Below are 113,182 nucleotides of genomic sequence, written 5' to 3'. Positions count from 1 at the left end.
CTCACGCAGAAACACGCTCTGCTGGCCGTCGCCTGCCACAACTAGGCTGTACAGCTGGATGGGCGGTTGGGAAGGCGGCACGCTGGCCAGCGACCGCTCGAGCAGTTGGCCTTGGTTGAGCAAGGCCAGATCCAGCGGGTCGGGGAGCAGCTTGTTCTTCTCGTCGCGTACCCGTACGCCCTTGACCCAATAACCGCCTTCGACCTTGCCGTTGGCCTGGATCAGCCGGCCATGTCCCTGGTAGGTGTCGTTTTCGAAACTGCCCACATACTGGCTACCGTCGGCGAGTTGCAGGTGGCCTTTGCCGCTGAACTGCCAGTCGCGAAAGCCGCCTTTGTAGCGGCTGCCATCGCTGCCGAGCATCTCGCCCTGGCCGTCGAGGGTGCCGTCTTTGAAGTCACCGATCCATACATCGCCCTCAGCGTTCTCATAACGTCCGCGGCCTTCGAGGCGGTTGTCCTTGAACTCGCCGATGTATTGCTCGCCTTCGACGCTGTCGTAGGTGCCGGCTCCCTGGAGCAAGCCGTCGACGAAGTGGCCACTGAACTGATTGCCGTTGGCATCGCTGCGGACGCCGGCGCCGTTGGGTTTGCCTTTGGCGAACAAGCCTTGGTAGCGGCTGCCGTCGGCCAGCTCCAGTTCGCCGGCGCCTTCGTACTGGTCGTTGGCGAACTGGCCGCGGTAGGTCTGGTCGTTTTGCTTGAGGGTGCCTTCGCCGTCGCGCCGGCCATGCTTGAAGGTGCCAGCGTAGTGGCTACCGGGTGTGGTCAGATCGCCCAAGCCATGGAACAGGCCTTCGGCGAACTGACCTCGGTAGATCTCGCCATTACTGCCGTGCCACTCGCCCTGGCCATGCCATTGGCCGTTGAGGAAAGTGCCGGCGTACCAACTCCCATTGGGGTAGTCGATGCGCCCTTCGCCCTGCAGGAGGCCGTCGACCACCTGCCCTCGGTAGCGGCCCCCATCGGGCAGGCGGGCGTCCGGTGGCGACAAGGGTTCGCCTTCGCCACAAGCGGCGAGCAGCAGGATCAAGGTGAAGGGCAGCAGTGCGCGCATGGCGGATTCCGGGCAAACGATGCGTCGAGTATGCCGCAGAATGCGCCGGCGAAGGTACTGGGCGCCGCACGCCGGCCCCTTCACGAGTGAACCGCTCCCACAGGTTTTGCGGTGCTTTTGATGGAAGCGCCGCACCTGTGGGAGCGGTTCACTCGTGAAGGGCTGGCAGGCGGCCTCGAGTCAGACGAAGCACAACGAGAGTGGCTCGGCGATGTAGGCCGGTTTTTCCTCGCCTTCAATTTCCAGGGTGGCGGTGATCTTGAGCAGCCATTGTCCGGGTTTCTTCTCCGTGGCGTCGGCCAGCTCGACTTTCAGGCGCACCCGGCTGTCCACCTTTACCGGCTGGATGAATCGCACGCTGTCCAGCCCGTAGTTGAGCGCCATCTTCAGACCTTCGGGCAGGACGAGGATGTCCTCCATCAACTTGGGAATCAGCGAGAGGGTCAGGAAACCGTGGGCGATGGTGCCGCCGAATGGCGTCTTGGCGGCCTTGTCTGGGTCGACATGGATGAACTGGAAGTCCCCCGTGGCCTCGGCAAACAGGTTGATGCGCTGCTGATCGATCTTCAACCACTCGGAACGTCCCAGTTCCTTGCCGACATACTGCGATAACGCGCTAACAGGTACATAGGGCATCGCGACTCTCCAGGTTGTCTTGCTGCTCGATTTGGTACGGCAGTGCAAGATCATCACGGTCGCCCCGTTACAGTCAAGTTGTCATCTTTTCGCCGCAAATCGGCTTACTAGGGCTGCAGGGTGCATGCTTATAATGGCCGCACTGCCTGGAGGAGATCCTTATGCTGTTGCGTGGTTTGACCTGGCTGGTGTTGTTTCAACTGCTGGGGACGGCGATCAATCATCTGTTCGTGCCCATCTTGCCGGGACCGATCATTGGCCTGCTGCTGTTGCTGGTATCGCTGATGGTGCGAGGTGAAGTGGGCAAGCCTTTGAGTGAGGCGTCCGGTAGCCTGCTGCGCTACCTGCCGTTGTTGCTGGTGCCGCCGGCGGTGGGCGTGATGGTCTATGCCAAGGACATCGCCGCGGACTTCTGGGCCATCGCTGGCGCCTTGGTGATTTCCTGCCTGGTGACCCTGGTGTTCGTCGGCGTACTGATGCAAAAGCTCATCAACCGCCAAGGCAAGCACAAGGAGCAGCCATGATGTTCGACTGGCAAGGCGCGCTCGACGCGGTCATCCACCACCCTCTGTTCGGCATCGGCATCACTTTGGGGGCCTATCAGGTGGTGCTGGCGGCCTACGAGAAAACCCGCTGGATCTTCCTGCAACCGGTGCTGATGTCGATGGTGCTGGTCATCGGCGTACTGCTGGCGTGTGGCATCGATTACACCGAGTATCGCAAGAGCACCGAGATCCTCTACATCCTCCTGGGCCCGGCCACCGTCGCCTTGGCTGTGCCGCTCTACCTGAACCTGCGGCGGATCCGCCAACTGTTCTGGCCGACATTTACTACGCTGGTAATCGGAGGCCTGTTCGCCACCGTGGCGTGCCTGGCGCTGGGGTGGTGGTTCGGGGCCGAGCACATGATCCTGATGACCATGGCGCCAAAGTCGGTGACATCACCCATTGCCATGCTGGTGGCCGAGCAGATTGGTGGCGTTGCGGCCCTGGCAGCGGTGTTCGTGCTGATCACCGGGGTGATCGGGGCAATCTTCGGCCCGGCTTTGCTGACCCGCTTTGGCGTGCTCAGCCCCGAGGCGCGCGGCATGTCTCTGGGCATCACCGCCCATGCGGTAGGCACCTCGGTTGCCTTGCAGGAAAGTGACGAATGCGGCGCCTTCGCCGCGCTGGCGATGAGCCTGATGGGCGTGGCCACGGCGGTGTTCCTGCCGTTGGCGGTCAGCCTGCTGGTGTGAGGAATGAAGATGACGCTACCGCTGTTTCCCCTCGATACCGTGCTGTTTCCCGGCTGCCTGCTCGATCTGCAGATTTTCGAGGCGCGCTACCTGGACATGATCAGCCGTTGCATGAAGCAGGGCGGTGGGTTCGGCGTGGTGTGCATCCTCGAGGGCGAGCAGGTCGGCAAGGCGCCGCCGGTGGTGGCCTCGGTCGGCTGCGAGGCGCTGATCCGCGACTTCGTGCAGCAGGAAAACGGCTTGCTGGGCATTCGCGTGGAAGGTGTGCGGCGTTTTCGCCTGGAGCAGACCGAGGTGCAGAAAGATCAGTTGATGGTCGGCGATGTGCACTGGCTGCCGGAGCTTGCGGACAGCGCGCTGTCCGAGCGGGATGACGATCTGCTGGCGCTGCTGCAAGCGCTGGGTGAACACCCGATGGTGGCGGCTCTGGATATGCCGCGGGCCGTGGATGGATGCCAGTCCCTGGCCAACCAGCTGGGCTACCTGTTGCCGTTCATGGAAGAAGACAAGCTCGACCTGTTGGCCATCGACTCGCCGCAGTTGCGGCTCGAGGCCATCCAGAACCTGCTGGACCGCATCCAGGGCGAGCTGTTCGCTTGAATTGCCCGGTGCAGCGCAGTAGATGCAACGGTCCGTTGCATTGCTTGTCTGGGCCCTTTCGCGGGTAAACCCGCTCCTGCAGAAACGACGCAAGAGCGGTGGGAGCGGGTTTACCTATGAATGCGGCGGTGAGTACACCGAACGGGTCGCGTCTCAATATTGGTAGCGCAACAGCGCCTGGGGTAGGGCGTGCAGGGCGAAGAACGCCAACAGGGCAACGCAGGCCGGCAGTACCAGCCACCACACGCGCAGTGGCAAGGCCTGAAGCGGTTGGCGATGCTGCACCAGGGTCAGGCTCAGCGCGCAGACGCAACACGCCAACAGCGCTCCGGCAAGGATATCGGTCGGCCAATGGGCCCCCAGGTATACCCGCGACAAGGCGATCGCCAGTGCCGGCAGGCAGCCCAGCATCACCCAGGTCAGGCGCATGCGCGGCGGCTGGCCGCGTCCGGCCAGCACTGCCAGCACCAGGAAGAACGCAAACGACGCCGAGCTGTGGCCGCTGGGCATGCTGTAGCTGGTCAGTGGGTCGGTCAGTACTTCGGGGCGTGCGCGAGCGAATAGCCATTTCAACGTGCCGTTGGCGATCGCCGTACCCATCAGCGCGCCACCGGCGAACAGGGCATGACGCCACTGCCGTGCCAGCAACAGAAGCCCGGTGAGCAAGCCGCCCAGGAACAGTTGAGTACGAAAATCTCCCAAGCGGGTGATCAGCACCACGGCGCCATCGACTGCCTGGCTACGGTGCTCCTGCACCAGGGTCATGATTCCTTGGTCGAATTCGTGCAGAAATGGCCAGCCCAAGAAGATGCCTGCCAGGGCGAGGAAGCTCAGGCCGGCGATCAGGCGTGTGCCGTAGCGCTGGTCACGCAGGCTGCTGTTGAGGCTAAAGCCGATCAGCACCGCCAACGTGCCGGCGATGACGCCTGCATCCAGCCAGAACCCTTCCGGCAGAGGTAGGCGCATAGCCGCCCCGGTGGCCCAGCCCGGCAACAGGTAAGCCACCGACCAGCCGGCGCCGGCCAGCAGGCTGACGGCGATGAAGCGCGGCAGCGGCATGTCGAACATGCCTGCGACCATGGGCAGCATCGGTCGCAGCGGGCCGATGAAGCGTCCTACCAGCAAGCTGGCGATACCATAACGCTGGAAGTAAGCCTCGGCGCTGCCGATCCATTCCGGATGATGGCGCAATAGCGGCAGGCGGCGGATGTTCTGATGGAACCGCTTGCCCAGTGAGTACGACACCGCGTCCCCCAGCAGCCCGCCGAGAAAGCCCAGCAGCAATGTCTCGCCGAGGCTGAAGGTGCCGCTGCCGGCCAGCACGGCCACGGCGAATAGCAGAACGGTCCCCGGCACGATGATGCCGGCGATGGCCAGGCATTCCACGCAGGCCACCAGGAAAATCGCCAGGCCAAGCCACTGGGGGTTGGCGCTGAGCCAGCCGGTCAGGCTGTCGAGCCATTGGCCCATGGGGTCAGCTTCCTTGTTTCAGGATGGAAAAATCACGTCCTTCGACTTGGCCCCGGCGCAGCGGGTTCCGTGTACAAAAGCGCGCGTATTCGGCATCGACGAAGCGGTAGGGGAGATGTTCGTCGCGGCCATGGGGGATGCCCAGGCGGGTGGTCTGGATCACCTGCGCTACCACTGCACCGCAGTCCTCGACATACAGGCGCTCTGGGTCGAAACGCTTGGCGTCCCAGTTCGGCACTTTCAGGCCCAGGGCTCGACATAGCAGGGTCTGCCCCGCGCACAGGCGCTCGGCCGGGCGCAGGTTGCCGCTGGCATCGGGATTGTTCAGTTGCATCTGCGCCAGGCTGTTGGCATCTGAAATCGCGTCCACCCAGGGGTAGGCGGATTTTATCAGCACGGCATTGCCCGGGCCGTGGGCGCTGAAGTTCAGCGAGTCGCCGCCGCGGGCGTAGTACATGTAGATGTGCCCACCATCAAGGAACAGCGCCTTGCGCTTTTCGGTGTAGCCGAGCGAGGCGTGGCTGCCTTTGTCGGTGAGGTAATAGGCCTCGGTCTCGATGATGCGTGCCGCGAGCCAGAGATTGCCCTGGCGATGGCGGATCACCTTGCCCAAAAGGTCCCGGGCCAAGGTCTGGGCGTCTCGGTCGAAGAAGCTGTCGGGCAGGGCGCGGGCCGGGCAGGGGGCTGTGTCTGGCATGCGGTCGGCTCGTGGTGGTCGGGGCGCAGATGATAGCAATTAATGGCTTAATCGAGGCTGAACCGAGGGGCAGCAGTGCCCCTTTCGCGGATAAAGCCGTTTTCGCATGCGCTGTGTCGTTTTCTGGGCCAGCAGGTTGCCCCATGATCGGTTTGGCGCAATTTCGATATGGGTAGTTACATCTTTCCTACAGATCCTGTCGCTCATTTTCGACCATCCGCCACCCGCCGCTGGGCGTACCCGAGCGTGCCAGTTATAATCAGCCGATTTCCCCTTCGCCAAGACACCGAGCCCATGACTGAGTCCGTTCTTGACTACATGACCCGCCTGGGTCGCGCCGCCCGTGAGGCCTCGCGCGTGATCGGCCGTGCCAGCACCGCGCAGAAGAACCGCGCCCTGCAGGCCGCCGCAGACGCCCTGGATGCCGCCCGTGCCGAGCTGACAGCAGCCAATGAACAGGACCTGGCCAATGGCCGCGCCAATGGCCTGGAGCCGGCATTGCTGGATCGCCTGGCCCTGACCCCGGCGCGCATCGACGGCATGATCACCGGCCTGCGCCAGGTGGCCAGCCTGCCGGATCCGGTCGGTGCCATCCGAGACATGAGCTACCGCCCGTCGGGCATCCAGGTCGGCAAGATGCGCGTGCCGCTGGGCGTGATTGGGATCATCTACGAGTCGCGCCCGAACGTGACGATCGACGCCGCCAGCCTGTGCCTGAAGTCCGGCAACGCCACCATCTTGCGTGGCGGCTCCGAAGCCATTCATTCCAACCGCGCAATCGCCGCCTGCATCCAGCAGGGCCTGGCCGAGGCCGGCTTGCCGGCGGCCGTGGTCCAAGTGGTCGAGACCACCGACCGCGCGGCCGTGGGCGCGCTGATCAGCATGCCTGAGTTTGTCGATGTGATCGTGCCGCGTGGCGGTCGTGGCCTGATCGAACGCATCAGTCGCGATGCCCGGGTACCGGTGATCAAGCACCTGGACGGCATCTGCCACGTCTATGTCGACCAACATGCAGACCTGGACAAGGCCTGGCGCGTCGCGTTCAACGCCAAGACCTATCGCTACGGCATCTGCGGCGCCATGGAAACCCTGCTGGTGGATGCCACTGTCGCCGAGGCATTCCTCCCGGAGATGGCCCGCCGCTTCCAGGAGAAGGGCGTCGAACTGCGCGGCTGCGAACGCACCCGAGCGATCATCGCAGCCACTCCGGCCAGCGAAGACGACTGGCACACCGAATACCTCGACGCGATCTTGTCGATCCGTGTCGTCGAAGGCCTGGACGCGGCCATCGAGCACATCAACCACTATGGCTCGCACCACACCGATTCGATCATCACCGAGCATCAGGGCCAGGCCCGGCGATTCATGGCCGAGGTCGATTCGGCCTCGGTGATGCTCAACGCCCCAACCTGCTTCGCCGATGGTTTCGAGTATGGCCTGGGCGCGGAGATTGGCATCTCCACCGACAAGCTGCACGCCCGCGGACCGGTCGGCCTGGAAGGGTTGACCTGCGAGAAGTACGTGGTGATCGGTGACGGCCAGCTGCGTGGCCAGGAGTCCTGCTGAGTTGAGCAAGGCCCAGGCAGTCCGGCGCATCGGCATTCTCGGCGGCACTTTCGACCCCGTGCACATCGGTCACCTGCGCAGCGCGCTGGAAGTGGCCGAGTTCATGGCGTTGGATGAGCTGCGCCTGTTGCCCAACGCCCGGCCACCGCACCGCGACACCCCGCAGGTGGCACCCCAGGACCGCCTGGCCATGGTGCGTTGCGCCGTGGCCGGGGTCGAGCGGCTGAGTGTGGATGCGCGGGAGCTTTCGCGGGACAAACCGTCTTACACCATCGATACATTGGAGTCGATCCGCGCCGAACTCGGCGCTGACGACCAGCTGTTCCTGGTGCTGGGTTGGGACGCATTCTGCGGACTGCCCAGCTGGCATCGCTGGGAAGAGCTGCTGCAACACTGTCACATCCTGGTGCTGCAACGCCCGGATGCCGATGTCGAACCCCCTGACGAGCTGCGCAACCTGCTGGCTGCGCGCTCGGAGAGCGATCCCACCGCCATGTCCGGCCCGGCGGGGCACATTTCGTTCGTCTGGCAGACGCCGCTCGCGGTGTCCGCCACGCAGATCCGACAGCTGCTGGCCAGCGGCAAGTCGGTACGGTTCCTGGTGCCGGACGCAGTACTGGCCTATATCGAGGCGCACGACCTTTACCGTGCGTCGCACTGACGGCGCCATCAGGCGCCTCATTCATGAATTGAACGAGTTTCTTATGAGCAAGCAGAAAATCAACGGCGAAGAGCTGGTCAACCTGGCCAAATCGGCTTTGGAAGACGTCAAGGCCCAGGACATCCAGGTCATCGACGTGCGTGAAAAGCACAGCCTGACCGACTACATGATCATCGCCACCGGTACTTCCAACCGGCAGATCAACGCGATGGCCGAAAAGGTCCGCGAGATCGTCAAGCTCCAGGGTGTGCAACCGCTGGGCGAAGAAGGCAAGGGCGACAGCGACTGGGTCCTGCTGGACCTCAACGACGTCATCGTGCACATGATGACTGCCGCTGCGCGTCAGTTCTACGACCTCGAGCGCCTGTGGCTGGGTGCCGAGCAGAGCCGCTCCGCCGATGGCAAGCACCACAGCCCGGAAAACGCTCACAGCTATTCCGAAAATCTCAAGGACCGGGGCTGAGGAAACGCTGTGCGCCTGCGCCTGATCGCGGTCGGCTCGCGCATGCCCCGCTGGGTCGAGGAAGGCTGGCATGAATATGCCAAGCGCCTGCCCCCGGAGCTGTCGCTGGAGCTGGTGGAGATTCCGCTGAATACCCGTGGCAAGAATGCCGACGTCGCCCGCCTGATTCGCCAGGAGGGAGAGGCCATGCTGGCCAAGGTTCAGCCCGGGGAACGCATCGTCACCCTCGAGGTCCATGGCAAGCCCTGGAGTACCGAGCAACTGGCGGGCGAGCTGGATCGTTGGCGCCTGGATGCGCGTACGGTCAATCTCATGGTGGGAGGCCCGGAAGGCCTGGCGCCGGAGGTCTGCGCACGCGCCGAACAGCGTTGGTCGCTGTCGCCACTGACCCTGCCGCACCCGTTGGTAAGGATACTGATCGGCGAGCAGATCTATCGCGCCTGGACCGTACTGTCCGGGCACCCCTACCACAAATGAGCCTGTAAGCCCGTCCGATGTCGCAGCCGATTCGTCTGAAGGACCATGAGAAAGACGCCCGCCTGGTGCGCAGCCGCGTCGTGGTCGGCGCGGTGGCGGTCGTGCTGCTGGTGTGCGTCCTGATCGCCCGGCTCTACTACCTGCAGGTCATCCAGTACGACTACCACTCCACACTTTCGGAAAACAACCGGGTGCACGTGCAGCCGATCCCGCCGACCCGCGGGCTGATTTTCGACCGCAACGGGGTGATCGTCGCTGACAACCGTCCCAGCTTCAGCCTCACCATGACCCGTGAACGCTCAGGTGACTGGCGCCAGGTGCTCGACACCATCGTCGAGGTGCTGGAGCTGACGCCTGATGACCGGGCCCTGTTCGAAAAGCGCATGAAGCAGGGGCGCAGGCCATTCGAGCCGGTGCCTATCCTGTTCGAACTCAACGAAGAGCAGATCGCCCGCATTGCGGTAAACCAGTTCCGTCTGCCGGGTGTGGACGTGGCGGCGCAGCTGGTGCGCCATTACCCACAGGGCGCGCATTTCGCCCATTCGGTGGGCTATGTCGGGCGCATCAACGAGAAGGAGCTCAAGAGCCTCGACCCGGTCAACTACAGCGGCACCCACCATATCGGCAAGACCGGCATCGAGCGCTTCTACGAGGCCGAGCTGCACGGCCAGGTGGGCTACGAGGAGGTCGAGACCAATGCCCGAGGCCGGGTTCTGCGGGTGCTCAAGCGCACCGACCCTGAGCCTGGCAAGGACATCGTGCTGAGCCTTGACATCAAGCTGCAGGAGGCTGCCGAAGCTGCCTTGGGCGGACGTCGCGGCGCGCTGGTGGCCTTGGATCCGCGTACTGGCGAGGTGCTGGCGATGGTCAGCCAGCCGAGTTTCGATCCCAACTTGTTCGTCACCGGCATCAGCTTCAAGGCCTATGCCGAGCTGCGTGACTCGATCGATCGGCCGCTGTTCAACCGTGTCTTGCGCGGGCTCTATCCGCCCGGCTCGACCATCAAGCCGGCAGTGGCCATCGCCGGGCTGGACAGCGGTGTGGTGACCGCGAGCAGCCGGGTTTTCGACCCCGGCTACTACCAATTGCCCAACTACGACCACAAGTACCGCAACTGGAACCGGACCGGTGACGGCTGGGTCGATCTGGACACCGCAATCATGCGCTCCAACGACACTTACTTCTACGATCTTGCCCACAAGATGGGTATCGATCGCCTGTCCAGCTACATGAACAAGTTCGGCATCGGCCAGAAGGTTTCCCTCGACATGTTCGAGGAGTCCCCCGGGCTGATGCCATCGCGTGAATGGAAGCGCGCCACCCGTCGCCAGGCCTGGTTCCCTGGCGAGACCCTGATCCTTGGGATCGGCCAGGGCTACATGCAGGCCACGCCGTTGCAACTGGCCCAGGCCACTGCGTTGATCGCCAACAAGGGCAAGTGGAACCGTCCGCACCTGGCCAAGACCATCGAAGGCAAGCCGCCGGTGGACGAGAACCCGATGGAAGATATCGTCCTGCGTGACAAGTCCGACTGGGCCAAGGTCACCCATGGCATGGAGCAGGTGATGCATGGCGCCCGGGGTACCGCCCGCAAGGCCGCGCTCGGCTCCCAGTACCGCATCGCCGGCAAGAGCGGCACCGCTCAGGTGGTGGCGATCAAGCAAGGCGAGAAATACGACCGCAACAAACTCCAGGAGCGCCACCGTGACCACGCCTTGTTCGTCGCCTTTGCCCCTGCCGAAGATCCGAAGATCGTGGTCTCGGTGATGGTCGAGAACGGCGAATCCGGCTCCGGCGTCGCAGCGCCTGTCGTGCGCCAGGTGATGGACGCCTGGCTGCTCGACGAGAGCGGCCGGCTCAAACCTGAATTCGCGCCTGCCACCGTTGTCCAGGAATCGGCCCAGTGAAGAACAATTTCGATCGCATGCTCTCCAGTGAGGACGTGATGCGTCGGCGCGCGAGCTTTCTGCAGCGCATCCATGTCGACGGCCCTTTGCTGGTCATCCTGCTGACCCTGGCGGCCGGCAGCCTGTTCGTCCTCTATTCGGCCAGTGGCAAGAACTGGGACTTGCTGCTCAAGCAGGCCACCTCGTTCGGCATCGGCCTGGTGTCGATGTTCGTCATCGCCCAGCTCGAGCCGCGCTTCATGGCGCGCTGGGTGCCCTTGGCCTATGTGGTCGGGGTGCTGCTGCTGGTAGTAGTGGACGTCATGGGGCACAACGCCATGGGGGCCACGCGCTGGATCAACATCCCGGGGGTGATCCGCTTCCAGCCCTCGGAATTCATGAAGATCATCATGCCGGCGACCATTGCCTGGTACCTGTCCAAGCGCACTTTGCCACCGCACCTCAAGCATGTGGCGATCAGCCTGGTGCTGATCGGCGTGCCGTTCATTCTCATCGTGCGCCAGCCGGACCTCGGGACTGCGCTGCTGATCCTGGCCTCGGGCGCCTTCGTGCTGTTCATGGGCGGCCTGCGCTGGCGCTGGATCATCAGCGTGATCGCCGCAGCGGTGCCGGTGGCGGTGGCGATGTGGTTCTTCGTCATGCACGACTACCAGAAGCAGCGGGTCCTGACCTTCCTCGACCCCGAGAGCGATCCATTGGGCACGGGCTGGAACATCATCCAGTCCAAGGCGGCGATCGGCTCGGGCGGTGTGTTCGGCAAAGGCTGGCTGCTGGGCACCCAGTCGCACCTGGATTTCCTCCCGGAAAGCCACACCGACTTCATCATCGCCGTGCTCGGCGAGGAGTTCGGTCTGGTCGGCATCTGCCTGTTGCTGTTGATTTACCTGTTGCTGATCGGTCGTGGGCTGGTGATCACCGCCCAGGCTCAGACATTGTTCGGCAAGTTGCTCGCAGGCAGCTTGACCATGACGTTCTTTGTATATGTATTCGTCAATATCGGTATGGTCAGTGGCCTTCTGCCCGTGGTTGGCGTGCCGCTGCCCTTCATTAGCTATGGCGGAACTTCGTTGGTGACGCTGCTGTCAGCGTTTGGCGTTCTGATGTCGATCCATACGCACCGCAAATGGATTGCACAGGTTTGAATAAGGTGAAGAATTTCATGCAAGTAGTGCGTGGCTGGGCTGCCCGTTGTGCGCCGTGGATTGGCGCGATGGGTTTGTTCGGCGCAGTCCAGCAGGCCAATGCCGGTGATTATGATGGCTCGCCCCAGGTGGCAGAGTTCGTCGGCGAAATGACCCGCGACTACGGCTTCGCCGGTGAGCAATTGATGGGCGTGTTCCGTGAGGTGCAGCGCAAGCAGTCGATTCTCGATGCGATCTCGCGTCCGGCCGAGCGGGTCAAGCCGTGGAAGGAATATCGCCCGATGTTCATCACCGACGCGCGCATTGCCCGTGGCGTGGACTTCTGGCGCCAGCACGAGCAGGCGTTGGCCCGCGCCGAGCAAGAATACGGTGTGCCGGCTCAGGTGATCGTCGCGATCATTGGCGTCGAAACCTTTTTCGGTCGCAATACCGGCAACTACCGGGTGATCGATGCCTTGTCGACCTTGGGCTTCGATTACCCGCCCCGGTCTGAGTTCTTCCGCAAGGAGCTGCGAGAGTTCCTCCTGCTGGCTCGTGAAGAGCAACTCGACCCGCTGACCCTGAAGGGTTCCTACGCCGGGGCCATGGGCCTGCCGCAGTTCATGCCCAGCAGCTTCCGCAGCTATGCCGTGGATTTCGACGGCGACGGCCACATCAATATCTGGAACAACCCCACCGATGCCATCGGCAGCGTCGCCAGTTACTTCAAGCGTCACGGTTGGGTGGCCGGTGAGCCGGTGGTCAGTCGCGCCCTGGTACTCGGCGAGCGCGCCGACGAGGGGCTGACCACGGGTATCGAGCCGGTCAAGACCGTCGGGGAGTTGCGAGCCCTGGGTTGGTCGAGTCATGATGCGCTGCGCGATGATCTGCCTGTGACCGCCTTCCGCCTGGAGGGCGACAATGGCCCTGAATACTGGATGGGCCTTAAGAATTTCTACGCGATCACGCGTTACAACCGCAGCGTGATGTACGCCATGGCGGTGCATCAGCTTTCGGAACAGCTGGTTCAAGCACGGGGCGTCAAGTAATGCGCGCAAAGATCTCTGTCAACACTCTCAAACTGCTGACCTGCATGACCGTCGCCGTGCTGCTGGTCAGCTGTTCGTCCAACCGACCGACTCAGCAGAGCGGCAATGTCGTTCGCTCCAAGCCAGGGTTGGACATCAATCGTGCCCACAAGGACGGTGCGCCCTGGTGGGACGTGGACGTCAACAAGATTCCCGATGCCACGCCGACCGTGCATACCGGTCCTTACAAAGCCAACCCCTACACCGTGCTGGGCAAGACCTACTACCCGATGCAGGACTCGCGCAACTACCGCGCCGAGGGGACGGCGTCGTGGTATGGCACCAAGTTCCATGGCCAGAACACCGCCAATGGCGAGCTCTACGACCTCTATGGCATGAGCGCGGCGCACAAGACCTTGCCGCTGCCTGCCTACGTGCGGGTGACCAACCTGGCCAACGGTCGCAGTGTGATCCTGCGCGTCAACGACCGCGGCCCGTTCTATTCCGACCGTATCATCGACCTTTCCTACGCGGCGGCGAAGAAGCTCGGCTACGCCGAGATCGGCACGGCGCACGTGCGCGTCGAAGGCATCGACCCGCAGCAGTGGTGGGCCCAGCGGGGCCAGCAGCCACCGATGGTGCTCAAGGAGCCCCAGGTCGCCCAGACCCAGGCGATTCCGGCCAACACCGGCCGGGTCGAGCAATGGACTCCGCCGCCGCAGCAACACGCGGCACCCGTCGTGCCGGTCCAGGTGGGCGGCAACAATGTGCCTGCCGGCAACGGTGGCAGCTTCCTGCAGGTGGGCGCCTTCGCCAACCCCGATGCCGCCGAGTTGTTGCGCGCCAAGCTGAGCACCATGGTCAGTGCGCCGGTGTTCATCAGCTCCATCGTGCGCAACCAGCAGACTCTGCACCGTGTGCGCCTTGGACCAATCAACAGCCAGGGCGAGATCCAGCAGGCCCAGGACAGCATTCGCCTGGCCAACCTGGGGCAGGCCAAGCTGGTCACTGCCGACTGAGCTATCCGAGCGGCTAGCGACCAGCGGCAAGCGCCAAGCTGAGAGGGGCTTGCCACTCAAGCTGTCGGTTTTGTCATGAATTGCCGGGCGCTCCCATGTACAATGTTGGCTTTTGCCCGCCGCGACACAAAGCCGCATTTCGCGGGCCAGGCCCATGGCCGCAAAACCAGCCTGACTGGCGCTGGGCACATGACGTGTCCCAGGGAACATCAGACCATTAGCGATTTTCGAGAGACGGATGAACATCACCAACCTTGCCAAACGACTTTGCCTGCCCGTTCTGCTGATGATCATGCCTGCTGCCTTCGCAGCAGAGCAGATGATGCCAGCGCCACCGCAACTGGCCGCGAAGTCCTATGTACTGATGGATGCGTCCAGCGGCAACGTGCTGGTCGAGAACAACGGTGACGAACGCCTGCCGCCGGCCAGCCTGACCAAGCTGATGACCGCCTACATCGCCACCCTGGATATCCGTCGTGGCCAGATCGGCGAGAACGACCCGGTCACCGTCAGCGAGAATGCCTGGCGCACCGGCGGCTCGCGTATGTTCATCAAGGTCGGCAGCCAGGTCAGCGTCAGCGACCTGCTGCACGGCATCATCATCCAGTCGGGCAACGACGCCTCCGTCGCCCTGGCCGAGCACATCGCCGGCAGCGAAGATGCCTTCGCCGACATGATGAACAAGACCGCCGCCGACCTGGGCATGAGCAACAGCCACTTCATGAACCCCACCGGCCTGCCGAACCCGGAGCACTATTCCTCGGCCCACGACATGGCCCTGCTGGCGCGCGCGATCATCGACGAAGATCCGGCCCACTATGCGATCTACTCGCAGAAGGAGTTCTACTGGAACAACATCAAGCAGCCGAACCGCAACCTGTTGCTGTGGCGTGACAAGACCGTCGACGGCCTGAAGACCGGCCACACCGACGAAGCCGGCTACTGCATGGTGGCTTCGGCCGTCCGCGACGGCCAGCGTCTGATCGCCGTGGTGTTCGGCACCAACAGCGAACAGTCCCGCGCCGCCGAGACCCAGAAACTGCTGACCTACGGCTTCCGCTTCTTCGAAACCCAGACCTTCTACCAGAAGGGCACCGAGCTGACCCAGTCCCCGGTCTGGAAAGGCGCCACCAGCCAGGTGAAGGCCGGCCTCGCCAACGACCTGACCCTGACTATGCCTAAAGGCCAATTGAAGCGCCTGCAAGCTTCGATGACCATGAACCCGCAACTGACCGCCCCGATCGCCAAAGGTGACGTGATCGGTAAAGTTGAAGTCAAACTGGACGAGAAAGTGGTTCACAGCGCCGACCTCATCGCCCTCGACGGCGTCGAGGAAGGTGGTTTCTTCCGCCGTATGTGGGATAGCATCCGTCTGTTCTTCTACGGGTTGTTCAACTGATACGTGACCTGCACGCCCCTGCGTATCCTGCAGGGGCGTTGTTGTTGCCACGGCTTACGAGGCCGTTTCCGCCATGAGCGAACCTGACGTCAAGTCGCACAAGATCGAATTCCCCTGCGACGATTACCCGATCAAGGTAATCGGCGATACCGTGGTCGGTTTCAAGGACACCGTGATCGAGATCCTGAGCAAGTATGCCAAGGTCGATCTGTCCACCCTGGCCGAGCGCCAGAGCAAGGAAGGCAAGTACACCACGGTGCAGTTGCACATCGTTGCCGAAAGCGAGAACCAGTTGCACGATATCAACAGCGCCCTGCGCGCGACCGGCATCGTTAAAATGGTGCTCTGATGCCTTCCTGCCTCGGTTTTCGCGATCTTGGCCTGCAGCCCTATGAACCGGTGCTGGAGGCCATGCGGCGCTTTACCGAGCAGCGCAGCCCGGACAGCCAGGACGAAATCTGGCTGGTCGAGCACCCCTCGGTCTTTACCCAGGGCCAGGCTGGCAAGGCCGAGCACCTGTTGGTCCCCGGCGACATCCCGGTGGTGCAGACCGACCGTGGCGGCCAGGTGACCTATCATGGCCCCGGCCAACTGGTGGCCTACCTGCTGCTGGATGTTCGTCGCCTGGGGTTTGGTGTACGCGAGCTGGTCAGCCGGATCGAGCACAGCCTGATCGACCTGCTGGCCAGTTATGACGTCCAGGCCGTGGCCAAGCCCGATGCGCCTGGCGTCTATGTCGATGGGGCGAAGATCGCCTCCCTCGGCCTTCGAATCCGCAATGGCCGTTCGTTCCACGGCCTTGCCCTGAACGTGGACATGGACCTTGCGCCATTCCGCCGAATCAACCCCTGTGGGTATGCGGGGCTGGCGATGACCCAGTTGCGTGACCTGGCAGGTCCGATCGAACTCTCCGAGGTCAGGACAAGGCTGCGCGGACAGCTGGTCAAGCACCTCGACTATGCTGAGCAGACGACCCTCACGGGCGGAATCGACTGAATATGACAACAACTGTGCAAGAAGCCGTGCCGAACCCGGTACCCACCCAGGACGCCGCCGCGCGTCCCGCGCCAAAGAAAGTCGAAGCAGGCGTGAAGCTGCGCGGTGCTGAAAAGGTCGCGCGTATCCCGGTCAAGATCATCCCTACCGAAGAGCTGCCGAAGAAGCCGGACTGGATTCGCGTGCGCATTCCGGTTTCCCCGGAGGTCGACCGCATCAAGCAACTGCTGCGCAAGCACAAGCTGCACAGCGTGTGCGAAGAAGCCTCCTGCCCGAACCTGGGCGAGTGCTTCTCTGGCGGCACCGCGACCTTCATGATCATGGGTGACATCTGCACCCGTCGCTGCCCATTCTGTGACGTCGGCCACGGCCGGCCGAAGCCGTTGGACCTCGACGAGCCTAAGAACCTGGCCGTGGCCATCGCCGACCTGCGCCTGAAGTACGTGGTCATCACCTCGGTGGACCGCGACGACCTGCGTGACGGCGGTGCTCAGCACTTCGCCGACTGCATCCGCGAAATCCGCGCCCTGTCGCCTGGCATCCAGCTGGAGACCCTGGTGCCGGACTACCGTGGTCGCATGGACGTTGCCCTGGAAATCACCGCCCAGGAGCCGCCGGATGTGTTCAACCACAACCTTGAGACCGTACCGCGCCTGTACAAGGCTGCGCGTCCAGGTTCGGACTACGACTGGTCGCTGGACTTGCTGCAGAAGTTCAAGCAGATGGTCCCGCATGTACCAACCAAGTCTGGCCTGATGCTCGGCCTTGGCGAGACCGACGAAGAAGTCATCGAAGTAATGCACCGCATGCGCGAGCATGACATCGACATGCTGACCCTGGGCCAGTACCTGCAGCCTTCGCGCAGCCACTTGCCGGTGCAACGTTTCGTGCACCCGGATACCTTCGCCTGGTTCGCCGAGGAAGGGTACAAGATGGGCTTCAAGAACGTTGCCTCCGGCCCGCTGGTGCGCTCTTCGTACCACGCCGACCAACAGGCCCACGAAGCCAAGATCAAGCTCTGAGCCTGGTTGAGTGATCGATGCCGATGCACGCCGGAAGGCGGCATCGGCATTTTTGTTTCCGAGAGCTGCCCCTGTACGTGCAAGGAGTTGTTCGATGAACTGCGTTGAAACCCTGGATGCATCTCTGCCTGCAGCGCTGCCCGGCAATGCCTGTTTTGCCATCGTCGCCCCGGCGGGCCCGGCCCGGCTGGACGGGCGCAAGGCAAGCCAGTGGTTTGCCGACCGAGGCTACCAGTGCCGCCTGTTTCCGGGCGTCGTTCAGGCCCAAGGCTATCTGGCCGGCCCAGACCAGCAGCGTCTGGATGACTTGCATGGGGCGTTTGCCGATCCTGAAATCGACGCCATCCTGTGCATGCGCGGTGGCTACGGCAGCATGCGGCTGTTGGATCGGCTCGATTTCGACCTGATCGGCCAACACCCCAAGCCGCTGATCGGCTACAGCGATATCACTGCCCTGCACACGGCGCTCCAGCGCCACGCTGGGCTCATCACCTTCCATGGCGGCATGCTCAATGCCGATCTGCTCGGCGCGAAGCAGGAGCCGACCGTCAGTTCGTTGTTCGATCAATTGCACGGCAAGGTCCACCAGGGTGATGCACTGGCCCATCCCGATGCCTATCCACTGACCTGCGTGATCCCTGGTATGGCCAGCGGGCGTTTACTGGGCGGCAATCTATCGGTGCTGTGTGCGACCTTGGGGACGGTGGGCGAGATCGACAGCCAGGGCTGTATCCTGTTCATCGAGGACGTCAACGAGCCGCTGTACCGTGTTGACCGGCTACTCACCCAATTGCGTCTTGCCGGCAAGCTGGATGGGATTCGCGGTGTGCTGGTGGGCGATTTTGCCGGAATCACCGTGCCGGCGATGGCGCCGCTGCTGAAGGATATCTTCGGGCCGTTGGGTATCCCGGTATTGGCGGGGTGGCGCAGTGGGCATTGTGATCCCAACCTGTGTCTGCCGCTGGGGGCCAGGGTGAGGCTGGACAGTCAGGCCATGCGGCTGTCATTGGAGCAGTCGTTGTTTGAACGATAAGGCCTGGGTGCTGGCCTTGAGGCTTGCATAGAAACCTGTGGGAGCGGGTGTACCCGCGCTCCCATAGGGCTACGCTCGTTGCCAGGTTAGCGACGACGCAGGCTGTCGAGCAGCTTGTGGGTCGGGTACCCATCTGCCGGCCAACCCAGCGCCTGCTGGGCATTGCGGATGGCCTTGCGGGTATTGGCTCCGATGATGCCGTCGGCATTGCCAGCCTCGTGGCCGCTGGCGTTGAGCAGATCCTGCAGTTCGATGCGCTCGCTACGGCTCAGCGGCAGATCGTCCTTGGGCCAACTGCCGGCGATGAAGCCCCAGCCATAGAAGCGATCACCCAGCAGACTGACCGCCAGGGCGTAGGACGAGGAATTGTTGTACTTCAGGATCGCTCGGAAGTTGTCCAGCACCAGGAACGCTGGGCCACGAGCCCCTGCCGGCAGCAGCAGGGCGGCGGACAGCTGGCTGCTGCCTGCAGGCAGCTGGGTGCCGGCTGGCAGTTTTACGCCCAGTTGCAGCCATTCACTGACGCTCTTGCGCTGCACGCCATCGGCCAGCCAATAGTCGAAGCCTGCGGGCACTTGGACTTCGAAGCCCCACGGCTGCCCACGTTTCCAGCCCGAGCTTTGCAGGTAGTGGGCGGTGGATGCCAGGGCATCGGCTGTGCTGTTCCAGATATCACGACGGCCATCGCCGTCGAAGTCCACCGCGTGGGTGTTATAGGTGGTCGGAATGAACTGGGTCTGGCCCATGGCGCCGGCCCAGGAGCCGCGCATGGCCTCGGGCTGGATGTCGCCGTTCTGCAGGATCTGCAGGGCGGCAATCAGTTGGTCCTGGGCGAAGGTCGGACGACGGCCTTCGTAGGCCAGGGTGGCCAGGGAGCGGATCACTGATTTGTTGCCCTGGAACTGGCCGAAGTTGCTTTCCATGCCCCAGACCGATACCAGCACCTGGCGGTCGACGCCATAGCGCTGCTCGATGCGCGACAACAACTCGGCATGTTGCTCGAGCAGCTTCTTGCCGTTGCGCACACGCAGCGGCGACAGGGCTCCGTCGAGGTATTCCCACACCGGGCGGGCGAATTCGGGTTGGCTGCGGTCGGCCTTGATCACGTCCATGTCGGGTGTGACGCCTAGGAAGGCGCGATCGAAGGTGTTGGCACTGATGCCGGCTTGCAAGGCCTGCTGGCGGAAGCCTGCCTGCCATTGGGCGAAGGTTTGCAGTGGCTGGATGTCGTTGCTGGTGTCAGGCGTGGCGCCCGGCAGGGACACGTTCGGCGCAGGCTGCGCGGGGGCCAGCGGCAAGGCGTCGGCGGCGGTGGGTTTTTCCGCACAGGCGACGAGCAGGATGAAGCTGGAGGCTGCGATCAGCTGGCGAGACGGCCAGCGCAGGGACAGACGAAAGGGCATGCACAGATCCAGAATTGCGGTTCAGGTGCCGACCATATCATGACTGGGGGGTTCCTGCCTTCATGCGGCCAAAAAGCAAGAAGCCTCCCAATCTCTCGATTGGAAGGCTTCGCGGCGGTAGCTGCCTTTGCCCTTGTTCGGTCGTTCCTGGCGGCAGTGGAACAGTGGCTGGGCGATGATGGACTTGGCCTTGTTCGGCCCGTGCTTCTTCGGCTTCTTGCTCATGGCGATACCCCGGTTGGGTGGATGTCGGGGCGGACTGTAAGACCAGGGTAGGGCAGGAGCCAATTGATTGTATTTATGGGCAGATAGGGGCTGTCTTGCAGACTTTTTTCAGCCCATTGCTGGCTTCGCCAGCCCCTACAGGAATAGTGCAGATGGCTTACTCGCCAGGCAACGCCAGGCGTTGCCCGGCCATCAGCAGCGCCAGCCGCGCCAGCCCCGTCCAGGGGGAACCTTCGGCCTGACCCTTGATCTGGGCGTCGATGCGCTGAGCATCCTGCAGTAACTGCGCCCAACGCTGCGCGGACAGGCGCTGGAGAGCTTTGCTGACCAGTGGTCGGCGTTTATCCCACACAGGTGGTCGTGCCTGGCTGAAGGCCTTGTCCAGCGGCACGCCTTGGCTGAATTGCTGGGCAAGCCCAGCCAGCAGGCGCAACTCGCGCGCCAGGGCCCAGAGGATGACTGGTGGCTCGACCCCTTCGCCGCGCAAGCCTTCCAGCATGCGCAGGGCGTGGGCCGCCTCGCCGTTGAGGATGGCATCGACCAGCCCAAACACGTCGAAGCGAGCGCTGTCGGCTACGGCGGCCTGCACGGTTTCCACCGTGATCTGGTTGCCTTCGGCCAACAACTTGAGTTTTTCGATCTCTTGGGCGGCGGCCAGGAGGTTGCCTTCGACCCGCGCGGCAATCAGGTCGACCGCGTCACGTTGGGCGGACAGTCCGGCCTGGGACAGGCGCTGGTTGATCCACTGTGGCAGTTGCTGCGCGTCGACTGGCCAGATCTGGATGAATTGGCAGTGCTGGCCTTCGATCAGCGCCTTGCCCCACTTGGTCTTCTGCGCGCTGCCGTCGAGTTTGGGCAGGCTGACCAGCAGTAATGTGTCCTCGGCCGGGTTGGCGCAGTACTCCATTAACGCGGCAGCGCCCTTGTCGCCGGGCTTGCCCGATGGTAGGCGCAGCTCCAGCAAGCGCCTTTGGGCGAACAAGGAAAGGCTGGCGCCGGCCTGGAGCAGAGTGCCCCAGTCGAAATTGGCGTCGGCACTGAACACCTGGCGTTCGTCGAAGCCCTGCTGGCGAGCCGCGGTACGGATGGCGTCGGCGGCTTCCTGACAAAGCAGCGGATCGTCGCCGCTGACCACGTAGACCGGGGCCAGGGCACCTTGCAGGTGTTTGTTGAGTTGGGCGGGGGAGAGCTTCATGATGGATGCGGGGGCACCCGAAGGTGCCCCGTTCGGCCTCGGTCAGTTGGCCGGAACTTCCATTGGGGATTGCTGCGGCGTTTCGTCCTGCTGGCGGCGGGCCGCTTCCTGGGCCTGGGCTTCGGCCTTGGCGCGTTCTTCTGCTTCGCGCTGCAGCTCGTCCAGGTGGCCCGGGGTCAGCATTTGCAGGCGAACGAGCATGGTCTGGACCAGATCGCGGCGCATTTCTTCGCGGGCTTGGGTGGCTTCCTGGTCGGAGCCTGTGATGTTGTCGCCGTCATGCACGTAGATCTTGCGCACTTCGACCTTGTCGCTCAGCAGCGGGATGTCGTTCAGGCCCAGCATGCTGTAATTGAGCACGGTGGTGAGTTCGTATTCGACCGACCGGTTGCCGCCGCTATAGGTGGCGGCGCGCTGGGTTTGCTGCTCGTCGGTCAGCACCAGGCGGTAGGGGGCGCCTGAGTGGACATTGACGCCGTTGCGCTTGAGGGATTCGCGCAGCTCGGTCACGGTCTCGCCATAAGCATTGCGCGCGCGCAGGTCCATTTCCTTGATGCTCAGCTCGGTGGTGCCGGTGCCGCGCAGCTGGAAACCGCAGGCGCTGAGCACGACGGCCAGGCCCATTACCAGCAGATTGCGTTTGATCATGTTGTAGCTCCCTTGTGGGCCAATTCCGCCCGCCCGCAACATGCGCGGGCGGGCGTTGCCATCAGTTGGCGACGATGTTGACCAGCTTGCCCGGCACCACGATGACCTTGCGGATGGTCAGGCCATCGATGAAGCGCAGGACGTTCTCGTTGCTGCGGGCGGCGGCTTCGATCTCTTCACGGCTGGCGCTGGCGGGCATTTCGACCTGGCCACGCAGCTTGCCGTTGACCTGGACCACCAGAGTGATGCTGTCCTGGACCAAGGCGCTTTCGTCGACGCTTGGCCAAGTGGCATCGATCACGGCCTGGTCGTGACCCAGGTGCTTCCACAGCTCATGGCTGATGTGCGGCGTGATCGGGGCCAGCAGCAAGGTGACGGCTTCCAGGCCTTCGTGCAGCAGGGCGCGGTCCTGCTCGGTGGCTTGCGGGGCTTTTTCCAGCACGTTCATCACGGTCATCACCTGGGCGATGGCGGTGTTGAACTTGTGGAACTGGCCCACGTCGGTGCTGGCCTGCTTGATGGCGGCATGGATGGCGCGGCGGATGGTTTTCTGCGCATCGTCCAGTACGGCGACGTCCAGCTTGCCCGGCAGGCCCTGGCTCACGTGGGCCTGGGCCAGGCGCCATACGCGGCGCAGGAAGCGGCTGGCACCCTCGACGCCGGAGTCGGACCACTCCAGGCTCATGTCGGGCGGCGAGGCGAACATCATGAACAGACGGCAGGTGTCGGCGCCGTAGGCGTCGATCATGGCCTGTGGATCCACGCCGTTGTTCTTGGACTTGGACATCTTCTCGGTACCGCCGATTTCCACCGGCAGGCCATCGGTCTTCAGGCGGGCACCGATGATCTTGGCCTTGGCGTCACGCTCGACCTCGACGTCCGCCGGGTTGAACCAATCCTTGCCGCCGTTGCTGGCGGTACGGTAGTAGGTCTCGGCGACCACCATGCCCTGGGTCAGCAGGTTCTTGAACGGCTCGTTGGAAGTGACCAGGCCTTCGTCGCGCATCAGCTTGTGGAAGAAGCGCGCATACAGCAGGTGAAGGATGGCGTGCTCGATACCGCCAATGTACTGATCGACCGGCAGCCAGTGGTTGGCCGCTTTCGGGTCGACCATGCCGCCTTCGTAGTTTGGCGAGGCGTAGCGGGCGAAGTACCAGGACGACTCGACGAAAGTGTCCATGGTGTCGGTTTCGCGCTTGGCCGCGGCGCCGCATTTCGGGCAGCTGCATTCGTAGAATTCAGGCATGCGCGCCAGTGGCGAGCCGGCGCCGTCCGGCACCACGTTTTCGGGCAGGGTGACCGGCAATTGGTCTTCCGGTACCGGCACATCGCCGCAGGTCGGGCAGTGGATGATCGGGATCGGGCAGCCCCAGTAGCGCTGGCGGCTGATGCCCCAGTCGCGCAGGCGGAACTGGGTACGCGATTTGCCCAGCTGCTTGCGGATCAGGGCGGCTTCGATGGCGTCGAAGGCGCCTTCGAAATCCAGGCCGTCGAACTCGCCGGAGTTGATCAGCTGGCCGTGCTCGCCGTAGGCGGCCAGCCACTCGCTGCCCACGTCGTCGCCGGCGCTGGTGCGGACCACAGCCTTGAGCGGCAGGTTGTACTTGTGGGCGAACTCGAAGTCACGCTCATCGTGGGCCGGAACAGCCATCACGGCGCCATCGCCATAGTGCATCAGCACGTAGTTGGCGACCCAGACCGGGAGCTTCTCGCCGGTCAGCGGGTGCTGGACGAGCAGGGAAGTGGGCATGCCCTTCTTCTCCTGAGTGGCCATGTCGGCCTCGGCGACGCTACCGCTCTTGCATTCATCGATGAACGCCTGCAGTGCCGGGTTGCCCTGGGCGGCCTGGGTGGCCAACGGGTGCTCGGCGGCGACCGCGACGTAGGTCGCGCCCATCAGGGTGTCCGGACGGGTGGTGAAGACCTTGAGGGTGCCTTCGTGGCCGACGCTCGCCTGGTCGTAGGGGAACTGCACTTCCATGCCGCGGGATTTGCCGATCCAGTTACGCTGCATGGTCTTGACCTGCTCAGGCCAGCCCGGCAGCTCGTCGAGGCTTTCAAGCAGCTCGTCGGCGTAGTCGGTGATGCGGAAGTAGTACATCGGGATTTCGCGCTTCTCGATCAGCGCGCCCGAACGCCAGCCGCGGCCGTCGATGACTTGCTCGTTGGCCAGTACGGTCTGGTCGACCGGGTCCCAGTTGACAGTGCCGTTCTTACGGTAGATGACGCCTTTTTCGAACAGGCGGGTGAACAGCCACTGTTCCCAGCGGTAGTAGTCCGGCTTGCAGGTGGTGACTTCACGCGACCAGTCGATCGCCAGGCCCAGGCTCTTGAGCTGGGACTTCATGTAGTCGATGTTTTCGTACGTCCACTTGGCCGGGGCGACGTTGTTCTTCATCGCGGCGTTTTCGGCCGGCATGCCGAACGCATCCCAACCCATTGGCTGCAGGACGTTCTTGCCCTGCATGCGCTGGTAACGGGCGATCACGTCACCAATGGTGTAGTTGCGCACGTGGCCCATGTGTAGCTTGCCGCTCGGGTACGGGAACATCGACAGGCAATAGTAGGTGTCCTTGCCTGGCTGTTCGGTGACAGCGAACGATTGTTGCTCGTCCCAGAAGGTCTGGGCGGCGGCTTCTATATCACGGGGCGTGTATTGTTCGTGCATGGCTACTTTGTGCTGAGAGAGATAAGGACCCTGTTTCCAGGCAGCGCAACCTCGCTGCGTCCGGCACTGCGGTGTCGTTGGAGTGAACGCCGTAGCATACATGAGCGCCGCGCATCGTGGGAAACCTTGAATGCGGCTCCGGGGCCGTTGGTCGCGGCACCGGGCTGCTTTTCAGAGTGACGCTAAGCTCATCTTTGGGGGAGATATTCTTATCTTCAATGAGGTGAACGGATGGGAGAGTCGCAGCTACCCGCAATCAAACCGGAGCTATACGAACGCTTGATCGACCGCCTGGGCTTGGCACTCGAAGTGGCCAGGACCTCCGTACGATTACGCGACGAGATGCCAGCTGAACTGGAACTGCGTGGCCTGAGCCACGCCGAGTTCGAAGTGATCAAGGCCTACCTGGAAACCCTCCCGGAAGGTCGTTTCGCCAGCGCCGGTGCTTATCAGCAACCGGAGCCGACGTCGGCGAAGATCGTCTGGCTCAAGGACAAGAAACGCCCCGCCACCACGGCGAGATCCCGGACGCTGTCCCGCTAGCCGTTCTGGATTCCAGGCGCAGACCGTCGTGCGCCGGTACTCAACTTAAACTGCTTATGATCGGCGCCGGACGCGCACTTGTTGCCCGGCGCCGATCCTCTTAGGCTGCACTCCTTTCCAGGAGGACCGTGCATGCCGCTTCGCTATTTCATCAAACAATGGTTGCTGCCTCCCGGCGTGCTGTTTTTGCTCTTGCTGGCAGCTTGGTGGCTGCGCACGCGACGCCCGCGCCTGGCGGCCTTGTGCTTTGCCCTTGGCCTGGGTGGTTTGTGGCTGATGAGCTTGCCGCTAGTGGTGGAGCAGGCGGCCCGGCAGTTGGAGACCGAGGCGCCATTGCCGATGGCGCAATGGGCGACCCTGGCAGGGCGAGCCGACGCGATCGTAGTGCTGGGCGCCGGGCGTGAGCGTGGCGACCCGGCCTGGGGAGAAGAGGACCAGCCGACCGGCACAGCTCTTGAGCGCATGCGGTATGCCGCACAGCTGGCCAAGGCCTCGGGGCTCCCGGTATTGACCACCGGTGGGCTTCACTACGGCACGCCGCCGAGCGAGGCCCAGTTGATGGCCGATCGCATGAAGGCGGACTTCGGCGTTGACGTGCGCTGGAAGGAAGAGGCCAGCCGCACTACTTGGGAGAACGCCCAGTTCAGCGCGCGGCTGGTGCAACCCCAAGGCGTGCGTCGCGTGGTGCTGGTGACCCAAGCCTGGCACATGCAGCGCTCGCGCTGGAGTTTCGAGCAGGCAGGGTTCGAGGTGGTGCCGGCACCGGTCGGATTCCTGGGCAAGGACCATGCGCAGCCGTTCGCCGGCTTGCTGCCCGATAGCCGGGCGGTGTGGCGCAGCGGACAGTTGCTCAACGAGGCGGTGGGGTTGGTGGGGTATCGGTTGTTTTACTGACCACTGCGGGGCCGCAATGCGGCCCCTGGGGGTTCACACGGTCTTGGCGATCCGGCTCGCCAGGAGCGCCCATCCCAGCAGTAGCGCACAGAGAGTCGCCAGCGGCCAGGAGCGCCATTGCAGGTAGGGCGTCAGTTGCTGCATTGGCACTACATCCCCGTAGAGGACGGTTTGCTGGAACTGCGGGATCTGCGCAGTGATCTTGCCGAAGGGGTCGATCAACGCGGTGACGCCATTGTTGGTGGCGCGGATCATCCAGCGACCGGCCTCAAGGGCACGCATCTGGGCCATCTGCAAGTGTTGCAGGGGGCCGATGGAGGTGCCGAACCAGGTGTCGTTGCTGATGGTCAGCAGCAAGTCGCTGCGTGCGGCCAGGCCCGCTGCGAACTCGGGATAGACCACCTCGTAGCAGATGAACGGCGCAACCTGATAGCCCTTGGCCTGCAGCAAGGGCTGGTCCGCTGGGCCGCGGGCGAAGTCCGACATCGGCAGGTTGAAGAACTCGATCAGCCCACGGAGCATGTCCTGCAGCGGAACGTATTCGCCAAAAGGCACCAGCTTCTGCTTGAGGTAGGTGCCGTCGCCCTCTCCGGTCACGGTGATGCCGTTGTAGTAGCGGCGCTGGTGGTGCACCACTTCACGCACCGGCACCCCGGTGATCAGCGCCGAATGCCGATCGGCGGCAAAACGCCCCATCACGTCGATGTAGCCTTGGGCTTGGTCCTTGAGTACGGGGACGGCGGTTTCTGGCCAGACCAGCAAGTCCACTGGCTTGGAGCTGAAGCTCATGTCGCGGTAAAGCGCCAGTTGCGCATCGATGTGCGCCGGGTCCCATTTCAGGTCCTGCTCGACATTGCCCTGCAGCGCGGCGACCTTCAGTGGATCACCGGAGGGCTGTGTCCAGGCATGCCCTTTGAGCGCCATGCCGATCACCCAGGGCGCCAACAACACTATCACGCCCACGACCAGGAACGAGGGGCGCTCACGCAGGCGGTGCAGGTTGCACAGCAGCGCGGCGCTCAGAGCCAGGACAAAGGAAATCAGCCACACGCCGCCCAGCGGTGCCAGACCGGCCAGGGGGCCATCGAGCTGGCTGTAGCCTGCGTATAACCACGGGAAACCGGTCAGGAACCAGCCGCGGAAGGCTTCCTGCAGCAGCCACAGAGCGGCGAAGCACAGGGCATCGGCCAAGGGAGCCTCATTGCGACGCAGCCAGCGCGCCCATAGCCAGGTGGGCAGGGCGAAGAACCAGGCCAGGGCGGCGAAGAAGGCTACCAACAGCGCGATCGCCAACGCCGGGGAGGCGCCGCCGTAGGTGTTCATGCTGACGTAGATCCACCAGGTGCCGGCACCGTACAGGCCGAAACCGAACCACCAGCCACGCCACATGGCCTGGCGCGGGCTGAGCTCGCGCAGGCCGAGGTAGAGCAGGGCGATGGACAGCAGCGCCAGAGGCCAGATGTCGAACGGCGCCAGGGCCAGGAGGGTCGATGCGCCGGCCGCCAGGGCCAGCAGGTTACCGGGCCAGCCGGGGCGGGTGATCCAACGCATGTTTGTCCTTAACGGGTGATCGGAGTCAGGCGCAGCAAGTGTATCCGCCGGCTGTCGGCGTTGAGAATACGGAACTTGTAGGCCCCGATCTCGGTGGTCTCGTTGCGCTTGGGCAGGTGGCCGAAGGCACTCATCACCAGGCCGCCCACAGTATCGAACTCATCGTCGGAGAACTCCGAGTCGAAGAACTCGTTGAAGTTCTCGATCGGGGTCAAGGCCTTGATCAGGAAGTCGCCACTGGGCAGTGGCTTGATGTAGCTGTCTTCCTCGACATCGTGCTCGTCCTCGATGTCGCCGACGATCTGCTCGAGCACGTCCTCGATGGTCACCAGGCCCGCCACGCCGCCATATTCATCGATGACGATGGCCATGTGGTTGTGGTTGGCGCGGAATTCGCGCAGCAGCACGTTCAGGCGCTTGGACTCCGGCACGAAGGTGGCCGGGCGCAGCAGGTCCTTGATGTTGAAGCTGTCGCCGTTCTCCTTGAGGATCAGCGGCAGCAGGTCCTTGGCCAGGAGGATCCCGAGCACATCGTCATGGCCTTCACCGATCACCGGGTAGCGCGAGTGCGCGGCATCGATCACCGCTGGCAGGAATTCGCGTGGAGACTGGCTGGCCTTGATGCTGATCATCTGCGAGCGCGGCACCATGATGTCACGCACCTGCAGGTCGGCGACCTGGATGGCGCCTTCGACGATGGTCAGCGCTTCGCTGTCGAGCAGCTTGTTCTGATGGGCTTCGCGCAGCAGCTCGAGGAGCTCCTGGCGGTTTTTCGGCTCATGGGCAAAAGCCTGGGTCAGTTTACCCAGCCAGGACTTCTGCCCATTGCTCGATCGGTCTTCGCTCATGGCGGTTACTCGTGGTCCTTTTCAGTTGTCAGGTTGTGTGATTTCGTCGTCGGCGTAAGGGTCCGGGTGACCCAATTCCGCCAGCAAGGTTCGTTCCAGGGCTTCCATCTCCTCGGCTTCGTCGTCCTCGATATGATCGTAGCCAAGCAGGTGCAGGCAGCCATGGATGACCAGATGCGCCCAATGGGCTTCGAGCGACTTGCCTTGCTCGGCGGCTTCGCGTTCGACCACCGGTACGCAGATGACCAAGTCGCCCAGCAGGGGGATGTCGAGCAGGTCATCGGGAACGTCGGCGGGGAAGGACAGCACGTTGGTGGCGTAGTCCTTGTGCCGGTAGGTGTGGTTCAGCTCACGGCCTTCGGGTTCATCGACCAAGCGGATGGTCATTTCCGAGTCGGCGGTGCGCTGGCGCAGCGCCAGTTCGCACCAGCGACGGAAGGCAGCGTCATCCGGGGCGGCAGCATCCGTGGCCCGTTGCAGGTCGAGTTCAAGCATCTTTGCCTGGGACCTCGGGCTTTGCCTGGCGCGCGTCGAATCGGTCGTAGGCTTCGACGATACGCTGCACCAACGGGTGGCGGACCACATCCTTGGGCTGGAAGTGGGTAAAGCTGATGCCCGGCACATCCTTGAGCACTTCGATCACATGGGCCAAGCCCGACTTGGTGCCGCGTGGCAGGTCGACCTGGGTGATGTCGCCGGTGATCACCGCTGTCGAGCCGAAGCCGATGCGGGTGAGGAACATCTTCATCTGCTCAAGGGTGGTGTTCTGGCTTTCGTCGAGGATGATGAAGCTGTTGTTCAAGGTACGACCGCGCATGTAGGCCAGCGGGGCGATTTCGATGACTTGGCGCTCGATCAGCTTGGCCACGTGTTCGAAGCCGAGCATCTCGTAGAGCGCGTCGTAGAGCGGGCGCAGGTACGGGTCGATCTTCTGGGCCAGGTCGCCAGGCAGGAAGCCGAGTTTTTCGCCGGCTTCCACTGCCGGGCGCACCAGCAGGATGCGGCGCACCTGTTCGCGCTCCAAGGCATCCACGGCGCAGGCTACGGCCAGGTAGGTCTTGCCGGTACCGGCCGGACCGATGCCGAAGTTGATGTCGTTGGCCAGGATTTCCTTGACGTAGCGCTGCTGGTTGACCCCGCGCGGGCGGATATTGCCCTTGCGCGTGCGCAGCGAGACGCTGACCTCGTTGACCGCTGGGTTGTCTAGGTTCTCGACGGTAGATTCCTGCAGGTACAGGTGGACGGTTTCCGGCGACAGCTCGGAAGCCTTGGCTTCGCGATAGAGGCGACGCAGCAGTTGCTCGGCGGCAGAGGTGGTCTTGGGTTCGCCAATCAGTTCGAACTGGTTGCCGCGGTTGCGGATTTCGATGGCCAGGCGTTGTTCGATCAGGCGCAGGTGCTCGTCGAACTGGCCGCACAAGTTGGCGAAGCGGTGGGCCTCGAAAGGTTCGAGGATGAAACGATGAGGTTGTATGGGTGCGTTCAAGGTCGTTTTTAGCCGCTCGACGGCAATGGAGGTGAACTCAAGAATAACCCCTGAAGGGCAGTGGCGAAAGCACTGAAACGATCAAGGGACAGGTATCTGTGGTAGCGCATTGGCGGGTAAACCCGCTCCCACGAGGTTTACCCCCATTCGGTGGGAGCGGGTTCACCCGCGGACAGGCCACCACCATCATCATTCAATCAACGAGCCGACCAGCGAGTGGGGCTTGGCCTCTTCGATGCGTACATCCACCAGATGACCGATCAGTGCTGGATTGTCGCAGTGGAAGTTGACGATTCGATTATTCTCGGTACGGCCTTGCAGCTTGCCCGGGTCACGCTTGGAGAAGTCGGTGACCAAGATGCGCTGGACACTGCCGACCATGCGTCGGCTGATTTCGAAACCCTGCTGGTCGATGCGGTGCTGCAGCCGTTGCAGACGCTGTTTCTTGACCTCCTCGGGCGTATCGTCCACAAGCTCCGCGGCCGGGGTGCCGGGGCGTGCGCTATAGACGAAGGAGAAGGAAAAGTCGAAACCGACCTCGGCCACCAGCTTCATGGTTTGCTCGAAGTCCTTCTCGGTCTCGCCGGGGAAGCCGACGATGAAGTCCGAGCTGATGCAGATGTCCGGCACCGCAGCCTTGAGCTTGCGCAGCTTGGACTTGTACTCGAGGATCGTGTGGTTGCGCTTCATGGCCGCCAGTACGCGGTCGGAACCTGCCTGTACCGGCAGATGCAGGTGCTTGACCAGCTGTGGCACCTCGGCGTGGGCCTGGATCAGGCTGTCGGAGAATTCCAGTGGGTGCGAGGTGGTGTAGCGGATCCGTTCGATCCCGTCGACTGCCGCCACCACACGGATAAGCTCGGCGAGGTCAGCCAGACGGCCATCGTGGGTCAGGCCGCGATAGCCGTTGACGTTCTGGCCCAGCAGGGTGATTTCGCGCACGCCGTTCTCGGCCAGGTGGATGACCTCGGCCAGTACGTCGTCGAAGGGGCGGCTGACCTCGGTGCCACGGGTATAGGGCACCACGCAGAAGGTGCAGTACTTGCTGCAGCCCTCCATGACCGAGACGAATGCCGTCGGGCCGTCGATGCGGGGCTCGGGGAGGTGGTCGAACTTTTCGATTTCAGGGAACGACACATCGACTTGCGGTACCCGAGTGATGCGCGCGGCGTCGATCATTTCTGGCAGACGGTGCAGGGTCTGCGGACCGAACACCACATCGACGTAAGGCGCGCGCTTGCGCAGGGCTTCGCCTTCCTGGCTGGCCACGCAACCGCCGACGGCGATGACCATGTCTGGGTTGCGGTCCTTCAGGGCGCGCCAGCGGCCGAGCTTGGAGTACACCTGATCCTGTGCTTTTTCGCGGATCGAACAGGTGTTGAGCAGGATGACATCGGCGTCGTCGGGGCGCTCGGTGACTTCCAGGGCCTGGTGTTCGCCCAACAGGTCGATCATGCGCGAGCTGTCGTACTCGTTCATCTGGCAACCGTGGGTTTCAATGTAGAGCTTCTTGGCCATGGCAAATCATCTGCTGCGGGTGCTGAAAGGCCGCACATTATAGAGGTGGCACCGGGTGCTTAACAGGGCAAGCGGTCTGCTATGATGCCGGCCATTTTCCTAACACGGTGTCGTCTTCTTCGATCATGAGCAAACGCGAACCCGCCATCTATAAAGTGATCTTTCTCAACCAGGGCCAGGTCTTCGAGATGTATGCCAAGCAGATCTACCAGAGCGACCTGTGGGGCTTTCTTGAAATCGAGGAGTTCGTTTTCGGCGAGCGCACCCAGGTCGTAGTCGACCCCAGCGAAGAGAAGCTCAAGGCGCAGTTCGAAGGTGTGGTACGCAGTTTCGTGCCGATGCATTCGATCGTGCGTATCGACGAGGTGGAGCGATTGGGGACGGCGAAGATCAGCGAGGCCAAGGGTGGCGGTAACGTGATGCCGTTCCCGATGCCAATGCCGGAGAAGTAGGTCGGCCCGTCAGGGCAGGGGGGAGAAGGGCGTGCGCCCTTCGGCGTTTTGCAGCTCCAGCAGGTATTTGCGGAAAATCTGGCCGAGCACCTGGGTGGCATGTTCGAGTTCGTCGCGGGGCATCTGCTCGGTGACTTCGTCGGCCAGGTCCAGGGCGTCTTCGTCGCCATTGACCGCTGCCATTTTCAGCAGAATGTACGCCTGAACGTTGTTGGCCGGAACGCCTTCGCCATGGAAGAACATCGAGCCGAGACGGTATTGCGCCTGGGCCTGGCCTTGCAATGAGGCTTTCTCGAACCAGTTGACGGCCTTTTTCAGGTCTTTGGGTGCCTGGTTGCCACTGTAGTAGAACTCACCCAGCTCGTATTGCGCCTGGGCATCGCCCGACTCCGCCGTCCGTTCGCAAGCCTTCAGGGCGTTCTGCAGGTCCTCTGGCTGTGTGTCGAAGGTGCAGCGTCCCGTCGCTGGAATCAGCAACGAGTTGCCACCCTCTGCCAAGGCCAGCAGGGGCTGAAGAAGCAGCAGGCAGCCCAGGGTAAGGGCGCGGCCGGTGCGGTTCATGGGGATCGACTTACCTCTGCAAAGCTGCGGCCAATGTCTCTGGTGGCACATTATGGGATAAGCAGCGCCTACCTTACAAAGTTTTACTCGAAATTCTGTATTGAGAAGCCTTTGTCGATTGCACAGCACATTTATCGCCTGCCTCGGCTTCTTCGCGGCTGTACCCGCTCCTACAAGTCATGCGTTGAACCTGTGGGAGCGGGTATGCGTGCGCAGAAGCCGATGCAAGGCGGGCAATCACTTCAGTGCAGCGAAGGCTTTTTCGGCGGCGTCCAAAGTGATCTGCAGCTCCTTGTCGCCGTGGGCAATGGAGGTGAAGCCTGCCTCGAAGGCGCTTGGCGCCAGGTACACACCGCCCTCGAGCATCAGGTGGAAGAAGCGCTTGAAGCGTTCCACGTCGCTGCCCATCACGTCTTCGAAGGTGACGATGTCGTCGGCACCGCTGAAGTACAGGCCGAACATGGCACCGGCCTGGGTGGTGACGAACGGTACGCCAGCGGCATCGGCACGCTGTTGCAAGCCATCCAGCATGCGGGAGGTGAAGGCGGTCAGTTCGTCGTGGAAGCCTGGGCGGCTGATCAGCTTGAGCGTGGTCAGGCCCGCCGCCATGGCCAGCGGGTTACCCGACAGGGTGCCGGCCTGGTAAACCGGGCCGAGCGGGGCGATGCATTCCATGATCTCGCGCTTGCCGCCGAAGCAGCCAACCGGCATGCCGCCGCCGACGATCTTGCCGAAGGTCGACAGGTCCGGCTTGATGCCGTAGTAACCCTGGGCGCCGCCGAGGGAGACACGGAAACCGGTCATCACTTCATCGAAGATCAGCACCACGCCGTGTTTGTCGCACTGCTCGCGCAGGCCTTCGAGGAAGCCCGGAGCCGGCGGTACGCAGTTCATGTTGCCGGCGACGGGTTCGACAATGATGCAGGCGACGGTCTGGCCGACTTCGCTCAGGGTCTTCTCGACGGCGGCGATGTCGTTGAACGGTAGGGTCAGGGTGTGCTTGGCGAAGTCCGCCGGCACACCGGCCGAGCTCGGTACGCCCTGGGTCAGCAGGCCGGAGCCGGCCTTGACCAGCAGGCTGTCGGAGTGGCCGTGGTAGCAGCCTTCGAACTTGATGATCGCATCGCGGCCGGTGTAGCCACGGGCCAGGCGGATGGCGCTCATGGTCGCCTCGGTACCTGAGCTGACCATGCGCACCATTTCCATGGACGGCACGATCGAGCAGACCAGGTCGGCCATCTCGGTTTCCATGGCGGTCGGGGCGCCGTAGGACAGGCCGTGTTCGAGTTGCTTGCGTACCGAGGCCAGGACGTCCGGATGGCCGTGACCCAGAATCATCGGGCCCCAGGAGCCTACGTAATCAACGTAGCGCTTGTCGTCTTCGTCGACGACATAGGCGCCTTCGGCATGTTTGAAGAACAGCGGGGTGCCGCCGACGCTGCGGAAGGCGCGGACCGGCGAGTTCACACCACCAGGGATGTGCTTCTGGGCTTGGGCGAACAGGGATTCGGAACGGGACATGGGATTTCTCTCGAATCAGGAAGCGAACAGGGCGTTGAAGGCGCGGGCGCGGCGGGTGACTTCCTGCGCGCTGTCGACACCGAACAAGCCATGGATCACCGCCAGCAGGTCGGCGCCATGGGCGACCAGGGGGGCGGCGTTGTCGAGGGTAATGCCGCCGATCACGGCGATCGGCAGTTGCACGCGGGCACGGGCCTGGGCGAGCAGGGCGATGTCGGCCGCTGGCGCGCCGGGCTTGGTGACCGAATTGAAGAAGCGACCGAAGGCCACATAGCTGGCGCCCTCGGTGGCGGCCTGCTCGGCCAGCTCGAGCTGGGCATGGCAGGTGGAGCCGATGATCGCATCGCGGCCGAGCAGGGTACGGGCCGGGGTCAGGGGGCCGTCGGTCTGGCCCAGGTGCACGCCGACGCCCAAGTGCGCGGCCAGTGGGGTGTCGTCGTTGATGATCAGTTGCGTGCCGTAGCGCTCGCAGAGCTTGAGCAGGCCTTCGGCTTCGTGCAGTCGGCGTGCTGCGTCGTCGCTCTTGTCACGATACTGCAGCAGGCAAACACCGCCTTCGAGGGCTGCCTCGACGTGGGAGAGCAAGCGACCGGCGAGCAGTTGGCTGTCGGTGATCGCGTACAGACCGCGTAACTTCATCTGTCAGGCCTCATGGATCAGGAGCAGAAGTCCAGGGGCAGCCGGCGAGGGACGAACTGCCCCTTGCCCAGTTGCTCGGCGTCGCGCAGGGTGCGCCAGGTGTAGTCCAGGGCGCTGCGCACTGCACTTTGCAATTGCTCGCCCAGCGCCAGTCGACCCGCCAGGGCGCTGGCCAGGGTGCAACCGGAGCCATGGTAGCTACCCGGCAGGCGTTCGCAGGTCCAGGTGTGCTGTTGACCGTCGCGGCTATAAAGGCGGTTATGGATTTGTGCCTCGTCACCGTGACCGCCGGTAATCAGAAGATGTCTACAGAACGGCAAAAGTTTCTCGGCGCATTCGTCCGCGGTGCCTTCGGGCAGTTCAGCCAGGATCCGGGCTTCGGGCAGGTTCGGCGTGGCGATGGTGGCCAGCGGCAGCAGGCGTTCGCGCAGCGCATAGCCGACTTCGTCCTTGCCCAGGCGGCCACCGCCACCGGCGCGCAGAACCGGATCGCAGACCAGTGGCAGGTGCGGATGGGCGGCCAGCAGTTCGGCGACGGTATCGACCATTTCGATCGACCCGAGCATGCCGAGCTTGACCGCTGCCACGGTGGAGTCGGCCAGCACGGCGTTGGCCTGTGCCAGAACCCACTCGCGGTCCAGCACGCGGAAGTCGGAAACGTTGACGGTATCCTGCACGGTCAGGGCGGTCACGGCAGGTGCGGCGTGACAGCCTTGGGCGATCAGGGCTTCGATATCTGCCTGCAGGCCGGCGCCGCCACTGGGGTCGTGGCCGGAAAGACAGAGGACAACGGGGCGGGAGCTGTAGGTCATGTTCATGGTCGGCGAGCTTACCACCAAACCTGTGGGGGCGAATCGCCCTGCTGATGGCTTTTGTTGATCAAGTGGTCAGAATTTTGTGTTTTGTCTTTCTGTAAGCATTGAGATAGAGCCTTTCCTTTTAAATTTGAAGTGGCTGATTGCCCTGTCCGAAGGCTATGCTAGAGTGCTCGGATAACTCGACAAATAGGCGCTGCCGGAATTCGTCGTCTCAAAGGGAAGGGAGGCCACCACGACGCGACTGGACAGGCCATGCTGGGGCTGTATGCGCTACTTGCTGATCATGCTTTTGGGCTGTGTGCCCCTGTTCGCCGGAGCGGTCGATTTCGACAGCGCCACCCGGTACCTTCCATTGGGTCAAGTCATGCAGGTCTTCGAAGACCGCGATGGCAGCGCCAGCATCACCCAGGTCAGTTCGCCGGCGTTCGCCAGCCGTTTCCGGCAGCACCATGAGGATGTCCTCAACGCGGGCTATTCCACTTCGGTGTTCTGGCTGAAGATCGACCTGCGCAACATCAGCCCATCCACCGCACCTTCCCGTCAGTGGCTGCTGGAGTTGGCCTATCCACCGCTGGATCATCTGGATCTCTATCTGCCCGACGGCCATGGCAGTTATCGCCTGGTTCAGCGCACAGGCGATGCCTTGCCCTATGTCAGCCGGCAGATCCGCCAGAACAACTATCTATTCGAGCTGCCTTTGAACCCAGGTCAGGCGACTACGGCCTACCTGCGTTTGCAAAGCCAGGGATCGATCCAGGCACCGGTGGCGTTATGGTCAACCGAGGCTTACATGGAAGAGCAGCCAACTCGCCTCTATGTGCTGGGCATGATCTACGGCGTATTGCTGGTGATGCTGGTTTACAACCTCTTCATTTACCTCAGCGTCCGCGACGTCAGCTACCTGTATTACATCCTCTATATCGCCTCATTCGGGCTCTACCAGGTCTCGGTCAACGGCGCGGGTGTCGCTTATTTTTGGCCGGACAGCCCTTGGTGGGCCAATGCCGCCACGCCGCTGTTCATTGGTGCTGCGGGGCTGTTCGGCTGCCAGTTCGCCCGGCATTTCCTGCAATTGGGCGGCCTCAGCCGTGGCTTCGACCGGCTGTTGCTGGGATTGATGGCCGGTGGAGGGCTGGTCATGGTGCTGGCAGTGACCGTGCCCTACGGCCTGGCTTTGCGCATGGCGACGCTGTTGGCGCTGCTGTTCACTGTAAGCATCTTTACCGCAGGGCTTTATGCCTGGTGGCATGGAGTACGGGTGGCGCGCTGGTTCATCATCGCCTGGAGCGCGTTCCTCCTGGGCGGGCTGGTCAATACCTTGATGGTGCTCGGTTACCTGCCGAACGTATTCCTGACCATGTATGCCAGCCAACTGGGCTCGGCCTTGGAAGTGGCGTTGCTGTCCCTGGCCCTGGCCGATCGTATCAATAGCCTGCGCGAACAGCAGGCCCAGGCCTTGCGCGACACTGGCCGCACCCTGGAGCAGCTCAACCAGCAACTGGCCCGAAGCAACCGTCTGAAGGATGAGTTCTTGGCCACGGTCACCCATGAACTGCGCACACCGATGAACGGGGTGATCGGCTCGCTGGAGCTGATGCACACCCTGCCGATGACGGCCGAGCACGCCCAGTATCACCGCACCGCCACAGGTTCCGCCCAGGACATGATGGCTATGGTCGACGACATCCTCGTGCTCACCGAGCTGCAGGCGGGGCGTCTGCGGCCCCATGCCGCGCCCTTCAGCCTGCGCCGGCAGTTGCAGGAGCTGCGGGCAGGCTTTGCCGGGCGTGCCCTGGGCAAAGGCCTGTACCTGAGCCTGGATATCCCAGCGGAGCTGCCCGACGAGCTGCTTGGCGATGCGCAGAAACTGCTGCGCTGCCTGGCCTGTCTAGTGGACAACGCCCTGAAATTCACTCACCAGGGCGGCGTGGTGATTCAGGTGCGGGGGCGTAGGCTCGGGCCAGACAACCTGGCGTTGACCTTCACCGTCAGCGACAGCGGCATTGGCTTCGACGACTTGGACCAGGCGATTCTCTACCAGCGCTTCTTCCAGGTCGATGGCTCGATGACCCGCCGTTATGGGGGGTTGGGCATCGGGTTGTCGATCTGCCGTCAGCTGGGCGAGCTGATCGGCGCCCGCTTGGCCCATGAGTCGACCCGTGGGCTGGGCAGCCGCTTCGAGCTGTCCTTGAACCTGTCCGTAGCCCAGGCGCAGTGGCCGTCCGGCCGGTTGGCCTCGGGCGCAATGGGCGGTTAAGGACGGCCGAGTTAGTCGTTTTTGACACTTTGACTGACCTCCAAGGAGTGCTTCACTGGGGCTTTCAGGCATGACCGGATCCAGGGAGCCCCCGATGAACCTGCACCAGTTCGCTGAAACCCACGAAGTCACTAACCAGCCGCCGTCGCTCGACGGCGCCAACCTGTACCGCCTCGACCAGCCATTGCAGGAGTGGTCCCGGCGCTTCGGTGCCGGCTGGGCCGAGTCGCGGATCGACGCCTACGGTGCCTTGGCCGGCGGCCCATTGATGGCTGCGGGTTTTCTGGCCAATGCCCACAAGCCGGAGTTCAGCAGTCATGACCGTTATGGTCACCGCATCGACCTGGTGACATTCCATCCGGCCTATCACGAGCTGATGCGCACGGCGGTCGAGCATGGATTGCCTTCTTTGCCCTGGGCCGAACCTCGTCCCGGCGCCCATGTCGCGCGCGCTTCGATGACCTACCTGCACAGCCAGGCAGAAGCAGGCACTGGCTGCCCCCTGACCATGACCTTCGCTGCGGTGCCGGCCTTGAGACTGCAGCCGGAGCTGGCCGAATACTGGTTGCCCAAAGTACTGGCGCGCGAGTACGACCCGCGAAACGTGGGCGACCGGCACAAAGCCGGGGTGACCCTCGGCATGGCCATGACCGAGAAGCAGGGCGGCACCGATGTGCGGGCCAACACCACCCGGGCCTATCCAGTCGGAGCCCCGGGCCCGGGCCAGGCGTACGAGCTGGTCGGCCACAAGTGGTTCTGCTCGGCACCAATGTGCGATGCCTTCCTGACGCTGGCTCAGACCGACAAGGGCTTGAGCTGCTTCCTGCTGCCACGCCACCGCCCCGACGACACGCACAATCAGTTCTATATCCAGCGTCTGAAGAACAAGCTCGGCAACTGCTCCAATGCTTCGAGCGAAGTGGAGTTTCGCGGCGCCCTGGCGTGGATGATCGGTGAAGAGGGGCGTGGAGTGCCGACCATCATCGAAATGGTGGCCATGACTCGTTTCGATTGCATGGTCGGCTCCAGCGCCTTGATGCGACAGGCGCTGACCCAGGCCGCGCACCATTGCGCCCATCGCAAGGTCGGCGGGCGCCTGTTGAGCGAACAGCCATTGATGCAGAACGTGCTGGCCGACCTGGCATTGGAAAGCGAGGCGGCACTGGCGTTGAGCCTGCGCATGGGACAGGCGCTGGACCAACTGGACGATCCACAGCAGGCGCATTTTGCACGCCTGGTGACCGCCGTGGGCAAGTACTGGATCTGTAAACGCGCTCCGGCAATGATCAACGAAGCTGCCGAGTGCCTGGGCGGTGCGGGCTATGTGGAGGACAGCATCCTGCCGCGCCTTTACCGCGAGGCACCGGTCAATTCCACGTGGGAGGGCTCGGGCAATGTGCAATGCCTGGATGTGCTACGCGCTTTGTCCAAGGAGCCGGGCGTGCTCGACGCATTGTTCGCCGAGCTTGGCGATGGCCACGGCGACCCGCGCCTGGCGGCGCATATCGGCAACCTGAAGGGCGCATTCGCCGATACCGGTGATATCCAGTACCGCGCCCGGCAACTGACTGAAGACATCGCCGTGGCCTTGCAGGCCAAGTTGTTGCTCGAAGCGGGCAATACGACGGTCAGTGACGCCTTCATCGCCAGCCGGTTGGGCGCGGGTGGGCGGGTCTATGGGGCGTTGCCAAGGGGTGTCGATGCGCAGGCGTTGGTGGCGCGGGCGACGCCGGTCTGGTCGGCCTGAGGCGCCCTGTTCGCTGGCAGGCCCGCGCCCACAGGGACTCGTGCGGACCAGGTAGGAGCAGGTGTGTCAGCGGTGAGGGCGAATACGATTGTCAAGGATGTAATTGCAACAGAAGGCAGGCAAGATGGAAGCCATGCATGTCAGAAGACAGGAAGACCAGCGTGAGCCAAGCGTTTGTAGTCGTTGATACACCTGAACAGGCCGTCGATCGTCTGGCGGCCTTGCATGAACAGGCCACCGGCGCCCTCAGCCAGGCCCTCAAGCGCTACCTCAAGGACCGCACCGAGCCGGACGACGACCAGCGGGCGCTGTTTCGTTATCCAGCCCTGCGCCTGACCTACTACAGCCATGGTGAAGTGGCCGCCACCACCCGGGCCTATGCCAAGGTGCAGGTGGCAGGTACCTACAGCGTCACCATCACTCAGCCGGCGGCGTTTCGCGGTTACCTGCTCGAGCAACTGCGACCGCTGATGCACGACTACACCGTGACCCTGGAAGTGGGCGTCAGCGAACAGAACATTCCTTACCCCTATGTGGTCGACCAAGGCGATGAACTGGCCGGCAGTGGCATCACTGCCGCCGAGCTTGCGCGGGTCTTCCCCAGCACCGACCTGTCGGCGGCCACCGACAACATCGCTGACGGGTTGTGCGACTGGGGCAGCGCCGAAACCCTGCCACTGGCACTGTTCGATGCCGCCCGCGTGGACTTCTCCCTGCGCCGCCTGGTGCATTACACCGGCAGCGACTGGCGGCATGTCCAACCGTGGATCCTGCTGACCAACTACCACCGCTACGTCGACCAATTCATTGGCCATGGCCTGGAGCAACTGCGTCAGGATTCGCGCTTCGTGCGTATGGTCCTGCCGGGCAATGTCATCATCGAAAAGGGCATGGACGACGACGAGACCCAGGCCTTGGTGGCCAGTGTGGTCTGGCACCGTTACCAGATGCCGGCTTACCACCTCATCGCTGCCGATGGCGATGGCATCACTTTGGTCAATATCGGCGTCGGCCCGTCCAATGCCAAGAACATCACCGATCACCTGGCCGTGCTACGCCCGCATTGCTGGCTGATGATCGGCCACTGCGGAGGCCTGCGCCAATCGCAGACCATCGGCGACTATGTGCTCGCCCACGCCTACATGCGTCGCGATGGCATTCTCGATCGGGTGGTGCCGCCGAATATCCCGATCCCGGCCCTGGCCGAAGTGCAGTTGGCACTGCAGGAGGCCGCGGCGCAGGTGACCGGCGAGCGTGGCGAGCAATTGAAAAAGCGCCTGCGCACCGGCACCGTGCTGACCTACGACGACCGCAACTGGGAGCTGCGCTGGGCCCAGGAGCGACCGCTGATCAACCTGTCCCGCGCCGTGGCGGTGGACATGGAGAGCGGCACGATCGCTGCCCAGGGGTATCGCCTGCGGGTGCCTTACGGCACCTTGCTGTGCGTTTCGGACAAACCGCTGCACAGCGAGATCAAGCTGCCGGGCTCGGCCAATGCCTTCTATAACCGTGCGGTCAGTCAACATCTTAAGATCGGCATCGCGGCCCTGGATTTGCTGCGTACCGAGCTCAATTCGCTGCACTCGCGTAAACTGCGCAGCTTCGATGAGCCGCCGTTCCGCTGAGGATCCATGTCCCTGCCACCCCGTTCCAAGCCGCGCCGTCCCCAGGCGCGGCCCACAGGTCCGCGCCGCCAGCCCAAGGCGCCGCCGGCCGAACCCCGCCTTATCCTGTTCAACAAACCCTTCGACGTGCTGACCCAGTTCAGCGATGGCGAGGGGCGCGCGACGCTCAAGGACTACATCGACATTCCTGGCATCTATCCGGCCGGGCGCCTGGACCGTGACAGCGAAGGCCTGCTGTTGTTGACCAATGACGGTCGGCTGCAGGCGCGCATCGCCGATCCCAAGCACAAGTTGCCCAAGACCTATTGGGTGCAGGTGGAAGGAGAGCCGAGCGAGGCGCAACTGCAGCAGTTGCGCGAGGGGGTCGAGCTCAACGACGGGCCGACACTGCCCGCCGAGGCCCGGTTGCTCGAGGAGCCAGCGCTTTGGCCGCGCAATCCACCGGTGCGGTTTCGCAAGAGCGTACCGACTCATTGGCTTGAGCTGGTGATTCGGGAAGGGCGCAACCGCCAGGTGCGGCGCATGACGGCGGCAGTGGGGCTGCCCACGCTGCGGTTGGTGCGGGTGAGGATCGGCGATTGGGCGCTGGATGGGCTAGAGCAAGGGTGCTGGCGGGAGGTTGCGCCGAAGCTACTTCGTTAGGCGGCTGCTGCCCATCGCAGTCTCTGGCCAGCGCTCCTCCCTGTGGGGCTAGACCCCTTCGAGGAACCCTACCACCACGCTCTTGATGATGAAGGCCAGCACACCCAGGCCCAGGACGAAAAACAGAATCAAGGTGCCGAAGCGGCCTGCCTTGGACTTCTTTGCCAGGTCCCAGACGATGAACCCCATGAAACCGATCAGCACGGTCACCAGGACGATCATCATCCACTCTTCGAATACAGCGGGATCCATCAGTGTTCTCCAGGCAGGCTGAGCGCCGATTATAAGCGGGGCGGCAGGGGACGGTCAGCGCAGATGCGTCAACGGCAGTTCAGTGCTGGCCAGCACTTGGTTGAGCACGAAGCTCGAACGCACGCTGGTGACACCTTCGATGCGAGTCAGGCTGCCGAGCAGCAGTTTCTGGTAATGGTCCATATCCGGGACCACGACTTTCAGTTGATAGTCGGCATCCATCCCGGTGACCAGGCTGCATTCGAGCACCTGGGGCAGGTTGCGAATGGCGGCCTCGAAAGTCTCGAAGCGCTCGGGGGTGTGGCGGTCCATGCCGATCAGCACATAGGCGGTCAGGCTCAGGCCGAGCTTCTTGCGGTCCAGCAAGGCTACCTGGCGGGAGATGTAGCCGTCGTCTTCCAGTTGCTTGACCCGCCGTGAGCAAGGGGAGGGGGACAAGCCGATACGTTCGGCCAACTCCTGATTGGAGATGCGGGCGTCGCGCTGCAATTCGGCAAGGATGCTCAGGTCATAGCGGTCGAGCTTGCTCATGGAAATGGCCTTTTCTGTTCGGATTGCTGCGAATTATCAATCCAGGGTTAAAAATTGCGCAAGTGCTATTTATCTGAGCAATATTCGCAATCCTCTGCTCCGCCGCCTCCCGTATCGTTACCAACAGAATCACTGCCCGGACAACAGTCCACGGCGACCGGCCTCAGGAAGGCCGTCGCGGCCAGCCATCCAACAGGATCCGCCAGGCCCCCGGGCTACGCACCGTCCAGAAGACGATGTGAGGTGAGCCGACGCCACAAGCGCCGAGCACGGACGACAATTCCCAAAGGGAGGCCTCATGGCCTCCCTTTTTTCATGCCCGTAATCATCTGCATCTGCCCTCGCCGCGATAGACTGCATGCAGTTCCAATGAAGTTCTTACCATCGAGAGGGCAACATGAGGTTGCGCATCCGGCAATGGGCAGGTGTTGGTTTGCTTGGCCTGGGCGTCAGCCTGGGCGCATGGGCCCAAGGGGCAGGCGAGGGGCAGGGCGCGCAGGACCCCAACGGCGCGACCATGGGTCGCTCGCCGCTCAATTCGCGTGACGAGGTGCGCCAGACCCAGCCGCCGCGCCAGGGGTATTACCAGGACATCCCCCGGCGCAATGGCGGCTATCACTGGGAAGCGGGTGGGCCTGGCCAGCGTCCAGGTGGAGACTGGCCCGGGCGTCCCGACGGCCATGGCGATGGCTGGGGGCCTGGCCCGCAGTACCATCCCGGACACAGGATCGACCACTTCCCGGATCGTTATTGGAAGGTGCCCCATCAGGGGCAGGACTACTACTATTCCAGCGGCTACTGGTATCGCCCGCAAGGCGGCGCGTATGTGCTGGTAAGGCCACCCTATGGCGTGCGGGTCGGCTACCTGCCGGTCTACGCCCAGGAGGTCTGGTTCGATGGCACGTTGTTTTTCCAGGTCTCGAACACCTATTACCAATACCTGAGCGACAGCCAGGAATATGTGGTGGTCAATCCCCCCAACACCCTGCCCGCGCCGGGGCCGCAGTTGAGTACCGGATATGACGTGATCGCCCATCCGTTGTCCGGGCAAACGCCTCGGCAGCAGAACCAGGACCGTTATGAGTGTCATCGTCAGGCCGTGCAGCAGTCCGGTTTCGATCCGGCCGCGGCGGCCGTCGCGCCACCGGCCTATGTGGCCGATGCCTACCATCGGGTACTGGCCGATTGCCTCAGTGCCCGGGACTACAGCGTGAATTGAAGGCTGCGGACCTGATCGACGGGTTACACCGGATCGGCATGCACCATTACGTCCGCTCGCGGGTAACGCTGGCGGATGGCAGCTGATGCCTGCACGCACAACTCGTGGGCGTCATGCAGTTTGAGTTCGCCGGAAAGCTCCAGGTGCAGTTGGACGAACCATCGGTTGCCCGATACTCGGGTGCGCAGGTCGTGGGCGCCTTTGACCCCGGGGATGGCGCACACCAGTTCGAGCATGCGCTCGCCGATATCGGCCGGCAGCTCCTGGTCCATCAGGATCGCCGTGCTCTCGCGGGCGATCTGCACGGCGCTCCAGAGGATATACAGGGCGATCCCCAGACCGAACAAGGCATCCAGTTGTGGCCAGCCAAAGCGCGCCAGCATCAGGGCGAGCAGGATGCTGCCATTGAGCAGCAGATCGGAGCGGTAGTGCAGCGAGTCGGCGCGCACCGCGGTGGAGCCGGTGGCGCGGATGACCTTGCGCTGGAACGTGAGCAAGGCCAGGGTCAGGACAAGCGACAGCAGCATCACTGCGATGCCGGCAGCGGTATCGCCCAGCGGTTGCGGCGATTGCAGGCGATCGACCGCCTGCACGCCAATCAGCACCGCACTGACGCCTATGAACAGCGCCTGGGCCATGCCGGCCAGCGCCTCGGCCTTGCCATGGCCGAAGCGGTGATCGTCGTCGGCCGGGCGCAGGGCGTAGTGCACGGCCAGTAGGTTGAGGAAGGAGGCGACGGCGTCGAGGGCCGAGTCGGTCAGGCCGGCCAGCAGACTGACTGAATCACTCAGCCACCAGGCGACCGCCTTGCTCACGACGAGGATCGTGGCCACGGCCAGGGACGCGCGCGTGGCCAGGCGTAGCAGACGTTGGTGTTCGGCGCTCGAAGTCATGCCGCAGGTGCGTTCCCTGGATCAGGCGGCCGGTACCAGGCCATAGGCGGCCAACTGCTCGACGCTGCCCCGGTGCTGGATCAGCCGAGGATCGTTCAGCGGCAGGCGTTGGCCCAGTTCGCTTTCGAGGATAGCTTGCAGCTTGGCCTTGTCGACTTGGCCATCGGCGTCGATGGCCGGCTTGAGCTTGGCCGGGTCTATGTGAGCGGTGACGCCGGGCGGGTAGTAGATGGCCCCCGTGGCGAAGTCGATGCCGAAGGCGATCAGGCCGGGGATCACATAAAACAGAAGACCCACAGCGTCGAGGGCGGCGATCACGGGGTCGATCTTACCTTCGATCTGGCCGCGCCGGTCGGGGTAGAACAGCGTGCCGCAGGCGGTCAGTTGAGTGAGCAGGGTGACGATGAGCGCGCCACCGATGATGCGGGTAGGGATGCGCATTGGGATCTCCGCAAAGTGACCAACGAGGACCAGGCCGGTCGCCTGGTCCTGATGTTTAAGACCATGATAAGGCAGGCTCGGTTCGCCGTTATACTCGGACGATTGTTCGAGGACCACCATGATTTCATTACCAATCGATGCCGTACTGCCCGCTCTGCGTCAAGCCTTGAGCGCGCGCGATGAGGCTGTGCTCGAAGCCCCGCCCGGCGCCGGCAAGACCACCCGCGTACCCTTGGCCCTGCTCGATGAGCCCTGGCTGGCCGGGCAGACCATCCTGATGCTTGAACCTCGCCGTCTGGCGGCACGGGCGGCGGCCGAGCGCCTGGCCAGCGAGCTGGGCGAAAAGGTCGGGGAGACTGTCGGCTACCGCATCCGCCTGGACAGCAAGGTCGGTCCCAATACTCGCATCGAGGTCGTCACTGAAGGCATTCTCACCCGTCGCCTGCAGGCCGACCCTGCGCTGGAGGGGGTGGGTCTGCTGATCTTCGACGAGTTCCACGAGCGCAGCCTGGACGCCGACTTGGCCTTGGCGTTGAGCCTCAATGGCCGGGAACTGCTGCGCGATGAGCCGCCGCTGAAGATTCTACTGATGTCCGCCACCCTGGAAGGCGAGCGGCTGTCGCGCCTGCTCGACGATGCCCCGGTAGTGAGCAGCGAGGGGCGCATGCACCCTGTGGATATTCGTTGGAGCAGGCCGTATCAGCCAGGCGAGTTCGTCGAGCCGCGGGTGGTCGATTGCGTGCTCCAGGCGCTGGCCGAACAGCCCGGCAGCCTGCTGGTGTTTCTGCCGGGGCAGGCCGAGATTCGTCGGGTCCATCAGTCGCTGCAAGAGGCATTGGGCGAACGCTCGGACGTGCTGCTGTGCCCATTGCATGGCGAACTCGACCTCAATGCTCAGCGCGCCGCCATCGAGCCTGCGCCCAAGGGCCTGCGCAAGGTGGTGCTGGCCACCAACATCGCCGAGACCAGTCTCACCATCGACGGTGTGCGCGTGGTCATCGACGCCGGTCTGGCGCGTGTTCCTCGGTTCGACCCCGGCAGCGGCATGACGCGTCTGGAGACCCAGCGCATTTCTCGCGCCAGCGCTACCCAGCGCGCCGGTCGAGCAGGGCGTCTGGAGCCTGGGGTGTGCTACCGGCTGTGGTCCGAGGCTCAGCACGATCAGTTGCCGGCCCACGGTAGCGCCGAGATCCTCCAGGCCGATCTGGCCGGTCTGGCCCTGCAACTGGCGCGCTGGGGTGTCTGGCCCGATCAGTTGCGTTGGCTGGATCCACCCCCGAGCGCTGCCCACGCCCAGGCATGCGACCTGCTCGCCCGGTTGGGGGCGTTCAAGCCGGGCAGTCGCGAGAGCCTGAGCGAACACGGCCAAGCCATGGCCGAACTACCTGCGCATCCGCGCATCGCCCATCTGCTATTGCGTGGCCAGGCACTGGGCCTGGCCGACATGGCCTGCGATGTGGCCGCGCTGCTCGGTGAGCGCGACATCCTGCGCGGGGCAGGCGCCGACCTGCACAGCCGGTTGGCCCTGCTCAGCGGCGAGACTAAAGCGACCCGTGGTAGTCAGGGGGGCGTGCAGCGCGCCCGGCAATTGGCGCGCCAGTACCGGGGCCTGCTGCGCGGCATGCGTGGCGCTGCTGTCGTCGATGTTGATCACCCCCGCTGGTTGGGGGCATTGCTGGCGCTGGCCTATCCCGACCGGGTGGCCCAGCAGCGGCGCGAGGGGGGCGCCGAGTACCGATTGGCCAATGGACGCGCGGCGCTGTTCGCCGAGGTGGATGCGCTGATGAAGTGTCCCTGGCTGGTCATCGCGGACCTGGGCAGCCGTCAGGGGCAGCGCGAGGAGCGCATCTACCTGGCAGCCGAGTTCGATCCGGGCCTGTTCGAGGGGGTGCTGGCCGATCAGGTGGAGACACTCGATGTCCTGGACTGGGACGAACGCGAGCAGGTGCTGCGCGCCGAGCGCCAACGCAAGGTCGGCGAGCTGGTGCTCAGTCGCGAACCCTTGCCAGGGTTGGATGACGAGGCCCGCGCCAAGGCGCTGCTGGGCCTGGTGCGACGCAAGGGTTTGAACCTGCTGAACTGGACACCTGAACTGCGTCAATGGCAGGCGCGGGTCGCGCTGTTGCGTCAGTTGGATTTGGACAAGGACGGCCACAGCGAGTGGCCCGATCTGGGTGACGAGGCCCTGCTCGCTAGCCTGGAAAGCTGGCTGCAGCCGTATTTGGGCAAAGTGTCTCGCCTTAGCCACTTTGCCCAGCTGGACCTGCCGTCGATCCTGCGCAACCTGTTGCCCTGGCCGCTGCCCCAGCGTCTGGAGGAACTGGCCCCTGCGCACCTGACGGTTCCTTCCGGCTCGAATATTCGCCTGGACTACAGCGAGCATCCGCCGATCCTCGCTGTGCGTTTGCAGGAGTTGTTCGGGCTGGCCGACACGCCGCGCATCGCCCAGGGCCGCCAGCAGGTCAAGCTCCACCTGCTGTCACCGGCGCGCCGCCCGGTGCAGGTGACCCAGGATCTCGCCAACTTCTGGCGTACTACCTACGCCGAGGTGAAGAAAGACCTTAAAGGGCGTTACCCAAAGCACTACTGGCCCGATGACCCGCTGGTGGCCGAAGCGACAGCGCGGGCCAAGCCGAGGGGGACCTGAGCGCCTGCTCAGCGCCGTGGGGCCGGTAGTTTCAGGACCGCGCTCAAGGGCAGGTGGTCGGAAATCTGCAAGGTGTCCTGTTGCAGTACCTGGGCCTGAATACGCTGCAGGCGCGGGCTGTGCAGCAGATAGTCGAGGGTGCGATCCGGGCCACTGGCCGCGGGGTCGTTGGGGAAGTGGGTGAGCCAGGCCGCGCGTTCGGCACCACTGGCTTCGGCGTTGCTGGGAATCATCGGGTATTTGTCCCACAACAGGTGCAGGTCACTGTCGGCAGGGTAGTTGCCGCGCAGTGCCGGCGGCAGGCGACGGTATTGTCCCAGGGGCAGGAGGTTGAAGTCGCCGCCGATCAACCAGGGCGTGCCTTGGCTTTCCAGGCGATCAAGCACCTTGGCCACATGCTCCACCTGTCGGCGTTGCAAGTCGCTGCCGGGCTGGTAGGGCGAGAGCCGGGTGTTGAGCACCGCCAGGCGTCCCCCGTCAGCCAGCGGCAGGTAGCTGACCAGCAGTGCCGGCTGGGGCCGTTGCAGGCGGGTCAGGGCGTTGTCCGCGGCGTTGGGCAGTTGCAGGCGCTCGGCCTTTTCGATCGGGTAGCGGCTGAGGGTGGCCAGGGTGCGGCCAACACTGCCGAAGATATGCCGGTCAGGCACGAAATCGGCTTTCCACTCGTAGGTCTGAACGGTGCAGGGGTAGAGGTCGGCCAAGCGTTCACGCAGCAGCGCCAACTGGTCCTGGTAGCCGGTGGCCTTGGCGTTGTTGTCCAGCTCCTGCAACAGGACGACATCCGGCGTTTCGGCACGGATCACGCGGGTGACTTCGTCGAGGTTGAAGGCCAGGTCTTCTGCGCTGGGGCGGGTGTCGCTGCCCTGCCCTTGGTCGTACCAGAACACGTAGCGCTTGCCGGCCAGGTATTGCACGTTCCAGGTCATGACCTTCAGGGGCTGGCCAGGTTGCAGCGACTGGGGGCTGCCTTGGCAGGCGATCGGCAGCGGTTCGCGGGGGGAAGGTTGCCAGCCCAGGTAGTCGGCGAACAGCCAGAGCAGGGGCAACAGCAAGAGCAGGGAGAGCAAGACATTGCGCAGTAGTCGGATCATCGGCTCGGCTTGTCGGTGCAGGTCGCGCCAGCATAACCGAGCCGTTCGTCGGTCGGCCAGCTTACGACGTTCGTACTACCAAGAACTCGAGGATGTTCCCTTTGCTGACCGTCAGGTGGTGAGGCGAGCTTGCCAGCACTTTCACTTGCTGGCCCTGGTGGTCACGAATGCGACAGTGAAGGGTGTCTTCGCTCCAGGCCAGAGGTTCGACCTTCCAGAAGTCATCGATGTTCGAATACTTGTAGAGGCCCAGGTAACCGTTGCGGCTGATACCCAGTTTTCGGTTCCGGTCGCTGTCGAGCGAAAGCATGAAATTCAACCGGTTCAGGGTCTGGGAGTGATAGTGGAAACGCAGCGTTATGGCTGTCTGCGCGTGGTTCAACCTGAGCCAGCCGTCGTCTGTCGTCCCCTGTTGAAGGGCGCCGGTGCTGCCTAGCGGGGCATAGAACTGGGAAAGATGGCTGACGGGGATCTTCTGGGCGCCATCGAGCGCGAAGAGATGGGCCGAGAAGGAGCGTTCGTCCGCCCAGCTCGGTATAGCAGTGTTGTCGCTCATGCGTTCATCCTCTGAGTGTGGATTGCCATCCCCTGTCCATCGACAGGGGATGGGTCACTCTAGAGGTTCGCTGATTGAGCAGCAGATCGAAGTCGTTCCCTGAGAAGACTCACTCGTTGAGGGCTCAGGCGAGCGCGTCATTCTCCAGCAGCATGAACAGGCGGTACAGCACCACGCTGCTGAACAGTTGCAGGAAACCGCTGAGGCTATCCAGTGCCAGTTGCACGCCCGGCTGCGGCTCGGGGAAGGCCATCAGCAGCAAGCCGTCGAGCAGCCACAGCGGTGCCAGAACTGCAACGACACAGACCAAGATGCGCATGAAATGCCCGGTGGTCATCCTGGCGCTTTCGCGCATGGCCTGAACCACCGGCAGGCCACGCAAGACCAGCAGGTACTCGGCGAACACCAGGTTGATCATGATCCACACGCCCGGGAAGATGAACAGCGCAAGGCCCGCCATGATCAGCAGCGAGCTGATCAGGATCAGCAGCGCCAGCGATGGCCACAGCTGCACGGCGCGGGCGAACAGGTTGCGCTTGGCGATGTCCTGGCCGTTGCTGCGGGTATCCATGTAGAGGATCAATGCGGCGCTGTACAGCGGGTAGAACAGCAGGCTGACCAGCATGCCGTAGCCCGCCGAAGCCTGGTCGCCCAACTGGCGATACAGCAGTTGAGTACACAAAGCCTCGAGGACCACCAGCGGCAGGCACAGTTGGAGAATGCTCACCAGGTGGCGGCGGAAGAAATACAAGGAGTCGCGCAGAACGCTCAGCGGATTCATCGGGTCAACATCGCATGGCAGAAAAAGCAGGGCGTAACTTTAGCCCAGTCCACCCCTGGCTGAAAAAAGTTTCACTGTTTTGTCGATTGAATCCCCGGCCGGCGAGCCCCATCTTTGACGCTATCCGATGTATTGCCCAGCGCACGAGGTAGCTCCATGAACACTGAAGAACAAACCCTGATCGACGGCCTGTTCAGTCGCATCAAGCAAGCCGAGGACGCAGGCCAGGCCCGTGATCCCCAGGCCCAGGCGCGTATCGAGGAGCACCTGCGACAGCAGCCGGCAGCGGCCTATTACATGGCCCAGGCGATCCTGGTCCAGGAGGCGGCGATCAAGCGCCTGGATGAGCAGAACAAACAGCTCGAGGCCGAACTCAAGCAAGCCAAGGCGCAAGCCGAGGCCAGCCGAAGCGGCAGTACGGGCGGCGGCTTCCTGTCGAGCTTGTTTGGCTCCGGCTCCCGTGAACCTGTACCCGCGCCGCAGCCACAGCGTCAGGCCGCACCGGCGGCTCCTGCCGGCGGTTGGCGTGAACCCTCGGCTCAGGGCTTCGCCCAGCCACAAGCGCAGCCGGGTTTCAATGCCGCACCAGCCCGCAGTGGGGCCAGCAGTTTCCTTGGCGGCGCCATGCAGACCGCCGCGGGCGTGGCTGGTGGTGTGTTGCTGGCGCAAGGTATCAGCAGCCTGTTCAACCATCATTCCCAGCCTGAGGAGGTGGTCGAGGTGATCAAGGAGGAGCCAGCCCCGGCCAGCGACAGCAGCGGCTGGAACGACCAGGATAGCCAGCAGCAGGTGGCCGACAATGGCTACGACCAGGGCGGCTTCATGGACAGCGACTACGGTAGCGATGGCGGTGGCTTCTTCTCCGACGACGACACCTTCATCTGAGGCCTCTGGCATACTGGCTGCACTTGGGGGCGCACACGGCGCCCCTTTCGCGAAACGAGGCCGATCCCACGGGCAGTCTTCGTTACCCGCGCAATTGCCAGAGAGGTCATGGTGAAGAAGATCGCGCTGTTCGCCGATGTGCAGAACCTCTACTACACCGTGCGCCAGGTGCATGGCTGTCATTTCAACTACGCCGCGCTGTGGGCTGATGTCAGCAGCCAGGGGCAAATCGTCGAGGCGGTGGCCTATGCCATCGACCGCGGCGACAGCAAGCAGCAACAGTTCCAGCAGATCCTGCGCAACCTCGGCTTCGAGGTACGCCTCAAGCCCTTCATCCAGCGCAGCGACGGTTCGGCAAAGGGCGACTGGGACGTGGGTATCACCCTCGATGTGATCGATGCCGCCAGCCGTGTCGATCAGGTGGTGCTGGCCTCCGGCGATGGCGACTTCGATCTGCTGATGGAACGGGCCAGCCAACGTCATGGTGTCGAGACGGTGGTCTATGGGGTTCCTGGGCTTACCGCGTTGTCGCTGATCCGGGCGGCCAGCCGATATGTACCGATCGAAGGGCGCCTGCTGTTGCGCCATTGAGGCAGGCAGGCTGGAACGCCTCAGGGCTTCCTGCCGTTGCCCTCCAGATGATCGAGCGGCACTCGCCGCTCGACCGCACTGGACAGGATGATTGATGTCTTGGTGAACCCCAGCTGCGATACCTGGTTGATCAGCGCCTCCAGCTCGTTCATCGACGCTACCGCCGCTTGCATGATCACGCAGGGGTCACCGGTGACGCGATGGCATTCGGTGAGCTGTGGGATGCGGGTCAGCGCATCGTATGCCTGTTGGGTGCCGTGGCTGGCCAAGCGCAGTTCGATCACGCATTGGATCGGCAGGCCGATTTTCTCCAGATCCACCTTGGCGGCATAGCCGGTGATCACTCCACTGGCTTCGAGCTTGGCGACTCGCTCGGCTACGGCGGGTGCTGAAAGGTTCACTTGGCGCGCCAGTTGCGCGTAGGTGGCCCGGCCGTTTTCCAGCAGGGCAGCAAGGAGCATGCGGTCGTACTTGTCCATGAAGGGTTCCAGTGTGCTTTGCAATCGATGGTAAAGCCCCTGCACAACCATGCATTGCAAAGTGTTTCGGTCATTTAAAGCCGTTTTGTAACTTAAATTTGCGGTGGCGCCTTCTTAAACTAAGTCACCCGTAAACGGATTTCGAGTGTTTTCCCATGTCTGCCTCCCGTCGCTTCCCGTTGTTGCTCATTGGTGCCTTTTTGGCCTTGTACTTGGTCTGGGGCTCGACCTACCTGTTCATCCGTATCGGTGTGGAGTCGTGGCCGCCGATGCTCATGGCTGGGGTACGTTTTGTCATTGCGGGCAGCCTGCTGTACGGGTTCTTGCGTTGGCGGGGAGTGCCGGCGCCGACCTGGCCACAATGGCGGGCGGCCGGAGCGATCGGTTTTTTGCTGCTCAGTTGCGGCAATGGTGGTGTGACTCTGGCCGAGCATGCCGGTGTGGCATCGGGCGTCGCCGCCCTGGCGGTGGCCACTGTTCCGCTGTTCACCCTGGTGTTTGGCCTGTTGTTCGGTCATCGCAACTCGCGGCTTGAATGGGCGGGCATCGCCCTGGGCCTGGTGGGCATCGGCATGCTCAACATGGGCTCGAACCTACAGGCCAGCCCCATGGGCGCGGCGCTGATTCTGTTCGCGGCTGCGGCCTGGGCCTTTGGCTCGGTGTGGAGCAAGACCCTGCCCTTGCCCCAGGGGGCGATGGCCAGTGCCGCAGAGATGCTCGTTGGCGGCGCCGCCTTGTTGATCGGCAGCGCGCTCAGTGGCGAGCGCCTGACCCAGATGCCGACCGCAGCCGGTTGGGGTGCGCTGGCGTACCTGGTGTTCTTTGGCTCGATCCTGGCCTTCAGTTCCTACATGTACCTGCTCAAGCACGTGCGCCCGGCCGCGGCCACCAGCTATGCCTACGTCAACCCGGCGGTGGCGGTGCTGCTGGGAATCATCTTTGCAGGTGAGCGCATCGGCGCGGAGGAGTGTGTGGCCATGGCGGTGATCATCGGCGCGGTGGTGCTGATCGGCTTGCCGCAGTGGCGCAAGGCGCCCGAGCCGCCAGCGCCGCTCAAAGAGCAGGTGTGCAAGTAACCTCGAGGTATCGTGAGCGCGGCAAAGCGTCCACAGGGGCAGCGTCGGTTGCGGTAAACTGCCGCCTTCGCTGAACCCCCTGACGGTATTGCCATGAATTTCGCCAAACTCGGCCTGATCGAACCTTTGCTGCGCACTTTGCAGCACCTGGACTACACCACCCCAACCCCCGTCCAGGCCCAGGCCATCCCCGCCGTGCTGGCCGGCCGCGACCTGATGGCCGCGGCCCAGACCGGCACCGGCAAGACGGCCGGCTTTGCCTTGCCGGTGCTGCAACGCCTGGCCCTGGAAGGCGCCAAGGTCGCCAGCAACTCGATCCGTGCCTTGGTGCTGGTGCCAACGCGCGAGCTGGCCGAGCAGGTCCATGCCAATATCCGTGAATACGCCGAGAACCTGCCGGTGAGCACCTATGCGGTGTATGGCGGCGTCAGTCTCAATCCGCAGATGATGCGCCTGCGTCGTGGCGTGGACCTGCTGGTGGCTACTCCGGGGCGTTTGCTCGACCTGTTCCGCCAGAACGCCGTCAAGTTCGGCCAGGTGCAGACCCTGGTGCTCGACGAGGCTGATCGCATGCTGGACCTGGGCTTTGCCGAGGAGCTGCAGGCGGTCTATGCCGCCTTGCCACGCAAACGCCAGACGTTGCTGTTCTCCGCTACCTTCTCCGACCAGATCCGCATGCTGGCCGGGCTTGCGTTGAATGATCCGCTGAGCATCGAAGTCAGTCCGCGCAATACCACGGCCAGCACCGTGAAGCAGTGGCTGGTGCCGGTGGACAAAAAGCGTAAGGCCGACCTGTTCTGTCACCTGCTGCGCAAGCAGCGCTGGAAGCAGGTGCTGGTGTTTGCCAAGACCCGCAATGGTGTCGACCAGTTGGTGGAGCGGTTGCTCGCCGAGGGCGTCAATGCCGACGGTATCCATGGTGACCGTCCGCAGGCCACCCGCCAGCGGGCACTGGACACCTTCAAGGCCCGTGAGATCCAGGTGTTGGTGGCGACCGATGTCGCTGCCCGTGGCCTGGACATCGACGACTTGCCATTGGTGGTCAACCTCGATCTGCCGATCGTGGCCGAAGACTATGTGCACCGCATCGGGCGCACCGGACGTGCAGGAAACAAGGGCGAGGCGATTTCGCTGGTGTGTGCCGATGAAGTGCAATTGCTGGCGGCCATCGAGACCTTGATTCGCCAGACCTTGCCGCGTCACGAAGAACCGGACTTCATCCCCGATCACCGCGTGCCGATGACCGATGCCAGTGGCCAGGTCGTGAAGAAGCCGAAAAAGCCCAAGAAACCGAAGGAGAACAGCGCCAAGCGTGGCCTGGGGCGCTGGATGGACAGTGCCGAGTCGAGTTTCTCGGAGCCTTCGGTCAAACCGGTGCGCAAGGTGCCGAGTTTCAACAGCGGGCCGCGCAAGCGCAAGCCGTGAGGCCTGGGGGGCCGTAAAGCGGCCCCCTCAACGTTTCAACGACACCGAGCCAGCCAATCCACCACCGCCTTGCCTGCCCGTAATCCGCTGGCAAAACAGGCCGTCAGCAGATATCCGCCGGTTGGCGCCTCCCAATCGAGCATCTCCCCTGCGCAGAAAACCCCGGGCAGTTGCTTGAGCATCAGTCCGCCGTCCAGCGCTTCAAAGCGCACGCCACCGGCGCTGCTGATCGCCTCATCCAGTGGCCTTGGCCGCACCAGTTCGATCGGCAAGGCCTTGATCGCCCGGGCCAGCACTTGGGGATCTGCGAAGGTCGCTTGATCGGTCAGCTCCCGCAGCAACGCTGCCTTGACCCCATCGATGCCCAGTTGGCCTTGCAGGTGCTTGGCCATCGAGCGAGAACCACGGGGTTTGGCCAGCGCCTGGGCGATTTTATCCACAGGGCGGTCCGGCAGTAGGTCGAGCAGCAGCCTGCCCCGGCCGTCTCGGTTGATGGCCTCGCGCACCGCTGCCGACCAGGCATATACCAGGCTGCCTTCGACGCCTTGGGCGGTGAGGATGAACTCGCCCTTGCGCGGGGCGCTGCCGGGTACGCTCAGGGCAATATTCTTCAGCGGTGCGCCGGCGAACTTGTCCCTGAGCAGTTGGCTCCAGCCCTGAACCTCGAAACCACAGTTGCTCGGCTGCAACGATGAGATATCCACACCCCGCTCAGCCAGCAAGGGTTGCCACGTACCGTCGGAGCCCAGGCGTGCCCAGCTGCCGCCACCCAGGGCCAGCACCACGGCATCGGCTCGCACCCGCAGCTCGCCCTGTGGATAAGCGATCCGCAAGGTGCCGTCGCTGTTCCAGCCTAACCAGCGGTGACGGGTGTGGATAACCACACCGCGCTCGCGCAGGCGCTTGAGCCAGGCGCGCAGCAGCGGTGCGGCTTTCATGTCACGGGGGAACACCCGACCTGAGGTGCCGACAAAGGTGTCGATGCCCAAGCCGTGAATCCACTGGCGCAGGGCGTCGGCATCGAAGTCGTGCAGCAGCGCGTCGATTGCGTCCTGGCGCTCGGCATAACGGGAGATGAATGTGGGGTAAGGCTCGGAGTGGGTGATGTTCATGCCGCCAACACCGGCCAGCAGGAACTTGCGGCCCACTGATGGCATGGCATCGAACACCTGCACCGCCAGACCGGCATTGGCCAATGCCTCGGCCGCCATCAGGCCGGCGGGGCCGCCACCGATGACGGCGACGAGGGAAGGGGAGGCGGGATGTTGATCGGACATGGTGGGCGGCAGGCTGTGGAAAAGAGCCGGCATTCTACCCCAGCGAGGCCTGTCCAAGCACTGATCAGAAAATGATCAGGTCCTTGTGGGTCAGACGGTTAAAGGCCTGCAGAGGCTTTCTCGCAGGTTATCCACAGGCGGTTCCACAGTCATTGTGCACAACCCAGCACCCGCGCCGCGCTGTGATGAAGAATGCCATGACGCCTGGCCAGGGCTTCGCGGTCTTTGCTGTAGCCACCGCCGATCACGCCGACCACGGGGATGTCCCGACCCAGGCAATGACGCATCACGCGTTCATCCCGGGCGGCCAGCCCCTCGTCGGTCAGTTGCAAGTATCCCAGGGCATCGTCCTTGTGAACATCCACGCCGGCGTCATACAGCACCAGATCGGGCTGGTACAGCGGCAGCAAGTAGTTGAGCGCGTCGTCCACGACCTTCAGGTACGCCGTGTCGCCCATCCCGCGGGGCAGGGGGATGTCCCAGTCGCTCTGGGCCTTGCGCGCCGGGAAGTTCTGCTCGCAGTGCAGCGACACGGTAATCGCCTCCGGGGTGTCGTGGAGGATGCGTGCGGTGCCATCGCCTTGGTGCACGTCGCAGTCGAAGATCAGCACCCGATGCACCCGCCCGGCCTCGAGCAGGTAACGGCTGATCACCGCCAGGTCGTTGAAGATGCAAAACCCTGCCGGGTGGTCGTAGTGGGCATGATGTGTGCCACCCGCCAGGTGGCAGGCGATGCCATTGCGCAAGGCCATTTCGGCGGTCAGCAGCGAGCCGCCCACTGCCCGTACCGTACGCCGGGCCAGCGCCTCGCTCCAGGGCAGGCCCAGGCGTCGCTGGTCTTCTCGGGACAGCTCGCCCTGCATGTAGCGCTCGATGTAGCTGCGGTCATGGGCTAAGGCGAGGATGTCGTTGGGGCAGATGTCCGGGCGCAGCAATTGCTCGTCCGTGACCAGGCCGCTGTCGACCAGGTGATCGCGCAGCAGGCGGAACTTGTCCATGGGGAAGCGATGCTCGGGTGGAAAGTCCGGGCTGTAGTCGTCGTGGTAGATCAGCGGCAACGGCATGGAAGGAATCGCGGTGAGGGCCAAGAATTGATCTTGCCAGCAGTCGCAGTGGGACGCCATCGCGGGCAGACGGTGCGCAGCCAGACACCGCCGGCACAGGGTCCAGGCGATGTATCCAGTCGCCGGCAATCGTAGGGTCGCCGCGCACTACTTGCCGGCGCTGGCCAGCACCCGCTGCCAGTCGGGCTCGTTCATGCGCCCAAGGATCCGTGCCTTGCCGTTGCTGTCCACCGAGACGAAGAGGGCGCTGGCATAGCCGCTTTCGCGTTCTCCCCCGAGTACATGCAATTGACGCTGGAAGTGATCGATGCAGCCGTTGTGGGTGACCAGCACCAGGTTGTGGCCAGGGCGCTTGCGGGCGAGGGCTTCGGCAGGAAACTGGCTGTCGCAGTTTTCCAGCCAGTCTTCACTGGGCACGGCCTGGCCGAGAATGAAGTGTGCGGTCTGGCGGGTTCGCAGCTTGGGGCTGCTGTACTGATCGGCGGTACCCAGGCCCAGTTGCTGCAGGCCTTGGCCGACGCGAATCGCAGCCTGGCTACCGGCGACGGTGATCCCGGTCGGGTCGTCCAGGCACGGGCCGGGCGCGCTGTCGCAGCGCTCGGCGTGGCGAATCATCACGATCACCGTTCCCTGCGCCCAATCCTGCAGCAGCCCGCTGTCGCTCAGCTGTTGCTCGTTGCCAAGGTCCACGATGTGCGTCCTCGTCGAAAGCCAGGTTGTCAGGCCGGCCAGCGTCAACAGCAGGCCTGCGGCTGCGGCAATTGCCTTGCGTGAGTAACGGCGTCGTTTGGGGGGCGTGTGTACGGCGGGGTTTTGCAAGGTGTTGCTCGGGTGCATGCTTGACTCCAATGACAGGACGCAGCCATGGGCCGCGGCGTATGGCGGCATTGTGCAAAGCGGGCTGTTGGAGGCCGGTGAAGTGCGTGTGAAAATTGCATTCACAGTGCCAAAGGCGCGCCGGCGCCTACGCTGTACAGTGCATGACCGCGAATTCGGAGCACCCTGATGACCCCTATCCTCGAACTGGAAAGCGCACGGCTTGTGTTGCGCCAATGGCAGGACGACGATCTGCGTGAGTTCGCCGCGCTGTGCGCCGACCCGCAGGTGATGCGCTATTTTCCGGCACCGATGACGCGCCTTGAGTCCGCGGCGCTGATCGGGCGGATTCGTGGGCATTTCAATGAATACGGTTTTGGCCTATGGGCCTTGGAGCGCAAGGACAGCGGCGCCTTCATCGGCATGACGGGGCTGCTCAATGTCAATTTCGACGCCCCTTTTGGCCCTGCCGTGGAGATCGGCTGGCGCCTGGCCCGGCGTCACTGGGGCCTGGGCTTTGCCAGCGAGGCGGCGTGGACCTGCCTGCGTTGTGCTTTCGCCCAATTGCACCTGGATGAAGTGGTGTCGTTCACTACCGAGGGCAACCTGCCGTCGCAGAAGGTCATGCAGGCCATCGGCATGGTCCAGGACCTTGCCGGCAGTTTCGAGCATCCCCGCCTGGCCGCCGGCCACCCCCTGCGCCCTCATGTGCTGTACCGCATCGATCGCGCGCGTTGGCAACAGACCTTGCGTGGCTGAATGGCACGCCATGCAGGGTGCGAATGACAAACCCTGTATCATTTGCCCGCATGAGAGCGCCGTAGAGCCGTGATGCCTTGCTAGGAGAATCCCCCATGAGCCATGTATTGGACGACCTGGTCGACCTGCTGAGCCTCGAGTCCATCGAAGAAAACCTGTTCCGAGGTCGCAGCCAGGACCTTGGCTTCCGTCAGTTGTACGGTGGACAGGTGCTTGGCCAGTCACTGTCGGCGGCCAGCCAGACCGTCGAAGAGGCGCGCCATGTGCATTCATTGCACGGTTACTTCCTGCGCCCGGGCGACGCCAGTATGCCGGTCGTGTATTCGGTCGATCGCGTGCGCGACGGCGGCAGCTTCAGCACCCGGCGGGTGACGGCGATCCAGAAGGGGCACCCGATCTTCACGTGCAGCGCTTCGTTCCAGTACGACGAGGGTGGCTTCGAGCACCAGGCGCCGATGCCCGATGTGGTCGGGCCGGAAAACCTGCCCAGCGAAGTCGAGCTGGCGAGCGCCATGGCCGAACATCTGCCCGAGCGCATTCGCGACAAGGTGCTGTGCGCCAAGCCCATCGAGATTCGCCCGGTCACCGAACGCGATCCGTTCAACCCCAAGCCGGGCGATCCGATCAAGTACGCCTGGTTCCGTGCCGACGGCAAGCTGCCGGATATGCCGGCCCTGCACAAATACCTGTTGGCCTACGCCTCGGACTTCGGCCTGCTGACCACCTCGCTGCTGCCCCATGGCAAATCGGTTTGGCAGAAGGACATGCAGATTGCCAGCCTCGATCACTCGCTGTGGTTCCACGGCAACCTGCGCGCCGATGAGTGGCTGCTGTACGCCACTGATAGCCCCTGGGCGGGCAACGCCCGTGGCTTCAACCGCGGCAGCATCTTCAACCGCGCCGGCCAGTTGGTGGCGTCGTCGGCCCAAGAGGGCTTGATCCGCCATCGTGAGGACTGGGCATGAGCCTGGGCAGCATTCGCCACTGGGTGTTCGACATGGACGGCACGCTCACGGTGGCGGTGCACGATTTCGCGGCGATTCGCGAGGCGCTGGGCATACCGCCTGAGCACGACATCCTTACCCACCTGGCGGCTTTGCCGGCCGAGGAAGCCGCGGCCAAGCATGCCTGGCTGCTTGAGCACGAGCGCGACCTGGCGATTGCCTCCAAGCCGGCTGAAGGGGCGGTGGAGTTGGTGCGCGAACTGGCCGGACGGGGTTGCCAATTGGGCATCCTGACCCGCAATGCACGGGAGCTGGCGCACGTCACTCTCGAGGCCATCGGCCTGGCCGACTGCTTTGCTGTCGAACACATCCTCGGGCGTGACGAAGCCGCGCCCAAGCCTAGCCCCGACGGCTTGCTGAAGATCGCCCAAGCCTGGGACGTTTCTCCGGCTTCGCTGGTGATGGTTGGCGACTATCGTTTCGACCTGGATTGCGGCCGCGCCGCTGGGGCGCGCACGGTCCTGGTCAATCTGCCGGACAACCCCTGGCCGGAACTGGCGGACTGGCATGCCGCCGATTGCCGCGCCCTGAGGTTGTTGCTCGGCTGACCCTGCCTGCCCAGACCAGTCTAATCTGCAGTGTTGGTTTTTCGATCCCTCAAGGAGACTTTGTGATGAGCAACAAGGCCATCTATGTGCAACCCGGTGGCGGTTACGACAACGTCCAGGTAGGGACCAGCGAGGCGCGCGCGCCGCAGGCCGGCGAAATCACCGTGCGCCTGCACGCCAGCTCGCTCAATTACCATGATTTCGCCGTGGTCAGCGGCATGTGGGGGCCGAGCGAACGACGCATCCCAATGGCCGACGGCGCAGGCGAAGTGGTCGCGGTCGGGCCGGATGTCAGCGAGTTCCAGGTGGGGGACTCGGTGGTGAGCACGTTCTTCCCCGACTGGCTCGATGGCCAGGCGAACGTGGAAGGCTTCGCCACTGTGCCCGGCGATGGTATCGATGGCTACGCCCGTGAGCAGGTGACGGCCCGCGCCACCGCCTTCACCTTGGCGCCCAAAGGTTACAGCCACGCCGAGGCGTCCACGCTGACCACCGCCGGTCTTACCGCCTGGCGCGCGCTGATGAGCGATGACCACCTTAAGCCGGGCGACACCGTACTGGTACAGGGCACCGGTGGTGTGTCGATCTTCGCTTTGCAGTTCGCCAAGCTGGCCGGAGCCACGGTGATCGCCACCTCCTCCAGCGATGCCAAGCTCGAGCGCCTAAAAGCCTTGGGCGCCGATCATCTGATCAACTACCGCAGTACCCCTGCATGGGGCGAGAAGGTACGTGAGCTCACGGATAACCGCGGTGTCGATCATGTGATCGAAGTCGGCGGGCCGGCCACCCTCGAACAGTCGATGATCGCTGCGCGTATCGGCGGACACGTCTCGTTGATCGGTATCCTCACCGGCGTTGCCGGACAGTTGCCGCTGGTCCAGGCGCTGGTGCGCCAGATTCGCCTGCAGGGTGTGCTGGTGGGCAGTCGCGCCCAACAACAGGCGATGATCCGGGCGATCGACGCCAATGGCCTGCGCCCTGTGGTGGACAAGCACTTCGAGCTCGAGCAGATCGTCGAGGCCTTCCGCTACCAGGAAAGCAACCGCCATTTCGGCAAGATCTGCCTGACCTATTGAGCGGGTTAGGGGGCCGCTGGTGCGGCCCTTCGCGGGTAGATCCGCTCCCACAGCTTCCGCGCCGTTTTCAAGACCTACGATGGCGCTACCCTGTTGCGCTGGAACGACCGTTCCAGAGCGATTCTGTGCAAACATAGGTGGCAATCTACTGGCCATGGCATGGATGGAAACACCATGTCGTGATCGAGCAGTTGCGGGGCGTTTTCGAGCATTTTTTGGTCGACCACCCCCGCTTAAAGTGGTCCCTGCATTTTGTGGGTGCATCGCCCTGGATACGTGAAAACCTCAACAACACACGTAAGCGATGCGCCGTGTCACTGTTCTTTCAAAGGAGAAGTTGTTCGCCTACCTCTGCCCGTCCTTTCCTTGTGTCAGCAAAAAGAGAACAAGATCAATGAACACCGTGGGATCTGATGGCAACCTTGCACAAGGTTTCAAGCCACGTCATGTAACGATGCTGTCCATCGCAGGCATCATCGGTGCCGGACTTTTCGTAGGCTCAGGGCATGCCATCGCGGCAGCCGGGCCGGCAACCATTCTTTCTTATTTCGTGGCCGGGACCTTGGTGGTTCTGGTCATGCGCATGCTCGGTGAAATGGCGGTCGCCCATCCTGACACCGGTTCCTTTTCCACTTACGCCGAACAGGCCATCGGCCGCTGGGCCGGCTACACCATCGGTTGGCTGTACTGGTGGTTCTGGGTCTTGGTGATCCCGATCGAGGCCCTGGCCGCCGGGCACGTGCTCAATGCCTGGTTCCCCCAGGTGGACAGCTGGATCTTCGCCTTGCTTTCGGTCGTGCTGTTGGCCGGCACCAACCTGTTCAGCGTGGCCAAGTACGGTGAGTTCGAGTTCTGGTTCGCGATTCTCAAAGTCACGGCCATTCTCGGTTTCATCGGTCTTGGATTCGCCGCTCTACTGGGCTGGTTGCCCAATCGCGAAGTCAGCGGCTTGAGCACGCTGATGGCCGAGCACGGTGGCTTCACGCCCAAGGGCTGGTCCGCCGTGGTTGGCGCCTTCATCACCGTGATGTTCAGCTTCATCGGCACCGAGGCGGTGACGATTGCCGCTGCCGAATCCAGCGACCCGTCGCGCAACATCGCCAAGGCCACCCGCTCGGTGATCTGGCGGATCAGTACCTTCTACATCCTGTCGATCTTCGTGATCATCTCCGTCGTGCCGTGGAACGATCCGCAACTGGCCGTGGTGGGCTCCTATCAGCGTGCCCTGGAAATCATGAACATCCCCAATGCAGCCTTCATGGTCGACCTGGTGGTGTTGGTGGCTGTGACCAGCTGCATGAACTCCTCGATCTACATCGCCTCGCGGATGATGTACTCCCTGGCCAAGCGCGGTGACGCCCCGGCGATCCTGAACAAGACCAACAGCGTCGGCGTACCTCGTGCCGCAGTGTTCGGCAGTACCTTGATCGGCGCGGCCATTGCCATCCTCAACTATTTCGCGCCCAAGGGCGTGTTCGAGTTCCTGCTCGCCAGCTCCGGTGCCATCGCATTGCTGGTGTACATGGTCATCGCCATTTCCCAGCTGCGCATGCGCCGCCGTCTGGAACGCGAGAGCACCGAGCTCAAGTTCCGCATGTGGCTGTTCCCCTACCTGACCTGGGCAGTGATCATCTTCATCGCCTGTGCGCTGGGCGTGATGATGTTCACCGAGGAGCACCGTGCGGAGGTGACGGCAACCTTGAGCCTGGCATTGGTGATTTCCTTCCTGGGGATCGTCACGACCCGTGGGCAGGCGCGCAGGGAAATGGGCGTGCGCTCGATGGGTTGATCCAAGAGCCCGAGCGGGAGCTTCGATGGCATCGCCGCCGCTGCTCCCGACTCGGTAGCCTTATGGATGACATTGAATTGCTATCACTGTGGTGATAATTTTTGAAACAGTTCAATGGCGCCCTCATCTATAAGGAAGCTTCATGTCGCTCAAGGGAAAACTCATCGCCGGCTATTTCGCCATCGGTTTGATCTACACCCTCTACTCCTGGCTGTTCGGCCAATACTCCCACTTCAGTTTCGCCTACAACCTCGGCCGCGGGGTGATCTGGCCTGCGGCGCTGTTCCCGGCTGTTGGCGCGGTGCTGGGCGTCATCGTCCTGCTCGTGGTTATCGTCGGCCTTCACCTCAACCGCCGCTAGGCGCTGTTTTCTCACCCAGACAAGGGCATCGGACTCATGGATTTAAGGACACTGGTCATGGCTGCCGCCTGTGCGGCCATGCTGACGGGCTGCGGCTCGAGCAAGGACAAGGCTGAGGAGCTCATCAAGACCACCGGGCTGACTGAGCAATATGGCGTGATCGTGGACATTGCATCGTCCGGCTACGCTACCCAGTACCCGATGCTTGGGCGTGATCAGATTCGCAATGTGGTACGCCAGAATCTGCCGCAGGACGCATTGAAAGAGGCGATGGTCGAGGTCTATGCCGATCATTTCGATGACGATGAGCTGGACCTGATGATCCGCGCCAACCAGCACCCGGAGCAAGCGATGGCGATTATCCTGGGTTCCAAGGATGGTCGTGAGCTGGCGCTGAAAGTGGTCGAGGTGCAGAAGGCCATGATGCAAGACATGCAGGATGCGATGTCCGACAACGACGAAGCGATCGTGGATGCGCTGGATGATCTGAAGGATCAGGCCGAAGGCTGACCGGTAGCTGTCGTGCAGGCATAAAAAAAGGCACCTGGATGATCAGGTGCCTTTTACGTGTCTGGTGGGCCGGGGTAATCTGAATTGATTTCGTATCGTCATGAATTATAAGGATAAAGTACGGTTAAAAAATGCTGTGGAATACCATTTGGAATACCTCTGCAGAGCCTCTGTACCAGTTTTGTAGTAGATGGATGCGCATCGTCGCTTCCAGCTGATATGGTGGGTGGCTATTGCCTGTCAGTAGTACGGCTCCGCAGCTCAGCCATGGTGCCATTTGCTCGATTTCAGCCAACAAGCACTCATTGTGGGCCAGCGTGCTCAGCATCGGAAGGTACAATTGGATTCCGCGGGAGGGCTGAGCTCTGACGGTGCTTTACAGCAAAGCACGTGAGGTTTCTTCGGAGTTATCCGGGCTCTCGCTCATCACCTTTTGCCAGACAGTTTCGAGGTCAGGAATCCTGGTGGGTAGTCCTAGGGCCAATAAGCCCATGCTTGTTGTTATTTCTTGCCAAGCGCTACGGAATTTCTCCAATGCTTCCTCCTTGAGCGCATCTGAAGGGGCGTGTTGTGCATACGGGTTATCAAGTCGCAGCTGGGCTAATACTAGCTTCATGGTTTGGAGTTGGAGCGCGCGCTCAGTCGCGTTCAGCGTTTGCGTAACGTGAGTGATAGTCTGTAAAGATTTGCTGAGCTTTTTAAGTCGAATCTCCTCCTTCTTGAGCTCTTTTAGTTTTTGGGCGTGCTCTTCAATTCTTCGGTGTTCGTGATCAATAACGTTATTCAAAGCGTCAGTAATTGAACTGAACATTGCCTCAGCTATCTGATCCAGCTTTCGTTTGGCTGAATGAGATAAGACGAAGTTATATGCCTTTCGCCCTGAAAGCTTGCGTCGGGCCTTTCTTTGGCGCCAAGCGTTTCTCAGTTGTGAGTCGATTTCTCTATGAAGCGCATCATCGGGGAAGAAGGGATCGAGGCTGGATGGCTCGAATGCATCGGCTTGAATAGGGAGGCCTTTTCGCAGCAAGTAGGCCCGCGCCCAGTGCCTATCCTCTGGCGAGCTTTTCCTGATCCAAGAGAACAGCGTACCTTGCTGTCGGTAGTTATACATTTTACCCCTCCGGACTGATGGGTTGAAGATACAGTATATCATCGCTTTTCTAGTTGCTTTTAGCGTGACATAAAGGCATTACTTGTGTCGTTACTGCGTTGCGTGACTTGTAGCGTTACAGTGTAACGCGGTAAGGGCTTTCTTGCTTCTAGGTGGCTCTTTCTGCGTGCGATGGTGCGGCATTTCTCGCAGGTGTTCGTCATGGATTTGGTCAGGCATGGGCCTAATTTATCGGCAATCCAAACGAAGCGGCCGGGGGTATCCTGGCCGCAAAAGTCCTGGCTGCATGCTGATCCCCTGTGACAGGGCTGCGATGACTGCTCCTTGTCGGAGTCCGGGTGAAAAAATACTCAGCTCGCTGATCCTCTGAACGAATGCGAGGAGCCAGTTCATGAGGATAATTCGCCTGAAAGAGGTCATGAAGATGACCGGCCTGGGTCGGTCAACCGTGTACAAGTACATCGCCGAGAATACTTTCCCGAAACCTGTATCGCTGGGCGACAGGTGTGTTGGCTGGTTGGAAAGCGAGGTTATTGGTTGGATCGTGAGTAAAGTGGAAGAACGCGATCAGCAGTTGGAAATTAAAAGCTGAGGTAGCTATGGGCGCTGCCCTGCGATCGTTTTTTCTCCGAGTGATTTTTAACATCAAACCGAGCTGCAGGCTGTGCGTGTCTTTGGTTGAGGGCGTCAATAGTCTGTCTGTGTGGGTAATATGTTTTAGGGAACTATTACCTACTCATGTGAAGGGAGGCTTTGCTATTAGCAGTTACAAGTATCGTAGGCTGGCCATGGGGCAACAACCCCAATGGTCCGGGCAGGAGTTAGATTAAGGGGAAAGTAAGAAATTACTCGGCATGTTGTTGATATGAAGAGCAATGTGAGAGTAATAGCCATGCAGCGCCATCCATCCAACACAAATCTGAGCCTTCACTACGATGAGACCTTCGAAGGTCTTCCGGTTATGGTCGATAAAGGCCCATTCATATACGAAAATCTGGCAAAGCTTAAATTGACTATGGAGCGTGCTCTTGGTCAGTACCCACGCGTATTCGCATTTCGGTGCGATCTACGCTTTCCTGCACACGTGCAGCTAGGTGATCAGGCTTACGCGAATGCCATGATTGGCAGTTTCATCGAATCGTTTAAAGCCAAGGTTGCACACAATCGCCGTATGGCCGCTCAGGAGAACAAGCGTGCTCATACCAGTGAGGTTCGCTACGTATGGGCCAGGGAGCAGGGGCAGGGAAGCCAAGTACACCACTACCACCTGCTCATCCTGCTGAATCAGGATGCGTTCTACACGCTTGGCAAGCTGGAATCCGAGAGTCAAAACATGTTTCATCGGCTTGAGGGGGCATGGGCCAGCGCGCTGGGGCTACCGGTTACCGCTGTGCGAGGCTTGGTCGAAGTACCCGATAACGCAACGTACCGCATCCGTCGTGATGAGCCTATGGGGCAAGTGGAGCTGTTTCACAGGGCAAGCTATCTCTGCAAAGCGGCAACGAAGGTCTATGGCCATGGTCATCATGGGTTTGGATGCAGTCGTATCTAAAAGAAAAATGAAGTCAGATCGCAGCCGAGTGCCCCGATAGTGGGGCACTCGGCTGTAGTCGATGGTGGGCCTTACTCTTGGCGGCAAACCACGCGAAGAGATCCCTGATTACTTCGTCGGAAGGAGCTGGGAATGCTCATGGCCTTCATCTCGGCGAACCAGTTTATGCAGCCGCAGTTTGAACTGGATAAGGCACATGCCAATTATGCTGCCGGTCTGCAGTCCGGAATGCGCATCACCATGACTTGTCGTGGGCGTGGTGATGTGGCGAAAACCCCCATGTCGGACGAGTGCGTACCGTCGAACTGACTGTGGCGATAAATGCACAGGGTGCGGCTTTACCCGTGCCCTACCAGTGGATAAGGTGACGAACTTCGCAGAATGGCAGGTCGTGGTATTCCAGGGATGGCCCCCAAAGGCGCTGGCGCTCCAAGCGCCTGCCTCAGAGCCTCCGTCCGGTTTCCCCCTCTCGTTCGTTTGCCACCAGTTTTGAGTATTGGCCGGCCCATCTGATGGTGGGCGGCATGGGGAGTGTTTTGCATGAGTGATTTGGCACAGGCGTTGCTGGCGGCAGTACCGGAAGACGGCAGCAGCATCGGCAATCAGGCCCTTTATGAGCGGCTCAAGAGCCAGTTCACCGGCTTGAGTGAAGAGCAGTTCTGGGAATCGCGCGACGCGCTGATCGGTGAGGGCGTATTGGTCAAAGGGCGCGGGCGTGGTGGCTCCGTGCTGCGCGCCCAGGCCGCAGGTGCCAGCCTGGCGGCTCAGGCGCTGAGCAAGGCGCGCGAGCGTTTCGAACCGGCGGTGGCCGAAGTATCTGCTAGCTATGTCGTCGAGGCGGCAGCCAGCAAGGCCAAGGTGGCCAAGGTGCAGCCCGCCACCGGCATCGAGGACATGAAGAGAACCCTCTGGGCCACTGCCGACAAGTTGCGCGCCAATATGGACGCCGCCGAGTACAAGCACATCGTGCTCGGGCTGATCTTCCTCAAGTACATCTCCGACAGCTTTGCCGGCCGCCGCGAAGAGCTTACGCACAAGCTGCTGGATGAAAACGACGACTACTACCTTGGCGACGATGACCCGGAAGCGCTCAATGCCGAGCTGGAAGACCGGGACTACTACCGCGAGGTCAACGTGTTCTGGGTGCCGGAAGTGGCGCGCTGGGAGTCGATTCGTGCCGCCGCCAAACAGGTGGATATCGGCAAGCGCATCGACGATGCCTTGGCCGCCATCGAGGCAGAAAACCCACGTTTGAAGAACATCCTCGACAAGCGCTACGCCCGCGCCCAATTGCCGGATGGCAAGCTCGGCGAACTGGTGGACCTTATCTCCACCATCGGCTTTGGCGATGACACCAGTAAGGCCCGCGACCTGCTTGGCCAGGTCTACGAATACTTCCTCGGCCAGTTTGCCAGCGCCGAAGGCAAGAAGGGCGGGCAGTTCTATACCCCGGCCAGCATCGTGAAAACCCTGGTGGCGGTGCTCAACCCGCACCACGGCAAGGTCTATGACCCCTGCTGTGGCAGTGGCGGCATGTTCGTGCAGTCAGAGAAATTCATCGAAGCCCACGGCGGCAAACTGGGCGACGTGTCCATCTACGGCCAGGAATCCAACCCCACCACCTGGCGCCTGGCGGCGATGAACCTGGCCATTCGCGGCATCGACTTCAACCTGGGCAAGGAGCCGGCGGATACCTTTATCCGCAACCAGCACTCAGACCTGCGTGCTGACTTTGTACTGGCCAACCCGCCGTTCAATATCAGCGACTGGTGGCACGGCAGCCTGGAAGGCGACCCGCGCTGGGTCTATGGCACCCCACCGCAAGGCAACGCCAACTACGCCTGGCTGCAACACATGCTTTACCACCTCAAACCCAACGGCCGCGCCGGCATCGTGCTGGCCAACGGCTCCATGAGCTCCAGCCAGAACAGCGAAGGCGAGATTCGTAAAGCCATGGTCGAGGCCGACGTGGTGGAAGTGATGGTCGCGCTGCCCGGCCAGTTGTTCTTCAACACCCAGATTCCCGCCTGCCTGTGGTTCCTCACCAAACAGAAAACCGCCCGCCCCGGCGAAGTGCTGTTTATTGACGCGCGCAAACTCGGCACCAGCGTCAGCCGCGTGCAAATCGAGCTGACTGACGCTGATATCGAACGTATCGCGCAAACCGTCGCTAACTGGCGAGGCGAGCCACTGGATGTAGGTGGCGAGATTGCCGAGTACCAGGACATCGCCGGCTTCTGCCGCAGCGTCAAAATCAGCGAAATCGCCGAGCACGGCCATGTGCTGACGCCGGGCCGCTATGTCGGTGCCGAAGAGGTAGAGGATGACGACGAAGCCTTTGCCGAGAAGATGCAACGGCTGACCCAGCAGCTTGGTAAGCAGATGCAGAAGGGCGCGGAACTCGATCAGTTGATCCGGCAGAAGCTGGGAGGGTTGGGGTATGAGTTCTGAGTGGCAGACAACAACGTTTGCTGAAGCTCCGTTTACGGTAATCGATGGGGATCGGGGAGCAAACTATCCGAAGCAACATGAGTTCACCTCGGCTGGGCACTGTTTGTTCCTGAACGCAGGGAACGTGACCCTCGGCGGATTCGTGTTTTCCGATTGTGCTTTCATAACTGAGGAAAAGGATTCGCTCCTCCGTAAGGGAAAACTTGTTCGACACGACCTTGTACTTACAACGCGTGGAACGGTTGGAAACGTTGCTTATTTTTCGGATGAGGTGCCGTTTTCGCACATCCGCATTAACTCTGGGATGGTAATTTTTCGGCCTGATCAGGCTAGGATTGATCCTTATTATCTGTACTTGTTTTTGCGATCTAAGAACTTTAACGATCAAGTTGCTTTCCTGACCTCTGGCAGCGCCCAACCTCAGCTTCCAATTCGCGACATGAATCGCGTTGAGATGCCCCTTCCTCCTTTGGAGGATCAACGCAAAATCTGTTCGATCCTCCGCGCACTCGACGACCGCATAACCCTGCTACGCGAAACCAACGCCACGCTGGAAGCCATCGCCCAGGCGCTGTTCAAATCCTGGTTCGTCGATTTCGACCCCGTGCGCGCCAAGGCCGAAGGGCTCGAACCCCAAGCCATGGACGCCACCACCGCCGCCCTGTTCCCCGATAGCTTCGAAGAGTCTGAACTGGGGTTGGTGCCGAGGGGGTGGGCTGCCGTCACGATGGCTGATGTTTCAACCGTCGGCATAGGAAAGACACCTCCTCGCAAAGAATCGCAATGGTTCAGTGAAGACTTGCGTGATGTGCGCTGGGTGTCGATTCGGGACATGGGAGCTTCAGGTGTGTACGCACGCCAGACCAGTGAGTACCTGACGCCTGAAGCAGTAGAGAAATTCAATGTTCGTCGTATACCCGACAACACAGTGCTCATGAGCTTCAAGATGACCATTGGCCGTGTCGCAATCACGGACGGTGAAATGACTACCAATGAGGCGATTGCACATTTTCGTCTTGATGCAGACTCGCCACTTTCAGCGGAGTACATCTATTTACATTTGAGTCAGTTTGACTTTTCAAGGTTGAGCAGTACTTCCTCAATTGCTGATGCTGTGAACTCAAAAACAGTGCGTGAAATACCGATACTGGTTCCCGGTAAGCAGGTAGCTGCAGCATTTCAGGATCAAATCAGCACCGTGTTTGCGATTTTGAAGAAAAATGAGCAGCAAGCCCAAACCCTCACCCAGCTCCGCGACACCCTCTTACCACGCCTGATCTCCGGCCAGCTGCGCCTGCCCGAGGCAGAACAAGCCGTTGAGGAGGCGCTGGCATGAGCACCCCGGCCACTATTATCGATCTGCTCGATGCCGTGCGTATTCGTGCAGCCTCCCTGGCCGAAGCCAAACAGCGCTACGCCGCAGAGCTGGCCCCGGACTTTAACCTGGTGGATCACCTGCGCAATAACGAGGTGGCGTTGTCGCGCTACCTCGGTTTGTTGCTGGATACCCAAGGCGTGCACGGCCAGGGTGAACTGTTTTTGCGCGGCCTGCTGCAGCGACTGGGGCAACCTGGTTTTCAGCCGCAGGATCTGCTGCGCGTTGAGCTGGAACAACGCACCCACAGCGGCCGTTTCCTCGACATCTACCTTGAGTTTCGCGGTGGCGTGATCGGCATCGAAAACAAGCCGTGGGCCGCCGATCAGGACAAGCAGCTGGAAGATTACGCACGCTTTCTACAGCTGTCGGCCCGAGGCGGGCAGTGGCTGCTGGTGTATGCCTGCAACTGGGAACCTTCCGAAGCCAGCTTGAACCTGGCACAGCGTGAAGCACTGGAGCAAACCGGCAACTTCTTGCGCCTGGATTTTTTACAGATTGCCGAATGGCTGGATGACAGCGCCTGCCACACCCGCGCCCCGAAAGTGCGGCTGTTTGTGGAAGCCCTTAGCGCTTATGTGCGCCAGCAGATTAATGGAGAGATTGATGTGAGCGAGGCTGAGCAAATCAAGGCGGTGATCCTGCAAAAGCCGGAGCACCTGGAGGCGGCGTTAAAAGTAGCGCTGTCCATCGATCAGGTGAAAAGTCAGTTACTGACTGAGTTTCACCGGGCCTTGGCGCAAGCACTCGAAGCCCATGGCTTGGAGCTTGTATGGAAAGAGCAGCTTTTGATGAGAGGGCAAAAGTACGCAGGGTTTGGGGTAAAGCTACACCCGGCGCATCAATTGCAGCTGTGCTTTGAGTTCGGTGATGTCCGGTTAAATTCGCTGGAGTGGGGCATTTGTCGCAACGATGAGACGATCCACGTCAACGAAATTGACGCCGAGACAATCGCTCAGGCGATGGAGGTTGCCTTTGGCCCTGGTTACCGCAGTTTGCCTTGGTGGCCCTGGTACCCTGGCACTGGTAATCGCGACAGCGTATTGCATGAAAGCGAGCGCGACTGGGCAACCTCGGCCGAGCCTTGGGTGCGAATACAGGATGACAGCGAGCAAGGTTTGGTGTCGCGCATCGTTCAGCTCGCGCTTAAAACTCAGCACGCGCTGGCCGAAGTGCATGACGCGATGTGTCTGCATCCCGAGCGTTAAAAGTTGTGTAATTAGTCATATTTATAAAAGGTTAAAGGATCACAGCATGCAGACCTTCGAAGCCACGCTGGATCAGCTGCTGGAAAAACGCCGGGCGCTGGCGCAGGATATGCTGCATGGAGCATCGGAGATTCAGGTGGCGGAGTTTGGTGAGTTGTTGAGGGCGAAGGGATGAATGAGCCCATTGAGGAGCGCGAGGCTCTCTGGGATAAATTTATACGGCGTTGGCCACTTGATCAATTAACGACCTTAACTCTTGAAGACTACAACCAGGTTGGGGCTGATGATTCATTCTGTCGGTGGTTAGAGAAGCATCTTGAGTCTCTTGGCTCTATTTGGGGTGGATCGTCTCTCAAGTTCGGCATCTACTCGCGCGCCAATACGGGAAAAGACCCGAGCGGGCAGAACGGCGTAACGGCCAATGGGCGCTATGCCTGGTATAGCCGTTACGGGCAGAGCGAAGAAGTAGCCTTTGCCCGGGTTCGCGATTTGATTGTTGCAACCGCCCAGGCCGCACGCGAGGGGCGCTTGCAGGCTATCGAAGCCATCGACCTGTGGCCGATTCTGAAGTGGAAAATTGCCTTTCTTTACCAGAACCGCCAGCAGCCGACGGTGCTGCCGATTTACCTGCGCAAATACCTGGCGGCGGCGCTGACAGGGCCGGTGCCGACCACGCACGCCGAGCTGTATCGGGTGTTGCTGGCTGAACGCGGTAACAAGCCGCTGCTGGCCTATGCCGATGCGGTGTATGAGCGTGGGCAAGTGGCACTTCAGCATCAGCAGCGGGTGGCGGTGCTGGAGCACTTTGCTGGGGCGGCGGACCTGGCGGCACGCTTACAGACCGCCAATGCGACGCTGGCGTTTTGTGATCTGGCGCTTGCTCTGCATGAGCAGGGTTTGGACTGGTGGATTACCGAAGCTGGGGCGATTCATGCCGGGCGCACTGAGGACTTTCGTGTTTGGCAGGTGGCTTTGGGCTTGCGCGTGGATGTTGGCGCCGAGCTGACGCGCGTTTGTGTGCCGGGCGAAGGCGGAGAGCAGTGGCACGTGCTGGAGGAGGCGCTGGTCGATTCGCTGATCGAGTCGGTAGCCCGCCACAGCGCGCAATGGCCCAAGCCCGCAAGGGCGGCTTACTGGCCGGATGACTACGACAACATGGCTGATCGGTTGGTAATCACCCTGACGGATGGGGCTATTCGCAATGGTTACCTGAGTGTGCCGAAGCTGCAGCGTTTGTTCCCTGAGGCGTGCCTGGGTGAAAGCGATCAGCCGGCTTCGCGCCTGTTTACCCTGCGCTTGCCTGACGGCCGCACTGAGCAGACTCAGGTGTTGAAGCAGCACAAGCGTATCCAGGCACGCTTCAACAGCCTGTTCGCTGCCAATGGTCTGCAGGCCGGGGATCAAGCGGTACTGAGCAAGCTCGCCGAGTTCGATTACCAGCTGAGTTTCAGGCGTGCTGGGCAGCAGGATGCGACCGCCGTGCCCCAAGTAAAAGATGTGAGAAAGGAGATGCCCGTGCGCGATGTGCCGCTTAATCAGATCCTCTTCGGCCCACCGGGCACTGGCAAAACCTACGCGACCGTCGAGGCAGCGCTTGAGGTGCTCGATCCTGACTATCTGCACGTACATCGAGAGAGTCGCGTGGCGCTTAAACAGCGCTTTGACGCCTTGGTTGCTCAGGAGCGTATTCGCTTCGTTACCTTCCATCAGAGCTTCAGCTATGAAGATTTCGTCGAGGGTCTGCGGGCGACCACTGATGAAAGTGGCGGGCAACTGCGCTACGAAGTGGTGGATGGCGTGTTCAAGTCGCTGTGTGAAGCGGCGGCGGCCAAGGTGACACAGCGCGCCGAGGCGCCCACGGAAATCGGTCAACGACGCATCTGGAAAATGTCGTTGGGCAACACCCTGGGTGAGGACGCCAGCATCTATCAGGAGTGCCTGGAAGGTGGCTATGTGCTGCTGGGCTACGGTGGGGCGATCGACTTCTCCGGTTGCAACTCTCGCCAGCAGGTACAGGAGCGTTTTGCGCAAGCAGGCATTACGCCGGAGAACCTGGCTACGGACTACGGCATCACCAGCGTCACGACCTTCGTCTCGCGGATGAAGGTGGGCGATTTGATCGTGGTCTCCGATGGCAATTTCAAGTTGCGCGCCATCGGTGAGGTGACCGGCGATTATCAGTTCAAGCCACATCCGGACTTTGCTGCTGACTATTCCCAGATGCGCCCGGTGAAATGGCTGCGCCAGTATCAGCCCTCGCTGCCGCACACCGAGTTGCTTAATGGGCAGTTCAGTCAGATGACGCTGTATGAGCTGCGGAGCCCGACGCTGGATGACGAAAAGCTAAAGGCGTTGCTTGGGGCGGCTCCGCCAAAGGGGGCATTCTTCCCGGGCCAAGTATTTGGTCGTGATTACCAGGTGGTGCGGGCAACGGCTGATCTGTTGGAGCTGAAGAAGCCAAATGGCAATTTGCTGCCCTTCTCGATGAGCCTGCTGAATGAACTGCTTGAGGGGGTTCGTTCGAACAAGATCTCGCTACAGGATATTCGCGATAAAACAGCGGTTGAGAAGCTTTCGGGCTCTGGGCTGGAGCCATTTTTAGTCAATGGGTACAACAGCATCCTGGCTGCCTTAGTGGAGCATTTGCTGGAGGGCGGTCAGGCACCTGTCTCCGCAGGGCCAGATAACGAGGTCCGGGTGCTCATCATTGACGAGATCAACCGCGGCAATATTTCGCGCATCTTCGGCGAGCTGATCACGCTGATCGAGGAGTCCAAACGCGAAGGGGGCGGTGAGGCGCTGAGCGTGACGCTGCCCTATTCAAAAGAATCGTTTAGCGTGCCGAAGAATGTGTACCTGATCGGCACCATGAACACGGCTGACCGCTCACTGGCCGGCCTGGATATCGCCCTGCGCCGGCGCTTTGTATTCCGTGAGATGCCGCCTTGCCCCGAACTGCTGGATGATGTCGAGGTGGCAGGGCTGAACATTGGCCAGCTGCTACGGGTCATGAACCAGCGTATCGAGGTGCTTCTGGACCGGGATCACTGCCTGGGGCATGCCTACTTTATGCCGTTGAAGAATGACCCCAGCCTGGCCCGGCTGGAGCAGATCTTCCGCAATCAGATTCTGCCGCTGTTGCAGGAGTACTTCTTCGAGGATTGGGAGCGTATCAGCTGGGTGTTGAACGACCAGCAAGCGGCCAGCAAGGGCACGAAGCCCTTTGTTCGCCGCCCGCAGAGTGAGCAGAGCCTGGCGGCGCTGTTCGGCAGCCAGGTGGCAGAGAAGCTCAGCGACCAGCGCTGGGAACTGAACGATGCCGCTTTTGCTTCGCTGGCCAGCTATCAGAACATTCTGGGCTGAGTATCGTGGCCAGCCAGCAGGTAACCATCCGCGAATACGCCCGGCTGACCACCGCTGAGGTGGAGCCTTCGCTCGATCTGGCGCAGGTGTCGCAGAGCGCCTTCGACTGGCTGTGCGAACTCAGCGCCGGCTTTAGCCGTGGTGGCGCCACGCTGCTGCAGGTGGATGGGCGGCAGACGCTAAAATGGGATTCCTATGTCGGCGTGCTGGAGACACCCTGCGGCACCCGCCTGGAGATTCTGCCCAAGCACCATGAGCAGGGTGACTGCGTGCTGAAAGGGCGGCAACTGCTGCGCAAGCTGATCCAGCACTCTTTGCAACTCAAGCCCCGCGAGGCCTCGCTGGCCAGCCTGGAGCTGTTCAAGGCACCGCTCAGCGAGTGGGTGATGGCGCAGTTTCTGGCGGAGCTGGATTTGTTGGTCAAGCGCGGTGTGCGCTTCGACTACCAGCGTATCGAGGAAGAACAGCGCTTTCTGCGTGGTCAGCTCAATGTGGTGGCGCAGATGCGCCAGCCGCCTGGGCGCCAGCATCATTTCCAGATTCGCCACGATGTGTTCCTGCCGGACCGTGCGGAAAACCGACTGCTTAAGCTGGCGCTGGAACAGGTGGCCAAAAGCACGCAGGACGCCGCCAACTGGCGTCTGGCCAATGAGCTGCGGACGATGCTGCTGGAGGTGCCGGCCAGCCGGCAGGTGAACCAGGACTTTCGGGCATGGAGCCGTGACCGGCTGATGGCGCATTACCAGGCTGTGAAACCCTGGTGCGAACTAATCCTCAATCAGCGGATGCCCATGGCGGTGAGCGGTGAGTGGCGCGGCATGAGCCTGCTGTTCCCGATGGAAAAGCTGTTTGAGTGTTACGTGGAAGGCTGGCTGCGTAAGCAGTTGGCGCCTGCGGCACGCTTAACCAGCCAGGCCAGTCGTGCCTACCTGTGTGAGCATGACCAGGGGCGGATGTTCTGCTTAAAGCCGGATCTGCTGATCGATACGGCTGAGCAGCGTTGGATTCTCGATACCAAGTGGAAGCGGGTGGATACCCATAAGTCGGATAAGAACTACGACTTGAGTCAGAGCGATTTCTATCAGCTTTTTGCCTACGGTCATAAGTACCGAGATAAAGGTGTACCCCAGCTGGTGCTGATATACCCGTATTGGTCGGGTCTGCGGACAGCGCTACCGGTGTTTGATTTCGGCGAGGATATGCGGTTGTGGGTTTTGCCTTTTGATCTGGATGCCGATTGCTTGGTTGATGCGGAGAAAGCGACTTTACCTTTGAACCTCGCCTCATTTGCTCGCGCCAGCTAGGCACATCTTTCTATACACGAAACGCGATTAAAGAGATTTCTATGAGCTCAGGGATCAGCCAGAAGCTACAGAGCAGCCGTAAAGAGCTGCTGGATATCGGGCTTCGCAACAACATGCTCAACTTCCGCAAAACAGCGAAGACCTTGATGGTGGTCGATGAGCTGTCCGAGGAGGTTTTTAACATTCTCTATCGCCAGGAAAAGGCCATGACCTTTGCGCCGATGGCGCGCAAGAAACTGGCTGAACTGGCAAAGGCTACAAAGCCGGAGGAGGCAGAGGCTGACACTGCCAGTGACGCAGAGTTGCTGCACGAACTGGATAGCCTGGACTGGTCCAGCGTCGCTGGCGAGGGCGATGAGGATGAATCAGGCAGGGCCCGTCGCCATCTAGATACCCGCTTGCAGACGGCCATCGATGATGAGCGTCTGTTCCTGCAGCTGTTGAAGATCCACACCGAGGCTAAAGGCTTTATCGAGGAGCAGGGGGTGAACACGCTGTTCCTGGCCCTGGGCTTTTTGCATTGGTACGAAGCGGATAGCTCGGAAAATCTGCGCAAGGCCCCTCTGATACTGCTGCCGGTCAGCCTTGAGCGCAGCGGCGCCAAAGATGCCTTCAAGCTGAAGTATTCGGGTGACGAGCTGATGGCGAACCTTTCTCTGGTTGCCAAGCTGAAGACTGACTTCGGCCTGGATATGGCCGCCTGCGGGTTTGACGAGGACAGCTTCGCCACCGATGAGCGCAGTCTTGAGCGCTTCTATGGTGAAGTGGCTGATGTGATCAGCAAGCAGTCACGCTGGAAGGTCGCCAGTAACGAGATCGCCCTGGGTTTCTTTTCCTTCGGCAAGTTTTTGATGTTCAAGGATCTTGACCCGAAGAGCTGGCCGGAAGAGAAACAACCGGACGCCAATGGCGTGATGAAGCGTCTGCTGGGCTCAGGCTTCGGGGATAGGCCCGCAGCGTATGCAGAAGATGTAAACATCGACTCGGTGATCAAGCCGGGCGATGTGCGTTTTGTGAAGGACGCCGACAGTAGCCAGACCGAGGCGATTCTGGAGGTGCGCGAGGGTTCCAATCTGGTAATCCAGGGGCCGCCCGGCACAGGCAAGTCGCAGACGATCACCAATATCATCGCGGAGCTGATCGGCCAGAAGAAAACGGTGCTGTTCGTTGCCGAGAAGATGGCCGCGCTCGAGGTGGTCAAGCGTCGTCTGGATGAGAGTCATCTGGGCGATGCTGTCCTTGAGTTGCATAGCCACAAGGCCACCAAGCAATCTGTGCTCAAGGAGTTGGGGCGTACTCTGGATCAGGGGCGACCACTGACCAAGGTCGGTGAGGAGGATCTTGCGAGCTTGAAAGAGCTACAAGATGCTCTTAACCAGTATTGCGAGGCTGTGAGCTCCTCCGCAGGAGCAAGCGGTTTGCCCTTTGTTGACGTACTCGGCCGCTACCTGAAACTGAAACGAGTTCATGCAGGGTTGCCGGTCATTTCTTTTGCGCCTATGGCGGACTGGGGTTTTGCCGAGCAGCAAAAGCGGCGAGCGTTGGTTGAGGAGCTGGTGCTTCACCTTGAGGAAATGGGGCGCCCCGACCGGAACGTCTTCTGGGGAAGTCAGCGCACCTTCTTCTCGCCTATCGAGCAGAGCAGTGCAAATGATGCACTGCAGTTGGCGAGCTCCCATCTCAGCGCGTTGCAGGCGGCTACTGCCGCACTTTCTGAACGGTTAATGCTGACTCAGCCCGCCACCCTGTCTGATGTGGATGTGGTTTGCCGGGCTGCACGGCGTGCTGCCGAGGCTCCGCGACTGGAGGGTGTCCAGCTATCTACGGGGGAGTGGCAGTCAAGACGTGATGTCATTCGCGAACTGCTGGAGGCAGGAGAGCGTATGACGGCGTGCCGCACTCGGCATGACAGCCAGTTGATCGACGCTGCTTGGGAGCAGGATCTGCTGGATGTCCGGCAGAGCCTTCAGGAGTACGGCAACAAGTGGTGGAAAATCTTTTCGGGGCGCTTCCGTGCTGCCCGGGCGCGTCTGCAGGGGCTCGTTCGGGAAGCCTTGCCCAAGACCAATGCGGGTATGCTGGAGCTGGTGGACTCGGTACTGACTTATCAGCAGTGCAAGAAGGTGTATGACCAGCATGAGGCATTGGGTAGCGCGTTGTTCGGTGCCCAATGGCAGCGCCAGAAAACGGATTGGGCAGTACTTGAGCGTTTGAGCGCCTGGGTAATCAAGCTGCATGACGATCTGGGAAATGGACAGATTCCCCAAGGCATCATCGCCTTTCTGGCCGGGCATGCCGATGCCAGTGGCTTGGGGGATGCGGTAAACGCAATAGAACAGCATGTTGCCGGGTTGGACAAGGCGCTACTCAGTGCGCTTGAGGTGACCGGCATGCAGGCGGAAAACGCCAACGCTGACGTGAGAAAGCTGGGTCTGGCGGCTCTCGGCGAGCGTTTGCGACAGTGGCAGGGAGGACTGACCTCGCTTTACCAGATGGCGCGGTTCAATGTCCTGGCGCAGCAGATACGCGACATTAAGCTCGACGAGTTGCTAGAAATTGCCATCAGCAGTGATGAGCCCAGGCAGCTAACTGCCATTTTGGACTTATCCTGGTATTCGGGGCTGGTGCAGCGGGTCTATGCCGAGAAACCAGCGTTGCAGCAGTTCGACCGCATTAAACACGAGCACCAGATCGCGCGGTTCAAATCCCTCGATCTGGCTTCGCTCAATCATGCGCAAACGCACTTGGCTAAACAGGTCTGGGAGGGGATGCCCAATATCAATCAGCCTGGGGAAATGGCTGTACTGCGCGCTGAACTGAACAAGAAGCGCCGGCATATCCCGATCAGGCAGCTGATTGAGAAGGCGGGGCGCGCGATTCAGCAGATCAAGCCTGTTTTCATGATGAGCCCCATGTCGATCGCGAACTTTCTACCTCCAGGAAAGCTGGAGTTCGATGTGGTGGTCTTCGACGAAGCCTCCCAGGTGAAGGCTGTCGATGCATTCGGCGCCATCATGCGCGGTAAGCAGGTGGTTGTGGTCGGGGATACCCGGCAGATGCCCCCTACCGATTTCTTCAGCCGTGATGTCGAGTTGGATGACGAGGATGCGGCGACCGCCGACATTGAAAGCATCTTGAGCATGTTTAAGGCCGCAGGTAGCCAGGAGCGCTATCTCCGCTGGCACTACAGAAGCCGGCATGAGTCGTTGATCGCGGTTTCCAACGTCGAGTTCTACGACAGCAAGCTGGTGGTGTTCCCCTCTGCGGGCCAGCATCCGCACGCCAGTGGAGTGAGCTTCGATTATCTGCCGGATGCGCTATATGACCGGGGGCGAACCCGCACCAACAAGGGTGAGGCCAAGGCTGTTGCGCAGGCCGTTATGCAGCACGCGATCCAAACGCCAGAGCTATCGCTGGGGGTTGCTGCATTTAGTGTGGCGCAGCGAGACCTGATCCAGGTTGAGATCGAGTTGCTGCGCCGGCAGATGCCTGAGGCCGAGGCGTTTTTCACTTCGCAAGGGAGCGAGCCGTTCTTCGTCAAGAACTTGGAGAACATCCAGGGGGATGAGCGGGACAAGATCTTCATCAGCATCGGCTATGGACGTAACGAGTCTGGCCGAATTGCCAGGGAGTTCGGCCCGTTGAACCGCGAGGGCGGGCACCGTCGACTCAATGTTCTGATCACGCGCGCCAAATTGGCGATGCGTGTTTTCTGCAACTTCAGGGCTGACGAGCTTGAGCTCGATGCGGGGGCCAGTCTCGGAGTGAGAGCGTTGAAAAACTTCCTCAAGTACGCCGAGACGGGTGTGCTTGAAGTCGCACGAGAGACAGGCAAGGCGGCAGATTCGCCGTTTGAGCTGGAGGTGATAGAGGCATTGCGGGAAAGAAACTACGAGGTGGAGCCTCAGGTAGGCACCGCGGGCTACTTTATCGACATCGCAGTCAAGGATCCTGACTATCCGGGGCGCTATGTTCTGGCTATCGAATGTGATGGCGCTGCATATCACAGCTCACGGTCTGCACGTGATCGAGATCGTTTGCGGCAGGGCGTGTTGGAAGGGTTGGGCTGGAACTTCCACCGGATCTGGAGTACGGATTGGTTCCGCAATCCCCAACAGGAAATCATTCGCGCCGTAGCGGCCATTGAGGCGGCTCGCGCGAGGATAGCGGAGGGGCGTCATGCGCTTCCTCAGGTGGCGCCAGAACCGAAGCATGAGATTGTTCGAGGAGCACCGGCAGAAGAGACAGTACCGAGTTCAAGCCAACCATACGTGAAGGCTCGACTGACTCCGGTGGTATCGATAACCGAGTTGCACCAGGAAAAGCCAGAACGATTGATGCAGATGATCCGGACTGTGGTAGAGGTCGAAGCACCAGTGCATGCCAGTGAGGTGACGCGGCGGATTATGGAGGCCTACGGAGTGGCCCGGGCAGGTGCAAGGATTACCAGCGTTGTGGACGAAGCCATTCGCCTCGGTGTTCGGCAGGGCGTGTACCGTGGCCAGGGCAGCTTTGTATATTGCGCGGATAGCCGGCCGGTCCCGATTCGCAGTCGTGCTCACTTGGAATCGGCGGAGCGAAAAATTGAGTGGGTTGCTCCGGAGGAGTTGGATCAGGCATTACTGGAAACGGTAAATCTTGGTTTCTCTATGGGGCGCGAAGATGCAATTTCTGGTGCACTCGGGCTGCTGGGCTTCGGGCGAGCGACATCGAAGATTGCGGGCATCCTTGAGGAGAGAATAGGCGCGCTTGCCGCTCAAGGGCGATTGCAAGTGGTTGATGGGGTAGTCAAGGCAGCCGTTAATTTGGGGTAAATGGCCCGTTACCGCGACTGTAATCGACTAAGTGAATCGCGTTGAGCTTGCAGAGGTGCCAGGTAAGGCTCGTTAAGGACGGATATGACCGAAGATCAACTGGAACAGGAAACACTCGGCTGGCTCAGTGAGGTGGGGTACGCGCATCTGTATGGCCCGGATATCGCCCACGACGGCAATAACCCCGAGCGCGAGAGCTATCGTGACGTGCTGTTGACCATGCGCCTGCGCACGGCCATCGCCCGGCTCAACCCGCAGGTTCCGCTGGCGGCGCGTGAGGACGCCTTGCGCCAGGTCCTGGAGTTGGGCGTGCCGGTGCAGCTGTCGGCCAACCGCCTGTTCCATCGTCTGCTGGTCGGCGGTGTGCCGGTGCAATACCAGAAGGACGGTGAGACCCGCGGCGATTTCGTGCAGTTGATCGACTGGGCCGATGTGCGAGCCAACGAGTGGCTGGCGATCAACCAGTTCAGCATCCAGGGGCCTAAACATACACGCCGGCCGGACATCATCCTGTTCGTCAACGGCCTGCCGCTGGTGCTCTTGGAGCTAAAGAATTCCGCGGATGTGCATGCCGATCTTGGCAAGGCCTTCAATCAACTGCAGACCTATAAGGAGCAGATCCCGGACGTCTTCCACTACAACGAGATTCTGGTTATCAGCGATGGCAGCGAGGCGCGCATGGGCTCGCTGTCTGCCGATATCGAGCGCTTTGCCCGATGGCGCACCATCGATGGGGGCACGGTGGATCCGCTGGGTGAGTTCAACGAGCTGGAGACGCTGGTGCGTGGCGTGCTGCAACCGGCGATGCTGTTGGATTACTTGCGTTACTTCGTGCTGTTCGAGGATGACGGCCGATTGGTGAAGAAGATTGCCGGCTATCACCAGTTCCATGCCGTGCGTGCGGCGATCCAACAGGTGGTCAGCGCCTCGCGCCCCGGCGGCACGCACAAGGGAGGGGTGGTCTGGCATACCCAGGGCTCAGGCAAGAGCATCACCATGACCTGCTTCGCCGCCCGGGTGATGCAGGAAGCAGCGATGGAGAACCCGACCATCGTGGTGATCACCGACCGCAACGACCTGGACGGCCAGTTGTTCGGCGTGTTCTCGCTGTCGCAGGATCTGCTGCGTGAACAGCCAGTGCAGGTGGCTACCCGTGGTGACTTGCGCGAGAAGCTGGCCAACCGCCCCAGTGGCGGCATTGTCTTCGCCACCATCCAGAAGTTCATGCCGGGCGAGGATGAAGACAGCTTCCCGGTGTTGTCCACGCGCTCGAATATCGTGGTGGTGGCCGACGAGGCGCACCGCACCCAGTACGGCTTCAGTGCCTCATTGAAGGCGCCGGACCTCAAGGTTGCCGAGGCAAGTGCCCGCTATCAGGTGGGTTATGCCCAGCACCTGCGTGACGCCTTGCCCAACGCCACTTTTGTGGCCTTCACAGGTACGCCGGTATCCAGCGAAGACCGCGACACCCGTGCGGTATTTGGTGACTACATCCACGTCTACGACATGCAGCAGGCCAAGGAAGATGGCGCCACCGTGGCCATCTACTACGAGTCGCGGCTGGCCAAGCTGTCGCTCAAAGACTCGGAGCTGGCGCATATTGACGACGAGGTCGACGAACTGGCCGAGGATGAGGAAGAAGATCAGCAGTCACGCTTGAAGTCGCGCTGGGCCGCGTTGGAAAAGGTGGTAGGCGCCGAGCCGCGTATCAAGAGCGTGGCGGCCGACCTGGTGGCGCACTTCGAGGAGCGCAACCAGGCGCAAAGCGGCAAGGCGATGGTGGTGGCCATGAGCCGCGAGATCTGCGTGCACCTGTATAACGAGATCATCGCCCTGCGCCCGGAATGGCACGACGAGGACCCGGAGAAGGGCGCGGTGAAGATCGTCATGACCGGCAGCGCATCGGACAAAGCACTGCTGCGCCCGCATATTTACCCCGGCCAGGTGAAGAAGCGCCTGGAGAAGCGTTTCAAGGATCCTGCCGATCCGCTGCAGCTGGTGATCGTCCGCGACATGTGGCTGACCGGCTTCGATGCCCCTTGCGTGCATACCCTGTATGTCGACAAACCGATGAAGGGCCACAATCTGATGCAGGCCATCGCCCGGGTGAACCGGGTGTTCAAGGACAAGCAGGGCGGCCTGGTGGTGGATTACATCGGCATTGCCAACGAGCTGAAGGCGGCGCTCAAGGAGTACACCGCCAGCAAAGGCAGGGGGCGGCCCACCGTCGATGCCCATGAAGCTTATGCGGTGCTGGAGGAAAAACTCGACGTGCTGCGCAGTCTGCTGCATGGCTTCGATTACGGCGACTTCCTGACCGGCGGGCACAAGCTGCTGGCCGGTGCCGCCAACCATGTGCTGGGGCTGGAGGATGGCAAGAAGCGCTTTGCCGACAATGCGCTGGCTATGAGCAAGGCCTTTACCCTGTGCTGCACCTTGGACGAGGCCAAGGCGGTACGTGAAGAAGTGGCTTTCCTGCAGGCCATCAAGGTGCTGCTGACGAAGCGCGAGATCAGCGCCAAGAAAAAGACCGATGAAGAGCGCGAGCTAGCCATCCGCCAGATCATCGGCAATGCAGTTGTCTCAGGGGATGTCGTTGATGTGTTCGCGGCGGTCGGACTGGATAAGCCCAACATCGGTCTGCTCGATGACGAGTTTCTCGCCGAGGTGCGCAACCTGCCGGAGAAGAACCTCGCCGTGGAGCTGCTGGAGCGGCTGCTGGAGGGCGAGATCAAGAGCAAGTTCGCCAGCAACCTGGCCCAGGAGAAGAAGTTTTCCGAGCTGCTCGATAGCGTGATCAAGCGTTACCAGAACCGCTCCATCGAGACCGCCCAGGTCATCGAAGAGCTGATCGAGATGGCTAAGAACTTCGCCGCAGCGAGCAAGCGTGGAGATGCGCTGGGCCTGAATGATGACGAGTTGGCTTTCTACGATGCGCTGGCCAATAACGAAGCTTCGGTGCGCGAGCTTGGCGATGAGATCCTAGCCAAGATCGCTCATGAGCTGACCGATAGCCTGCGCCAGAACGTGACCGTGGACTGGAGCAACCGCGACAGTGTGCGGGCCAAGCTGCGCCTATTGGTTAAGCGCATCCTGCGTAAATACAAGTACCCACCAGATCAGCAGGAGGAGGCAGCACAACTTGTGCTAGCGCAGGCCGAGACGCTCTGTGAGGCATGGATGTAGGGCTGGCCGCTGGTATGCAGGTGGCGGCTTTTTAAATCAAAAAAGAAACGGTGGTTCAACTGAAGGGGCCTCAATGGCCCCTTCAGTTGAATGCTAGCCGTTCATGGATGCCAGTTAAGGCAGCTTCCCTTCGCTACACCAGCCCTCCCACTCATCTTATTTGCTCGCTCACGATCATGGCTTCACGAGGCGGCAGAAAATCCAGCACGCCAGCAGTACGGCGATAAGCAGTGGTGGAAACCGTACCATCAGAAGCATCAGCAGCAGAAGGGCCAGGCAGCCCGCGAGGATGCCGGCGAACATGAACACGGTGGCAAAGATCCGTAGTAGCTTCATCGTCGTGTTCTCCTCACAGGTAGCCTTGTTCCGCCAGCGATACGCAGCCCTCGTGGCCCACCACGACATGGTCCAGGGTTCGTACCCCGATCAGGTTCAGGGCCTCCCGCAGTTTGTGAGTCAGGGTGAGGTCCGCTTGGCTGGGTTCCGGATCACCGGAAGGGTGGTTGTGAACCAGTACGGTTGCCGCGGCGTTGTGCTCCAGGGCAGCCTTGACGACTTCCCGGAGATAGACGCTGGCGCTGTCCAAGGTGCCCCGGAACAGTTCGTGAAAGACGATCACCCGGTGCCGGCTGTCGAGCAGAAGCAGGGCGAATACCTCATGCTCGTATTCGCCCAGCAACGCCTGCAGGTGGCTGAACACTTCCTTTGGTGAAGTCAGTGCTCGCCCCCGACGCAAACGCAGATTCGCCAACTGCCGGGCCATCAGCAGGATGTCGGTTTCGGTGAGTGGCGACTCGACCAGGTAGGTGCCGGTCGATTCACTGGCCTTCAGCTTGTGCAGGCGCATGCTGGGCTCCTTGGTGGTGATCTGTCGGTGGGGTGTGGCGTTGGGCTTGTGCGTCCAGCTTCTCGGCCAGGCTGGTTTTCGCCGAGCGCTGGGGAGTGTGGGTGGCTGGAGATGGGCTTTCCTCGGCGGGGTAGAACTCCTCGGCGACGGCGCCCGCGTCTTCCTCGCTGTCCTCGAAGGCGCCATTGCCGAAGCCACGCTGCGCCGCTTCATCCAAGGCGGCCTGATCGAAGCCAGCTGCTTGCCGCTGCGCATCGAGCGTGTTGGCGACCTGCAGCGCCTCCGTCATCTCCATACCGCCGCGTACCGTCAGGTCGACGTAGAAGATCGGCGTGCCATGGCTTTGCCGGGTGGACTTTCCACGCAGACGCAGTTCCAGCGGCAGGCAGGCCAGGCGGTTGCCCGAGATGGCCTGGAAGTAATGCAGCCGGGCAGCGAGAGTGCGGATGCTGTTGAAGCCGGTGGTACGGAAGACGAAGCTGCCCAGCGGATCCTCATCGCCAATGACCACGTTCAGGCGGCCATAAGGCTTGCAGGCACCGCCTTTGGCCAGTGGGCAGGCATCCGGTGACGGACAGGGCAGCGATTGCATGCCGTCTTGGGTGACTCGCTTGCAGGTTTCGCCATTGCCGACGCAAACCGGGCGACCGGACTGGCGATCAAACAGCGTGTAGTCCGCACGAAAATTCAGCTCCGGCTCGTTGAACAACAGGCGCACCGGGATACTGCGCAGCTTGTCGTCCTTGCCCTGGCGCAGCTCATCGTTGAGCGGGTGTACCAGCCAGCCGTCGCGGCTCTGTACCTGTGAGGTGATGGTGAACTGGTCATCCTTCTCCGGCAGGCGTTTACCGTTTTTCTCGATGACCTTGCCGATGGAAATCCGCCCGAGCACCGGCGGGGTGATAGCCAGACCTTTAAGCATGGTGGGTCTCCTGAAATGAAAAAGGCCAGCCACAAAGCACGAACTGCATGGGCTGGCCAAGGAAAGGGGGTTGATGAGGGGAAATCAGCCGACGAGGAAGCGCCGTGCACCGGGCTTGGTCAGCGAATACTTGGCTTGCAGGTGCGGCCGTTCCTGGAGGAGTCTGGCCACGTCGAAACCCACGCTGTCCTTAGCTTTGCGCCAACTGACGTAGCCGTTGCTGAACTCCGCCCGACTGGCTTCGCCCATGGCTTGTTGCAGCATCTGTTTAAGCACGGCCTCGCGCTTCTCCTTCTCAGCAATCGACTGCCGTATGGCTTTGAGCTCGATGTAGGCGGCCGACAATCCCGCGTTACCGCTGAAGTCGAGCGTCTGGCCATCATCCTCGGAATACAGGCAGCGCAGGGCAGCCTCGGCGGAGGCCGTACCATCAGCGGGTGGTGGCGTGTCTGTCTCGACGTAATGCCAGAACGCACGTTCCAGCTCGATCAGACGGCTGATCATCTGCTCATCCCGTTCGATACGGTGAATCTCCAGCGTCTGGCCACCCAGCAATACCGCAACATCCGCCGCCTGCTTGCCGGTGACGGCGAGCTGGTGCATCACCTGCAGCTGCACATACTCGGGCACGCCCTCTTTCCAGAGGCGTGCCCCGTTTATGCCGGCTGTCTTGCATTCGAGGATCTGCACATCGTCGGCACCGATCACCTCGCGATCGATGTTGGCGAGCATCCACGGCAGTTCCGGATCCGGGTGTTGCAGCACGGCGTTTATGCGCCGAATCTTGTTCTTGGTGCGCTTGCTGTAGTGCCAAGCCACGATGGGCTCCAGCACATTGCCCCAGTACATCGGGCTTTCCTCATCCTGAGGATCGGCCTTGGGCATGGCAGCATCACGTCCGGTCTTTTCCAGCCACAGCTCAAGCTGCGACTTGTAGGGATTGAGGCCCACGGCAGCAGCGGCATCCGAACTTCCGATGCCTTGCTTGCGGATCTGCAGCCAGTCCTCGCGGGGTAGTTCCTTGGTACTGACCAGACGCAGGGCTGGTCGGGGCTTGCCGGTGCTGCGGTTCAATGAAGTGGCTTTCATGATGTTCACCTTGCGGACATAAAAACGCCCGACCAGCACGAAGCTGACCGGGCGATATATAGGAGGGAGATAAAGGGCTTAGGCGGCGAGCTGCAGCGCTGTGTCCAGAGCACGCTGCTTGATCTGCGCGCCTTGGCCGAACCAGGCCGAGTCGAGGCGGTATTCGGTGCTGCGTGCCCGACGCTCGTGGTCGACGTACTCGGTCACGGCATTGAGCAGGCCCCAAGCGGTGCCCTTGGCTGATGCCAGTTGACTGCCCCGGCCACGGCCTTCGTACAGCTCCTGGACCTTGCGCAGGGCGCGTTCGTTGGGTAGCTGTTCGGGTAGCTGGCCGGTAGGGCTGACCTCGCACATTACGTTCATGAAGAACCCCATCGCCTCGTGCCACTGCACCTTGCGTTCGGCCAGATGGCGCATGCGGTACATGAAGTCGTCCCATTGCGAGGCAGCGATGCCGAGCTGCTTTTTCACCTGGTCGCCGTCGAAGCGGGTGCTGTGCGGCACCTTGATCGCCCGACTGGTGCCGTCCAGCGCGATGGTCAGGGTGTTATTGCACACCACACGAATGGTCGTCGGCGTTGCGGTCGTCGCCAGAGTGCCGTCGCACGACGTGGCCAGCAGCAGGTAGCCGTTGACCTGGTCGTTACCCTTGATTGCCGTGCCTTGCCCGGTACGTGCCAAGGCCCAGAACTTGCGGCCACCTTTGAGCACACCCGCCGTCTCCAGCTCGTAGCCGGAGACCTCGGTGAGATCGCGGTAGAACTCCAGCACCTCGCGTGGCTGAACAGTGTGGTAGCGCCTGGAGACCACCGACAGTGGAGCCTTGGTATCGGAACGATAGAGCACTTTCTGTTCCGGGAAGGAATGGATGGTGCCGAGATGGCCGATGGCGTCCGATTTGAAATGAACGGGGCTTTCCTGGATCTCCCAGGCCATGCCGGCCTCCCGCTGCCAGACCTCAATGGGCTGCTTTTGCGGCAGGTTGTTGCCCAGCGCGTGCCACGGGGTAGCGCCGACATAGGCCATTTGTTCGATTTGATGAGCCATGAGAACGATTCCTTTGGGTGCAAGCCGGCATAAAGCGCCGCGCGGAGCGCAGCACCGGCTGGAAGTGATGAAGAGAGGGGAGGTAGCGCCGACCGTTCAGGTCGGCAGATTGAAGCGATGCCCGCAGAGCAGGCAGAGGTTGTGGGCCAGGACATGGCGGTCGAGCTTGTCGCCGAGCTGAGCGCCGAGAGCGCAACCGCCGACGCCGCCGACCAGGCCGCCGAAAATGGCGCCTGAAACAGAGCCGATGGTGATGCCTACCGGGCCGGCGACAGCGCCAATGGCTGCGCCAGCCTTTCCACCAGCCAGTGCAGCACTGACGCCACGTGCAGCACCGCCTACGGTGCCGATTGCAGCGGCAATCTTCATGGCGTGATGGAAGGAAGCGACTTTGGGGGAGTGACAGCGAGGGCATTGCAATGACATGGGGCGAACCTTCTTGATGGTGATGTCATTGCGGTTATGTAGGTCTGAGATTTGTTCGAATCGAATGACTGTTGAGCTTACTATCTAAGCCTGTTACAGAGTGCAGACGAATTCAGGCGCATATCGCATCAGGTATAAACCGGCCACTAGCCGTGGACGGAGCACATACTCGATCTAAGCTGGCCGACTTGTGTCAGTGAAGAGTTTTCCTGCCTGAAATCGGTATGGTTCTATCGCAGCATAAACAGTTGTATGCACAGCTACGGAAACTCTGGAAAAAGCCCGTTTTCTACGAAATGACAGGCCTGTAAGCCTCGTGGTTGCTGGCCACATTTTTGAGTGGGGACTTTTTCAGATCATCCCTAGATGTATCGAAATGAGTCGGTCTTTGTCCGGTTTTTTGCTGGCACTGCGCAAAGGAAGATGCAGGTGACGATTATTCAAGAAATCCACGCGTGGTCGAAGGGGCTACCTGCTTGGCAGCAAGATGCGATTGCTCGGCTCTACCAAGACCGTACGTTTAGTGCAGTTGATCTGGACGACCTTTATGCATTGGCCAAAGCTGAGGCGGGGATCCCAGACCCAGATGGCCGGAAGCCCAAGAAACTTGAGGATGCACAGGTTGCTCCGCCAACCGATCCAGCCCGGATTGTTCAGTTGGCTGCGATCAAAGAGCTTGCGAATGTCAATGCCTTGGCGAACGGCGGAAGCGTCCCGATCTCATTGGCAGGCCTGACCGTCATCTACGGGGAGAACGGGGCTGGGAAGTCGGGTTACTCCAGAGTATTCAAGCATGCGTGCCGCGCGAGAGATCGGCGCGAGCCTATACTTCCCAATGCAAACTTGGACCCCAAGGCTGCCGGCGTCGCCCAAGCTGTGTTTGAGGCTGTAATCGACGGTGTGGTTACTGACCTTGCCTGGCAATACGGTACAACAGCACCTGAGCCTCTTTCGGACATCTCCATCTTTGATACCCATTGCGCCCGTGCGTACATCGACAACCATGGTGACTTCGCATATGCCCCGTATGGGCTGGATATTTTGGAGGGATTGGCCGGCGCCTGTAACAAACTCAAGGCGCGTGCTACGCAAGAGAAGACAGTGAATGTTCCGAGTGACGCAGCGTATGCTGCGCTTGCGAATGAGCAGACAGCGGTCGCTACTGCACTCCTCGGAATCCCGACCAAGACCAAATCTGAGCACATCGAGGCTTTAAGCACACTCAGCCAGATCGAACAGGATCGACTTGCTCTGTTGACCAAAACCCTCGCCGAAGCTGATCCGAAGCAGAAAGCCCAGGCATTACGCCAAAAGGCGGCGCGCCTCTCCGGGTTGAAGGATCGTATTGCGTCAGCGATTGCGCTAATCGACGATGAAAAGATCAATCAGCTTAGACGGCTAATTGATAAATCGAAAGCGGCCAAAGCTTCAGCGGAGCTGGCTGCTGCCGAGTTCAAACAGACTCCAGGTCTTGCTGGCACCGGAGGTGAAGAATGGAAGGCGCTGTTTGAAGCGGCCCGAGATTTCGCCAAGGTAAGCCACCCTGGCCATGAGTTCCCGGACTTCCCTGAGGATGCCGCATGTCCCCTCTGCCAGAACCGACTTGGCCAGGAGGGGGCTACGCGTCTGGTTCAGTTTGACACCTTTATCAAGCAGGCTGCTGAGAAGGCTGCGAAGGAAGCTCGCGAAACTGCAGCTACAGCCTACAGGGCAGTTCAACACGCCGCCCTGGATGTAATGTTCCGCGATGGCCTGGTGGAAGAGTTGACGGAAATTGATCCGGCGCTCACTGCCGAATGTGCGTCGATGCAGGAGTGCCTGAACACCCGTCAGAGTTCGGTGTTGCAGGCAGCTGCAGCCGAACTCCAGTGGGAAGAGGTACTGGTGTTGCCGGCCGACCCTCGGCCGGGTTTAGTACGCATCATTGAAGGTCTACAGGAGCAAGCAACGGCGTTGGAGGCAACGGCTGATGAAAAGGTCCGGGCCGAAATGTTGGTGGAGAAGCGAGAGCTTGATGCGCGAATACGCCTAGGCGAGGTCAAGGCCGCTGTCTTGGAGGCGATTGCCAAGCATGAAGTCTGTCACAAGCTTCAGGCATGTATTGATGGTTTGGACACGCGGGCCATTTCCAGAAAATCCACCGAGCTTTCGCGGACGACGGCCAACCAAGAATTGGCGGACGCTCTCAACGAAGAACTCAAGCACCTCAAGGTGCACCAGCTTCAGGTGGTGATGAAGCCGGAGTCTCCAGGGGGCAAGACCCAATTCAAGCTGGTCTTGCAATTGCCAGGCGGGGGGACTCCTGCAGCCATCCTCAGTGAGGGGGAGCAGCGAGCTATTGCTATCGCATCCTTCCTGGCGGAGATCAAGCTTGGCAAAGGACGTGGCGGAATTGTGTTGGATGACCCAGTTTCATCGCTAGATCACCGGCGCCGTTGGGAGGTGGCGGAGCGTTTGGCTCTTGAGTCGCTCACGCGGCAGGTGATCGTCTTCACTCACGACATTTACTTCCTTTGCATTCTGGAACAGAAGGTTGCGGAGCTTGGGGCCGTGCTGACCAAGAACTACATCCGCCGAACCGCACAAGGGTACGGCGTGCACTCGCAGGATCTGCCGTTTGATGTACTAGGAACTAAGGAGCGGATTGGGCGGCTGCGACTCATGCTTGAAGATGTCCGAAAGGCACATAAGGCAGGCGACGAGGATATCCATCGCAAACTGACGTCAGAAGCCTATGGGGATCTGCGCCTTGCTTGGGAGCGATGCATTGAAGAGGTCCTATTCAATGAGTCAATTCAGCGATTTGGCGAGGGGGTGTCGACCCAGCGGCTCAAGCGGGTAGTTGTGACCGACGACGACTATCGTGAAATCGATGCTGGCATGACCAAGAGCTCTAAGTTTGAGCACGACGCAGCTATGCGTGTCGGAAGATTGCCTGTTCCCGATCCCGACGAGCTCAGTGGAGACATCGAGAAGCTAGATACCTGGCGGAAGACAATAATCCAACGACGCGAGCAAGTAGCAGCTGGGAGGGCATGACCTGTCTTCAGCTCAATACTCGCAATTGTTCGTATCGGCTCTATGGCAATAGCTGTCTATCGATCAGCGTATCGAGACGACTTTTCTGTCCCGATTTTCCTTGATTGCTGACATCGAAAGGTTACCAGTAGCCGCCTCCTGAATATGTTCACTCCACCAGGCCATCATCGGGCGTCTACGTTCAATGTAGTCCGCCCGGTTGTAGGCGCTGCGAACCTCGTCCTTGTCGACATGGGCAAGCGCTACCTCGATCAATTCAGGATCCCAGCCGTGTTCGTTAAGGATGGTGCTTGCCATTGACCGCATGCCATGGCAGACCAGGCGTCCTTCGAAGCCCATGCGTTTTAGCGCCATGTTGGCGGTCTGGCTGTTGCAATGGGTGCGAGGGTTCCGGTCTGCGGGGAAAACGTATTCACGGTGGCCGCTGTAGGGCTTGATTGCTTCCAGTAACGCGAGAGCCTGTTCCGTGAGCGGAATAATGTGCGTGCGGCGTTTCTTCATTCGCTCAGCTGGGATCGTCCAGATTTTCTTCTCGAAGTCGATGTCTGCCCAGCGGGTGGTCGCTGCCTCTGCTGGACGGGTCATGGTGTGGAGCTGCCATTCGATCAGGCAGCGGGTCGTTCTTTTTATGCTGGCATTAGCAATTGCCACCATGAGCTCGTTCAGCTCATCGGGGGGCAGTGCTGCCATGTTTTTCTTTTTCGGCTTCTTAAAGACAGAGCGGATGCCGCTAAGTGGGTTGGCGTGAATCAGGCCCGAGTTGACCCCGTACGTCATGATCTCGTTAAGCCGTTGCGTCAGTCGTTTAACAGTTTCAAGGCTGCCCTTGGTTTCGAGCGGTCGGAGCAGGTTGATGACCTGCGGTGCATTGATGGCCGAGATCGGGGTGGTGCCCAGGTCCGGGAAAATGTGCAGGGTCAGGGAGCGCCAGATATCCTCCGCATAGGCCTGCGTCACTGAGTCCTTTTTCAACTCATACCAAGCCGTCGCGATGTTCTGGAAGGTGTGTTCGGTGGCTGATTTTTTCGCTTGCCGATCAGCGTTGCGCTGTTCCTTCGGATCGATCCCTTGTGCAACAAGCTCCCTGGCCTCAACGGTTCGTTTCCGTGCTTGAGCCAGGCTCACCTCTGGGAAGGTGCCGAGACCCATGTTGATCCGTTTCTTTGTTACGGGATGGATATAGTTGAAATTCCATAGCTTGGAGCCATTGATTCTCACTCGCATTTGTAGGCCATTGCCATCAGTCAGCGTGTAGTCCTTTTCCTTAGGCTTGGCGGCTTTGACTTTAAGGTCTGAAAGGCGCGTGGCTTGGGCACCCATGATGTATTCCAAAGCTGTTTGTGTATTCCAAAAAATATCACCGGAGTGCTTGGAATACCACGTGGAATACACGAGAACGTGGATTCTGCTGGACGCTATCGGATCATGATGGCCCTGAAAGCCACGTATTTGCTGGGTTTCAGGCACAAAAAAAGACGTCCGAGGACGTCTTTAGATGGTTGTTTGGTGGAGCCGGGGGGATTTGAACCCCCGTCCGCCAGTCCTCCGCTGTCGGTACTACATGCTTAGCCGTGTCTATTGAGTTAATCCGCAGCCGCCCGACGGGCAGGGTGCTTTGGACGAGTTGTGTAAGTTTTAGCCGCTTCGTCCACAACGTACTACGCGGCGATCCTGTTCTGTATGACAATCACTTCGGGTTTACAGGCATCCCCTGGTGATTGCTGGAGCCGAAGCTACCAGGAGAGCGGGCTCAGCTGCTTACGCAGCGAGAGCGTAGCCCTCGTAGTTTTCGTCATTGGCAACTATAGAAAGTTGCAACAGTGGATTTACGAGTTCTGTTACCAACTCGGCATGCACCTAGAGTTTCGATACCGGCGTCGAATCCTAATCGGCCCCACACTCAGCTCTAGCTGACGTGCCTTTCGACACGTGCGTGCAGTATACGCGTTTACACGCCCGGCGTCGACAGCTGCGCCGATGGCGCGTCAGGAGCCGCTGCCGCTGCTGGAGCCACTGCCTTTCTCGGTTTTTTCCATGCGTTCGAGTACCTGGCTGGTGATGGCGATGCATTCCTTGGTGTCGCCGGAAGCCTGGGCGGCCTTGGCCTTGTCGACGCGCTCGGTGATGGCTTTGTCCAAGCCTTCGGAGGTCGTGCCGAGGGTGGCCATGTTGTCGTCGATTTTTTGCAGGTTGATGGCGCAGAGGTCTTCGTCGGCGAACACCGGCGAGGCCAGCAGGGTTGCGGCCGCGAACAGGGCGGAAAGCGCAGTACCTTTCATGGGGTGTCTCCTCGTGATGGCCTCTGGAAGGTGGGCCTGTAACGGGGGACTGCGCAGGTTTTGCCAGGGTTCCATTTGGTGGCGCTACTGTCTTGATGCGTGGTGTCTTCTTCGCGGGTAAACCCGCTCCCACAGGGGGAGGCGGATTCATTCGAGAAACAGGCCACTAGGCGCCCCAGCGACATCAAAGGCTGCGTGGTCGGGTGACGCGATCCACAAGGTAGACCAGCCCGTGGTAGTCGATACCGCTGTGGCTGGACAGGCCGATCTCGCAGGTGCGGCTGGTGGAGATGCCTTCGCTGCAGTACTGCACGGCATCTTTCAGGCTGCGCAGCGAGTGGGCGTTGAGTTCCGGTGTGGTGAAGCCTTTGTCACCGGCAAAACCGCAGCAATGGATGCCCTCGGGGATCACCACCTGCTTGCTGCACAGACGCACCAGGTCGATCAGCGCCTGGCTTTCGCCCAGATGTTGGGTGCTGCAGGTGACATGCACAGCGACGGGCTCGTCCTGCGCAGTGAACGTCAGGCGCTCGACCAGGTGAGTGCGAATGAAGCGCACCGGGTCGTACAGGTCCAGGCGGGTATCGGCCAAATCCTGGACCAGGCGCAGGGTGCAGGGGCTGGTGTCGCAGTAGATCGGGTCGAGGCCGCCACGGCTGGCGTGCAATAGCGCGTTGATCAGTTCCTGGCGCTTGTGCTCGGCCTGTTCGGCATAGCCTTTTGAGGCGAAGGGCTGGCCGCAGCACAGGCTGTCGGCGTTCTCGGGGAATACCACCTGATAGCCGGCTTTTTCCAGCAGTGCGCGGGTTTTATCCAGCAGCGAGCTTTGCTCTCGATCCCCGGCTGACGGCCCCATCACGCGTGAAACGCAAGCAGCGAGATAGACCACCCGTGGACGAGCATCATGGCTTGCCGGCGCGATATCGACGGCGCGAACCGCTTGGGGCATGGCGGGGGGCCATTGGGGCAGGCGCCCATTGCTGGCTTTGCGCAGGGAGGCGCTCAAGCGGCTCAGGCGTGGGGCGCCGAGCAGCTTACGCGCACCGTTGGCGGCGGCCAGGGTGAGGCGAGCGCCGCGCAGGGCGGTAGTGAAATGCTCGGCGAGCCAGTCGGCGGCCTGGCCGTGTGCGGCAGCCTGGCCTCGCAGTTTCTTCACCAGTTCACCGGTATTGATGCCCACTGGGCAACGCTGGGCGCACAAGCCGGTGGCAGCACAGGTATCGATGCCCTGGTATTGATAGGTTTTCAGCAGCTCCCGAGTATCGAGGCCAGCACGGGTCCTGGCTTGGATATCACGCCACATGACAATGCGCTGGCGCGGGCTCAGGGTCAGCCCTTTGGAGGGGCACACCGGTTCGCAGAAGCCGCACTCGATGCATTTGTCGACGATCTCGTCGGCTGCAGGGAGGGGCTTTAGGTGCTTGAGATGGATATCTGGATCTTCGCTGAGCACCACGTCGGGGTTGAGGATGCCGTTGGGGTCCAGCAGGCGTTTGAGCTGCCACATCAACTGATAGGCGTCCTGGCCCCATTCGAGCTCCACGAAGGGCGCCATGTTGCGTCCGGTGCCGTGTTCGGCCTTGAGCGAACCGCCGAACTCCACGGCCACCAGTTGTGCTACGTCATCCATGAAGGCCTGGTAGCGCGCCACTTCCTCAGGGCTGTTGAAGCCCTGGGTGAAGACGAAGTGCAGGTTGCCTTCCAGGGCATGGCCGAAAATGATCGCCTCGTCGTAGCGGTGCTTGTCGAACAGCTGGATCAGGCGATTGACACCCTCGGCCAGTTGCTCGATGGGGAACGTCACGTCCTCGATGATGACCGTGGTGCCGGTCTGGCGCACCGCGCCGACGGCGGGGAAGGTGTCCTTGCGGATCTTCCACAGCTGGTTGTACACCGCCGGGTCTTCGCTGAAATCCACGCGTTGCTCCAGGGGGAACTCGGCAATGGCCGCCATGATCTGGCTGAGCTGCTCGTGGAGCAGGCTCTGGCTGGCGGCGCGGGACTCGATCAGCAAGGCGCAGGCATTGGTCGACAGCCCCTTCACCCAGGCAGGCATGCCGGGCATGTCCTGCACCGAACGCAGGCTACGCCGGTCAAGCAGCTCCACGGCGGACACCGGCTGTGGCTTGAGCACGGTCACGGCGCGGCAGCAGCTTTCCACCGAGGGGAAGACCAGTAGGGCGCTGGCCTTGTGCGGGTGATCGGGCACGGTGTCGTAGGTGACCGCGCTGATGAAGCCCAGGGTGCCTTCGGAGCCGACCAGTAGGTGCTGGAGGATATCCAGCGGTTGGTCGTAGTCCACCAGAGCGTTGAGTGACAGCCCGGTGGTGTTCTTCAGCCGGTACTTGTGCCGGATGCGCTCAGCCAGCGCCGTGTTGGCCCGGGTCTCGCGGCCCAGGCGGGCGAGTTCGTCCAGCAACGACGCGTGGCTTTGGCTGAAGGCAGCGACACTGACGGGGTCCTCGCTGTCCAGACAGGTGCCGTCGGCCAGCACCATGCGCATACCGGCAAGGGTGTGGTAGGTGTTCTGAGCGGTGCCGCAGCACATGCCGCTGGCGTTGTTGGCGACGATGCCGCCGATTTTGCAGGCGTTGATCGAGGCCGGATCCGGGCCGATCTTACGCCCATAAGGCGCGAGCCAGGCGTTAGCCTGGGCGCCGATGACGCCGGGTTGTAGCCGGATCTGCTCGCCCTGGCCACGGATCTGACGACCGTTCCAGTTATCGCCTAGAACGATCAGCACCGAATCGCTGATGGCCTGGCCGGACAGGCTGGTGCCTGCAGCCCGGAAGGTGACCGGCACACGGTCGCGCTGGGCCAGGTGCAACAGGCCCACCACCTCGTCCTCGGATTCGACGCGCACCACCAGCTTTGGGATGAGCCGGTAGAAGCTGGCGTCGGTGCCGAACGCCAGGGTCGAGGTCGGGTCATCGAAGCGGCGCTCGGCGGGAATCAGGCGCTGGGCATCTCGCAGGAACGCGGCGGGCAAGCTCATGCAATCTCCTCTCGGGGCCACAGCGTCTGTCGCGCTGCGTGCCCCGGTCAATCAGGCAATTTCGTGCAGGCGTCAGGCGCCCAGTTCGCGGACCAGCGAATCGCGGGTGATTTCGCTGATGGATTTGGCACCGGTAAGCACCATGGCCACGCGCATTTCTTTCTCGAACAGATCGAGCAAATTCTTCACCCCGGCCTCGCCATGGGTGGCCAGCGCATAGAGGAAGGCGCGACCGATCAGCACAGTGTCAGCGCCCAGGGCGATCATGCGCACCACGTCTAGGCCATTGCGGATACCGGAGTCGGCGAGGATCTTAATGTTGCCTTTGACCGCGTCGGCAATCGCCGGCAGGGCGCGGGCACTGGACAGTACGCCGTCAAGCTGGCGGCCGCCGTGGTTGGAGACGACGATACCGTCGGCACCGAACTTCACTGCGTCCTTGGCATCCTCGGGATCAAGGATGCCCTTGATGATCATCGGGCCATCCCAGAACTCGCGGATCCACTCCAGATCCTTCCAGGAAATGGACGGGTCGAAGTTGGCACCCAGCCAGCCGATGTAGTCCGCCAGGCCCGTGGGGTTGCCGCGGTATTTCGAAATATTGCCCAGATCGTGTGGGCGGCCCAGCAGGCCGACATCCAACGCCCACTGCGGGTGAGTCATGGCTTGCCAGATGCGACGCAGCGGCGCGTTCGGGCCGCTCATGCCGGAGTGGGCATCACGGTAGCGGGCGCCGGGCACCGGCATGTCGACGGTGAACACCAGCGTCTTGACCCCAGCGGCCTTGGCCCGCTCCAGGGCGTTGCGCATGAAGCCGCGATCCTTGAGGACATAAAGCTGGAACCACATGGGCCGGTCGATCGCCGGGGCGACTTCTTCGATGGGGCACACCGAGACCGTCGACATGGTAAAGGGAATGCCCTTGGCCGCCGCCGCCCGTGCGGCCTGGACCTCGCCACGGCGCGCGTACATACCGGTCAAGCCGACCGGTGCCAGGGCCACGGGCATGCTCAGGGTCTCGTCGAACAGCCGGGTTTCCAGGCTCAACTCGGACATGTTCTTCAATACGCGCTGGCGCAGGGCGATGCAGGCCAGGTCCTCGACGTTGTGGCGCAAGGTGTATTCGGCGTAGGCACCGCCGTCGGCGTAGTGGAAGAGGAACGGAGGCAGCTTGCGTTGGGCCGCGGCGCGATAGTCGGTGGAGGCGGAAATGATCATGGATTCTCGCAGCGTGGGTGGGGATCGTTGCCGGGCGCGCCAAGGCGCCCGGCACCTTTCACTTTAGTGATGAACCAGCATGCCGGTGAGCCAGTAGGCCTGGACCAGGGTGATCAGGCCGACGATGGTGGCGAAGAACAGGCTGTGCTTGACGGTAAAGCGGAACAGGTCGGACTCCTTGCCCACCAACCCGGTGGCCGCGCAGGCCACGGCGATGGACTGCGGCGAGATCATCTTTCCGGTCACGCCGCCGCTGGTGTTGGCGGCCACCAGCAGGGTGTCGTTGACCCCGATCTGGTGCGCGGTGGTGGCTTGCAGTGAGCTGAACAGGGCGTTGGACGACGTGTCGGAGCCCGTCAGGAACACACCCAGCCAGCCCAGGAACGGCGAGAAGAATGGGAATGCAGCACCCGTACCGGCCAGCACCAGGGCCATGGTCGAGGACATGCCCGAATAGTTGGTGACGAAGGCGAAGGCCAGGACCATGCCAATCGACAGGATCGGCCAGCGCAGCTCCCAGAACGTCTCCTTCAAAGTGGTCAGACCAGTTTTTACGTTGATCTTGAGGACCCACATCGAGATCAGTGCCGAGAGGAAGATCGCTGTGCCGGTGGCGGAGATCGGGTCGAGCTTGAAGATCGCCGGCATGGCGGTCGGCGCGGTGACGATCGGCGCAGTCTTGATCACCAACTGGTCGAGGTGCGGGATGGCGAAGTTGAACACGAAGTTGTACATCGCGCCGCCCGGGGCGAAGGCTGCCTTGAACGGTTTGAGGGTCCAGATGGTGACCAGCACGGTCAGGATCAGGAACGGCGACCAGGCCTTGAAAATCTCGCCGAAGCTGTATGGCGAAGGTTGGCTACCGCCACTGCTGACCACGGCCGCGCCGACACTGCCTTTGGCTTCGGCGAAGGCGCGTTTGGGCTGCCAGACTTTCAGGAACAGGGTCAGGGCGATCAGGCTGGCCAGTGCCGAGGTGATGTCCGGCAGCTCAGGGCCGATGAAGTTCGACGTGAAGTACTGGGTGATGGCGAAGCTCAGGCCGGCCACCAGGGCGGCTGGCCAGGTTTCCTTCACGCCGCGCAGGCCATCCATCATGAACACCAGCCAGAACGGCACGAACAGCGACAGCAGTGGCAGCTGGCGGCCCGTCATGGCGCCGATGTGGAAGGCGTCGATCCCCGTGACTTGGCCGGCGACGATGATCGGAATGCCCAGGGCACCGAACGCCACCGGGGCGGTGTTGGCGATCAGGCACAGGCCGGCGGCGTACAGCGGGTTGAAGCCCAAGCCCACCAGCAGCGCGGCAGTGATGGCCACCGGGGCGCCGAAGCCGGCCGCGCCTTCGAGGAAGGCGCCGAAGCAGAAGCCGATCAGCAGCACCTGCAGGCGCTGGTCATCGGTGATCGACAGCACGGAGCTTCGGATTACTTCGAACTGGCCGCTCTTGACCGTGAGTTTGTAGAGGAACACCGCGGCAACGATGATCCAGGCAATCGGCCACAGGCCGTAGAGGAAGCCGTAGCCTGCAGCGGCCAGGGCCATGTCGACAGGCATCTGGAAGGCGAAGATCGCAACCAGGATCGACAGGGCCAGCGTGATGCTGCCGGCGACGTGACCTTTGAGGCGGAACACCGCCAAGGCCAGGAAGAAGAACACGATGGGAATGACCGCCGCCAGCGCGGACAGGCCAAGACTACCAAGCGGGCTATAGAGTTGTTGCCAGGTTTGCATATGGGGTGGCCCCTAATTGTTGTTGGTCAGGCACTGGCATTGGATAATTGGTAATACCAATTTACAATGGCTGGTCGCTAGGTTAAAAGCGCTATCGAGGCTGTGTCAATTTGTCCTGGGCAAAACTTTGGTCGGAAGCCGATGAATGGCCGGCTGATGGGCAGGGGAAATCATCAACTGATGGGTGTCGATACGCTGTGGATCGGCGAGAATGGACGCCCCCCTAAGTGCGTGGGGATTGTGGAGAGCATGTGATGGTTTTTGATCAGGTCCGCCAGCGGCGCCTGTCCGACGACATCGTCGATCGGTTGGAAGGGATGATTCTCGAAGGTACGCTGACCTCAGGGCAGCGCCTGCCGGCCGAGCGCGTGTTGGCGGAGCAGTTTGGCGTATCCCGGCCTTCGTTGCGCGAGGCGATCCAGAAGCTGGTGGCTAAAGGGTTGTTGGTCAGTCGCCAGGGCGGTGGCAACTATGTGGCCGAGGCACTGGGGTCAACGTTCAGCGATCCGTTGCTGCAGCTGCTCGAGCGCAACCCCGAGGCTCAGCGCGACCTGTTGGAGTTTCGCCATACGCTGGAGGCTTCCTGTGCCTACTATGCGGCCCAGCGGGCCACAGAGCCTGACCGTGAGCGGCTCAAGGCTGCCTTCGATGCGCTGCAGGACTGCTATGCCCGTGTCGACGAGGTCAGTCGGGCGGAGGAGGGGGCGGCCGATGCGCGTTTTCACCTGGCGATCGCCGAGGCCAGTCACAATGCAGTGCTGCTCCATACCATCCGCGGCTTGTTCGACCTGCTCAAGCGCAACGTGGTGACCAATATCGGCGGTATGTACCAACAGCGCAGCGAGACCCGCGACATGCTGATCAGTCAGCATCGCGAGTTGTATCGGGCAATCATCGAGGGTAGGGCAGACGATGCGCGGGAGGTCTCGAGCCGGCACATTCTGTACGTGCAGGAAGTGCTCGAAGAAGCGCAGCAGGAGGCCCAGCGTGTAGCACGCGCAGAGCGACGCAGCGGGCGTTGAGATGGGTTGCTTTGTGTAGGCGTTTAGCGGGTAAACCCGCTTCCACAGGGTTGCCGTCGCTGTCCCTGTAGGAACGGGTTTACCCGCGAATAGGCCTGCACAGGCAGGGAGGGCTTACTCGCCCTTGCCCTTGTTGCGCATCGTGCGCTGGATCTCGCGGTTGGAATCGCGCTCGCGCAGGGTGTCGCGCTTGTCGAACTCCTTCTTGCCCTTACCCAGTGCAATTTCGCACTTGATCAGGTGCTTGCTCCAGTACAGCGAGAGGGCTACGCAGGTGTAGCCCTTCTGTGCCACGGCAGCTTCCACGCGTTCGAGCTCGCGCTTGTTCAGCAGCAGCTTGCGGGTGCGGGTGGGGTCGGCGATGACGTGGGTGCTGGCGGTGGTCAGCGGGGTGATGTGGCTGCCGAACAGCCAGGCTTCGCCATCCTTGAGCAGCACGTAGCTGTCGGTCAGGTGCGCCTTGCCGGCCCGCAGGCTCTTTACTTCCCAACCGGACAGGACCAGTCCGGCCTCGAACTTGTGTTCGATGAAGTAATCGTGTCGCGCTTTTTTGTTTTGCGCGATGGTCCCGGTCGGATGTTTCTTTTGCTTAGCCATAGGGGCCGCATTATAGGCAGTCGCTGCGTCGGCGGCTACGGGGTTTAGGTGTGCTTGAGCCTGTAGGATGAATCCCGGACAATGCAGGGCCTGTTCCCTCGAAGGGGACTGTTTTCGATGTGCTTAGAAAGCGCTGCCGCCCTGCCTTGGAAGTGACGCCTGGATGACTACCCATATTCAACGCTCTGCCCTGCTGCCGTACCCTGCCCAGGCGCTCTACGATCTGGTGAATGATGTGGCCAACTACCCGAAGTTCCTGCCGTGGTGCTCGGCTTCGACCGTGATCGAAGCCAGCGACACGCACATGCGGGCGAAGCTGGAGGTGGCCAAGGGCGGCATGAGCCAGCAGTTCGTCACACGTAATGTGCTGGTACCTGGGCAGTCGATCGAAATGAATCTGGAGGAAGGGCCGTTCACCCAGTTGCATGGCCTGTGGGTGTTCAAGGCATTGGGCGATAAGGCCTGCAAGATCAGCCTGGACCTGTCCTTCGATTACGCCGGCCCTCTGGTGCGCGCCACCCTCGGCCCTCTGTTCAACCAGGCGGCCAACACGCTGGTCGATGCATTCTGCCAGCGGGCCAAGCAACTCAATGGTTGAGGCAAGCCTGAGCATCGAGGTCGTTTACGCCACTGCCGAGCGTCAGTGGCTGCTGACGTGCGTGGTGCCCGCCGGCACAACCGTACATCAGGCGTTGCTCCATTCTCGGCTCGCCGAGCAAGTGCCGGGCTTGGACGTCGAGGCTTGCCCGGTGGGGATCTTCGGCAAGGTGGTGAATGATCCGTTTGCGCATCAAGTCGAAGAGGGGGATCGTCTGGAGGTCTACCGGCCGTTGTTGGCGGATCCGAAGGAAGTGCGCAAGCTGCGTGCGGCCAAGGCGAGAGCTGCGCGGCAGGGATAGGCCTGATGCTTGTTGGGCACGCAAGTGGTCCTTAAGTCGAGCAGGCAATAAAAAGCCCGGGCAGTGCCCGGGCTTTTTTGTCTCGCCGCGCTTATTGCGGGGAGGTTTCCAGCGGTGCTGGTGTTGGGACCGGCGTGGTCTCGATGGTGTCGATTTCTTTCTGGATCGATTCTTCCAACGAGCCTGGCTTGGCCGGTTTTTCTTCCGGTTGGCTTGGCTGGGTCGGTTGAGTGGCTGGGCTGACGGTGGTGTCGCCGCTGCCGCCGAGGATTTCCTGGTCGCGGCTCACGCCTGGCATGAAGTCGCCGGACAGGCTGACCAATTGATCGCTGTCGTTGAAGAAAATGCTCATGCGCTCTTGCTGACGCTGGCCGCCGCCAGGCTGCAGGCTGTAGAGATAATCCCAGCGATTGGTATTGAACGTGTCCTGGATGAGTGGGTTGCCCATGATAAACCTTACTTGGCGGCGGGTCATTCCGGGGCGCAATTGGTCTATCATGTCCTGCGTAACGACATTGCCCTGCTGGATGTCGATTTTGTAAACCCCGGGAAACGAGCAACCGGCGAGTGCGAGCAGTCCCACTAGGGTGAGGCTGGTTAGCAAGAGCTTGGTGTTTTGCATCGGTGGGCGACTTCCACTATCTTGGCTGGACAACGTAAACCCCGATCATACCCGTATTAAGAGAAGCTGCGAAGCAGCATCGGCGAGAAAGCTGACCATGGTTGAAAATAGCGAATTGCGCAAAGCCGGTCTCAAGGTGACCCTGCCTCGAGTCAAGATTCTACAGATGCTCGACTCCACGGAGCAGCGCCACATGAGCGCCGAAGACGTCTACAAGGCACTGATGGAAGCCGGTGAAGACGTCGGTCTGGCAACCGTGTATCGCGTACTGACCCAGTTCGAAGCGGCGGGTCTAGTGGTTCGCCACAACTTCGACGGCGGTCATGCGGTCTTCGAGCTGGCTGACGGCGGCCACCACGACCATATGGTCAACGTGGACTCTGGTGAAGTCATCGAGTTCGTGGATACAGAGATCGAAAAGCGCCAGAAAGAGATCGTTGCCCAGCACGGCTACGAGCTGGTTGACCATAACCTGGTCCTCTATGTGCGCAAGAAAAAGTAACGATTTATATCGTTAACAAAACAAAGGCGGCCCTCGGGTCGCCTTTTGTTTTTAGGTTGCGGGGGATCTCGTTGTTATTCATACATAGGCCCGATCCCACGAGCGCTGCGCCTTAATTGAAGCCGAACAACTCAGGCCTTACCTGTGACCACCATCTTGCGCGCATGGGCCAGCGATTCCTTGGTGAGGTCGATGCCGCCCAACATCCGCGCCACCTCCTCGACCCGCTCGCGCTTGCCCAGGTTGGCCACTGCTGTATGAGTGGTATCGCTGTTGCGTACCTTGTGCACGAACAGGTGATGGTGCCCCTGGGCAGCGACCTGGGGCAGGTGGGTCACGGTCAGGACTTGGCCGCGCTCGCCCAGCCGACGTAACAGCTGGCCGACAATTTCTGCGGTAGGGCCGCCGATGCCAACGTCCACTTCATCGAACACCAAGGTGGGGATGCGCGAGGTTTGCGCAGTGATCACCTGGATCGCCAGACTGATCCGCGACAGCTCGCCGCCTGACGCCACTTTTGCCAAGCCCTTGAGTGGCTGGCCCGGGTTGGCGCTCACCAGCAGCTCGACCACCTCCAGACCATGGGGCGAAAGCTCGCTGCCTTCATAGGGCGTGAGTTCGATACAGAAACGCCCGCCGGGCATGCCCAGGCGCTGGATCTCCTGTTCAACGGCCGTGGCGAGCTGCTTGGCCGCCTGCTGGCGCAAGGCGCTGAGCTCGAGGGCTTTGGTCTGGTAATGCTGGGCATAGGCGGCCAGTTCCTCGCCCAGGCGCTCGATCGATTCGTCGCTGGCGTTGAGCCCTTCCAGCTCGTCCATCAAGCGCTGTTGCAGGTGAGGAAGCTCGGTCGGGTGCACGCGGTGCTTGCGTGCCAGGGTGTAGATAGTGTCGAGGCGTTCCTCCAGGGCTTGCAGGCGCATGGGGTCGGCATCGAAGTGATCGAGGAAGCGGTTGAGTTCGCCCACGGCTTCCTCGACCTGGATCTGTGCGCTGGCGATTAGATTGGCGGCCTCGCCCAGCGCTTTGGGCGCGTTGGCGACGGCGGTCAGGCGATTGAGGCTGGTGGTCAGTGCACTGAGCACATTGCCGGAATCGCTTTCGCTGCAATGGTCGATCACCTGGCGGCAGATACCGAACAGGGCCTCGGCGTTGGTCAGGCTTTTATGTTCCTGTTCCAGTTGCTCCAGTTCATTTTCGCCCAGGCCAAGGTTGTCCAGCTCTTCGAGTTGATAGCTGAGCAATTGGTGACGGGCGCGTTGCTCGTCGCCGGAGTTGGACAGGCGCTCCAGCTCCTGGCGGGTCTGACGCCAGCGCTGGGCAGCCAGTTGTACCTGACGGGCCAGGTCGATGGCGCCCGCGTACTCGTCCACAAGGCGACGATGGGTGTCGGTTTTCAACAGAGACTGGTGTTCGTGCTGGCTATGAATATCGATGAGCAGTTCGCCCAGGGCCTTGAGATCGCCCAAGGGGGAAGGGGTGCCATTGATATAGCCGCGGCTGCGTCCTTCGGCAGTGATGACCCGGCGCAGGATGCAGGGGCCGGTGTTGTCCAGGTCGCGCTCGGCCAGCCAGGCACGGGCTTCAGGAATCTCGTCCAGGTCGAATGTGGCGAGGATGTCCGCCTTGTCTGCGCCAGGGCGTACCACGCCGCTGTCGGCGCGATCGCCCAAGGCCAAGCCCAGGGCGTCGAGCATGATCGACTTGCCGGCGCCGGTTTCGCCGGTGATCACGCTCATGCCGCGGGCAAGTTCGAGGTCGAGGTGCTCGACGATGGCGTAGTTGTGAATGGACAGGTGCACCAGCATGAGGGCGGCTCCCGAAGGGTCATGTCTGGTTATTTATACAGTGCTTTTCGTCGGGCTGACAATGCCCGCCGGGCGATCAATATCGTCATGGGAAAACAGCGTTGGCCCTTGAACCTAGTTTTTCCGGCCCCATATAGCCGGCAAGACAAGACGAGCCTGGGCTCGCATATCAGAAATTGCGGAGGAGAAACCTAATGGCTGACGAACAGCTGGATGAGAAGAACCTTAACGCCGAAGAGGCTGGTGCAGAGGATCTCGGTGCCCGCGTCCAGGTGCTCGAGGAGCAGCTGGCCGCCGCCAAGGATCAGTCCCTGCGCGCTGCCGCCGAACTGCAGAACATCCGCCGTCGCGCCGAGCAGGATGTCGAGAAGGCCCACAAGTTTGCCCTGGAGAAGTTCGCGGGCGACTTGCTTCCGGTGATCGACAGCCTGGAGCGTGGCCTGGAGCTGTCCAGCGCCGACGACGAGACCATCAAGCCGATGCGCGAAGGCATCGAGCTGACCCTGAAGATGTTCCACGACACCCTCAAGCGTTACAACCTCGAGGCTGTCGACCCGCACGGCGAGCCGTTCAACGCCGAGCACCACCAGGCCATGGCCATGCAGGAAAGCGCTGACGTCGAGCCGAACAGCGTGCTCAAGGTGTTCCAGAAGGGCTACCTGCTCAATGGCCGCCTGCTGCGTCCCGCCATGGTGGTGGTCAGCAAGGCGCCGACAGCCCCCCAGCCGTCGATTGATGAAAAGGCTTGAAATCCTTCCGGGCATCCCCATCTAGGTGTCAAGCATTCAAGTATTACCGCAGTTGGCCAATGTAGCCGCTGCAACCTAATTCAAGTTTCGGGAGAGTAAACATGGGCAAAATCATCGGTATCGACCTGGGGACTACCAACTCGTGCGTCTCCATTCTGGAAAACGGTAACGTCAAAGTCATCGAGAACGCCGAAGGCGCGCGTACCACCCCTTCGATCGTGGCCTACGCCAACGATGGCGAGATCCTGGTTGGCCAGTCGGCCAAGCGTCAGGCCGTCACCAACCCGCACAACACCCTGTTCGCAGTGAAGCGCCTGATCGGCCGTCGCTTCGAAGAAGATGTTGTGCAGAAAGACATCAAGCTGGTTCCGTACAAGATCGTCAAGGCCAACAACGGTGACGCCTGGGTCGAAGCCAGCGGCAAGGAAATGGCTCCGCCGCAGATCAGCGCCGAAGTCCTGAAGAAAATGAAGAAGACCGCCGAAGACTACCTCGGCGAGCCAGTGACCGAAGCGGTCATCACCGTGCCGGCCTACTTCAACGACAGCCAGCGCCAGGCCACCAAGGACGCCGGTCGCATCGCCGGTCTGGACGTCAAGCGCATCATCAACGAGCCGACCGCCGCTGCACTGGCCTACGGCATGGACAAGGCCAAGGGTGACCACACTGTCATCGTGTATGACCTCGGTGGTGGTACCTTCGACGTTTCGGTCATCGAAATCGCTGAAGTCGACGGTGAGCACCAGTTCGAAGTACTGGCCACCAACGGCGACACCTTCCTGGGTGGCGAAGACTTCGACATGCGCCTGATCGACTACCTTGTCGATGAGTTCAAGAAAGAGTCCGGCATGGACCTGAAGAACGATCCGCTTGCTCTGCAGCGTCTGAAGGAAGCTGCTGAAAAGGCCAAGATCGAGCTGTCCTCCGCTCAGTCGACCGACGTCAACCTGCCGTACATCACTGCAGATGCGACCGGTCCTAAGCACCTGAACGTGAAGATCTCCCGCGCCAAGCTGGAGTCGCTGGTCGAGGACCTGGTCAACCGTACCATCGAGCCTTGCCGCATCGCTCTGAAGGACGCCGGTATCGACGCCAGCAAGATCGACGACGTGATCCTGGTCGGCGGCCAGACCCGTATGCCGCTGGTACAGAAGGCCGTTGCCGACTTCTTCGGCAAGGAAGCGCGCAAGGACGTCAACCCGGACGAAGCCGTCGCCATGGGTGCTGCCATTCAGGGCGCGGTCCTGGCCGGTGACGTCAAGGACGTTCTGCTGCTGGACGTCAGCCCGCTGACCCTGGGTATCGAAACCATGGGTGGCGTGATGACTGCGCTGATCGAGAAGAACACCACCATCCCGACCAAGAAGTCGCAGGTGTTCTCGACGGCCGATGACAACCAGAGCGCCGTGACCATTCACGTGCTGCAGGGTGAGCGCAAGCAGGCTGCGCAGAACAAGTCGCTGGGTAAATTCGACCTGGCCGACATTCCGCCAGCCCCGCGTGGTGTTCCGCAGATCGAAGTGACCTTCGACATCGATGCCAACGGCATCCTGCACGTGAGCGCGAAGGACAAGGCCACTGGCAAGTCCCAGTCGATCGTGATCAAGGCCAACTCGGGTCTGTCCGACGAGGAAATCGAGCGCATGGTGCGTGACGCCGAGGCCAACGCCGAGGAAGACCGCAAGTTCGAAGAGCTGGCTGCTGCTCGTAACCAGGGTGATGCGCTGGTTCACTCGACCCGCAAGATGGTCACCGACGCTGGCGACAAGGCCACTGCCGAAGAGAAAGCGGCGATCGAAGCGGCTGTGGTTGCACTGGAAGCTGCCCTGAAGGGTGACGACAAGGCTGCCATCGATGCCAAGGTCGAGGAACTGTCCAAGGTCTCCGCGCCGGTTGCCCAGAAGATGTACGCCGAGCAACAGGCCGAACAGCCTCAGGGCGGCGCACAGCAGGCCGAGCCGGAAGCCAAGCACGATGACGTGGTTGACGCCGAGTTCGAAGAAGTAAAAGACAACAACAAGCAGTAATCCCTGCATGTTGTCGGCCAGCTCATCGTCTGATGTCGGTGAGCTGGTAGGATGTCGCCGCGCGGGGGCTTGCTCCCGCGTTGGTGTGTCTGGAATTCGAGAATTTTTACAGCATCTGTCAGGGCGCAATCGTGTGGTGGCAGGTGCTGACGGCGTGGCGCAGCAAGCGCATGAACGCGCCGAATGCCCCCAAGAGTGCAATGACCTATGGCAAAGCGTGATTTTTATGAGGTCCTGGGTGTCGAGCGCGGCGCCAGCGAGGGTGACCTCAAGAAGGCCTATCGCCGCCTGGCGATGAAGTACCACCCGGACCGCAATCCGGGCGACAAGGAATCGGAAGACAAATTCAAGGAAGCCAACGAGGCTTACGAGGTTCTGTCCGATGCCAGCAAGCGCGCAGCCTACGACCAGTACGGACATGCCGGCGTCGATCCGAGCATGGGTGGTGGCGGTGCCGGCTTTGGTGGCGCTAACTTCTCGGACATCTTCGGTGATGTCTTCAGTGACTTCTTCGGTGGTGGGCGCGGCGGTTCCCGTGGCGGTGCGCAGCGCGGCAGCGACCTGCGTTATACCCTTGAGCTGAACCTCGAGGAGGCCGTGCGCGGCACTACGGTCAGCATCCGTGTGCCCACCCTGGTCAACTGCAAGCCTTGCGATGGTTCCGGTGCGAAGAAGGGCTCGACCCCGTCGGCTTGCCCAACCTGTGGCGGCATCGGTCAGGTGCGCATGCAGCAGGGCTTTTTCTCGGTGCAGCAAACCTGCCCGCGCTGCCACGGTCAAGGCAAGATCATCACCGATCCTTGCACCGCCTGCCATGGCGAGGGGCGTGTCGAGGAATACAAGACGCTGTCGGTCAAGGTGCCGGCGGGTGTCGATACCGGCGATCGCATTCGTCTTTCTGGCGAAGGCGAGGCGGGGACCCATGGTGGTCCGACCGGTGACCTCTATGTCGTCATCAGTGTGCGCGAGCACGCCATCTTCCAGCGTGACGGCAAGCACCTGTATTGCGAGGTGCCGATCAGCTACACCGATGCGGCCCTGGGTGGCGAACTGGAAGTGCCGACTCTCGATGGTCGGGTCAAGCTCAAGATTCCGGAAGGCACCCAGACCGGCAAGCAGTTCCGTCTGCGTGGCAAGGGCGTAGCCCCTGTGCGCGGTGGCGGGGCTGGCGACCTGCTGTGCCGTGTAGCTGTGGAGACCCCGGTCAACCTCAGTCGCCGTCAGCGCGAGCTGCTTGAGGAACTGCGCGACTCGTTGCAGGGCGACAGCTCCCATTCGCCCAAGGCCAGTGGCTGGTTCGAGGGTGTGAAGCGCTTCTTCGGTGATCTCTGACAAGGAACAGGCTATGCGACGTATTGCGGTAATGGGCGCGGCGGGACGAATGGGCAAGACCCTCGTCGAGGCTGTGCAGCAACAGGCGCCCCAGGCTGGCCTGACGGCGGCCATCGATCGTCCGGACAGCTCTTTGGTCGGTGCCGATGCCGGCGAACTGGCGGCCCTGGGGCGGATCGGCGTGGAAATCTCCAGCGATCTGTCCAAGGTCGCTGACGAATTCGACGTGTTGATCGACTTCACCCACCCGTCGGTGACGCTGAAGAACCTCGCCTTCTGTCGCAAGGCAGGCAAGGCGATGGTGATCGGTACTACCGGTTTCACGCCCGAGGAAAAAGAACAGTTGGCCGAGGCGGGCAAGGAGATTCCGATCGTCTTTGCCGCCAACTTCAGCGTTGGCGTCAATCTTTGCCTCAAGCTTCTGGATACCGCGGCGCGGGTGTTGGGCGACGAGGTGGATATCGAGATCATCGAGGCGCACCACCGTCACAAGGTCGATGCACCATCGGGTACTGCCTTGCGTATGGGAGAAGTGGTTGCCCAGGCGTTGGGTCGTGATCTGGGAGAAGTGGCGGTCTATGGGCGTGAGGGGCAGACCGGTGCCCGCGATCGTAAGACCATCGGCTTCGCCACGGTGCGCGCCGGTGATGTAGTGGGGGACCATACCGTGTTGTTCGCCGCTGAAGGCGAGCGCGTGGAGATCACTCACAAGGCCTCCAGCCGCATGACCTTCGCCAAGGGGGCGGTGCGTGCCGCGCTATGGCTGGAGGGGCGCGAGCCAGGCCTGTACGACATGCAGGATGTGCTCGAGCTGCGTTAAGGCAAGTTAGAGAGGCGCCTCGCGGGCAAGCCCGCTCCTACAGCAATAGCGTTGTTTTGATGTGCGGCGCGGTTCTTGTGGGAGGGCGGGCTACCCGTGAAGAAGTCGCCGATGCCAGCCTGTCGCATTCCTGTGTTTCAGAGGCACATACGCGGTAGACCTAAAACGTAATTTTCTGTAAGCTACAGCTTTAGTGTGTCCACTAAAAGCGCGCAGCGAATTGAATTCAGCACATGAAAGCGGGGTGACGTGTCCATACGTCACTCCGCTTTTTTGCAACCTGCGATCGCCCTTTCATGCTTGATTTACGGGAGGTCTTCTTGACAAAGCCAGCCATACTCGCCCTTGCCGACGGCAGTATTTTCCGCGGTGAAGCTATCGGTGCCGACGGCCAGACCGTTGGTGAGGTGGTATTCAACACCGCTATGACCGGCTACCAGGAAATCCTTACAGACCCTTCCTATGCGCAGCAAATCGTTACCCTGACCTACCCGCACATTGGCAATACCGGTACTACACCGGAAGACGCCGAGTCGAACCGTGTCTGGTCCGCTGGCCTGGTTATCCGTGACCTGCCCCTGCTGGCCAGCAACTGGCGCAACACCCAGTCGCTGCCTGACTACCTCAAGGCCAACAATGTCGTCGCCATCGCTGGCATCGACACTCGTCGCCTGACCCGAATCCTGCGCGAAAAGGGCGCCCAGAACGGCTGCATCCTCGCCGGTGACAACATCAGCGAAGAAGCCGCCATCGCCGCTGCTCGCGCCTTCCCAGGCCTCAAGGGCATGGACCTGGCCAAGGAAGTTTCCACCAAGGAACGCTACGAATGGCGCTCCAGTGTGTGGAATCTGGCAACCGACAGCCACCCGACTCTGGAAGCTGCGGACCTGCCCTATCACGTGGTGGCCTACGACTACGGCGTCAAGCTGAACATTCTGCGAATGCTGGTTGCTCGTGGCTGCCGCCTGACCGTCGTGCCGGCCCAGACCCCTGCCAGCGAAGTCCTGGCCCTGAATCCGGATGGCGTGTTCCTGTCCAACGGCCCTGGCGATCCCGAGCCATGCGACTACGCGATCCAGGCGATCAAGGACATCCTCGAGACCGATATTCCGGTCTTTGGTATCTGCCTCGGCCACCAGTTGCTGGCCCTGGCTTCTGGCGCCAAGACTGTCAAGATGGGCCACGGCCATCACGGTGCCAACCACCCGGTCCAGGATCTGGACACCGGCGTGGTCATGATCACCAGCCAGAACCACGGTTTCGCCGTCGACGAAGCCACCTTGCCGGGCAACGTCCGCGCCATCCACAAGTCGCTGTTCGACGGTACCCTGCAGGGCATCGAGCGCACCGACAAGAGCGCGTTCAGCTTCCAGGGCCACCCTGAAGCGAGCCCAGGCCCGACCGACGTCGCGCCACTGTTCGATCGTTTCATCGATGCCATGGCCAAGCGCCGCTGAGCATCCTGCATCAAGGCCCCGGGGCGGCAAGTGCCGCGCCCGGAAGCGCCTGACCCAGATTGTTCAAGACGGCTTGCCGACTGACCCGCGGATTTGAGTGACAACCATGCCAAAACGTACAGACATCAAAAGCATCCTGATTCTCGGCGCTGGCCCGATCGTGATCGGCCAGGCCTGCGAATTCGACTACTCCGGCGCCCAGGCCTGTAAAGCCCTGCGCGAGGAAGGTTTCCGCGTCATCCTGGTGAACTCCAACCCGGCCACCATCATGACCGACCCGGCCATGGCCGATGCCACCTACATCGAGCCGATCAAGTGGCAGTCGGTGGCCAAGATCATCGAAAAAGAGCGCCCTGACGCACTGCTGCCGACCATGGGCGGCCAAACCGCGCTGAACTGCGCCCTGGACCTGGAGCGCCACGGCGTTCTGGAAAAATTCGGCGTCGAGATGATCGGTGCCAATGCCGACACCATCGACAAGGCCGAAGACCGTTCGCGCTTCGACAAGGCGATGAAGGCCATTGGCCTTGAATGCCCGCGCTCCGGTATCGCCCATAGCATGGAAGAAGCCAATGCGGTGCTCGAGCGCCTGGGCTTCCCGTGCATCATCCGTCCGTCCTTCACCATGGGTGGCACGGGTGGCGGCATCGCCTACAACCGTGAAGAGTTCGAAGAGATCTGCGCCCGAGGTCTGGACCTTTCGCCGACCAAGGAGCTGCTGATCGACGAATCGCTGATCGGCTGGAAGGAATACGAGATGGAGGTTGTCCGTGACAAGAAGGACAACTGCATCATCGTCTGCTCCATCGAGAACTTCGACCCGATGGGTGTGCATACCGGTGACTCCATCACCGTGGCACCAGCGCAGACCCTGACTGACAAGGAATACCAGATCATGCGCAACGCCTCCTTGGCGGTGCTGCGCGAGATCGGCGTCGAAACCGGCGGTTCCAACGTCCAGTTCGGTATCTGCCCGAACACCGGCCGCATGGTCGTGATCGAGATGAACCCGCGTGTATCGCGCTCCTCGGCGCTGGCTTCCAAGGCCACTGGCTTCCCGATCGCCAAGATCGCCGCCAAGCTGGCGGTGGGGTATACCCTCGACGAACTGCAGAACGACATCACCGGCGGCCGTACCCCGGCGTCCTTTGAGCCGTCGATCGACTATGTCGTCACCAAGCTGCCGCGCTTTGCCTTCGAGAAGTTCCCCAAAGCCGACGCCCGCCTGACCACCCAGATGAAATCCGTGGGTGAAGTCATGGCCATTGGCCGTACCTTCCAAGAGTCCCTGCAGAAAGCCCTGCGTGGTCTGGAAGTGGGTGCATGCGGCCTCGACCCGAAAGTCGACCTGGCCAACCCGGAAGCCAACAGTATCCTCAAGCGCGAGCTGACCGTGCCAGGCGCCGAGCGTATCTGGTACGTCGCCGACGCCATGCGCGCTGGCATGACCTGCGAGCAGATCTTCGACCTGACCGGCATCGACATGTGGTTCCTGGTGCAGATGGAAGACCTGATCAAGGAAGAAGAGAAGGTCAAGACCCTGGCTCTGTCGTCGATCGACAAGGACTACATGCTGCGCCTCAAGCGCAAGGGCTTCTCGGACCAGCGTCTGGCCAAGCTGCTCGGCATCACCGACAAGAACCTGCGCCGTCACCGCCACAAGCTCGAAGTGTTCCCGGTGTACAAGCGC

General features: G+C 61.6%; 102 protein-coding genes and 1 other RNA gene (2 of these 103 running past the window's edge). 58 read left to right on the top strand and 45 right to left on the bottom strand.

Annotated elements, in window-relative coordinates:
* Both HMPREF3173_RS21880 and HMPREF3173_RS21875 read right to left on the bottom strand, forming a co-directional pair.
* Positions 1–1,056: the 5' portion of a C13 family peptidase gene (locus HMPREF3173_RS21880; RefSeq protein WP_070576665.1), read on the bottom strand. Its footprint begins 678 nt before the window's first position; only the first 1,056 of its 1,734 coding nucleotides appear in the window; the start codon lies at positions 1,054–1,056; its stop codon lies off the left edge, out of view.
* Between the two features lie 180 nt (positions 1,057–1,236).
* Positions 1,237–1,692 (bottom strand): MaoC family dehydratase, encoded by a 456-nt coding sequence (locus tag HMPREF3173_RS21875; RefSeq protein WP_070576663.1) that lies wholly within the window; start codon positions 1,690–1,692, stop codon positions 1,237–1,239.
* Positions 1,693–1,853: 161 nt separating this feature from the next.
* Between HMPREF3173_RS21875 and HMPREF3173_RS21870 the strand changes: the two genes are divergently transcribed.
* Genes HMPREF3173_RS21870 through HMPREF3173_RS21860 form a run of 3 tightly spaced genes read left to right on the top strand, consistent with a single transcriptional unit; the run spans position 1,854 to position 3,529 of the window.
* Entirely contained in the window at positions 1,854–2,216 is a 363-nt protein-coding gene (locus HMPREF3173_RS21870) for a CidA/LrgA family protein (protein WP_070092174.1), read from the top strand.
* Entirely contained in the window at positions 2,213–2,929 is a 717-nt protein-coding gene (locus tag HMPREF3173_RS21865) for an LrgB family protein (RefSeq protein ID WP_043211158.1), read from the top strand. The genes HMPREF3173_RS21870 and HMPREF3173_RS21865 overlap by 4 nt, the downstream gene beginning before the upstream one ends.
* Before the next feature lie 9 nt (positions 2,930–2,938).
* Positions 2,939–3,529: an LON peptidase substrate-binding domain-containing protein gene (locus HMPREF3173_RS21860; protein WP_043211231.1), complete on the top strand. Its 591-nt coding sequence runs from the start codon at positions 2,939–2,941 to the stop codon at positions 3,527–3,529.
* Positions 3,530–3,682: 153 nt separating this feature from the next.
* Here HMPREF3173_RS21860 and HMPREF3173_RS21855 read toward each other — a convergent pair whose 3' ends face one another.
* Both HMPREF3173_RS21855 and HMPREF3173_RS21850 read right to left on the bottom strand, forming a co-directional pair.
* Entirely contained in the window at positions 3,683–4,999 is a 1,317-nt protein-coding gene (locus HMPREF3173_RS21855) for a bifunctional DedA family/phosphatase PAP2 family protein (RefSeq protein WP_070576660.1), read from the bottom strand.
* Positions 5,000–5,003: 4 nt separating this feature from the next.
* Positions 5,004–5,696 (bottom strand): DNA-3-methyladenine glycosylase, encoded by a 693-nt coding sequence (locus tag HMPREF3173_RS21850; protein WP_070576657.1) that lies wholly within the window; start codon positions 5,694–5,696, stop codon positions 5,004–5,006.
* 294 nt (positions 5,697–5,990) lie between these two features.
* Here HMPREF3173_RS21850 and HMPREF3173_RS21845 point away from each other — a divergent pair, with 294 nt between their 5' ends.
* The 13 genes from HMPREF3173_RS21845 (at position 5,991) to HMPREF3173_RS21785 (ending at position 18,388) form a co-directional block, all read left to right on the top strand.
* On the top strand, positions 5,991–7,262 hold the full coding sequence (locus HMPREF3173_RS21845) for a glutamate-5-semialdehyde dehydrogenase (RefSeq protein WP_070576654.1): 1,272 nt from the start codon (positions 5,991–5,993) through the stop codon (positions 7,260–7,262).
* 1 nt (position 7,263) lies between these two features.
* Complete coding sequence (nadD, locus tag HMPREF3173_RS21840; RefSeq protein WP_043211166.1) at positions 7,264–7,923, top strand: nicotinate-nucleotide adenylyltransferase; 660 nt, start codon at positions 7,264–7,266, stop codon at positions 7,921–7,923.
* Between the two features lie 43 nt (positions 7,924–7,966).
* A complete protein-coding gene (gene rsfS, locus HMPREF3173_RS21835) occupies positions 7,967–8,386 on the top strand; it encodes a ribosome silencing factor (RefSeq protein ID WP_043211169.1) in 420 nt (139 codons plus the stop codon).
* A gap of 9 nt (positions 8,387–8,395) precedes the next feature.
* Entirely contained in the window at positions 8,396–8,863 is a 468-nt protein-coding gene (gene rlmH, locus HMPREF3173_RS21830) for a 23S rRNA (pseudouridine(1915)-N(3))-methyltransferase RlmH (RefSeq protein ID WP_043211172.1), read from the top strand.
* A gap of 17 nt (positions 8,864–8,880) precedes the next feature.
* Positions 8,881–10,770, top strand: a complete 1,890-nt coding sequence (mrdA, locus tag HMPREF3173_RS21825; RefSeq protein WP_070576651.1) for a penicillin-binding protein 2 — start codon at positions 8,881–8,883, stop codon at positions 10,768–10,770.
* Positions 10,771–10,808: 38 nt separating this feature from the next.
* Complete coding sequence (gene rodA / locus HMPREF3173_RS21820; protein ID WP_052352461.1) at positions 10,809–11,912, top strand: rod shape-determining protein RodA; 1,104 nt, start codon at positions 10,809–10,811, stop codon at positions 11,910–11,912.
* A 5-nt stretch (positions 11,913–11,917) separates the two neighbouring features.
* On the top strand, positions 11,918–12,940 hold the full coding sequence (gene mltB, locus HMPREF3173_RS21815; RefSeq protein WP_371906709.1) for a lytic murein transglycosylase B: 1,023 nt from the start codon (positions 11,918–11,920) through the stop codon (positions 12,938–12,940).
* Positions 12,940–13,938, top strand: a complete 999-nt coding sequence (locus HMPREF3173_RS21810; RefSeq protein ID WP_070576645.1) for a septal ring lytic transglycosylase RlpA family protein — start codon at positions 12,940–12,942, stop codon at positions 13,936–13,938. The genes mltB and HMPREF3173_RS21810 overlap by 1 nt, the downstream gene beginning before the upstream one ends.
* A gap of 238 nt (positions 13,939–14,176) precedes the next feature.
* The gene (locus tag HMPREF3173_RS21805; RefSeq protein WP_043211181.1) at positions 14,177–15,337 is read left to right on the top strand and encodes a D-alanyl-D-alanine carboxypeptidase family protein; all 1,161 of its coding nucleotides are present in this window, start codon (positions 14,177–14,179) and stop codon (positions 15,335–15,337) included.
* Positions 15,338–15,410: 73 nt separating this feature from the next.
* Positions 15,411–15,686 carry a DUF493 domain-containing protein gene (locus HMPREF3173_RS21800; RefSeq protein WP_043211184.1) on the top strand — a complete coding sequence of 92 codons (276 nt, stop codon included), beginning with the start codon at positions 15,411–15,413 and terminating at the stop codon, positions 15,684–15,686.
* A complete protein-coding gene (gene lipB / locus HMPREF3173_RS21795; RefSeq protein ID WP_070576642.1) occupies positions 15,686–16,333 on the top strand; it encodes a lipoyl(octanoyl) transferase LipB in 648 nt (215 codons plus the stop codon). Before HMPREF3173_RS21800 ends, lipB begins: the two co-directional genes overlap by 1 nt.
* A 2-nt stretch (positions 16,334–16,335) precedes the next feature.
* The gene (gene lipA, locus HMPREF3173_RS21790) at positions 16,336–17,355 is read left to right on the top strand and encodes a lipoyl synthase (RefSeq protein ID WP_043211188.1); all 1,020 of its coding nucleotides are present in this window, start codon (positions 16,336–16,338) and stop codon (positions 17,353–17,355) included.
* Between the two features lie 94 nt (positions 17,356–17,449).
* Positions 17,450–18,388, top strand: coding sequence for a S66 peptidase family protein (locus tag HMPREF3173_RS21785; protein ID WP_070576640.1), 939 nt, complete (start codon positions 17,450–17,452; stop codon positions 18,386–18,388).
* A gap of 86 nt (positions 18,389–18,474) precedes the next feature.
* On the opposite strand, the gene HMPREF3173_RS21780 is transcribed toward HMPREF3173_RS21785, so the two are convergent.
* The 5 genes from HMPREF3173_RS21780 to leuS form a co-directional block, all read right to left on the bottom strand.
* On the bottom strand, positions 18,475–19,791 hold the full coding sequence (locus HMPREF3173_RS21780; RefSeq protein WP_070576637.1) for a lytic murein transglycosylase: 1,317 nt from the start codon (positions 19,789–19,791) through the stop codon (positions 18,475–18,477).
* A gap of 60 nt (positions 19,792–19,851) precedes the next feature.
* On the bottom strand, positions 19,852–20,016 hold the full coding sequence (gene arfA / locus HMPREF3173_RS21775; protein WP_070576634.1) for an alternative ribosome rescue factor ArfA: 165 nt from the start codon (positions 20,014–20,016) through the stop codon (positions 19,852–19,854).
* 157 nt (positions 20,017–20,173) lie between these two features.
* On the bottom strand, positions 20,174–21,211 hold the full coding sequence (holA, locus tag HMPREF3173_RS21770) for a DNA polymerase III subunit delta (RefSeq protein WP_043211196.1): 1,038 nt from the start codon (positions 21,209–21,211) through the stop codon (positions 20,174–20,176).
* Between the two features lie 42 nt (positions 21,212–21,253).
* The gene (gene lptE, locus HMPREF3173_RS21765) at positions 21,254–21,859 is read right to left on the bottom strand and encodes an LPS-assembly lipoprotein LptE (protein ID WP_070576630.1); all 606 of its coding nucleotides are present in this window, start codon (positions 21,857–21,859) and stop codon (positions 21,254–21,256) included.
* Between the two features lie 61 nt (positions 21,860–21,920).
* Positions 21,921–24,527, bottom strand: coding sequence for a leucine--tRNA ligase (leuS, locus tag HMPREF3173_RS21760; protein ID WP_070576626.1), 2,607 nt, complete (start codon positions 24,525–24,527; stop codon positions 21,921–21,923).
* 231 nt (positions 24,528–24,758) lie between these two features.
* Between leuS and HMPREF3173_RS21755 the strand changes: the two genes are divergently transcribed.
* Together HMPREF3173_RS21755 and HMPREF3173_RS21750 are read left to right on the top strand one after the other, a co-directional pair.
* Positions 24,759–25,070, top strand: coding sequence for a hypothetical protein (locus HMPREF3173_RS21755; RefSeq protein WP_043211202.1), 312 nt, complete (start codon positions 24,759–24,761; stop codon positions 25,068–25,070).
* Between the two features lie 132 nt (positions 25,071–25,202).
* Positions 25,203–25,964 (top strand): YdcF family protein, encoded by a 762-nt coding sequence (locus HMPREF3173_RS21750; RefSeq protein WP_070576623.1) that lies wholly within the window; start codon positions 25,203–25,205, stop codon positions 25,962–25,964.
* Between the two features lie 33 nt (positions 25,965–25,997).
* Here HMPREF3173_RS21750 and lnt read toward each other — a convergent pair whose 3' ends face one another.
* From lnt to miaB, 5 genes are all read right to left on the bottom strand, one after another.
* The gene (gene lnt / locus HMPREF3173_RS21745; protein ID WP_070576619.1) at positions 25,998–27,515 is read right to left on the bottom strand and encodes an apolipoprotein N-acyltransferase; all 1,518 of its coding nucleotides are present in this window, start codon (positions 27,513–27,515) and stop codon (positions 25,998–26,000) included.
* Between the two features lie 8 nt (positions 27,516–27,523).
* Positions 27,524–28,363 carry an HlyC/CorC family transporter gene (locus tag HMPREF3173_RS21740; RefSeq protein ID WP_043211207.1) on the bottom strand — a complete coding sequence of 280 codons (840 nt, stop codon included), beginning with the start codon at positions 28,361–28,363 and terminating at the stop codon, positions 27,524–27,526.
* Between the two features lie 21 nt (positions 28,364–28,384).
* Positions 28,385–28,858: an rRNA maturation RNase YbeY gene (gene ybeY, locus HMPREF3173_RS21735; RefSeq protein WP_070092194.1), complete on the bottom strand. Its 474-nt coding sequence runs from the start codon at positions 28,856–28,858 to the stop codon at positions 28,385–28,387.
* Positions 28,851–29,849 (bottom strand): PhoH family protein, encoded by a 999-nt coding sequence (locus tag HMPREF3173_RS21730; RefSeq protein WP_043211210.1) that lies wholly within the window; start codon positions 29,847–29,849, stop codon positions 28,851–28,853. Before HMPREF3173_RS21730 ends, ybeY begins: the two co-directional genes overlap by 8 nt.
* Before the next feature lie 189 nt (positions 29,850–30,038).
* Positions 30,039–31,367, bottom strand: coding sequence for a tRNA (N6-isopentenyl adenosine(37)-C2)-methylthiotransferase MiaB (gene miaB, locus HMPREF3173_RS21725; RefSeq protein ID WP_070576616.1), 1,329 nt, complete (start codon positions 31,365–31,367; stop codon positions 30,039–30,041).
* 125 nt (positions 31,368–31,492) lie between these two features.
* Between miaB and HMPREF3173_RS21720 the strand changes: the two genes are divergently transcribed.
* Positions 31,493–31,819 (top strand): DUF1820 family protein, encoded by a 327-nt coding sequence (locus tag HMPREF3173_RS21720; RefSeq protein ID WP_043211213.1) that lies wholly within the window; start codon positions 31,493–31,495, stop codon positions 31,817–31,819.
* Positions 31,820–31,828: 9 nt separating this feature from the next.
* Here the strand turns inward: HMPREF3173_RS21720 and HMPREF3173_RS21715 are convergent, their stop codons facing one another.
* The 4 genes from HMPREF3173_RS21715 to HMPREF3173_RS21700 all read right to left on the bottom strand — a co-directional run bounded on the left by HMPREF3173_RS21715 (position 31,829) and on the right by HMPREF3173_RS21700 (position 35,358).
* On the bottom strand, positions 31,829–32,380 hold the full coding sequence (locus tag HMPREF3173_RS21715; protein WP_043211215.1) for a tetratricopeptide repeat protein: 552 nt from the start codon (positions 32,378–32,380) through the stop codon (positions 31,829–31,831).
* A gap of 237 nt (positions 32,381–32,617) precedes the next feature.
* Positions 32,618–33,901 carry a glutamate-1-semialdehyde 2,1-aminomutase gene (gene hemL, locus HMPREF3173_RS21710; protein ID WP_070576613.1) on the bottom strand — a complete coding sequence of 428 codons (1,284 nt, stop codon included), beginning with the start codon at positions 33,899–33,901 and terminating at the stop codon, positions 32,618–32,620.
* 15 nt (positions 33,902–33,916) lie between these two features.
* Complete coding sequence (thiE, locus tag HMPREF3173_RS21705) at positions 33,917–34,540, bottom strand: thiamine phosphate synthase (protein WP_070576610.1); 624 nt, start codon at positions 34,538–34,540, stop codon at positions 33,917–33,919.
* Between the two features lie 17 nt (positions 34,541–34,557).
* Complete coding sequence (locus tag HMPREF3173_RS21700; RefSeq protein ID WP_043211219.1) at positions 34,558–35,358, bottom strand: hydroxymethylpyrimidine/phosphomethylpyrimidine kinase; 801 nt, start codon at positions 35,356–35,358, stop codon at positions 34,558–34,560.
* Positions 35,359–35,623: 265 nt separating this feature from the next.
* Between HMPREF3173_RS21700 and HMPREF3173_RS21695 the strand changes: the two genes are divergently transcribed.
* The 4 genes from HMPREF3173_RS21695 to HMPREF3173_RS21680 all read left to right on the top strand — a co-directional run bounded on the left by HMPREF3173_RS21695 (position 35,624) and on the right by HMPREF3173_RS21680 (position 41,629).
* Complete coding sequence (locus HMPREF3173_RS21695) at positions 35,624–37,615, top strand: sensor histidine kinase (RefSeq protein WP_070576603.1); 1,992 nt, start codon at positions 35,624–35,626, stop codon at positions 37,613–37,615.
* Positions 37,616–37,709: 94 nt separating this feature from the next.
* On the top strand, positions 37,710–39,362 hold the full coding sequence (locus HMPREF3173_RS21690) for an acyl-CoA dehydrogenase family protein (RefSeq protein ID WP_070576601.1): 1,653 nt from the start codon (positions 37,710–37,712) through the stop codon (positions 39,360–39,362).
* 137 nt (positions 39,363–39,499) lie between these two features.
* On the top strand, positions 39,500–40,987 hold the full coding sequence (gene amn / locus HMPREF3173_RS21685) for an AMP nucleosidase (protein WP_167358127.1): 1,488 nt from the start codon (positions 39,500–39,502) through the stop codon (positions 40,985–40,987).
* A gap of 6 nt (positions 40,988–40,993) precedes the next feature.
* Positions 40,994–41,629, top strand: a complete 636-nt coding sequence (locus tag HMPREF3173_RS21680; RefSeq protein WP_070576598.1) for a pseudouridine synthase — start codon at positions 40,994–40,996, stop codon at positions 41,627–41,629.
* A gap of 48 nt (positions 41,630–41,677) precedes the next feature.
* Here the strand turns inward: HMPREF3173_RS21680 and HMPREF3173_RS21675 are convergent, their stop codons facing one another.
* Positions 41,678–41,881, bottom strand: coding sequence for a DUF2788 domain-containing protein (locus HMPREF3173_RS21675; protein WP_023378567.1), 204 nt, complete (start codon positions 41,879–41,881; stop codon positions 41,678–41,680).
* Between the two features lie 54 nt (positions 41,882–41,935).
* Entirely contained in the window at positions 41,936–42,412 is a 477-nt protein-coding gene (locus tag HMPREF3173_RS21670; protein ID WP_003249795.1) for an Lrp/AsnC family transcriptional regulator, read from the bottom strand.
* 397 nt (positions 42,413–42,809) lie between these two features.
* Between HMPREF3173_RS21670 and HMPREF3173_RS21665 the strand changes: the two genes are divergently transcribed.
* On the top strand, positions 42,810–43,631 hold the full coding sequence (locus tag HMPREF3173_RS21665; protein WP_070576595.1) for a DUF6515 family protein: 822 nt from the start codon (positions 42,810–42,812) through the stop codon (positions 43,629–43,631).
* A gap of 23 nt (positions 43,632–43,654) precedes the next feature.
* On the opposite strand, the gene HMPREF3173_RS21660 is transcribed toward HMPREF3173_RS21665, so the two are convergent.
* Positions 43,655–44,524 (bottom strand): cation diffusion facilitator family transporter, encoded by an 870-nt coding sequence (locus HMPREF3173_RS21660; RefSeq protein WP_070576590.1) that lies wholly within the window; start codon positions 44,522–44,524, stop codon positions 43,655–43,657.
* Between the two features lie 21 nt (positions 44,525–44,545).
* The gene (locus HMPREF3173_RS21655; RefSeq protein WP_070576697.1) at positions 44,546–44,965 is read right to left on the bottom strand and encodes a polyribonucleotide nucleotidyltransferase; all 420 of its coding nucleotides are present in this window, start codon (positions 44,963–44,965) and stop codon (positions 44,546–44,548) included.
* A gap of 118 nt (positions 44,966–45,083) precedes the next feature.
* Here HMPREF3173_RS21655 and hrpB point away from each other — a divergent pair, with 118 nt between their 5' ends.
* The gene (gene hrpB, locus HMPREF3173_RS21650) at positions 45,084–47,612 is read left to right on the top strand and encodes an ATP-dependent helicase HrpB (RefSeq protein WP_070576587.1); all 2,529 of its coding nucleotides are present in this window, start codon (positions 45,084–45,086) and stop codon (positions 47,610–47,612) included.
* Between the two features lie 8 nt (positions 47,613–47,620).
* On the opposite strand, the gene HMPREF3173_RS21645 is transcribed toward hrpB, so the two are convergent.
* From HMPREF3173_RS21645 to HMPREF3173_RS21635, 3 genes are all read right to left on the bottom strand, one after another.
* Positions 47,621–48,703, bottom strand: coding sequence for an endonuclease/exonuclease/phosphatase family protein (locus HMPREF3173_RS21645; RefSeq protein WP_070576582.1), 1,083 nt, complete (start codon positions 48,701–48,703; stop codon positions 47,621–47,623).
* Between the two features lie 61 nt (positions 48,704–48,764).
* Entirely contained in the window at positions 48,765–49,259 is a 495-nt protein-coding gene (locus tag HMPREF3173_RS24180) for a hypothetical protein (protein WP_083300115.1), read from the bottom strand.
* A gap of 124 nt (positions 49,260–49,383) precedes the next feature.
* Positions 49,384–50,040 (bottom strand): YciC family protein, encoded by a 657-nt coding sequence (locus HMPREF3173_RS21635; RefSeq protein ID WP_070576581.1) that lies wholly within the window; start codon positions 50,038–50,040, stop codon positions 49,384–49,386.
* A 156-nt stretch (positions 50,041–50,196) separates the two neighbouring features.
* On the opposite strand from HMPREF3173_RS21635, the gene HMPREF3173_RS21630 reads away from it, so the two are divergent.
* Both HMPREF3173_RS21630 and HMPREF3173_RS21625 read left to right on the top strand, forming a co-directional pair.
* Positions 50,197–50,925: a DUF2076 domain-containing protein gene (locus HMPREF3173_RS21630; protein ID WP_070576579.1), complete on the top strand. Its 729-nt coding sequence runs from the start codon at positions 50,197–50,199 to the stop codon at positions 50,923–50,925.
* Between the two features lie 108 nt (positions 50,926–51,033).
* The gene (locus tag HMPREF3173_RS21625) at positions 51,034–51,516 is read left to right on the top strand and encodes an NYN domain-containing protein (RefSeq protein ID WP_177343708.1); all 483 of its coding nucleotides are present in this window, start codon (positions 51,034–51,036) and stop codon (positions 51,514–51,516) included.
* Positions 51,517–51,536: 20 nt separating this feature from the next.
* On the opposite strand, the gene HMPREF3173_RS21620 is transcribed toward HMPREF3173_RS21625, so the two are convergent.
* Positions 51,537–51,995 carry an Lrp/AsnC family transcriptional regulator gene (locus HMPREF3173_RS21620; protein ID WP_043211229.1) on the bottom strand — a complete coding sequence of 153 codons (459 nt, stop codon included), beginning with the start codon at positions 51,993–51,995 and terminating at the stop codon, positions 51,537–51,539.
* Positions 51,996–52,150: 155 nt separating this feature from the next.
* Between HMPREF3173_RS21620 and yedA the strand changes: the two genes are divergently transcribed.
* A complete protein-coding gene (yedA, locus tag HMPREF3173_RS21615) occupies positions 52,151–53,071 on the top strand; it encodes a drug/metabolite exporter YedA (protein WP_070576576.1) in 921 nt (306 codons plus the stop codon).
* A 93-nt stretch (positions 53,072–53,164) separates the two neighbouring features.
* The gene (locus HMPREF3173_RS21610; protein ID WP_070576572.1) at positions 53,165–54,496 is read left to right on the top strand and encodes an RNA helicase RhlE1; all 1,332 of its coding nucleotides are present in this window, start codon (positions 53,165–53,167) and stop codon (positions 54,494–54,496) included.
* A gap of 35 nt (positions 54,497–54,531) precedes the next feature.
* Here the strand turns inward: HMPREF3173_RS21610 and HMPREF3173_RS21605 are convergent, their stop codons facing one another.
* The 3 genes from HMPREF3173_RS21605 to HMPREF3173_RS21595 all read right to left on the bottom strand — a co-directional run bounded on the left by HMPREF3173_RS21605 (position 54,532) and on the right by HMPREF3173_RS21595 (position 57,674).
* Complete coding sequence (locus tag HMPREF3173_RS21605; protein WP_070576691.1) at positions 54,532–55,773, bottom strand: TIGR03862 family flavoprotein; 1,242 nt, start codon at positions 55,771–55,773, stop codon at positions 54,532–54,534.
* 149 nt (positions 55,774–55,922) lie between these two features.
* The gene (locus tag HMPREF3173_RS21600) at positions 55,923–56,837 is read right to left on the bottom strand and encodes a histone deacetylase family protein (protein WP_070576688.1); all 915 of its coding nucleotides are present in this window, start codon (positions 56,835–56,837) and stop codon (positions 55,923–55,925) included.
* Positions 56,838–56,984: 147 nt separating this feature from the next.
* The gene (locus tag HMPREF3173_RS21595) at positions 56,985–57,674 is read right to left on the bottom strand and encodes a lipopolysaccharide core heptose(II)-phosphate phosphatase PmrG (protein ID WP_070576569.1); all 690 of its coding nucleotides are present in this window, start codon (positions 57,672–57,674) and stop codon (positions 56,985–56,987) included.
* Positions 57,675–57,842: 168 nt separating this feature from the next.
* Here HMPREF3173_RS21595 and HMPREF3173_RS21590 point away from each other — a divergent pair, with 168 nt between their 5' ends.
* The 7 genes from HMPREF3173_RS21590 (at position 57,843) to HMPREF3173_RS21560 (ending at position 63,700) form a co-directional block, all read left to right on the top strand.
* On the top strand, positions 57,843–58,412 hold the full coding sequence (locus tag HMPREF3173_RS21590) for a GNAT family N-acetyltransferase (RefSeq protein ID WP_070576566.1): 570 nt from the start codon (positions 57,843–57,845) through the stop codon (positions 58,410–58,412).
* A 95-nt stretch (positions 58,413–58,507) separates the two neighbouring features.
* Positions 58,508–59,377 carry an acyl-CoA thioesterase II gene (gene tesB / locus HMPREF3173_RS21585; protein WP_043210152.1) on the top strand — a complete coding sequence of 290 codons (870 nt, stop codon included), beginning with the start codon at positions 58,508–58,510 and terminating at the stop codon, positions 59,375–59,377.
* Positions 59,374–59,964: an HAD family hydrolase gene (locus HMPREF3173_RS21580; RefSeq protein ID WP_070576563.1), complete on the top strand. Its 591-nt coding sequence runs from the start codon at positions 59,374–59,376 to the stop codon at positions 59,962–59,964. Before tesB ends, HMPREF3173_RS21580 begins: the two co-directional genes overlap by 4 nt.
* 65 nt (positions 59,965–60,029) lie before the next feature.
* Positions 60,030–61,040, top strand: coding sequence for a zinc-dependent alcohol dehydrogenase family protein (locus tag HMPREF3173_RS21575; protein ID WP_070576560.1), 1,011 nt, complete (start codon positions 60,030–60,032; stop codon positions 61,038–61,040).
* Between the two features lie 394 nt (positions 61,041–61,434).
* Positions 61,435–62,829 carry a GABA permease gene (gene gabP, locus HMPREF3173_RS21570; protein WP_070576557.1) on the top strand — a complete coding sequence of 465 codons (1,395 nt, stop codon included), beginning with the start codon at positions 61,435–61,437 and terminating at the stop codon, positions 62,827–62,829.
* 142 nt (positions 62,830–62,971) lie between these two features.
* A complete protein-coding gene (locus HMPREF3173_RS21565; RefSeq protein ID WP_070576555.1) occupies positions 62,972–63,190 on the top strand; it encodes a hypothetical protein in 219 nt (72 codons plus the stop codon).
* Between the two features lie 57 nt (positions 63,191–63,247).
* Entirely contained in the window at positions 63,248–63,700 is a 453-nt protein-coding gene (locus tag HMPREF3173_RS21560) for a DUF2059 domain-containing protein (protein ID WP_256544542.1), read from the top strand.
* A gap of 376 nt (positions 63,701–64,076) precedes the next feature.
* On the opposite strand, the gene HMPREF3173_RS21555 is transcribed toward HMPREF3173_RS21560, so the two are convergent.
* Positions 64,077–64,811, bottom strand: coding sequence for a hypothetical protein (locus tag HMPREF3173_RS21555; RefSeq protein ID WP_070576549.1), 735 nt, complete (start codon positions 64,809–64,811; stop codon positions 64,077–64,079).
* Between the two features lie 391 nt (positions 64,812–65,202).
* Here HMPREF3173_RS21555 and HMPREF3173_RS21550 point away from each other — a divergent pair, with 391 nt between their 5' ends.
* The 11 genes from HMPREF3173_RS21550 (at position 65,203) to HMPREF3173_RS21510 (ending at position 84,064) form a co-directional block, all read left to right on the top strand.
* Positions 65,203–65,403: a helix-turn-helix transcriptional regulator gene (locus HMPREF3173_RS21550; RefSeq protein ID WP_070576546.1), complete on the top strand. Its 201-nt coding sequence runs from the start codon at positions 65,203–65,205 to the stop codon at positions 65,401–65,403.
* 300 nt (positions 65,404–65,703) lie between these two features.
* On the top strand, positions 65,704–66,363 hold the full coding sequence (locus HMPREF3173_RS21545; protein WP_070576685.1) for an inovirus Gp2 family protein: 660 nt from the start codon (positions 65,704–65,706) through the stop codon (positions 66,361–66,363).
* Positions 66,364–66,495: 132 nt separating this feature from the next.
* Entirely contained in the window at positions 66,496–66,672 is a 177-nt protein-coding gene (locus tag HMPREF3173_RS24655) for a hypothetical protein (protein ID WP_168166401.1), read from the top strand.
* 231 nt (positions 66,673–66,903) lie between these two features.
* On the top strand, positions 66,904–68,814 hold the full coding sequence (locus HMPREF3173_RS21540; RefSeq protein WP_070576543.1) for a class I SAM-dependent DNA methyltransferase: 1,911 nt from the start codon (positions 66,904–66,906) through the stop codon (positions 68,812–68,814).
* Positions 68,804–70,150 carry a restriction endonuclease subunit S gene (locus tag HMPREF3173_RS21535; protein ID WP_070576542.1) on the top strand — a complete coding sequence of 449 codons (1,347 nt, stop codon included), beginning with the start codon at positions 68,804–68,806 and terminating at the stop codon, positions 70,148–70,150. The genes HMPREF3173_RS21540 and HMPREF3173_RS21535 overlap by 11 nt, the downstream gene beginning before the upstream one ends.
* Positions 70,147–71,397, top strand: coding sequence for a PDDEXK-like family protein (locus HMPREF3173_RS21530; protein WP_070576541.1), 1,251 nt, complete (start codon positions 70,147–70,149; stop codon positions 71,395–71,397). Before HMPREF3173_RS21535 ends, HMPREF3173_RS21530 begins: the two co-directional genes overlap by 4 nt.
* Positions 71,398–71,443: 46 nt before the next feature.
* Complete coding sequence (locus HMPREF3173_RS25165; RefSeq protein WP_256544541.1) at positions 71,444–71,572, top strand: hypothetical protein; 129 nt, start codon at positions 71,444–71,446, stop codon at positions 71,570–71,572.
* Positions 71,569–74,760 carry an AAA family ATPase gene (locus HMPREF3173_RS25385; protein ID WP_371906708.1) on the top strand — a complete coding sequence of 1,064 codons (3,192 nt, stop codon included), beginning with the start codon at positions 71,569–71,571 and terminating at the stop codon, positions 74,758–74,760. Before HMPREF3173_RS25165 ends, HMPREF3173_RS25385 begins: the two co-directional genes overlap by 4 nt.
* Before the next feature lie 5 nt (positions 74,761–74,765).
* The gene (locus HMPREF3173_RS21520; RefSeq protein ID WP_070576540.1) at positions 74,766–76,064 is read left to right on the top strand and encodes an McrC family protein; all 1,299 of its coding nucleotides are present in this window, start codon (positions 74,766–74,768) and stop codon (positions 76,062–76,064) included.
* A 41-nt stretch (positions 76,065–76,105) separates the two neighbouring features.
* On the top strand, positions 76,106–80,878 hold the full coding sequence (locus HMPREF3173_RS21515) for a DUF3320 domain-containing protein (RefSeq protein WP_070576538.1): 4,773 nt from the start codon (positions 76,106–76,108) through the stop codon (positions 80,876–80,878).
* Between the two features lie 84 nt (positions 80,879–80,962).
* The gene (locus HMPREF3173_RS21510; RefSeq protein ID WP_070576535.1) at positions 80,963–84,064 is read left to right on the top strand and encodes a type I restriction endonuclease subunit R; all 3,102 of its coding nucleotides are present in this window, start codon (positions 80,963–80,965) and stop codon (positions 84,062–84,064) included.
* A 174-nt stretch (positions 84,065–84,238) separates the two neighbouring features.
* On the opposite strand, the gene HMPREF3173_RS24650 is transcribed toward HMPREF3173_RS21510, so the two are convergent.
* The 6 genes from HMPREF3173_RS24650 to HMPREF3173_RS21485 form a co-directional block, all read right to left on the bottom strand.
* Complete coding sequence (locus HMPREF3173_RS24650; protein ID WP_168166403.1) at positions 84,239–84,400, bottom strand: hypothetical protein; 162 nt, start codon at positions 84,398–84,400, stop codon at positions 84,239–84,241.
* A gap of 13 nt (positions 84,401–84,413) precedes the next feature.
* Positions 84,414–84,911 (bottom strand): RadC family protein, encoded by a 498-nt coding sequence (gene radC / locus HMPREF3173_RS21505; protein WP_070576531.1) that lies wholly within the window; start codon positions 84,909–84,911, stop codon positions 84,414–84,416.
* Positions 84,883–85,833, bottom strand: a complete 951-nt coding sequence (locus tag HMPREF3173_RS21500) for a recombination directionality factor (protein WP_070576529.1) — start codon at positions 85,831–85,833, stop codon at positions 84,883–84,885. The genes radC and HMPREF3173_RS21500 overlap by 29 nt, the downstream gene beginning before the upstream one ends.
* Positions 85,834–85,917: 84 nt before the next feature.
* The gene (locus tag HMPREF3173_RS21495) at positions 85,918–86,922 is read right to left on the bottom strand and encodes a YqaJ viral recombinase family nuclease (RefSeq protein WP_070576526.1); all 1,005 of its coding nucleotides are present in this window, start codon (positions 86,920–86,922) and stop codon (positions 85,918–85,920) included.
* Between the two features lie 78 nt (positions 86,923–87,000).
* The gene (locus HMPREF3173_RS21490; protein WP_070576523.1) at positions 87,001–87,969 is read right to left on the bottom strand and encodes a DUF932 domain-containing protein; all 969 of its coding nucleotides are present in this window, start codon (positions 87,967–87,969) and stop codon (positions 87,001–87,003) included.
* A 96-nt stretch (positions 87,970–88,065) separates the two neighbouring features.
* Positions 88,066–88,395, bottom strand: a complete 330-nt coding sequence (locus tag HMPREF3173_RS21485; protein WP_070576520.1) for a hypothetical protein — start codon at positions 88,393–88,395, stop codon at positions 88,066–88,068.
* Between the two features lie 429 nt (positions 88,396–88,824).
* On the opposite strand from HMPREF3173_RS21485, the gene HMPREF3173_RS21480 reads away from it, so the two are divergent.
* Positions 88,825–91,434, top strand: a complete 2,610-nt coding sequence (locus HMPREF3173_RS21480; protein WP_070576683.1) for an AAA family ATPase — start codon at positions 88,825–88,827, stop codon at positions 91,432–91,434.
* A gap of 63 nt (positions 91,435–91,497) precedes the next feature.
* On the opposite strand, the gene HMPREF3173_RS21475 is transcribed toward HMPREF3173_RS21480, so the two are convergent.
* The 6 genes from HMPREF3173_RS21475 to HMPREF3173_RS21450 all read right to left on the bottom strand — a co-directional run bounded on the left by HMPREF3173_RS21475 (position 91,498) and on the right by HMPREF3173_RS21450 (position 99,660).
* Positions 91,498–92,754, bottom strand: a complete 1,257-nt coding sequence (locus tag HMPREF3173_RS21475) for an integrase domain-containing protein (RefSeq protein WP_070576517.1) — start codon at positions 92,752–92,754, stop codon at positions 91,498–91,500.
* Between the two features lie 184 nt (positions 92,755–92,938).
* Positions 92,939–93,330, bottom strand: a transfer-messenger RNA (tmRNA) gene (gene ssrA / locus HMPREF3173_RS21470).
* 89 nt (positions 93,331–93,419) lie between these two features.
* Entirely contained in the window at positions 93,420–93,713 is a 294-nt protein-coding gene (locus tag HMPREF3173_RS21465) for a hypothetical protein (RefSeq protein ID WP_043210142.1), read from the bottom strand.
* A gap of 184 nt (positions 93,714–93,897) precedes the next feature.
* Positions 93,898–96,708, bottom strand: a complete 2,811-nt coding sequence (locus tag HMPREF3173_RS21460; RefSeq protein ID WP_070576514.1) for an FAD-binding and (Fe-S)-binding domain-containing protein — start codon at positions 96,706–96,708, stop codon at positions 93,898–93,900.
* Positions 96,709–96,780: 72 nt separating this feature from the next.
* Positions 96,781–97,926, bottom strand: coding sequence for an FMN-dependent L-lactate dehydrogenase LldD (gene lldD / locus HMPREF3173_RS21455; RefSeq protein WP_070576511.1), 1,146 nt, complete (start codon positions 97,924–97,926; stop codon positions 96,781–96,783).
* Positions 97,927–97,989: 63 nt separating this feature from the next.
* Positions 97,990–99,660, bottom strand: coding sequence for a lactate permease LctP family transporter (locus HMPREF3173_RS21450; protein ID WP_070576509.1), 1,671 nt, complete (start codon positions 99,658–99,660; stop codon positions 97,990–97,992).
* Positions 99,661–99,914: 254 nt separating this feature from the next.
* Between HMPREF3173_RS21450 and HMPREF3173_RS21445 the strand changes: the two genes are divergently transcribed.
* Positions 99,915–100,682, top strand: a complete 768-nt coding sequence (locus tag HMPREF3173_RS21445) for an FCD domain-containing protein (RefSeq protein WP_043210135.1) — start codon at positions 99,915–99,917, stop codon at positions 100,680–100,682.
* 114 nt (positions 100,683–100,796) lie between these two features.
* Here HMPREF3173_RS21445 and smpB read toward each other — a convergent pair whose 3' ends face one another.
* On the bottom strand, positions 100,797–101,279 hold the full coding sequence (gene smpB, locus HMPREF3173_RS21440; RefSeq protein WP_043210132.1) for an SsrA-binding protein SmpB: 483 nt from the start codon (positions 101,277–101,279) through the stop codon (positions 100,797–100,799).
* 163 nt (positions 101,280–101,442) lie between these two features.
* Here smpB and HMPREF3173_RS21435 point away from each other — a divergent pair, with 163 nt between their 5' ends.
* Entirely contained in the window at positions 101,443–101,877 is a 435-nt protein-coding gene (locus tag HMPREF3173_RS21435) for a type II toxin-antitoxin system RatA family toxin (protein WP_070576505.1), read from the top strand.
* Positions 101,870–102,178, top strand: coding sequence for an RnfH family protein (locus HMPREF3173_RS21430; protein WP_070576502.1), 309 nt, complete (start codon positions 101,870–101,872; stop codon positions 102,176–102,178). Before HMPREF3173_RS21435 ends, HMPREF3173_RS21430 begins: the two co-directional genes overlap by 8 nt.
* A 91-nt stretch (positions 102,179–102,269) precedes the next feature.
* Here HMPREF3173_RS21430 and HMPREF3173_RS21425 read toward each other — a convergent pair whose 3' ends face one another.
* Positions 102,270–102,800: an outer membrane protein assembly factor BamE gene (locus tag HMPREF3173_RS21425; protein ID WP_070576500.1), complete on the bottom strand. Its 531-nt coding sequence runs from the start codon at positions 102,798–102,800 to the stop codon at positions 102,270–102,272.
* 97 nt (positions 102,801–102,897) lie between these two features.
* Between HMPREF3173_RS21425 and fur the strand changes: the two genes are divergently transcribed.
* Positions 102,898–103,302 (top strand): ferric iron uptake transcriptional regulator, encoded by a 405-nt coding sequence (gene fur, locus HMPREF3173_RS21420; protein ID WP_043210124.1) that lies wholly within the window; start codon positions 102,898–102,900, stop codon positions 103,300–103,302.
* Positions 103,303–103,433: 131 nt separating this feature from the next.
* On the opposite strand, the gene recN is transcribed toward fur, so the two are convergent.
* Positions 103,434–105,107, bottom strand: a complete 1,674-nt coding sequence (recN, locus tag HMPREF3173_RS21415; protein WP_043210122.1) for a DNA repair protein RecN — start codon at positions 105,105–105,107, stop codon at positions 103,434–103,436.
* A 194-nt stretch (positions 105,108–105,301) separates the two neighbouring features.
* Here recN and grpE point away from each other — a divergent pair, with 194 nt between their 5' ends.
* From grpE to carB, 6 genes are all read left to right on the top strand, one after another.
* The gene (gene grpE / locus HMPREF3173_RS21410) at positions 105,302–105,856 is read left to right on the top strand and encodes a nucleotide exchange factor GrpE (RefSeq protein WP_070576497.1); all 555 of its coding nucleotides are present in this window, start codon (positions 105,302–105,304) and stop codon (positions 105,854–105,856) included.
* Between the two features lie 101 nt (positions 105,857–105,957).
* Entirely contained in the window at positions 105,958–107,883 is a 1,926-nt protein-coding gene (gene dnaK, locus HMPREF3173_RS21405; protein WP_043210119.1) for a molecular chaperone DnaK, read from the top strand.
* A gap of 207 nt (positions 107,884–108,090) precedes the next feature.
* Positions 108,091–109,215 (top strand): molecular chaperone DnaJ, encoded by a 1,125-nt coding sequence (dnaJ, locus tag HMPREF3173_RS21400; RefSeq protein WP_043210117.1) that lies wholly within the window; start codon positions 108,091–108,093, stop codon positions 109,213–109,215.
* 13 nt (positions 109,216–109,228) lie between these two features.
* Positions 109,229–110,035, top strand: a complete 807-nt coding sequence (dapB, locus tag HMPREF3173_RS21395; protein ID WP_043210115.1) for a 4-hydroxy-tetrahydrodipicolinate reductase — start codon at positions 109,229–109,231, stop codon at positions 110,033–110,035.
* Positions 110,036–110,355: 320 nt separating this feature from the next.
* Positions 110,356–111,492, top strand: coding sequence for a glutamine-hydrolyzing carbamoyl-phosphate synthase small subunit (gene carA / locus HMPREF3173_RS21390; protein WP_043210113.1), 1,137 nt, complete (start codon positions 110,356–110,358; stop codon positions 111,490–111,492).
* 106 nt (positions 111,493–111,598) lie between these two features.
* Positions 111,599–113,182: the start of a carbamoyl-phosphate synthase large subunit gene (gene carB, locus HMPREF3173_RS21385; RefSeq protein ID WP_043210112.1), read on the top strand. 1,638 nt of this gene lie beyond the right edge of the window; 1,584 of the gene's 3,222 nt are visible here — the first part of the coding sequence; the start codon lies at positions 111,599–111,601; its stop codon lies off the right edge, out of view.

Origin of the sequence: Pseudomonas sp. HMSC08G10, assembly GCF_001808425.1 — a bacterium.
Lineage (GTDB): Bacteria > Pseudomonadota > Gammaproteobacteria > Pseudomonadales > Pseudomonadaceae > Aquipseudomonas > Aquipseudomonas guariconensis.
This window is presented reverse-complemented; position numbering and strand designations above follow the sequence as displayed.

Coding starts and splice junctions, on each gene's coding strand:
- HMPREF3173_RS21780 (WP_070576637.1), bottom strand. CDS start 19,791: ATGCCCTTTCGTCTGTCCCTGCGCTGGCCGTCTCGCCAGCTGATCGCA.
- HMPREF3173_RS21435 (WP_070576505.1), top strand. CDS start 101,443: ATGACTACCCATATTCAACGCTCTGCCCTGCTGCCGTACCCTGCCCAG.
- HMPREF3173_RS24655 (WP_168166401.1), top strand. CDS start 66,496: ATGCTCATGGCCTTCATCTCGGCGAACCAGTTTATGCAGCCGCAGTTT.
- HMPREF3173_RS21495 (WP_070576526.1), bottom strand. CDS start 86,922: ATGAAAGCCACTTCATTGAACCGCAGCACCGGCAAGCCCCGACCAGCC.
- grpE (WP_070576497.1), top strand. CDS start 105,302: ATGGCTGACGAACAGCTGGATGAGAAGAACCTTAACGCCGAAGAGGCT.
- HMPREF3173_RS21660 (WP_070576590.1), bottom strand. CDS start 44,524: ATGACTTCGAGCGCCGAACACCAACGTCTGCTACGCCTGGCCACGCGC.
- HMPREF3173_RS21575 (WP_070576560.1), top strand. CDS start 60,030: ATGAGCAACAAGGCCATCTATGTGCAACCCGGTGGCGGTTACGACAAC.
- HMPREF3173_RS21425 (WP_070576500.1), bottom strand. CDS start 102,800: ATGCAAAACACCAAGCTCTTGCTAACCAGCCTCACCCTAGTGGGACTG.
- miaB (WP_070576616.1), bottom strand. CDS start 31,367: ATGGCCAAGAAGCTCTACATTGAAACCCACGGTTGCCAGATGAACGAG.
- HMPREF3173_RS21855 (WP_070576660.1), bottom strand. CDS start 4,999: ATGGGCCAATGGCTCGACAGCCTGACCGGCTGGCTCAGCGCCAACCCC.
- dnaJ (WP_043210117.1), top strand. CDS start 108,091: ATGGCAAAGCGTGATTTTTATGAGGTCCTGGGTGTCGAGCGCGGCGCC.
- HMPREF3173_RS21610 (WP_070576572.1), top strand. CDS start 53,165: ATGAATTTCGCCAAACTCGGCCTGATCGAACCTTTGCTGCGCACTTTG.
- HMPREF3173_RS21870 (WP_070092174.1), top strand. CDS start 1,854: ATGCTGTTGCGTGGTTTGACCTGGCTGGTGTTGTTTCAACTGCTGGGG.
- HMPREF3173_RS21605 (WP_070576691.1), bottom strand. CDS start 55,773: ATGTCCGATCAACATCCCGCCTCCCCTTCCCTCGTCGCCGTCATCGGT.
- HMPREF3173_RS21630 (WP_070576579.1), top strand. CDS start 50,197: ATGAACACTGAAGAACAAACCCTGATCGACGGCCTGTTCAGTCGCATC.
- gabP (WP_070576557.1), top strand. CDS start 61,435: ATGAACACCGTGGGATCTGATGGCAACCTTGCACAAGGTTTCAAGCCA.
- HMPREF3173_RS21465 (WP_043210142.1), bottom strand. CDS start 93,713: ATGAAAGGTACTGCGCTTTCCGCCCTGTTCGCGGCCGCAACCCTGCTG.
- HMPREF3173_RS21875 (WP_070576663.1), bottom strand. CDS start 1,692: ATGCCCTATGTACCTGTTAGCGCGTTATCGCAGTATGTCGGCAAGGAA.
- HMPREF3173_RS21785 (WP_070576640.1), top strand. CDS start 17,450: ATGAACTGCGTTGAAACCCTGGATGCATCTCTGCCTGCAGCGCTGCCC.
- HMPREF3173_RS21655 (WP_070576697.1), bottom strand. CDS start 44,965: ATGCGCATCCCTACCCGCATCATCGGTGGCGCGCTCATCGTCACCCTG.
- HMPREF3173_RS21485 (WP_070576520.1), bottom strand. CDS start 88,395: ATGTCATTGCAATGCCCTCGCTGTCACTCCCCCAAAGTCGCTTCCTTC.
- HMPREF3173_RS25165 (WP_256544541.1), top strand. CDS start 71,444: ATGCAGACCTTCGAAGCCACGCTGGATCAGCTGCTGGAAAAACGCCGG.
- holA (WP_043211196.1), bottom strand. CDS start 21,211: ATGAAGCTCTCCCCCGCCCAACTCAACAAACACCTGCAAGGTGCCCTG.
- ybeY (WP_070092194.1), bottom strand. CDS start 28,858: ATGCTTGAACTCGACCTGCAACGGGCCACGGATGCTGCCGCCCCGGAT.
- HMPREF3173_RS21680 (WP_070576598.1), top strand. CDS start 40,994: ATGTCCCTGCCACCCCGTTCCAAGCCGCGCCGTCCCCAGGCGCGGCCC.
- mrdA (WP_070576651.1), top strand. CDS start 8,881: ATGTCGCAGCCGATTCGTCTGAAGGACCATGAGAAAGACGCCCGCCTG.
- HMPREF3173_RS21555 (WP_070576549.1), bottom strand. CDS start 64,811: ATGTATAACTACCGACAGCAAGGTACGCTGTTCTCTTGGATCAGGAAA.
- HMPREF3173_RS21800 (WP_043211184.1), top strand. CDS start 15,411: ATGAGCGAACCTGACGTCAAGTCGCACAAGATCGAATTCCCCTGCGAC.
- HMPREF3173_RS21720 (WP_043211213.1), top strand. CDS start 31,493: ATGAGCAAACGCGAACCCGCCATCTATAAAGTGATCTTTCTCAACCAG.
- arfA (WP_070576634.1), bottom strand. CDS start 20,016: ATGAGCAAGAAGCCGAAGAAGCACGGGCCGAACAAGGCCAAGTCCATC.
- HMPREF3173_RS21665 (WP_070576595.1), top strand. CDS start 42,810: ATGAGGTTGCGCATCCGGCAATGGGCAGGTGTTGGTTTGCTTGGCCTG.
- HMPREF3173_RS21515 (WP_070576538.1), top strand. CDS start 76,106: ATGAGCTCAGGGATCAGCCAGAAGCTACAGAGCAGCCGTAAAGAGCTG.
- HMPREF3173_RS21810 (WP_070576645.1), top strand. CDS start 12,940: ATGCGCGCAAAGATCTCTGTCAACACTCTCAAACTGCTGACCTGCATG.
- dnaK (WP_043210119.1), top strand. CDS start 105,958: ATGGGCAAAATCATCGGTATCGACCTGGGGACTACCAACTCGTGCGTC.
- HMPREF3173_RS21690 (WP_070576601.1), top strand. CDS start 37,710: ATGAACCTGCACCAGTTCGCTGAAACCCACGAAGTCACTAACCAGCCG.
- HMPREF3173_RS21670 (WP_003249795.1), bottom strand. CDS start 42,412: ATGAGCAAGCTCGACCGCTATGACCTGAGCATCCTTGCCGAATTGCAG.
- HMPREF3173_RS21550 (WP_070576546.1), top strand. CDS start 65,203: ATGAGGATAATTCGCCTGAAAGAGGTCATGAAGATGACCGGCCTGGGT.
- radC (WP_070576531.1), bottom strand. CDS start 84,911: ATGCGCCTGCACAAGCTGAAGGCCAGTGAATCGACCGGCACCTACCTG.
- HMPREF3173_RS21695 (WP_070576603.1), top strand. CDS start 35,624: ATGCGCTACTTGCTGATCATGCTTTTGGGCTGTGTGCCCCTGTTCGCC.
- HMPREF3173_RS21430 (WP_070576502.1), top strand. CDS start 101,870: ATGGTTGAGGCAAGCCTGAGCATCGAGGTCGTTTACGCCACTGCCGAG.
- HMPREF3173_RS21620 (WP_043211229.1), bottom strand. CDS start 51,995: ATGGACAAGTACGACCGCATGCTCCTTGCTGCCCTGCTGGAAAACGGC.
- HMPREF3173_RS21535 (WP_070576542.1), top strand. CDS start 68,804: ATGAGTTCTGAGTGGCAGACAACAACGTTTGCTGAAGCTCCGTTTACG.
- rsfS (WP_043211169.1), top strand. CDS start 7,967: ATGAGCAAGCAGAAAATCAACGGCGAAGAGCTGGTCAACCTGGCCAAA.
- HMPREF3173_RS21740 (WP_043211207.1), bottom strand. CDS start 28,363: ATGAGCGAAGACCGATCGAGCAATGGGCAGAAGTCCTGGCTGGGTAAA.
- HMPREF3173_RS21460 (WP_070576514.1), bottom strand. CDS start 96,708: ATGAGCTTGCCCGCCGCGTTCCTGCGAGATGCCCAGCGCCTGATTCCC.
- lptE (WP_070576630.1), bottom strand. CDS start 21,859: ATGATCAAACGCAATCTGCTGGTAATGGGCCTGGCCGTCGTGCTCAGC.
- HMPREF3173_RS21625 (WP_177343708.1), top strand. CDS start 51,034: ATGGTGAAGAAGATCGCGCTGTTCGCCGATGTGCAGAACCTCTACTAC.
- HMPREF3173_RS21545 (WP_070576685.1), top strand. CDS start 65,704: ATGCAGCGCCATCCATCCAACACAAATCTGAGCCTTCACTACGATGAG.
- HMPREF3173_RS21635 (WP_070576581.1), bottom strand. CDS start 50,040: ATGAATCCGCTGAGCGTTCTGCGCGACTCCTTGTATTTCTTCCGCCGC.
- HMPREF3173_RS21510 (WP_070576535.1), top strand. CDS start 80,963: ATGACCGAAGATCAACTGGAACAGGAAACACTCGGCTGGCTCAGTGAG.
- lipA (WP_043211188.1), top strand. CDS start 16,336: ATGACAACAACTGTGCAAGAAGCCGTGCCGAACCCGGTACCCACCCAG.
- lnt (WP_070576619.1), bottom strand. CDS start 27,515: ATGCGTTGGATCACCCGCCCCGGCTGGCCCGGTAACCTGCTGGCCCTG.
- HMPREF3173_RS25385 (WP_371906708.1), top strand. CDS start 71,569: ATGAATGAGCCCATTGAGGAGCGCGAGGCTCTCTGGGATAAATTTATA.
- leuS (WP_070576626.1), bottom strand. CDS start 24,527: ATGCACGAACAATACACGCCCCGTGATATAGAAGCCGCCGCCCAGACC.
- HMPREF3173_RS21590 (WP_070576566.1), top strand. CDS start 57,843: ATGACCCCTATCCTCGAACTGGAAAGCGCACGGCTTGTGTTGCGCCAA.
- HMPREF3173_RS21600 (WP_070576688.1), bottom strand. CDS start 56,837: ATGCCGTTGCCGCTGATCTACCACGACGACTACAGCCCGGACTTTCCA.
- HMPREF3173_RS21755 (WP_043211202.1), top strand. CDS start 24,759: ATGGGAGAGTCGCAGCTACCCGCAATCAAACCGGAGCTATACGAACGC.
- HMPREF3173_RS21850 (WP_070576657.1), bottom strand. CDS start 5,696: ATGCCAGACACAGCCCCCTGCCCGGCCCGCGCCCTGCCCGACAGCTTC.
- HMPREF3173_RS21845 (WP_070576654.1), top strand. CDS start 5,991: ATGACTGAGTCCGTTCTTGACTACATGACCCGCCTGGGTCGCGCCGCC.
- HMPREF3173_RS21560 (WP_256544542.1), top strand. CDS start 63,248: ATGGCTGCCGCCTGTGCGGCCATGCTGACGGGCTGCGGCTCGAGCAAG.
- thiE (WP_070576610.1), bottom strand. CDS start 34,540: ATGAAGTTACGCGGTCTGTACGCGATCACCGACAGCCAACTGCTCGCC.
- HMPREF3173_RS21645 (WP_070576582.1), bottom strand. CDS start 48,703: ATGATCCGACTACTGCGCAATGTCTTGCTCTCCCTGCTCTTGCTGTTG.
- hrpB (WP_070576587.1), top strand. CDS start 45,084: ATGATTTCATTACCAATCGATGCCGTACTGCCCGCTCTGCGTCAAGCC.
- yedA (WP_070576576.1), top strand. CDS start 52,151: ATGTCTGCCTCCCGTCGCTTCCCGTTGTTGCTCATTGGTGCCTTTTTG.
- HMPREF3173_RS21530 (WP_070576541.1), top strand. CDS start 70,147: ATGAGCACCCCGGCCACTATTATCGATCTGCTCGATGCCGTGCGTATT.
- HMPREF3173_RS21500 (WP_070576529.1), bottom strand. CDS start 85,833: ATGCTTAAAGGTCTGGCTATCACCCCGCCGGTGCTCGGGCGGATTTCC.
- HMPREF3173_RS21750 (WP_070576623.1), top strand. CDS start 25,203: ATGCCGCTTCGCTATTTCATCAAACAATGGTTGCTGCCTCCCGGCGTG.
- lipB (WP_070576642.1), top strand. CDS start 15,686: ATGCCTTCCTGCCTCGGTTTTCGCGATCTTGGCCTGCAGCCCTATGAA.
- amn (WP_167358127.1), top strand. CDS start 39,500: ATGTCAGAAGACAGGAAGACCAGCGTGAGCCAAGCGTTTGTAGTCGTT.
- smpB (WP_043210132.1), bottom strand. CDS start 101,279: ATGGCTAAGCAAAAGAAACATCCGACCGGGACCATCGCGCAAAACAAA.
- hemL (WP_070576613.1), bottom strand. CDS start 33,901: ATGTCCCGTTCCGAATCCCTGTTCGCCCAAGCCCAGAAGCACATCCCT.
- HMPREF3173_RS21450 (WP_070576509.1), bottom strand. CDS start 99,660: ATGCAAACCTGGCAACAACTCTATAGCCCGCTTGGTAGTCTTGGCCTG.
- rodA (WP_052352461.1), top strand. CDS start 10,809: ATGCGTCGGCGCGCGAGCTTTCTGCAGCGCATCCATGTCGACGGCCCT.
- HMPREF3173_RS21675 (WP_023378567.1), bottom strand. CDS start 41,881: ATGGATCCCGCTGTATTCGAAGAGTGGATGATGATCGTCCTGGTGACC.
- HMPREF3173_RS21700 (WP_043211219.1), bottom strand. CDS start 35,358: ATGAACATGACCTACAGCTCCCGCCCCGTTGTCCTCTGTCTTTCCGGC.
- HMPREF3173_RS24180 (WP_083300115.1), bottom strand. CDS start 49,259: ATGAGCGACAACACTGCTATACCGAGCTGGGCGGACGAACGCTCCTTC.
- HMPREF3173_RS21860 (WP_043211231.1), top strand. CDS start 2,939: ATGACGCTACCGCTGTTTCCCCTCGATACCGTGCTGTTTCCCGGCTGC.
- HMPREF3173_RS21715 (WP_043211215.1), bottom strand. CDS start 32,380: ATGAACCGCACCGGCCGCGCCCTTACCCTGGGCTGCCTGCTGCTTCTT.
- HMPREF3173_RS21595 (WP_070576569.1), bottom strand. CDS start 57,674: ATGCACCCGAGCAACACCTTGCAAAACCCCGCCGTACACACGCCCCCC.
- HMPREF3173_RS21805 (WP_043211181.1), top strand. CDS start 14,177: ATGAACATCACCAACCTTGCCAAACGACTTTGCCTGCCCGTTCTGCTG.
- HMPREF3173_RS21475 (WP_070576517.1), bottom strand. CDS start 92,754: ATGGGTGCCCAAGCCACGCGCCTTTCAGACCTTAAAGTCAAAGCCGCC.
- fur (WP_043210124.1), top strand. CDS start 102,898: ATGGTTGAAAATAGCGAATTGCGCAAAGCCGGTCTCAAGGTGACCCTG.
- tesB (WP_043210152.1), top strand. CDS start 58,508: ATGAGCCATGTATTGGACGACCTGGTCGACCTGCTGAGCCTCGAGTCC.
- HMPREF3173_RS21445 (WP_043210135.1), top strand. CDS start 99,915: ATGGTTTTTGATCAGGTCCGCCAGCGGCGCCTGTCCGACGACATCGTC.
- HMPREF3173_RS24650 (WP_168166403.1), bottom strand. CDS start 84,400: ATGAAGCTACTACGGATCTTTGCCACCGTGTTCATGTTCGCCGGCATC.
- lldD (WP_070576511.1), bottom strand. CDS start 97,926: ATGATCATTTCCGCCTCCACCGACTATCGCGCCGCGGCCCAACGCAAG.
- dapB (WP_043210115.1), top strand. CDS start 109,229: ATGCGACGTATTGCGGTAATGGGCGCGGCGGGACGAATGGGCAAGACC.
- HMPREF3173_RS21540 (WP_070576543.1), top strand. CDS start 66,904: ATGAGTGATTTGGCACAGGCGTTGCTGGCGGCAGTACCGGAAGACGGC.
- HMPREF3173_RS21580 (WP_070576563.1), top strand. CDS start 59,374: ATGAGCCTGGGCAGCATTCGCCACTGGGTGTTCGACATGGACGGCACG.
- HMPREF3173_RS21565 (WP_070576555.1), top strand. CDS start 62,972: ATGTCGCTCAAGGGAAAACTCATCGCCGGCTATTTCGCCATCGGTTTG.
- HMPREF3173_RS21490 (WP_070576523.1), bottom strand. CDS start 87,969: ATGGCTCATCAAATCGAACAAATGGCCTATGTCGGCGCTACCCCGTGG.
- HMPREF3173_RS21865 (WP_043211158.1), top strand. CDS start 2,213: ATGATGTTCGACTGGCAAGGCGCGCTCGACGCGGTCATCCACCACCCT.
- recN (WP_043210122.1), bottom strand. CDS start 105,107: ATGCTGGTGCACCTGTCCATTCACAACTACGCCATCGTCGAGCACCTC.